A 113,572-nucleotide genomic window follows, 5' to 3' on the forward strand; every position below is an offset into this window, starting at 1 on the left:
CGACAAACAAGATCTCGATGTCGGCCACATGCCCTGGATGGGACCACTGAGCATCGGCCGCACCCGCATGATCGCCTGCGACTGCATGCTCGGCGCCGTCCTCCTCGACGAAAACGGCGCCCCACTCGACGTCACCCCACTCAAAAGGCTTGTCACCGCGGCACAACGAACCGCCCTGATCGCCCGCGACAAAGGATGCGCCTTCCCCGGCTGCGACTGCGTCCCCGCCTGGACCGACGCCCGCCACATCAAACACTGGGCCAAAGGAGGACCAACCGTCATGGACAACCTGGTCCTGCTCTGCCGAACCCACCACACCCTGATGCACCGAAAACCCGGATTCACCGGACAATGGGAAATCCGGATAGGCACCGATCACCTGCCCTGGTTCATCCCACCACCGGGCATCGACCCCGACCAAAAACCCCGCCGCTCCACCACCCGGATCTGAACCCGGAGGTCACCGAGCACACGCCTCGGTGACCCATTCCGGCGGGCTTCGATAGCCGGAAAGGGCTGCGCTGCGTTCGCTATTGATAGCGTTGAGGATGTGTATGCACAGGGACCAGGTGCGTTGACGGTAAGCGGCCAACCGACACTTCAGCACATAGATTTCACTGTTTTGGATTCTTTTCGATTTCCCGACGGGCGGGGCTTCCCCGATTCATATCGCGCATTCATCAGACACGCTGGCTGGGCACGGACCTTCGGACTCTGGCTCATCTATCCGCCCGTCCTTCCCGGATTTGCCGACGGCTGGCAAGGGCGTGCCCGCAACCTCACCGCTCATCTTCATTCCGTCTACAAAGACGGACGGGACGACGAGTTCGATTGGATGGTCGAACCCGACGGCGATTGGTCGCTCCCCGACTCGCTGCAGGTTTTCGGATGGAGCGAGAACGGCGACGCTCTGCTGTGGGACACTGCATCCCGCGGCGCCGACGGGGAGTTTCCGGTTTGGGAATCGCGCTCGTTCAACTCCCTCCACCGCCTCGGCGGGAGCTTCCACGAAGCACTACCGTCCATTCGCACCCGGGCTCTGGGCCTGTTCGGACCTCCCACTAACGACATCGAACCTCTCCAGCCAAACGCGCTCTGATCTACGCGTCCGGTCACTGATCGACAGTGAAGTCCCGGGCGATCCTCAGAGGTGCACCGCGCTCAGTTTCTACGTCGACAGTGACGGTGTAGGTGCCAGGGTCGTAAACAGGGGTGTTGGTACCGAAGGTTCCACCCCCTTGGCAGATGTTGAAACCGGTGTCGTCGTAGCGCGCGATTTCTGTTCCTGCGCTGTTGGTAATTCGCGCGTGACCTCGGCAGTATCCGAGGTCGCTGCCTTGTGGTCGGTTCAACTTCCAGTGGTAATTGACGTCTACGTAGAATCGACCGTTGTTCTTGTGAACGTCCGAAATCTCGTAATGATCTGGCCCACGAGTGAATCCGAATCCGTTCGGGGTGATCTTCGTGATCAGTTCGAGAGTGGCGCCAGTATTGTTCGGCGACGGCGCAGTCGAGGTCGCGCGGGCAGGTCCGGTACTGTTCAGGGTGTATTCGAGGTGATTGTCACCATTGAATTCGCCGGCGATTCCCGTGATATTGGCCATCAACTGGCTCGGGAGGGTGGTGAACAGAGACGTCACGACACTCATCTTGTGCAGAATCCGACCTTGGCTGTTGCCCACTGCGCCTGTCGCCCCGGCAAGTCCACATTGAGCGAGATCGCCGAGTGCCGTGGTGAATTCGCCGACGTTGGCTTTACTCGGGTCAGTCAAACTTTCGTACACCGTCACCAAACAGTCGTAGGCAGATTTGGTCGTCTGAAATGCATCGACCAACTCGTCTCCTTCGATCCCGTACATGTCGAGACCGGTAAGAATCGTCTCCAATTGTAATGCGGCGGCGTCGACATCAAGGCGGACGACTCCCGTGGTCGTGCCGGCAGGTAACACCAGCGTGCCGTTGCCTTTCGGGGTCAACAGTCCCGATTTCCCGCCACCCAAACTGGATCGAAGCAATACCGCAAGTTGATCAGTCCCTTTCAACGGCGCTTGATTCACGAATTGGCCGGGCGGTTGAGAATTGACTTCGTAATATTGTGCGGATTTCGTCGCAAAGTCGACGGCAATCCCTTCCTCAGCAGCGCGGAGGCAAGCAGAAACTACCCCCGACTTAGAGGGAGTGAGCGTATATTGCGTGCCTGCTAGTTCGAGTTCGCGTTTCTCAGAGCATAATTCATCGGGTCCTCCTGAACTCGCCGCCCATACCTGAGTGAATGAGTCGGTGAGCACTTGCCCAACGTCGGTAAGGAGGACTTGGAAACTGCTGAGGTGAGTGGTGGTGGTCGTCACGGATTTCGACACCGCGTTCCATTCGGCAGGAAGCAAGTCACTACTGGCAGGATCATCGGAGTTGGCCGCGACGATCGGTCGAACAGAATCGCTGATCTGTCGGACGATCTCGGGTTGTCCGGACAAGTCGAAGGTCAACGTGATCGGCGTCTTGGGCTGTAGTCCATTTCCGAGAGTGAGCTGCGCCGGGGTTGTCGAGACCAGCTCCGCAGGAAAGACTTTACGGTTCGTCCCGACGCCACTCGAGAGTGTGAGCGTGGTCCCGATGTCCGCGATTCCCGCGGGCGCTGTTGCAGTGACACCGATCTGACCGATCTTCCCGCTAACCGATACACCGTTCTCGCCGACTTCAGCCTCGACAGGTCCATCACCTGCCGAGGTGTCGACAGTTGTAGCCACGGGCACAGCTGTGGTCACGGGAGTGTCGGACGAACTACATGAAAGCAGCGGGAGACACAGCGCCGCCACCACGAATACCGCGACTGACTGGGCCGAAGGGTTTTTCACCGGTAGAACCTCCTGAATTTTCGCTCCCGAGCAGGGGCAGGCCACCGACAGGGCGAACTCAGAGAGTTCTAACACGACTTCGGACTGAGTATCTGTAGTCCATCCAACGGACACCGTGGCAGTCAGTAGCATTTCCAGCACAGTAGCGATGGTTACATATTTCCGTTAACGTTGTTTACATGAGTTCGAGAGCAAAGATTCTGGCCGCAGCAACCGAGTTGCTCAACGCCTCCACCAACGGCGACATCTCCACCCGCGCCGTATGCGAGATGGCCGGCGTCGGCGCCCCCGCGCTCTACCGCCAGTTCGGCGACAAGGACGGACTGCTCGCAGCCGTCGTCGACGCAGGATTCGCCGAATACCTCGAGGGCAAACGCGCTGCGACGCCGTCCGACGACCCTGTCGCCGACCTACGGGCCGGCTGGGATGCGCATACAGCCTTCGCACTCGCACATCCCGCTCACTACCGGCTGATGCACTCACCCTCCGCCCAGAGCGCCGACACCGCCCTGCAGGCCCAGGCGCTACTTCGATCAGTTCTCGAACGATGCGCTGCGGCAGGCGTTCTGACCGTGTCCGTCGATGTTGCCACCCAGATGGTGATGTCGGCGAATGTCGGAGTTGCTCTGATGCTCGTCGTCAGGCCGGAACAGTGCCCCGATCCGACGCTGTCACAGCGAGTTCGCGACGGAATCATCGCGTCCATCATCGACGAGTCCGACGCCCACCCGGACGCCTCACTCAACAGAGTTGCATCGACTCTCGACGCCCAACTGGCCGGCGTGGATTCAACTTCCCTCTCCACCAACGAAGTTGGCCTGCTGCGCGAGTGGCTCCGCAGGCTGTCCGATGCACCCACAACCAGATCAGGAGTTACATCATGACTGACACCACCACCCGCGTAGCCATCGTCACCGGAGCTTCCGGCGGCATCGGGCGAGCGACTGCAGAAAAGCTCGCCGCCGACGGAATGGCTGTCGCCGTTCACTATTCGGGAAATCTTCAGCGCGCCCAGCAAACAGTTGACTCCATTGTCACAGCGGGCGGACGCGCCATCGCGGTACACGCCGACGTCGCCGACGTCGCCGACGAAGGTGAAGTCGCGGCCCTGTTCGATACGGTCGAGGAGGAGTTCGGGGGCATCGACGTCGTCGTCCACGCAGCCGGAATCATGATCCTCTCCACCGTCGCAGAACTGAACTTCGATGATTTCGATCGGATGCATCGGACCAACGTCCGGGGGACCTTCGTGGTCGACCAGCAGGCAGCCAGACGTGTCCGGCGCGGCGGTGCGATCATCAATTTCTCCACCTCCGTGAAGAAGTTGGCGTTTCCGACTTACGCCGCGTACGCCGCCACCAAAGGTGCCGTCGACGCGATCACCCTGGTTCTCGCGAAAGAGCTACGCGGACGCGACATCACGGTCAACGCCGTAGCCCCGGGACCCACAGCGACCGATTTGTTCCTGGACGGGAAAGACGAAGCAACAGTGGAGAACCTGTCCAAACTGGCTCCCTTGGAGCGGCTCGGCACACCGGTGGACATCGCGGAGGCTGTCGCGTTCCTCGCCGGCCCAGCTCGTTGGGTCAACGGCCAGGTCATTTACGTCAACGGCGGCGTGATCTAGCGCAACCGTCTACGAAGGACCACACCTTGGCAATTCCGACAAAACAGTCAAACCAGTCGACTTTGGTTGTAATGTGCAAACAATGGAAAACCAGGATCGAGGGTCCGCCCGGGCGTCACGACGACAGTTCATCAGCGCTGCGGGACTTGCTGCAACCGCCGTCATAACCCTCGCAACCTCGTCGACCGCCAAAGCTGCCGGCCCAACGGCCCCCAATCCAGGTTCGAGGATCGGCGACGGTGCCGAAGCCCAGGCCGTACAGCGAGTCGCGGAGAGGCTGCTGAACAACGGCGTTCCCGGCCTTGCCTTCGTCATCGTCAAGCCGGATGAAAAGAACCGCAAGACAAGTGTCACCACCACATATCACTACGGTCTGGCCGACGTCGAGAACGGCGTGAGGGTTACTCCGCGAACGCAATTCGAGATCGCCTCGGAGACCAAGACTTTCACCGCTGCACTGCTGGCGAGACTGATCGCTCGGGGAGAAGTCGGATTGGACGACCTGGCGAGCGAGTATTCGGATGGGAACCCTATGCCGAAAGGCAGTGATGGTTCCGAAATCACGCTTCGCCAACTGGTCACCCACCGTTCCGGTCTCAGCGACGACCCACCCAATCTCTCGGCTGGGTGCGCCGATCCCACACAATCGTGCCCGGACGAGAAAGCGAAGTACACGAGAGACATGCTCTGGGAAGGACTCCAGGCTCCCGGTGCCTTGGAGTTCTCCCCCGGAAGCCACTGGCTGTACTCGGACTTCGGGTTCGGACTACTCGGCACACTCATGGCAGATAAAATCATTCCGGGACAGGAGAAACCGCCCTTCGCGGCGGCAGTCGCCCGCGAGATCACCGACCCGCTCGGGATGATGGGTACCGTGATCGAGACCAAAGCCACGGACCTGGCCATCCCGTATTACCTCGACGGCACAAGAGCACCGCTGTGGAACAACACCGGTGCGATCGCCGGCGGCGGTGGCCTGGTCAGTACCGCTGACGATATGTCGATCTGGGCCGCAACAACTCTCGGCTATGGCAATAGCCCACTCAAACCGGTGCTGACCTCGATGCTCGAACAGATCGACACGCAAGCTCCGGAAAATCCGGCCTTCGGAATGGGAATGGCGTGGCAGCTCCAACCGGCGACGCCGAACTTTCCGCAACGGTTCGCCAAGAAGAACGGAGACAGCTCGGGATCCAACTGCATCACCCTGCTGGTTCCCGACAGCGGCTGGTCGATCACGATTCTGGCGAACGGCGGAAATGCGGCGATGATCGACCCCGCAGCAGTGAACCTGATGCATGATCTGGTTCCGAGACGACCGATATTCGGTAGTTCGACGGGAAGTTCGTCGGGCAGCGACGTCGGCTTCCAGACCGGGTCGTTCGGATAGACCCACTTGCCTTCGGGCGCTACATCTTCGTCGAGCGTGCCATCACGAAGCAGTAGAGCCCGTAGGTGATGATGCCCAATCCGGCAAGGATCAGCAGGGCCACTCCGTACGGCTGCGCGCCCAGGGTCTTGAACGCTCCGTCGAGCCCGGAGGACTTGCCAGGTTCGGAACTGTTGACCGCGAGAAGAACCAGAACGCCGACTGCAGCGATGGCCAAGCCTTTGGCGACGTACCCGACGGTTCCGAGTCGGCGCACGAAGTCACTCGGTGTGCCTTTCAGATCATCCAGGAAGTTCTGGCTCGCGCCCTTGTACACGTGGTAGATGCCAACAGCGATGATTGCGATCCCGCCGAGCACCAATGCGATGGTCCCCAGGGTGTTCTCCATCAAACGCGCCGTGATTCCCGCACTCTGACCGCTGCTGGACTTCCCGCTACCGCGAGCGAATCCGAATGCAGTGAAGGCAAAACCGAAATAGACGAGCGAAATGCCCAGAGCTTTCGCGCGGTTGAAGAACTCCTTCTTCTTGTCGTCCGAAGACGGCGACGACGAGCTTCCCAACGCAGCTTCGGCCAATCTCCACAACGCCATGGCAAGGAAGGCGACGACGCCGACCCACAGGGCGAAGACGCCCCCTGGCTTTCCTGCCAACTCGGCCATCGCACCCGATTGGTCCGCAGACCCGGATCCACCGAGAGCAAGGCGGATCGCGATATATCCGATCAGCAGATGAACGACACCGCTGACGACAAATCCTGCGCGGGCAAAGCGCTCGAAGACAGTGTTCTGTGCGACGTCAGCCGCCGTGGACGCGACGCTTTTCTGGTCCTGCGGTGACGATTCTTTGTTCATCATGATCGTCGAACCATATACGGACAGACGCTTCCCTCGAACGCCTGCGTCAAGTGTTTCGAGATCAAGGGTTTCGAGGGTTCTGATCCGGCGTCGACCGCGGTTCTTCGGGGTTGGGAACCTTGGGGTCGATCGTGTCTGCATGATCTCGTTGCTGGTTCAGTTCCTCGCGAGAACTCGTCGCCTCTTTCCGATGCTGCGCTGCATGATGTTGCAGCGCAGACGCTTCCGCCGCTTTGGCATCGGCCTCTGCCTGCACCATGCGCGCTTTGGCTGCCGTCTCTTCTGCCCGCGCCTCGCGCTCGCCTACTTGCAGCGACTTGTCTGCGACGTCTTCGCGGATCTGTTCTGCCTCGATGTGACGACGCTCGTCGCGCCTGTTTCGCGCCACCCACAGGAGTGCGGCCACGATCGCTATCACCACGACCACGGCAACAATTATCCAGATAATGCTGCTGGTACTCATACTGCGAGAGGTACCCACCTGCGGCTTTCTCACACGCAGGCAAACAAAGACGCCAAAATTACAGGTCGGTCGGATGCGTGTTGGCACCGCACAAAACGACGCACAGCTCACCGTCGGACGGCGGCGTCACCGTTCCGTTCAGAACCGGAACCAACGCTGCCGCGGTGCCCAACTCCACCAGAATCCGGAACTCCCGCCACAAGAATGCCCGAGCCTGTCGGATCGAATCATCGTCGACCACAACACTGTCTACCGAACTCTCCTGCAGCGTCTCCCAGGCGATGGCGCCAATTCGTGTGGCCCCCAATGAGTCGCCGGCAATACTGTTCACTTCGATGTCAACCGGACGCCCCGCATCGAGCGAGGTGTGCAGGGTGGCAGCTCCGGTCGGCTCGACGGCTACCACGTGATCTTCGGGGCGAGCCGCCGCCACGATTCCAGAGACCAATCCACCACCACCGACCGCGATGCAATACGTGATCGGCCCGGACACCTCGTCTTCGATCTCGAGAGCGATAGTGCCGGCCCCACTGACGATGTCGGGCAGGTCGTAGGCGTGTAGTTCGAGCGCACCACTGGTACGAGCGATGTCCGCAGCAGCGGCAGCAGCGAGTGCATACCGGTCGCCGACCTTGTGAACGGTTGCACCCAACTCCCCGAGTGCCTTCACCTTTGCTTCGGGCGCCGTCTCCGGCACCACCACTGTGCAGGTGAGTCCCCGCCGTCGTGCTGCCCACGCAGCGCCGATCGCAGCATTGCCGCCGGACGCGATCACCACGCCGGCATCGGGCATGGTGCCGTTGGCTACAGCTCGTTCCACTGCATTGAGACTGCCGCGCACCTTGAAGGAACCGCTGTGTTGGAGGTACTCGAGCTTGAACAGAACCGATACCTCACCGTGTGGCGTCGGCACCGCAGTTCGGAAGATCGGGGTTCGCCGCGCCAGCCCTGCGATACGAGTTCGCGCGGCTTCGACATCCGAGCGCTCAATTGCCAGTGGACCTGCATTGTTGTCGGCGGTGAGAGTCATACACCAACCCTACGGTTCGCAACTTCGACCCGAAGCAGTCGGCCTGCCGTCATCGGAATGTCTGTTTTTCACCAAAGAGTGCCCGCATCTGACCGAGACAACGACCATCGGGGTGAATAAATTTACTACTACAAGAACAACAGCGTCATCAAGGAAAGGCACACCCCATGTCGAAGATCGCAGTATTCGGTGGAAACGGTTTTGCAGGAAGCGCAATCGCGAAGGAAGCCGCTTCACGCGGCCACGAGGTAACCGTCGTCGCTCGCAGCGCGCAGTCCGGAACCGAGACGAATGTCGTGCAGGGTTCTGTTCACGACAACACGATCGTGGAGCAGATCACGGCAGACAACGACGTCGTCGTCGTTGCCATCCCCGCTCGCGAGATCGACGGCAAGCGCCTGCTCGACGCCGTCACTCCCCTCGCCGATGCCGCCGCACGCAACGGCGCTCGCATTGCAGTGGTCGGTGGAGCCGGCAGCCTGTTGGTCGCCGAGGGCGGTCCGCGCGTCGTCGATACTCCCGATTTCCCGGACGCGTACAAGGTTGAGGCGCTCGCTCACGCCGACGTCCTCGACGCGCTCCGCGCAACTGACAGCAATGTCGACTGGTTCTACGTGAGCCCGGCCGCAGCATTCGGCGCCCATGCCGGCGTCGCCCCGAAGGGATCCTTCCAGGTGGGTGGCGACATTCTGCTGACGGACGCCGACGGGAACTCCGCCATCGCGGGCGAAGATTACGCACACGCTTTCGTCGACGAGATCGAGACTCCGGCACACCGTCGCCAGCGTTTCACCGTCGCACACTGAACATGAGCAACCTTCGTAGGCGCGCAGCCTGGATGACCGTTCCCGCTGCCGCCGCCCTCCTGCTCACCGCGTGCTCCAACGACGCGGAATCCGCAACGCCCAGCAGTTCTACGACGTCCACGAGCGTTGTCGCCGAACAGGGCGATCAACTCGAATCAAACAAGACCATCGTCACGGATTTCTACGAACTGGCGTTCAACGGCCGTCAGGTTCAGCAAGCCGCCGACCGGTACCTTGGCGACGTCTACATCCAACACAATCCGACCGCCGCCGATGGGGCAGCCGGATTCGTGAGCGGCATAGGTGGTTACGTCGCGGCCACACCCGGATTGCATGCCGAGATCACTCGCGTTTTCGCCGAGGGCGATCTGGTTGCCCTCCAGTCTCACACCACGTCTGCCCCCGGCGACCGCGGCCAGGCCGTATTCGACATCTTCCGCGTCGACAACGGCAAGATCGTCGAACACTGGGATGCCATTCAAGACGTGCCGGAAACGTCCGCGAATCCGAACACGATGTTCGACGGACCCACCTCGTCGCCGTCCAGGACGTCAGAAGTTCTGGAGCGCAACACGGCCAACGCGTTGACGTTCCTGCAGCTCGCCTTCAACGAAGGCAAAGCCGCCGAGGCTGCCGACCAGTTGATCGGCCCGACCTACACGCAGCACAACCCCTCGTTCGCGGACGGTAGGGATGCGTTTGTCACGGCTCTGGCCGGGATCGAACCTGCTACCGGAGACAAGGCCACCACGTTTCCGCGAACGGTAGCCGAGGGCGACTTCGTCTTCGTTCAGACCTTCGCTTCGTCCGGTGAGGGAACGGCCGGCAGCGGCTCGATGGACATCTTCCGATTCGACGAGAACGGCACGATCGTCGAACACTGGGACGCCGTCCAGGACTACCCGTCGACGACTGCAAGCGGCAACACGGTGTGGGACGACGGTCGCTGAGACGACAACTCCGCACAGTTCAGAGAGGGCTGCGTGATCAGCCGACGTTGATTCGTTCCAGATCGCCGTCGTAGTAGTCCAACAAGCGCTGATCCATCACCCGGCGCCACAGCGGTGGTATCCACGCGATCACGATCATCACTGCGTAGCCGGCCGGGAGTTGCGGGGCTTCGGCTGCGCTGCGCAGGCTTTGGTACCGCAACTTCGGGTTGGCGTGATGGTCGCTGTGCCGCTGCAGTTGGTAGAGAAACAGATTGCTCACGACGTGATCGCTGTTCCAACTGTCAGCGGGGCTGCAGCGAACGTACGAGCCGTCGGCACGCTTGCCGCGCAGCAGACCGTAATGCTCGAGGTAGTTCGCCGCTTCGAGGAAGGTGAATCCGGCAACTGCCTGCAGCAGGAGCCAGGGTGCAACCTCCCAACCGAAGATGCCGATCAGCGTCGCGAAGAGGACAACGCTCATCGCCCACGCGTTGAGGACGTTGTTCTCGAGGCTCCAGGTTCGCTTGCCCTTACGCTGGAGTCGAGCGCTCTCGATGCGCCAGGCAGAACGCAGTCCGCCGAACACACTTCGTGGCAAGAACCACCAGAAGCTCTCGCCGAACCGTGAGCTGGCGGGGTCCTGCGGGGTAGCTACACGCACATGGTGGCCGAAGTTGTGTTCGACGTAGAAGTGCCCGTACAGAGACTGTGCAAGCGCCACCTTCGCGAGCCACTGCTCGACCTTCTCGCTCTTGTGCCCGAGTTCGTGGGCCGCGTTGATACCGACGCCGGCGACTACGCCCACCGTGAACGACATCGCGATCTTCTCCGCGATTCCCATCGGAGCGTTGATCCAGCACCAGCAGGCGAAGACCAGACCGGCGTATTGCAAGGGGAGGAACGCGTAAGTGCACCAACGGTAGTAGCGGTCCTTCTGCAGCCCTGGGATCGCATCGTCCGGCGGACTTTCGCCGTCTTCACCGGCCAGCATGTCGATGATCGGGATGACGATGACCAGCAACCACGCGCCGGTCGCCCAGAACAATCCGAGACGGAGGTTGTCGACGAGAAACCAGGAGATGAACGGGCTGAGTGGAATCAGCAATCCGAGCGGCCACAGGTACCTCTTGCGGTCGCGCCAGCGCGGATTTTCGCCGGACGGCGAGTCGGTGTTCTGGACAGCCTTCGATCCGGTATGCCGTGCGTCGGAAGTAGCTGTCATTCGCCGATCTCGCCTTTCATCCCCTCGAACGATTCGCCCCACGCACCGTTCACGCTCAGCAAACCACGACTCACGCGCTGACGGATGTGGCCGCGAACGCACGGCGCTCTACTGGAAACCGACCGGGACACATGTCCGGCACGCGCTCTCCCCCGAGAAGCGACTGTTCACCCCGACAGCTGATCCGGACAAAATACCCCATCGATCTGCGGCAATCGGCACCGACACAGCCTTTCGCTGCGCGTCGAAACGTCAAGGGTTTGGCAAGATCAGCCCAGATCCGCCTCAACGAGTAACGGTAACCACCAGTGACAGAAATCATAAGCAGGGGACAGGATCCTCGTCCCAGATAGCAACCAAAAAGACTGCGCGCCCTCAACTGGTCGGTTGCGGGCGCGCAGTCCAAAGGTGAGCAAGCGTCAGAGCGTTGCAAACACCTTCGTTTTCACTTCGTTCAGCCAACCGTTCGCGGTCACGAAATCTGTGACGCTCGACTGCAATCCGAAGACGTGCCCAGCCTGCGCCGCCGGCAGCCTTGTGAAGAGGTTGTCGTCGAGGACCGCCTGAACCGCCGCACTGGTCGACCCGTCCGCATTCAGCGGGTACAGCACGACCGTCACACCGTTCATGATGTCGGCCAACTGCTCCATCGGGTAGGACTCGTATCCGGCATCGGTGTAATTGGTCGGAACACCGGGCCCATACGCCAATCCGAGTTCGTTGACGACCAAATTGCCGATCGCACCGGTGGGCTGCTGAACCGAGAACGCGCCGGGTGCGTCTCCGAGTGAAATGTGAATCCACTTGTTATTGGCGATCACATCCGCGTACTCGCCGCGAACACGTTCGAGATTCGTTTCGTAAGCAGTGCGCGTCGACTCGAGCACGTCGGTCTTGCCGATCGCCTCCGCGATCTCGGTGGTGATCGTCTTCCAGTCGCCCCGGCTCTCGCCCTTGACGATGACAGTGGGCGCAATGCCCGACAGACGGTCGAACGCCGCTTGGTCCACCTCGTCGGCGTCACCGACGATGATGTCGGGATCCGCCGCAGCGATCGCTTCGAAGTTCATTTCCCCGAAAGGCCCGATGGTCGGGAGCCCGTCGACGAAGGCCTGTTGCTCCGGCGTGAATTCACTGATCCACTTGCCGTAGTCCTGCACAGCAGCCGGTTTCACTCCGAGGGACATCAGCTGCCAAGGAGTGTCGTACGACGCGGCGACGACGCGCTGCGGTGAAACCGGAACCTCGATGTCCCCGTACGCCGACGCGACGGTCCGGACGTCAGTCTGCTCGGAATCGGCCGACGACGAGGAACATCCGGTCATCAGCATCGCACCGACAACGGCTGCTGCCGCCGCTGCGATGACTCTGGAACCGAAAGAAGATGATCGAATTGCGCGCACGCAGAACTCCTACAGGGTGATTGTTTAGCCAACCCTAAGTTGATGCTCGGGCGCTACACAAGTCCGATCGAGGCCCTTTGAGTCGCTGTTCGGACTAGTCCTGTAGTCAATCGGCCATCGGCGTGCGCGGATGATCGATCAGGCTTGCGAACTCGCCCGGAGTCACACCCATCGTTCGACGGAATGCCGCGCCGAACGCGCTTTCGGAACGAAAACCCGTCTTCCGCGCCACAAACGAGATGCTTCGACCGAGTGCCAGAAGTTGCATCGCGTGATGAGCCCGCAGTCGCATACGCCATTCCGAGAAGGTCAGTCCCGTCTCAACCGGAAACCTTCGCGTGAGGGTCCTCGTGCTGACTTTCGCGTCGGCGGCCCACTCCTCCACCGATCGGGTGTCGGCCGGGCTGGCAACCAACTGATCTGCGATCTGCCGAAGCCACGGCGTCGTCGGCAGCGGTACATCGAAAATCAGTCGCGGAACGGGTTCGACGAGGTCGATGGCAAACGCCTCGGCTCGCCGACGCTCCGCGTCCGTCAGGTCGTCTCGGGTGAGGTGATCGAGTACTTGTTCGAGCAGCGGCGGGGTGGACAAGGCCACCACACGATCCAACCCGGTCACATCGGATGCCACCAACCACGTGCACGACAATTCGGTGCCGCTGCGCGCCGTCACCTCGTGGGGAACAAAGGAGGGGATCCACAGACTGACCCCGCTCGGCACGGTGTACACGGTCTCCGGAGTACGGACCTCGAGCACACCATCGATCGCCCACAGCAATTCGTGATCGCTGTGGCGGTGCATGTCCCAGGTGTAGTCGGAATCGACCGCCAACCGATTGGTCGCCAACCGCAGGTAACCGTCGGCGCTGACACGCAGCGGTCGCACCACGCGTTGCCACTCGGACAGTTCGTCGAGTGGACTGCTGAGCGGGTAGTCGATCTGCTCGCTCACCGCAGAGTCGACAGTTCGGGGTGGCCGAACAGGCCGGGTAACCCACCGGTGTGCAGGAAGACCGTTTTTGATCCCGCCGTGATGGCCTTGTCCTTCACGAGTTGGATCAATCCCGCAAAGGCTCGGCCGGTGTACGTCGGATCGAGGAAGATGCCCTCCGTACGAGCCAAACATCTGATCGCGCCGGCTGATGCTTCCGTAAGCGTCGAATAGCCTTGGCCAACTTGGTTTCGGACGATCTGAAGATCCTCGGCTCGCACAGTAGACCCGGGCATCTCGTCCACTAACCCAGCGACAGTCGACACTGGATCGGCAACAGCCCCGACATCGACGCCGACAACCCTGTCGACGCCCAGATGGGCGACAAGGCCAGCCATCGTTCCGCCCGATCCGAGCGCAACCACGACGCGATCCACTCCGGGGAGTTGCTGCTCGATCTCGCGTGCGCAGTCGACGTAGCCCTGCGCGGCCACCGCACTGGTGCCACCGAAGGGAATGACAAAAGGAACACCGCCCGAGTCAGCGACGGCCTGCACCGCGGCGTCGACCGCGGATGCCGTGTCCCCGCCAGCCCAGACGATCTCAGCGCCGGCGAGTGCATCCAGAACGAGATTGCCCTGCGCGGATTCCGGCTCGGCACCACCGAGCACCAGCACACAACGCAATCCCAACCGAGCGGCTGCCGCTGCAGTCAACCGAGCGTGATTGCTTTGCGGTGCGCCGGTAGTGATCAGAGTCGTCGCGCCGACCGCCAAAGCCTGAGCGCAGGTGTACTGCAGCTTTCGGATCTTGTTGCCGCCGCCGCCCAGGCCGATGACGTCGTCACGTTTGATCCACAGGTCTTCCGGACCCAATCCGAGTGCCTGCGCGCAACGCGCCACAGGTTCGACGGGCGTCGGCCAACTGCCCAGGCTGATCGGCTGTACGGCGGAACTGAACATTCGACGAGTCTAGTTCGACCGTGTACCTACAGGCTGTGCTCGAATACAGTCCGTACTCGCATACAGTCGGGACATGGGAACTTTCACGACGACCACACGTGACGTACCGCTGACCGTCAGTCGACTGGATTCGCCGAGTGAACCGTTGCATGCAGTAGTCGTTCTCCAAGAAGCGTGGGGCGTGAACAAACACATCGAGAGCATCCTCGAGCGCCTCGCCGCCGCCGGCTACCTTGCCGTCGCCCCGCACCTCTACCACCGCGGCGCACAAACGTCCTTCACCGACTTTCCATCCGCGAAGGACGCGCTCATGGCGCTCGACAGCACAGGCATCGGCCACGACGTACGTGCCGCCGTCGACTACTGCCGATCCGAGGGAGCAGACAGAGTCGGCTCCCTCGGATTCTGCATGGGCGGCACCGCGTCACTGTGGTGTGCCGCGGTACCCCTCGTCGATTCCGCTGTCACGTACTACGGCGGAGGTGTCGCCGAGGCCCGGTGGGATGGAATCGCGGCAGGCACCGAACTTGCAGCGCAACTGCAGGTCCCGTGGCTCGGTCACTACGGCGACCTCGATCCGAGTATCCCGCCGGAGAGCGTCGAGCAATTGCGCGCAACCGCGTCCGATCTCGCCCGGGTGTACCGCTATGCCGACGCCGGCCACGCGTTCAACAACGACACTTCGACCAGCCACTACGCCCCGGATTCTGCTGCCCTCGCCTGGACCCGCACTATGGAGTTCTTCACCGAAACCTTATGATTGCCAACGTAAGTCAGGGAACCCGCTTGACCACCGTGCCGGTGATCTCGTCCTGAACCTGTTCAGCCGTTACCGCTCGACTCTGCGCCCGACGTGATCGGGTGAAGTAGTAGATGCCGATCACGGCAAGAACAAACGGCACCCCGAACACCAAGGTCATCTTGAAATCCTCGACCCACAATGTCGTGACGAGGATCGCGACCATGAGGACACCACCCAGTATCGTCCCCACCGGGAAGAACGGAATCGTGAACGAGAGGGTTCGTCCTTCGCTTGCCATCCGCTTGCGAAAGAACCAGTGCGTCACGAAGATCAGCAGCCACGTCGCCATCGCTCCGAACATCGACAACGAGATCATCAACGTGAATGCCTGCTCGGGAAAGAGAACGTAGACGATGGTCGCGACGGCGATGCCCGACGTCGACAGCAGCAAGGCGTTGACCGGCGAGCCGTTGGCCCTGACCTTTCCGAGAACAGCCGGCGCGTCACCAGCACGCGAGAGCGAGAACATCATTCGCGAAGACACGTACAGCTGACTGTTCATCGCAGACAGTGCAGCGATGATCACCACGAAGTTCAGCACGCTGTCTGCGCCCGGAATCTTCACGACCTGCATCACCGTGACGAAAGGGCTTCCACCGCTCAAGATCTTGTCCATCGGAGCAATTGCCAGAATCAAAGCAAGGGTTGCGATGTAGAAGACGAACAGTCGGACGATCGTCACACGGAACGCCTTCTTCACCGCTACCGCCGGGTTCTCCGCCTCACCGGCCGCAATGGCGATCATCTCGATGCTCAAGTAGCTGAAGATCGATACGATCACGGCAAACCACATGCCGGACAGACCATTCGGAAAGAATCCGCCACCGGCTGTGTAATTGTGAAATCCGTAGTCCGGGTTTCCGCTACCGAACACGACGTACGCTGCCATCACGATGAACGCCACGATCGCGAAGACCTTGATCGTCGAGAACCAGTACTCCATCGTTCCGAAGGCCTTGACGTTGAACATGTTCACGCCGATCAACACTCCGGAGAACAACACGATCCACAGCCACGACGGTACGTCGGCGAACCAGAACTGCATGTATTCACCGATCGCGGTGACCTCGGTACCGACCGCGAGGACGATGCATGACCAGTAGAGATAGCGAACGAGGAAGCCGATCAACGGTCCGACGTAGAACTCGGCGTACGCACCGAACGAACCCGATGTCGCATGTGCGACGGTCATTTCGGCGAGGGCACCCATCAGCAGCAGGGCGATCAGCCCGCCGATCGCGTAACTGATGATGACGCTCGGGCCGGCAAATCCGATGGCGAACTTACTGCCGAGGAAGAGTCCGGTGCCGATTGCACCACCGAGCGCGATCATGCTCATCTGCTTGGGGCCGAGTTCGCGTTTGAGACCTGATTCTCGCTGCTGAATGTTTTTGAAATCACTCATGAAAGCTCCTTACGAAAGGCGGTACCTCCCGGTCCGCGGAAACTTGGAAGAATCAGGTGACTGCGTCGCGCTCGCGGAATTCGGGGCGATCCCAGGACTTGTTCTCGAGGATGTCTCGCAACACGTCGACGGCGTTCCACACGTCGGCATATCCGAGATAGAGCGGAGTGATACCGAACCTCAGCACTCCTGGTTCGCGGTAGTCGCCGATCACGCCCCGCGCGATGAGAGCCTTCATGATCGAATAGCCCTCGGGATGAACAAAACTCACGTGCGAGCCACGACGCTCGTGCTCGCGAGGCGTGATCAACTCCAAACCGTAGGCCGCGCAACGCTCCTCGACGAGATCGATGAAGAGATCGGCCAGCGCGAGCGACTTGCTCCGGATGTCGGCCATGTCAGCTTTGAGCGCGACGTCGAGACCACACTCGACGAGCGACAACGACGTGATGGGCTGAGTACCACTCAGAAACCGTCGTATTCCCGCGCCCGGTTCGTAGGCCGACTCCATCGCAAACGGTCGCGCGTGCCCCCACCACCCGGACAGCGGCTGGATTCCGGTGTTCTGATGGCGACGGTTAACCCAGATGAATGCAGGTGAACCCGGACCACCATTGAGGTACTTGTACGTACACCCGACCGCGAAGTCGGCGTCGGCGCCGCCCAGGTCGACTGTCACGGCGCCAGCAGAGTGTGCGAGGTCCCAGATCATGAGCGCGCCACATTCCTGCACTGCTGCAGTGACTTCCGCCATCGCATACAGGTTTCCGGTGCGGTAGTTGACGTGCGACAACATCACCACGGCGGTGTCCGGCCCTACCGCCTCGGCGAGGTCGCCCGGTTGGTCGATCAGGCGTAGTTCGTATCCCTGATCGAGCAGCGAGATGATGCCCTCCGCAATGTAGAGGTCAGTGGGGAAATTGTCGCGCTCGGAGACGATCACCTTCCGGCCGGGATCCTGTGCGGCCGCGATGGACAGCGCGGAGGCCAATGCCTTGAACAGGTTGATCGACGTCGAATCCGTTACTACCACTTCGCCTTCACCTGCTCCCAGCAACGGCGCAAGTTTGTCACCGAGGCGGACCGGGAGGTCGAACCATCCAGCCTCGTTCCAACTGCGAACCAAGCCGTTGCCCCACTCGTCGCCGATCACTCTCGCGGCGCATTCCTGTGCAGCAATTGGACGCGCGCCGAGCGAGTTTCCGTCGAAGTAGAGAACGCCCTCCGGAATCGCGAACTCGCGGCGGAACTCTCTCAGGGGATCCACTGCGTCGGCCTTGGCGCAGTCTTCCAACGAAAGGGTGGTTGTCGATGTCATGACGATTCTTCTCCTGCATGTGTCGGCGTTGAGGGTGATGAAGGCAGAGTCCGGAGCACGGCCCGTACCGGGCTGGCATCGAGGTCGAGGAACTTCAGCGGCAGTGCGATCAACTCGTAGTAGCCTTCGTCGACGTCGTCGAGGCAAAGTCCTTCGAGGATCGCGACGCCACGATCGCTCGCCGCGTGGTGCCCGTCCATGGTCTTGCTGTCCATCGGATCGAACGACGCGCCGTCGATTCCGATCAGAACGCCCCCGCGGTCGGCGAACCAGTGAGTCAGGTCCGGAGAAACGCCGGCGAAGTCGTTGTCCCACTCGCTCGGGTACTTCGGGTAGGTCCTCAGAATCAGCCGTTGCGGCAGATGGCCGCCGAGTCGCTCCACCGTCTCTTCGACGGGCCTGATGCATGCGGCACCGTCGACCCCCGTCATGTCGACCACCAGTGCTTCGCCGAGATAGGGCGCGAGGGGAACAGAACCGATGGGCGCACCGTCGATGCGGGTGTGCGCCGGTGCGTCGGCGTGAGCACCGATATGTGGGGTGGTGGTGATTCTGTTGATGGTGACGGCGTCACTGCCGCCCAGATCTGACGTAACAGCCCGGTTGAATGCGGTATCACCTGGCCATACGGGCGTCGATTCGGAGATCGGCGGGCTGATGTCGATCAACCGCGCCCCCGAATCGCCCGTGTGTCGGCCGATCCTCGGAACCATCCGGACCCCTTCGTCGCAACAGTCGACTGTGTCGATCTCGACCGTTTGATAATTCGATGTGTTTGGCAAAAGCTAGAATCATCGACGGGCGCGGTCAATAGTTGCTGAATATTTTCGCGACGGCAGGGAGAAATCGGATGATTAATGCGATCGAACGGGCGGCAGCCGCGGCTCGGCCGAATCATGTTCGGCTCGACGACGTCGATACGGCGATTCTCCGCGAACTCGTCCGGGATGCACGCATCCCCAACAACGCACTCGCCGAGAAGGTCGGGATAGCGCCGTCGACCGCTCTGGCGCGGATGCGCGCTCTACGCGAATCGGGCGTCATCAAGGGGTTTCATGCAGACATAGACCTCGAGCTACTCGGCCTCGAGATCTCGGCGATGGTGTCGATTCTGGTTCACTCCCACGCCAGGAGTCGGATGACGGAAATTGCCGAGCACCTGAGCGGATTGGATTCCGTTCAGCGAGTGTTCCTGATGGGTGGGGACCGTGATCTCCTGGTGCACGTCTCGTGTGAATCCCCCACTCGGCTTCGCGATTTCGTCAGCGCACACCTCAACGATCCGGCCATCGCCAATACCCAGACCAACCTGATTTTCAGCGAACTGCGTCATGGCGACTGAAATGCCACTCGGGTTGTCCATGCTCTGGGAGTCGGTGGAGCCGGAAGCCGCTCTGGAGGAGCGATTCGGATTCAACAGCTTTGGCGCAGCCACCCATTGGGTCTCGGCGGTACTCGAGCAGATTTGGGGATTGACGGCCCTCGAGTGCTCGCGAATGGCAATCAGTGACCAGAACGCGATTGTGTGGGTTGCGAGCGACCGAGGTGGGCTGGTGGTGAAGTGGTCGCGCGCCACCGAACGCTTCGCGAAACTGGAGGCGTCGACGCGACTGCTGAGCGCACTCGCCGGGCAGGGTGCGCCCGTTCCGTTGCCAGTCACGTCTCTGAACGGATTGGATCGGGAAACACTGGAAGGGCCTTCGTGCGCAGTGTCGTTCACCGTACTGCCGGAGTTGACGGGAGATTGGTTGGACGTGCAGGACCACGCGGCGGTCCGGTCGGCAGGAGCATGTCTGGCAGAGATACACCGAACGCTCGGCGCCACCCACGTCGACGGATCGGTATTCTCGTCGCGCAGCACCGGGTTGAAGGAGCGCATCGGTGGTTGGCTCGAGAATTTCGACCGCGGGTTCGCACCTGAGGCGACGCGCAGGCTCGCGGACTTCTTGTCGCGGGCACACGACCTCGATGACCAACCACAACTGGTACACAACGACTTCCGTGCAGCCAACATCTTGACTCGAAACTCTCGGATCACCGGGGTACTCGACTTCGACGACGTGGTGATCGACCACCGGGTGAGCGACCTGGCCAAGGCATGCGTCTATCTGGGCACCCTGTTCACCGATTGGCGACCGACACCGATCGCGGTACGGCAGAGCCTGCGCGCCGGCTACGAATCCGTACGTCCCCTCAGCCGATCCGAGACAGAATGGTTCGAGATCCTCGAACTGTGGCACGGTCTGATGGCGATCCCGGGCGAGAACGACACCGCCGGTTGGGCATCAGGGTTGTGACGACAACATGCCCGACAGTCGAACGACCGTCGGGCATGCGAGTTTGAATTGTCCGACCATCACGCCGGCAGAGTGACAAGGCCTTCCTGCGCGACGGTCGCCAGCAGGAGACCGTCTCGCGTGTAGATCCTTCCGTGAGAAAGTCCCAAACCGTTCCCGGCGAATGACGATTCCTGAACCAGCGCAATCCATTCGTCGACGCGTCCGTCGTTATGCCACCACATCGCGTGGTCGAGGCTGGCAGTGATCACGCCGGGGTCTGCCCACGCCGCACCGTTGTTCCGAAGGATCGGCTCGAGCAACGTGTAGTCACACAGGTAGGCGAGTGCCGCCCGATGGACATTCACGTCGTCGGGCAGTCGCTCGTAGGCCTTGAGCCACACCGTCTGCCGACGCGTACGCTCACCGTCTGCCGAGATGTAGATCGCTTCCGGTGAATGCCTGATGTCGAAGCTGCGATCGTTGGCCCAATACTGCGCGTCTCGCACTGTCGAATCGCCGAGCGCTTCTGCTGCGGTCGGCAACGTCTCGGGATCTGCGAGGTCCACTGGCATTGGATCCTGGTGTCGTACACCGTCAGAAGCGACGTGAAAGGATGCCATCCCTTGAAATATGGTCTTCCCTGATTGGATACCGCGTACGGCGCGCTGGGAGAACCCTCGACCGTCACGTAGGCGATCGACCGCGTAGACCGTCTGCTCATGAACGTCGCCGGCGCGAAGGAAGTATCCGTGGAACGAGTGAATACCCCGGTCATCCGCAACCGTCTTCATCGTCGCGGCAACAGCCTGGGCGACAACCTCGCCGCCGTACGCGCGCGCAGACGGAATGACTTGGTGCCGAGCAATAAACGTGTTGTCACCGTCTCGCTCGAAGTCCCAAGATGCGAGCATCGGCTTACTGGAGAGTGTCATGCGCGTCGATACCCTTCGAGTGAGGCGTCATCCACATCGGGGAGGTTGACTACGATATTGTCCGGTGTGCGGGTGGTCAGCCAGACCAACTCATCGGTGAGAGACATGTTCACCTCGACGTGCGGCATATACGGCGGCACAAAAACGAAGTCACCCTCGGTCATGTCCACAAATTCGGTGTAGTTCTCTCCGAAGTAGATACGGCCATGGCCGGTAAGGACATACCCACCGGTTTCTGCCTCACCGTGGTGATGTGGAAGCGAGCGGTAGCCGGGTTCGTTGGTGACCTTGCCATACCAGATCTTGGTTGCTGGGGTGTGTTGGATGCTCACGCCCGAGACGCGCTTGGCGCCGCCTGACTGCGCAGTTGCCTGATACTCGAATCCCTTCCTGGTGACGACAGGGACAACTTCGGTGACGGAATCATTCGACATATGCTGTGCTCCTTCGTGATACAAGTGCTTCTGATTTGTGGACAAGCTGTATGCGCGGAAATCCCGTGGGTACGGAAAAACCTGTGGCCCGAATCAGTTATCCGAGTCGCACGGTGTTGGACACCTTGCCGATTCCTTGAATTTCGACTTCGACAACCGCACCGTTCCCCAAGAATGTCGGCGGCGTCATGCCCGCGCCGACTCCGCCCGGCGTGCCGGTCAACACCAGATCTCCCGGTGTAAGTCCCGTGAATTGCGATATGTAGGAAAGCAGTTCGGCAGGGTCGAACACCAAATCATCGGTGGTACCGGTCTGAACCAACTTCCCGTCCACGGTGCACGTGATTGTTGCCCCCGACGCCGGGTCGAACTCATCGGGGGTGACCAGGACCGGGCCGAGAGGAGTGGTCGCGTCGAAAGCCTTGCCCTGCAACCACTGCAGGGTTCGACGTTGCCAGCTGCGAACCGAGATGTCGTTGGCCACCGTGTACCCCGCAATGCCGCGGCGAGCCTCGTCGACATCTGCATTCCGCAGGTTCGCACCGACAACAACTGCAAGTTCAGCTTCCCAGTCGACATCAGTAGCGTATTCGGGAAGAAAGATGTCGTCGTTCGGGCCGGTCAAGGTATCGGCAAACTTGGCAAAAAGTGTGGGGAACGCGGGTTCTTCACGATTCATCTCACGCACATGCGCGCGATAGTTCAACCCGCAACAAAGAATCTTCCTCGGATTCGGAACGACCGACATGACCTGCATCTGATCAAGATTGACCATTTTGCCCGAATCCACAGCACGGCTCACCAATTCGGATTTCTGACCGTCACCCAGAAGCGTGCCGACATCCGGGGAAGCAATCAACCGCGCTCCACCAGGCGTCATGACCGCCGCACTGGTCTGACCGTCCGAGAGACGAACTGTGAGTAGCTGCATGGCCGTCAATGCCTCCGTGCATCGAATCGAGCAAATGTCCGTCGACCCGCAATCTGTCGAGTGACATTTTGTTGCGTCCTGTTTACGATGGTTAATGTAACACGATAAAGGGGGCGGCGACAGAGTTTCCCCCACCTACTCAGGGGACACAGACATGGCCATTTCTCGAATCAATCCGTCGACAATGCTCAAGCCGTCAGGATTCGCCCATGCGGTACGCGCCGGCAACGCCGTGTATCTCGCTGGTCAGACCGCGCTCAACGCCGAAGGCAAGATAGTCGAGGGTGGGATCATCGAGCAGTTTCGGCAAGCGATGTCCAACACGTTGACCTCGTTGGTCGAGGCAGGCGGTAAGCCGTCTGACCTGGTGAGTGTCACCATCTACCTCACCGACATTCCGGATTACCAGGCCAACGGGCGGGAAATCGGTCGACTGTGGCGCGAAATGGCGGGGACAGAATATCCGGCAATGGCCGGCATCGGCGTCACGTCACTGTGGCAGAAGGAAGCGCTCATCGAAATTCAGGGTATCGCCGTCGTCGCCGACTGACAGGGCCTCACGAACGAGACTCCGGAGTGGTTGCGCGCGAATTGTTTTGCGCGCAACCACTCCGGAGTAGTCCTGCTACAGCATGTCCATCAGGGGTGAATTGTCTCCAGGGCATGTTCGCGCGCCGGCCCACTGAGCGCGGCGTTGAGTTCGCGAAAAAGCTCCTCCGCCACAACGCTGTTCCATCCATCCGGCAGCAGATCCAGCGGCAGCCCAGGATCTCGATACGGGAGTCGTCGCCACATAGTCAACATCTCCACGTAGTGAGCAAATGCCTCCCCAGGCGTAAATCCATCCTTGTCGGATTGTTTCAGGATCGGACGGTATGCATCTATGAATTCGGCGTACAGTGCAGTCAATTCGTCCAAGTCCCACCAATCTCGGACTTTGGACCGCAGATCGCCGAACGCGATGTGACTACCGTTGAAGATGTCGACGTAGCGATGCAAATCCCTACGCTCCAAGGTTTCTCGAACCTCGCGCTCGATGTTCCCCGGGGCGATCCATACTCCGGAAGCGGCTGTGCCGAAACCGAGGCGAGTCAACTCGGTGCGAAGTGCATGCCGGTTCTCGCGCTCGGATTCGGGCACTGAGAAGACCACCACGAGCCAGCCGTCGTCGATACTTGCGCGAGTCCGACCGAAGATGCGAGCGTCACCTTCGGCGAGCACATCGAGCAACCAGGGCGACATGGAGTACCCGGCTGACGTTCCGCGTCGTGAACTCGCGAGAACCTCACGACGCTTGAGACGCGAGATCGACGAACGCACTGCAGGTCCGTCGACGCCGAGTTCGCCCATCAAACGCACTAACGCGGCCACCGATAGCCAGTTCTTCTCCGCTCGCCCGTAGAGGCCGAACAATGTCACGATCAACTGACGAGGGGCCGGATCGCCAGTGATCCGAGCGTCAGCGTCAGAGCGTTCTTTCGTCACGACCGTCATACCACCACGATAGTCCGTCGTGGTGGCATGACTGTCGTTGATGCCGCAGCTACTCCATCAGGGTGCGCGGACACCTTGCCGCCCGGAAACCGATCCCGCGCCGGTCTGAGCAGCGTCTGTGCTCCGTGGCACCAAGGCAGCAACAACAGCTCCGGCTACGGCGACAGCACCGAAGACATAGAAGTTCACCTGATATCCGAAGGCCAGATCCGCGATGACGCCACCGATGACAGGCCCACAAATCGCACCGACCCGACCGACTCCCAACGACCAGGCAAGCGCATTCGCGCTCAGCCGCTGTGGGTAGTGCGTGGCACAGAACCCACCTACCAGGATCTGTGTTCCCACACTTCCCAACCCCGCAAAAGCGACGAAGACAAACAAAAGCGCCATCGGCAGATTCACACTCAACAACATCACTGCGCCAAAGGCGACCAGAAAGGAGGTGATGACAACCTTCTGAATACCTATCCGGTCAGCGATATACGACGCGCTGATCGATCCGACAATCGCGCCGAGATTCAGAACCAGGAGGAATGCGAGAGCACTGCCCAATGCATATCCTGCCGACCTCATGATCTGAGGCAGCCAGGTATTCAATCCGTAGACCAGAAGCAACCCACAGAAGTTGGCGAGCGCAAACACGATCGTCGATCGTAACCAACGAGGGGTGAACAACTCGCGCATACCCGATTGCACAGTATCTGTATCCGGCTTTGCCACAATCGGTTCCGCAGATACGACGTCCTCGTAGAGCACTCCGAACTGCGCCGCGGTGACACGCGCTTCATCGTCTCGCCCTGTCCGAGCAAGGTAGGAAATCGATTCCGGCAGAAACTTGTAGGCAACGGGCAGCAGAGTCACCAGGGGAAGCGCACCAAGCAGGTACAGAACTTTGAAGTTGATATCGGGCAGCAATGCGATCGCCGATACCGCAGCGATCACGCCGCCGACCGAGTACCCACTGAACATAACGGCGTTGGCAAGATTTCGGCGCTCCTTGGGCGCAAATTCCACGGTCAGCGCAATGCAGGTGGGCACCACACCACCGAGTCCGATACCAGTGAGGAATCGCAAGACTCCGAATACATACTCGTTGGGCGCAAATACGGTCGCCAGCATGCAAATCGAGAACCACACAATGGAACCGAGCATGATCCTGCGTCGCCCGAGTCGGTCGGTCAGAAAGCCGACGGTCATCGTCCCGAGGAGCATGCCCACCAAAGCCATACTGCCGATCAGGCCGGCCCCACCGGAATCGAGATTCCAGTCATCGTAGGCAATCAATGTGGGCACTGTTGATCCGTAGACAACCAGGTCGTACCCGTCGAACACGATGGTGACGAAGCAGAGAATCAACACCAGAATTCCCGTGCGCTGTTTGGCCCCTGGCCGTTGCGGTACATCCGGTCGCGACATATGCCTGCTCCTTGGTGGTCGACTGACTCCGATCAGAGGCGCGACGCGAGATCCGCACAGCCTACGAGGGCTACTACCGCGAACGCACCAGGCAACAAAGTGTGATCCACGCCATCCAGAGCGGAACCTATATCGCATTATTGACGTTCGTCAAGAATACGCATTACTCCAGGCAGACGTCATACGAATCGAGCCAATCCACAGAAAAGTATTTCGTTTCTCTTGCGATCGTCTAGATTACGTCATACATTGAGCTTCTTAACCAATACTCGAAAGGTCGAGAATGGCACTCACCGCAACGGCACACGTCGATACCTACTGCCGTGACAATCTGCCTCCGGAATCTCAATGGCCCGAGTTCCTTTTCGAACTCCCCGACCTGCAGTATCCAGAACGCCTCAACTGCGCCACCGCACTGCTGGACGACACCGTCGCAGCACTCGGCCCCAACCGCCCATGTCTGCGCTCGCAGACCTCAACCTGGACGTACGGAGACCTGCTCCGCCATTCGAATCAGATTGCGCGAGTACTCACCGAAGACTTCGGCGTTGTTCCCGGCAACCGAGTTTTGCTGCGTGGCAGCAACAACATGTGGATGGTGGCCTGCTGGTTCGCGGTGGTCAAAGCCGGTGCCGTAGTGGTCACAACCATGCCGTTGCTGCGTGCGCCCGAACTTCGAAAACTGATCGCAATCACCACACCGACTGTCGCTATCGCCGATAGCACCCTCACCGAAGAACTTCTCGAAGCAGCAGGAACGATCCCTGTTATCGCTTGCGGAACAGACGAATCCACCGATCTTCATACCCGCGCATCGTCGAAACCCGACACCTTCGAGAACGTAGACACGGCAGCCGACGACGTGGTTCTACTCGCCCCCACATCCGGCACCACCGGCGTCCCCAAGGCGACAATGCACTTTCACCGCGACGTATTGGCAAACGCCGACACGTTCTCGAAGTACATAGTCAAACCGACCGCAGACGACATCTTCACCGGCACACCACCACTGGCCTTCACTTTCGGTCTGGGCGGACTTGTCATCTTCCCCATGCGGGTCGGCGCATCGACACTTCTGATCGAACGCGCAACTCCGAGCGAACTGGCAGACGCTCTGCTCGAGCATCACATCAGTGTTCTCTTCACTGCTCCTACCGCCTACCGAGCGATGCTTCGAGCCGGTAAAGACCAAGCGCTACAGAGTGTCCGGCGTCTGGTGTCCGCCGGCGAGCATCTTCCGGAAAGCGTCTGGCGTGACGTCAAGGAGCGCACCGGGAAGTCGATCATCGACGGCATCGGCGGCACTGAGATGCTTCATGTCTTCATCTCCGCCGCCGATGACGACATCAGACCCGGTTCAACGGGTCGAGCCGTTCCCGGATTTCGCGCCGAAATTCACGACATCGACGGAGCCCCTGTTCCCGACGGAACAGCCGGACTCCTCGCCGTCAAGGGACCTACCGGTTGCCGCTACCTGTCGGATCCCCGGCAAACCAGTTATGTGCGCGACGGATGGAACATGACCGGTGACAGTTACATTCGCGATTCCGACGGATACTTCTGGTACCAGGCCCGCAGCGACGACATGATCGTCTCCTCCGGGTACAACATCGCGGCGCCAGAGGTCGAATGGGTGATCGACCAGCATCCGGACGTTCTGGAATCGGGTGTTATCGGATTACCCGACGACGAGCGCGGAATGGTGGTCCACGCAATCGTCGTCCTGGCACCTGGTGTTCCCCGAGACGAGGCCAAGGTCAAGGAACTGCAGAACTTCGTCAAACAAACTGCCGCACCGTACAAGTACCCACGCAGCATCACCTTTGCGGATGAACTACCCAAGACACCGACTGGCAAGCTTCAAAGGTTTCGGCTGCACGATTGCTCCACGGGGGCCGGATCATGACACTCGCATCTGTCCGGATCGAGCGCGTCGTCGATTGGCAGGACACCGATGCTGCGGGGCACTACCACCATTCGACAATCATCCGGTGGGTCGAAGCAGCCGAGTCCGCACTGTACGAGCGATTGGGATGCCTTCACTTGTTCGGCGTAATCCCACGCATCAAGTACGACGTGGAATACAGCGAACGTCTGTGGCATCAGGACCACGTCCAGATCGAGCTGACTGTGTCTCGAATCGGCACGAGCTCAATGTCTTTCGAATTTCGAGTCGACCGCGACGGGACGGTCGCCGCTACCGGCACCCTGACTGTCGTTCACACTGATGGAGCCAGGGGTGGATCCAGTCCATGGCCTGAACACATTCGAGCCGGCTTCGAGACCGGCGGGCAACAACAACCCTCGCTCACCCCCACCAACACAACGAATTGAGGAATACCATGCGTATTGCAGTAGTGGGCGGCGGCCCCGGCGGTCTGTACTTTTCGGCGCTGATGAAACAACTCGACCCAAACCACGAAGTGACGGTGTGGGAGCGCAATGCGCCCGACGACACTTTCGGCTTCGGAGTTGTCTTCAGCGACGAAACACTGGGCGGAATCGAACATGCCGACGTGGCAGTCTACGAGCAGATGGCTGAACAGTTCGCGCGCTGGGACGATATCGACGTCCACTACCGTGGAACCACCCTCACTTCCGGTGGGCAGGGCTTTGCGGCGATGTCACGCAAGGAACTCCTTCACATCCTTCAAGAGCGCTGCCGGGATCTCGACGTCGATCTCCGATTCCGAACCGTCGCACCACCGGTCGAGGACCTGAGTCGCGAATACGATCTTGTCCTCGCGTCCGACGGCATCAATTCCTCGATCCGCAATACGTATGCAGAAACCTTCAAGCCAACTCTCGACCCACGGAAAAGCAAGTTCATGTGGCTCGGAACTGACAAGGTATTCGAAGCCTTCAAGTTCTTCGTCAAGGAAACTCCACACGGCATCATGCAGATTCATGGATACCCGTTCAGCGATCAAGGCAGTACCTTCATCGTCGAAATGCACGAAGACGTTTGGAGGAAGGCAGGATTCGAGGCATTCGCCGCGGCGGAGTTCCGCCCTGGTGAGAACGACGAGAAGTCGATCGCGATGATCACCGAAATATTTGCCGATGTCCTGGACGGTCACAATGTCCTCGCCAACAACTCGAAGTGGATCAACTTCACAACGGTCCGGAACGAACACTGGCGCCACGAGAATGTCATCCTTCTCGGCGACGCGGCCCATACCGCGCACTTCTCCATCGGGTCCGGAACCAAACTGGCGATGGAAGATTCGCTGGCCCTCGCCGCATGTCTGCATGAGCACACCAGTCTGGAGTCCGGCCTCGAAGCCTACGAGATCGAGAGGCGACCCGTAGTCCTGTCGGTTCAGCGCGCCGCCCAGGCCAGCCTCGAATGGTTCGAGAACATCGACCAATACACGGGACAGAACGAACAGCAGTTCGCGTTCAACCTCATGACCCGTAGCCGCCGTATCACGTACGACAACCTCCGCCTGAGGGATCCAGCGTTTGTGGAGGCTATCGACGACTGGTACGCGGCCAACGAGATCGAGGCCGGACACACCGCCGAAACCACCTCGCGCCCACCGATGTTCCACCCGTACCAAATGCGCGGTCTCGAGCTGGAAAACCGCATCCTGGTCTCGGCCATGGACATGTATTCGGCCGTCGACGGCGTCCCCGGGGATTTCCATCTCGTCCACCTCGGCAGCAAAGCACTCGGGGGAGCCGGGTTGGTCATGACCGAGATGGTATGCGTCAGCCCCGAAGGGCGCATCACTCCCGGTTGCACCGGCCTGTACAACGCCGAGCAAGAAGAGTCGTGGCGGCGGATAGTCGACTTCGTTCACGAACAGTCCAACGCAAAGCTCGGTGTGCAACTCGGCCATTCGGGACGCAAAGGCTCAACAAAACTCATGTGGGAGGGTATCGACCAACCGCTCGAAGAAGGCAACTGGGACGTCGCAAGTGCCTCGGCATTGCCTTACTCCTCGGCCAACCAGGTTCCACGCGAAATCACCGTCGCCGAGATGGACACAGTGAAAGCGCAGTTCGTCGAGGCCGCACGCAGCGCAGATCGAGCCGGATTCGACCTCCTCGAACTGCACTGTGCACACGGTTACCTGCTGTCGTCGTTCCTGTCTCCCCTTTCCAACACACGTACCGACGCATACGGCGGAAGCTTCGAGAATCGGCTTCGCTTCCCGCTCAGTGTCTTTGACGCCATCCGCGCAGTCTGGCCAACAGAGAAGCCGATATCAGTACGTATATCCGCGGTCGATTGGGCAGAAGGCGGCAACACCATCGACGATTCTCTTCGTATCGCCGAGGCCTTTGCAGAGCACGGCGCCGATGTTCTCAACGTCTCCTCCGGGCAGATCGTCAAGGACGAAGCCCCTGCCTTCGGCCGCAGTTATCAGACGCCTTTTGCCGATAGCATCCGAAACACCGTCGGACGTAAACACGGTGTCGGAGTTATTGCAGTGGGTGCGATTTCGTCGCACGACGACGTCAACTCGGTACTACTCGCCGGCCGGGCAGACCTAGTGGCCCTCGGTCGCCCGCACTTGTACAACCCGGCCTGGACTCTGCATGCCGCAGCCGAGCAGGAGTACAGCGGTCCCGGAGTGTCCTGGCCCGACCCGTTCAAGGCGGGCAGCCGTAAACCGCCGAGCGGACGCACCGACGGCCCACCACCTCGATTGACTCTGATCCGAGACGGGGTATCCGAGACGCGGCACTCGCGTTGGACACCGCACGTACAGCGCACATGACGATGGTGGGTGCGAACACAAGTCGTGTTCGCACCCACCATTGTCTCCTGCGATCAGGATCCGGCGCGGATCCATTCTTCGAGATGCGGTGCCTCGGTACCGATCGTCGTGCCGTCGCCGTGACCAGTGTGGACCTTGGTCTCGGCGGGGAGCGCGAACAGCTTGTCGCGAATGGACCCGATGATGGTCGGGAAGTCGGAGTACGACCGCCCGGTAGCACCGGGACCACCGGAGAACAAGGTGTCGCCGCTGAACAGTTCGCCGGCTTCCGGCAGGTAGAGGCACGTCGACCCCGGGGAATGACCGGGTGTGTGGATGGCGAGAATGTCCGTGCCCGCCACAGTAATACGCTGATCGTCTTCCAAGGTCAGATGCTTCACTCCAGGGTGAGTCATCTCCCAGAGGACATCGTCGGCCGGGTTCAGGTAGATCGGAGCGTCGAGCTTCTCGGCCAGCTCGGGCGCAACGGTGACGTGATCGTTGTGGCCGTGGGTGCAGACGATTCCGACCACCTTGCGTCCACCGACGGCGTCGATGATCGGCTGCGCGGTGTGAGCTGCGTCGACGATCACGACTTCGTTGTCGTCACCGATCAGCCAGATGTTGTTGTCGACGTCCCACGTTCCCCCATCGAGGCTGAACGTGCCCGAAGTGACGACTCGATCCACACGCAACGTCACAGGACCACCACCGAACGGAGGACCTCGCCGCGGTGCATCGTCTCGAATGCCTTCTCCACCTCGTCGAGCTTGATGCGCTCGCTGACGAACTTCTCGAGCGGCAGACGCCCCTGCTGGTACAGGTCGACCAGAACGGGGAAGTCACGCTCGGGCAGACAATCGCCGTACCACGACGACTTGAGGGCTCCGCCGCGCGAGAAGAAGTCCACCAGAGGCATTTCCAGCTTCATGTCCGGCGTCGGAACTCCCACCAGCACTACGGTTCCTGCGAGGTCACGGGCGTAGAACGCCTGCTTCCACGTCTCCGGGCGGCCGACTGCGTCGACAACCACGTCGGCACCGAAACCTCCGGTCAGCTCCTGGACTGCTTCGACGACGTCGTCGACCTCGGTGGCATTGATCGTGTGCGTGGCGCCAAGTTCTGTGGCCCACTCCAGCTTTCGTGGATCGCGGTCGATCGCGATGATGGTGTTGGCACCGGCCAGGCGTGAACCCATAATCGCTGCGTCGCCGACGCCGCCGCAACCAATCACGGCAACCGAATCACCGCGTCCGACGTTGCCGGTGTTCATCGCGGCGCCCATGCCGGCCATGACGCCGCAACCGAGCAGTCCGACAACAGCCGGATCGGCCGAGGCGTCGACCTTGGTGCACTGGCCTTCGTGAACCAGCGTCTTGTCTGCGAATGCGCCGATGCCGAGTGCCGGTGTCAGTTCGGTGCCGTCTTCGAGCGTCATCTTCTGCTCGGCGTTGAAGGTGTCGAAGCAGTACTGCGGGCGACCGCGCTTACACGCGCGACACTGCCCGCACACGGCACGCCAGTTGAGGACGACGAAGTCGCCCACCTCGACATGAGTGACGCCGGGGCCGACGCTCTCGACGATGCCCGACGCCTCGTGCCCGAGCAGGAACGGGTACTCGTCGTTGATTCCGCCGTCGCGGTAGGTCAGGTCGGTGTGGCACACACCGCACGCTGCAACGGCGACCACTACCTCGTTGGCACCGGGATCGGGAATCGTGATGGGGACGATTTCGACGGGGGCACCCTTGGATCGGGCGATGACGCCGCGTACCTGCTGTGGCATGGCTTTGCTCCTGGCTTCGTGCGATTGAGGACGTGTCGTCACATTGCGCCGTGTTTTCACATTGCGATATGTGCACTCGTTGAAAGGTTAGCCCGAAGCAGGTGCCCGCAACCCTGGTCGAACTGACTGACCGACCTGGCCGAAAGGACTAGGGTGCAGGCTTCACGCCGGCCTCCGCGCCCGCGGCGGCCGCCGCACCTCGACTCTCGACGCCCAATTTCCGCAGGACCCCGGCAACATGAAACTTGATCGTGCTCTCACTGACGCCGAGTCGCTCCGAGATCGCCTTGTTGCGCCGTCCGGCCACCAGATGCTCGAGTACCTCGAACTCCCGCGGAGCCAGTTCCGTCAGGACGTCGCGGTTCGGTAGGGCGACGGGGGCGTCGAGAGGGATGGTTGCACTGATCCGGTTCCCCCACCCGGGCGTCGACTCGGATTCGACGTTTCCACCCAAAGTCTCTACCCTCGAACGCAATTGGCGTTCCACGTCAAGCACGTCGGCTTCACCGCCGCCGTCGTCGCGGATGTCGATCGAGAGCGAAGCCGCGTCGAGCGTCCAGGCCACCCGGATTCGCGAGAGCGTCTGCTGATCCGACAACGCCAAGACTGCGCCGCGGACGACCGCGCGGGCGCCGTGCGCCACTTCGCCGGGTAGCCCACGCCCGTCGACGGGTGGCTCCACCAATTCCAATGCGATTTCGCGATGCTTGAGCAGCGAACGCAATTCCCCACGCATCCGTGCAAAAGCCGTGGTGGTCGACTCCTCGGCCAACTCGCGATGCACGTCGACGGCTGAACGAAGGCCGATCAGGGCCGAGGCCGCAGTCTCCCTGGCCGAGGTTCGCGCACGTGTGTCGTCGAGATCGGCCGAGCGCAGCGTCGCCAGCATCGTTTCGAGGGTGGCCGCGTGCACCTCCGTCATCTCTGCCACGGTGCGCGCACGCTCGGACGACGCCGCCCGCGACTCGGCGAGATATGCGGGGCTCGCGTTCCGGACCTGGAGCTGGATTCCGGTTGCAGTCACTGCGAACAGCGCCTGGATCAATTCGAGAGATGCCGTTTTCACCGGTCCGGGGTGCGGCGTCAGAACGAGGAGCGTATCGGTTCGATCGAGCATCGCAAGCACTTCACGGTCCCGGCCGGCGATAGCGCACTTTCCCCGAAAGATTTGTCCGACAGTGAGATCTGTACGGATGCGGTCGAGTTCGGCGATGGTCACACGATCGACGACGGCTGGATCCCCGGCGACCTTGCGCGGCCTACCGGTGCACTCACGGGTGAAGATCACCAGGGAAGTGTGCGGCGCCATGTCCGCGATCAGCGTCGAGAATCGTCGGCCGATTTCGGGAAGTGGCCCCACCAACACGTCGCGAAGGGCGGTGATCAGTAGCGCGTTGTCGGTGGTGCTCACCGTTCAACGATAACCATCCGGTTCACTGATGCAGCGTGGTCTTCATGAGCATGACGTTGTAGTCGGACCAGGTGGTGGCGAGAAAGTAGAGGTCCTGCCCCTGCGACCAGGGGTGCATGTAGGCGCCGTAGAGCCCCGGAACCGCGTCGGTACCGATCACGACGTCCGGTGCACTCCACGGACCGGTCAGATCCGACGCCGTCCGCAGCACCAGGGCGCCCCACTCGTTGGAGTACATCGCGACGAACTTGCCGAGATAGTCGTTGTACTGCACCGACAGTTCGCTGACATCCCCGTCGAGAACTACTGCAGCGGCAGCGGGATTGTTGGGGACCCACGCTTTTCCGTCCCAGTATTCGTACGCCGCGACGTCCGCGATGGAGGCTTCCTTGACCCGCGAGAGGCGCCCCTCGCCGAAACGTCCGGCAGGGGTACCGAAGTTGTAGACGTAACCACCGTCTTTGACGAAGGAACCCATCTGGAAGTTGTCGTTACCCGTCAACGGCAGATTGGGCCGGGACGAGGCCGGTTCGATCTGCCAGGTCTCACCGTTGTCGTGCGAGGACGCGATCTGCGAGAAGTTGGTGACCCACTCGCCCGACCCTCCCCACGAACGAATCGACATGTAGTTGACGTATTGAACGCCGCCCACCGAGATACCCGTCGTCGGAATGCTGCTGGTTTCGACGCCGGTGACTTTCAGACTTCCGATGATCTCGCGAGAATGATTCGGCCGGTCGGTCGGCGAGGAGTCGATGTTCATGCCGTCGGACAGGTTTCCGTCCGAGCTACGGAACAGGACGTTGCTGCGCCAGTCACCGACCACCCCGGAGCACAGGGGGTCAGATCCGATTCCGACGGTGTCACCGAAAGCAGTCAGGACCTGACCTGCGCCGTTGTCCCACATGATGCCGAGATCCGTGCCGAGAACATTGAACCGCTCGACGGTTTGGTTGGGGCTGAGTGCGCCCGTGATGTATTCGACGGCGGACGTGCGCCCCTGCAGTTCCGGTAGTTTGCCGTCCGTGCCGTTGAGCCAGGGAATCGGATTGGTCGGCCCACCTGATTGATCCAAGCTGCCGGTGACGTTGCAATCCCACGGGGACGCATGCGCCTGGGTCGCTCCCAAGACCGCGGTCGACGCGAGTACACACGTCACTGCTGCTGTCGATATCTTCCGTATCCGGCGCATCGCTCCCCTTTCGCGGGGGAGATCCGGACTCTACGAGGTGTCTTGCTCGACCGGATCGGTTCATCCACCCACGAGAACACAAGGTAACAGGTAAATCGGTCAATCTAGACAAAACGGGCCTATTTGGTGGAGATGGATTCCAACCATTTCTCCATCACGGCTACGGCAATCTCGAGCCCCTGCGACTCGGCAGCACCCAACTGCTCCATGAAGATGCGCGGACCGTCCGCCCCCAACGAAGCATGCAGCGAATCGCGGTACTCGGCCAGTTCCATCCATTCGCGCGCCACCTCGGACGACGCTTCGAGGTGAAACTGAACGGCGTAACTCTGCTTGTACCGGAAAAGTTGATTCGGATACTTGGCAGAGCCGGCGAGCCTCACCGCGCCGTTCGGGATTTCGAAGGTGTCCGAATGCCATTGCATCGCAGGAAAAGTGGAGGGCAGACCTCCCCACACCGGATCTTGCCGCCCCTCGGCAGTCAAGGTGATCTCCTCGACTCCGACTTCGGGCACCGCGCCCGTGTAGACGCGAGCACCCAGCGCTGCGGCGAGCAACTGCGAACCCAGACACACTCCCCACACCGGGACGTCGCTCTCGACCAGATCGCGAATGTACTCGATCTCTGACGTCAGCCACTCGACCTCGCCTTGATCGCCGACGCCCATCGGCCCGCCCATCACGATCACGGCGTCGAACCGTCGATGGTCAGGAAGCGGGTCGGTTCCCAGAAGAACGGTCTGCACATCTCCGTAGCTCTCCAGGACGGGCGCATACGCCGCTGGGGGTTCGCACTGCGCGTGTCGTAGTTCCAGAAAATGCATGCCCGCGGTCCTTTCGCTCCCGATGCCGGCAAGCCTATGACCCTTTCCGCTGCCGGTCGCGGCGGCGTCACGCTTGACAACTACTTGCCATTTCCCGCACCCTAATCAACAAAATGTAGCATCCAATATATTGGATGCCAGAAGGGTGTACTTGTCACATGAGGATGGCCACGAGCGAACCCGTCATCGGAATACTCGGCGGGATGGGCCCCGCCGCTACTGCGGACTTCTACTCCAAACTCGTTGCCCTGACGCCAGGTTCGACGGATCAAGAGCACCCCAAAGTTGTCATCTGGGCCGATCCCACCGTTCCCGACCGGACTTTGGCACTCACCGAGAACGGCCCGGACCCCACCCCCTGGCTGATCCGAGGTGCGCGCGTCCTCCGAGAGTCGGGCGCTACGACGCTCGCCATTCCGTGCAATACCGCCCACGCCTTCCTGCCCGGCATCTCGTCCCAACTTGGGCTTCCCGTCGTCCACATGATCGACGAAGTTGCGCGGCACATTCGGACGCTTGCGCCCGCCGTCACGTCCGTCGGGCTATTGGCCACCACGGGGACGGTCCACACCGGGTTGTATCAACAATGGCTGTCGCAATACTCGATCGACGTCCTGGTGCCCGAACCGGCGATTCAGGACGATTTGGTGATGCCGGCGATCCGAGCGATCAAGAGCGGCAACCTCGGGGACGAGACCGCCGACAAACTCGTCAGGGCCGCTGATCTTCTCGCCGAATCGGGCGCGCAGGTCGTCGTGGCCGGATGCACCGAGATTCCGCTCGGACTGCCCGCCGACGCCACAACCTGTCAGATCATCGATCCGGCAACAATTCTCGCCCGCGCCCTACTCCGGCGGGTTGCGGATGCCCGGAAACACGCGTCACTGGCCGACCTGGGCTGACCTGCGACAAGCAACGTGCAGAGTACGATATCCAGTATGTTGCGTGGCGGTAAACCGGTTGAGCGAGCACGAATGAGCGACATCGCTCTCGAACGCATTCGCGAAGCGATCGTCACTGGCGAACTGGCACCGGGATCGAAGATCAAGGACAGCGAACTCGCCGAGTATCTGGGATTGAGCAGAACTCCGGTCCGCGAAGCGCTCGCGAGGCTGGTCGACACCGGACTCGTCGAAGCGAAACCCGGTGCGTACACACGCATCACCACCCTCGATCGCGGCGACGTCGAGGCAACACTCGCGGTCATCGAAGCTCTCGACCAACTGGCCGTCGTCACCGCCGTACCGAACCTCACCGACGAGATGATCGGGGCGATGCGCTCCGCCAACAAGGACTTCGCCGCCGCCGTCAAGCGAAACGACATAGGCCGAGCCCTGACCGCGGACGATCGCCTACACAGCGTCATCATCGACGCTGCTGCAAATCCACTGTTGAAGAAGCTGATCCACCAGGTTCACCCGCAAATTCACCGCATCTACTACCGCAAGTTCTCGAGCCTCCTCGGCAGCCAGGACTCCGTCGACCATCACAACAAGCTGATCGCCCTGTGCGCCGACCACGATGCCGAGGCAGCAGCGACGCTGTCGGCCGAACATCGACGCCATCTCGGTGGGCTGATCGGTGAACTCTTCGACGCTGACGAGTTCGCACTCTCGGATTGACCGTCCCCCGACTGCAAGTTTCGGCGCTTGCCTATATTGGCCATTGCCGATATAAATGACTGGTGCATGCGTTCGACGTTCTCGGAGACCCCGTTCGGCGACGAATCATGGAACTCCTGTCCGGCGGCGAGCGCTCGGCGGGTCAGATCGCCGAAGTCGTGGCAGCGGAGTTCGGGATCTCGCAACCGACCGCGTCCGGGCACTTGCGAGTGCTCCGAGAAAACGGATTCGCCACGGTCCGCAGCGAAGGCACCAGGCGTCTCTATGCCGTCGAGCCCGCGCCATTGCAGGAAGTGGACCAATGGCTCGACGGATTCCGGCAGTTCTGGAGCGGCCCTCTCGACGCACTGGCCACAGAACTCGCACGCGGGAAACGACGCGGCTCGAAGCGGAGCAGATCTTCACCATCGAATTCTTCCGACGAAGGAGACTCACAATGACCGAGATCGCTAACCAGGACACCAGCCTCACCGCGGTAGAGCGGAGCATGGGCAACCGCGACATCGCGGAAGGTGCGGCTCGAACAGCCGTACTCAAGCGCCGCTACGACGCCTCGGTCGCCGACGTCTGGAACGCCATCACCACCCCTGACCGGATCAACCGCTTCTTCCTGCCGGTGAGCGGAGACTTCCAGGTGGGCGGCTCGTACGCTTTCGAAGGCCAGGCAAGTGGCGAGATCCTGGCTTGCGACGCTCCACACCTGCTGCGACTGCAGTGGACCCCACCCGGCGATCGCGGATACAGCGATCAGGTCGAGATCCGGCTGACCGCAGACGGCCCCGACGCCACCTGGCTCGAGTTGGAGCACGCCTCCGTAGCCGACGTCTTCCGCAACGACCCGGACACTGGCTGCTACGGCGTCGGAACCGGATGGGAAGGCCCTCTTCACTACCTGGGCGAATACTTGCGCGGCACTCTCCCCGATGCGCCGAGCACCGAGTGGTACACCTTCGATGAAGCAGAGGAGCTTCGCCTCGCCAACTTCCGAGGGCGGGAGTGGGCAAAGATCGAGGCAGAGCACGACGGCCGGTAGCGCCCAATTCTTCGAAAACGGTCACAGGATGGCCGTTTGCTTTGTATCGTGACCGAGCTGGACGTATGTCCAGCAGTTTTGGTGGCTTTCTTTCGTGCCACAACTGCTTCGGTCCACGAGAAGAGAGCTCCACATGGCGCCACAACCCGTAGTCGACAACGCGGCAACGACGCGACGCACGCACATCATCCGGACAGTTCTCGCTGTCCTCGTCATCGCACCGCTGTCGATTGCGGCGTTCTACATGTGGGCACTGTGGGATCCGGGCGACACGGTCAACCGCTTGCCCGTCGCCATCGTCAACGCGGATGCGGGCACGGAACTCGACGGAACACGCCTGCAAGCCGGCGACGAAGTTGTTGCCGCGCTCGTCGAGAGCGGAGACGTCGCGTGGAAGGTAGTTTCCGAGCAGGAAGCCGCCGACGGCGTCAACGACGGCACCTATTACTTCTCGGTCGTCATTCCGAAGACTTTCAGCGCAGACGTGGCCAGTGCCGCATCGGGTTCAGGCCGCAAGGCCGAACTCGACGTTTTGTACAACGATTACAACAGTCTGGTCGCCGGCCCGGTCGGTGAAAGCATCATCGCTCAGGTGCGCTCGGCAGTCTCCGAGTCGATCGGCGAGCAGTCCATCGACCAAGTGCTGGTCGGGTTGGGCGAACTCGGAACAGGATTCGGTGAAGCAGCCGCGGGCGCGCAACAACTGTCCGACGGGTCCTCCGAGGCACTGGCCGGAACCAACGAGCTCTACGCCGGAAGCAAGGAACTCGCCACCGGCATGGGTGAAGCCAATCAGGGCGGCAAGGAGCTGGCCACCGGAGCCGGCGAGCTGGCCACTGGAGCTGGCGAGGCTGCTGCAGGTTCGAGCGAGTTGAGCAGCGGACTCAACCAGTTGGTCGGGGGCACCGACGAACTCGGCGCTGGAGCTCGTCAGATCAGCGAAGTGGTCGACATGGTCACCACCCCGGTACTCGACCTCGCGGGGTCCTCCGACGCCGTCGTCGGTCAGATCGATGCCCTCACCTCGATGCTTCGGAACTCGACCGATCCAGTCTCCGCCGGGCTCGTCGAAGCGCTCGGCGGACTGCGGGCCTCCCTGACCGCACAACCCTCGGACGACGACGTGATCGGTCAGCTCGGCCAGCTTCGCGACGGTGCGCGGGAGATCTCGCGGCAGCTCACCGACCCGAGCAGCGACTACCGTGGCGGGCTTCTTGCCGCGGCGGCCGGTGCGGGTGAACTCAACACGGGACTAGGCCAACTGTCCGACGGCGCAGGCCAACTCGCTACCGGCGCACAGGAACTCTCCACCGGCCTCGGGCAGTTGGACACCGGAAGTATTGCGCTCCGTGACGGTCTCGGGCAGCTATCGGCCGGCGTCGGCGAGCTCGACGCGGGCAGCGCAGAACTCGCCACCGGTTTGTCCGACGGCGCCGCCCAGGTGCCGCAGTTCACGGACGACGAACGCGCCACCACAGCCAATCTGCTCTCGTCCCCGGTTGCCGTCGACGCGCGGAACAACTATCCCGCAGCCGGTTTCGGGCCGGGAGCCGTCCCTGCCGTGATCTCGGTGGCACTGTTCCTGTGCGGAATTCTCACCTGGTTCGTTGTCCGCCCACGACGCGGACGTTCGCTGAACTCGCACACGAGTGTGGTGCGCGAGGGGCTGCGCCGCTACCGCATTCCCGCGCTGGTCACCTTGGTCGCGGCGCTCGTGTTGTCGGTGGTGTCACTGACCGTGGCACACGTCGAACCGCCGAGCGTCCTGGCGATGATCGCCGTGATGATCCTGGTGGGTGCCGCCGCGGTCAGCTCGGGCAGGCTCTTCACCGTTGTGTTCGGAGCCGTCAACGGAACCTTCATCGCCCTGGGCGCCTTGATGATTCAGATCTTCGCCTTCGGCGCGGTGTATCCCATCGAACAGATGCCGACCGTTCTGCAGTGGCTGCACGCCCTGATGCCACTGACCTGGGCGCGCAACGCCATGCGCATGGTCCTCGTCGGCTACTACGGCCCGAAATTCTGGGTGGCAGTATTCGCTCTGGCTGCCTTGGTGATCGGTGCCGTCCTGTTCACGATCTGGTGGCGCCGCCGACAAGAACCGCCGACAGACGCCGAGGACGACGCGCCGATCACCGAGGAGATCGTGTACCTCCAGCAAACGCAAGCGTGAGTCGGATCAGCGAACGAGCGTCGTACGCATCAACATGACGTTGTAGTCGGCCCACGTGGTGGCAAGGAAATACAGTTCCGAACCGCTGGACCACGGGTGGATGTAGGCAGCGTAGATACCGGGAACCTCGACCAGATTGACCAGTGTTTCCGGCGCTGTCCACGGACCGACAGGACTGGGCGCGGTACGCATCACGATCGAACTGAACGCGTCGGCGTACATCGCGACGAACTTGCCGAGGAACTCGTTGTACTGAACGGAGACCTCACCGATGCGGCCGTCTATGACGGGTACGGCCGCAGCTGGATCGGCGCGGATCCAGCCGTTTCCGTTCCAGTACTCGTAGGCGGACAGTTGAAGGATCGAATCCTCGGGGACGCGAGAAAGCCGAACCTCGCCGGATCGTCCCGCGGGGGTTCCGTAGTTGTAGACGAACCCGCCATCCTTCACCATCGAGCTCATCTGAAAGTTCTCACTACCGGCAACAGGACCTACACCGGCGGGAAGAACACCACCGATGTTGGGGCGCAGCGTTTCCGGATGCGTGGCCCACGTTTCGCCGTTGTCCGAGGAAGTGGCAATCTGTGAGTAGTTCGTGCTCCACTGCCCGGCCTCACCCCAGTTACGCACCGACATGTAGCTCAGATACTGCACACCGTTCACCGCAATGCCGCTGGTGGGGATACTGGACGCCTCGACGCCCGGAACCTTCAGACCGGCAATGATCTCGCGTGCCTGACCGGCGCCGTCCATCGGCGCGCTGTCGATGCGCATACCGTCGGCCAGCACCCGATCCGAGCTGCGGAAGAGTACATTGCTTCGCCACTCGCCCACCAAACCGTCGCAGGCGGGGTTGCGACTGAGCCCGGTGGTGTCACCGAAAGCGGTTAGAATCTGACCGGCACCGTTGTCCCACATGATGCCCAGATCCGTGCCCAGAACATTGAAGCGATCGACCGTCTTGTTGGGACTGTATGTCCCGGTGACTTTTTCGATCGCGGTAGTACGCCCGGACAGGCCCGGCAACCCTCCGGTGTTGCCGTTGAGCCACGGCGCCGCATTGGCCGGCCCTCCGGTACTGCCGACACCACTCACTCCGACGCATCCCGGCGCCGCCGTCGCCGGCGAAGCCACCGCCGTGACGGCAGCGGCCGCAATCGCAGCAACTGTTCCGAACACTCCCAACGATCTCCCCGCGCGAAACATGACTCCCCCAAGGCCGGGATTGTTGGTGTTGTCGTCGTCGTTCCCCCCCGAACCTCGGACAATCTAGCAACCTCAGTCACAGATAACCCAATCGGACAAAGACACGAAAAGGCCTGAAAGTCATAGTAGTTCAGACTTTCAGGCCTTTTCGGACAGAGAAGATCAGTCAGACGGTCAGCGCGCTCCGCTCGCACCGCCGTCGAGTGGGATCACCGCGCCGGTCAGATAAGCCCCGGCACGCGAAGCCAGGAAAATTGCAAGACCTGCAGCGTCCTGAGGAGTTCCGACCCGGCCCAACGGGACCGAATCCGCCACAGCCTTTGCGCTCTGCTCGTCCTCCAGGAGGAATGCCATCATCTTCGACGGAAACGGACCCGGCGCAATGGCGTTGACCGCGATCTGTTCCCCCGCAAGCGTCGCTGCCAACTTGCGCGTCAACATGTGCACCGCAGCCTTACTGGCACCGTACGAGAAGTTCTCCGAGCCCGACACCACAAGTCCGTCGATCGATCCGATATTGATCACGCGCGCGGGATCTTCGGCCTTGGCCGCAGAACGCAACTGCGGCAACAGCTTCTGGGTCAAGAGGAAGATGGCTTTGACGTTGATGTCGAAAATCTTGTCGAAGCCGGCGGCCGGAAAATCGTCGACCGGAGCTCCCCACGTCGCACCGGCGTTGTTGACCAGTACGTCGAGCGTCGGCGAAATCTCGGCGACCTTCGCAGCGAGGCTCTCGATCCCCTCGTCCGTGGACAGATCGGCCGGATGCGAGATGCAGGTGCCGAACTCCGAAAGCTCCCGCGCGGCTTCGTCACAGGCTTCGGCTTTTCAAGCCGAAATGACGACCGTCGCACCGCCTTCGACAAATCCGCGAGCGATCATGTATCCGATGCCACGTGATCCACCGGTGACCACAACGGTCTTGCCACTGACGTCGAACAGTCCCTCGATCAAGCTCATGCGACCTCGAAAAGCCCGGCAGCACCCATGCCGCCGCCGATGCACATGGTCACGACCACGAGCTTGGCTCCGCGCCGTTTTCCTTCAAGAAGTGCATGGCCGACCAGACGAGCACCCGTCATTCCGTACGGATGGCCGACGGAGATACCGCCACCGTCGACGTTGTACTTCTCGGGATCGATCCCGAGCTTGTCACGGCAGTACAGGGCCTGAGAGGCAAAGGCCTCGTTGAGTTCCCAGAGATCGATGTCGTCGACCTTCAGCCCGTGCAGATCGAGCAGGCGGGGAATCGCGAACACCGGCCCGATGCCCATCTCGTCGGGAGCGCAACCCGCGACGGCCATGCCACGGTAGATACCGAGAGGAGCCAACCCGCGGCGTTCCGCCTCGCCTGCCTCCATCAGCACGGAAGCGGAGGCACCGTCCGAGAGCTGAGACGAGTTGCCCGCAGTGATGGAGGAATTCGCACTGACAGTACCGTCGGCCAGAACCGGTCGCAGACTCGCCAGACCTTCCAACGTGGTGGAAGCGCGGTTGCCTTCGTCCCGGGTCAGCGTCACGGACTCGCTGCGGATCTCACCCGTCTCCTTGTCCTGCACCTGCTTGATCGAGGGCAGCGGGACGATTTCGAGATCGAACCGACCTGCGTTCTGAGCTGCTGCGGTCCGCTGCTGCGAGACGAGCGCGAATTCGTCCTGCTGCTCGCGGGTCACTCCGTAGCGCTCGGCGACGATTTCGGCCGTGTGCAGCATCGGCATGTAGATCGACGGCTTGTTTTCCTTCAGCCACGGATCAGCCGCGCGGAAGTTGTTCATGTGATCGTTCTGTACCAACGAGATCGATTCGACGCCGCCGCCGACCGCGATCTGCATTCCGTCGTCCACGATCTGCTTGGCTGCGGTTGCGATGGCCATGAGCCCGGACGAGCACTGACGGTCGATCGTCATTCCGGAAACCGAGTCCGGAAGCCCCGCCCGCAGTACCGCTTGCCGCGCGACGTTGCCGCCGGAAGATCCCTGCTGCAACGCAGCGCCGAGAATGACGTCCTCGACCTCGCCGCCTTCGAGTCCCGCGCGCTGAACTGCATTCGAAATGGCATGTGCAGCGAGCTCTTGAGCCTGAGTGTTGTTGAACGCGCCGCGGTACGCCTTACCGATCGGGGTACGGGCAGTGGAAACGATGACAGCTTGCCTCATCGGGGAAACCTTTCGTCGAACACGAAGTGCTGTGCGCCTTTATTAACCGCCGGGGGTTAATAAAGGCGCACAGCAGAGGATCAGGGCTGGAACACGACGCGACCGACTGTGGTGCCGTCGCCGAGGCGGCCGATACCGTCGGCCACGTCCGTCAACGACAACCGCTCACTGATCAGTGGTTTGACCAGACCGGCATCGGCGAGCCTGGTGAGCTCGACGTGGCAATCGTCGATGGCCTGCTGGTTGTAGGCTTTGTACAGCCCCCAGTGCAGTCCGATGATCGAATAGTTCTTGATGAGAGCATGATTGAGTGCCGGCTGCGGAATCGTGCCACCCGCGAAACCGATGATGACGATCCGTCCCTCGAAGGCGATGCACTTCGTGGACTTCGCGTATGCGTCACCGCCGACCGGATCGAAGACGACATCGGCGCCCTTGCCACCGGTGAACTCCTTGACCGCTGCCACGAAGTCCTCACTGTGACGGTCGACCACGAGGTCTGCGCCCAGCTTGCGCGCGTACTCCGCCTTGTCCGGCCCACCGACGACACCGATCACCTTGGCGCCTGCCGCCTTGCCGAGTTGCACTGCAGCACTGCCCACACCACCCGCAGCGGCGTGTACCAACAAGGTTTCACCTTCGAGCAGTTGAGTGCGCCGGTGCAGAGCGAACCACGCCGTCTGGTAGCCGATGCTCAGTGCGGAGGCTTCCGCGTCGTCGAGAGCCGACGGCGCCGGGAACGTGTTGTTCTGATCCAGTACCGAGTACTCGGCGAATCCACCGGACGGCAGACTCGGATTACCGATCACCCGGTCCCCCACCGCGAACTTGGTCACCGATTCACCGACCGAGACCACTTCACCACACAGTTCGACGCCGGGGGTGAAGGGCAGCGGCGGCTTGATCTGGTATTCACCCCGGCACATGAGGACGTCCGGGAAGTTGGCCGGAGCGGCCAGCACCTTCACCAACATCTCCGTCGCACTGGGGGTGGGATCCGCGGTTTCCTCCAACGCGAGTACATCGCGGGGTTCGCCGAGTTCGTTGACGCGCCAAGCCTTCACAGCAATTCTCCAGACAGATAGTGGGTGGGATTCAGGACGAGATCGGGAGGTCGACCAACTCGGCGAGGCGTGCCCGATGCTGATATGCGGTTCCCAGCGACAACTGATCGCTCTTCGCCCGTTTGAGGTAGAGGTGCGCCGGATACTCCCACGTCATTCCGATACCACCGTGGAGTTGGACGCATTCCTCGGCGGCATGAACCGCGACGCCGCTGCAGAATGCCTGGGCTACCGTCGCCGCGATCGCCGCATCGTCGTCGCCGCGTGCATAGGTGTCCGCCGCATAGCGTGCTGCCGCGCCCGAGGAACTGACTTCGAGCCAGAGATCGGCCAGGCGGTGCTTGATCGCCTGGTACGAACCGATCGCCCGGCCGAACTGCTTGCGCTCCTTCACATACGCGAGAGTCGTTTCAAGGCACCACTGAGCCACAGCGAACTGTTCGGACGCCAGAAGTGCACTTCCGCAGAGCAACGCTTCCTCAACCGCTTGCGCCGCATTGCCGCCGTCGACCCGGACTGACGGCGACCCCGCGAACTCGACGTCCGCCAAACGGCGCGTCATGTCCAGGGACAGAACCGGCGTGACGGTAGCGTCGGCGATCCGAACGGTGTGCAGCTCCAGGCCGCTCTCACCGGCAACCGGGACAACAAGAACATCGGACTCGGCGACGCCGGCAACCGTGGTGACGCTGCCGACGAGTCCACTCGCCGTCATCTTGACAGTAGGTGTGAAAGTTCCTGGTGCAGTGGACAACGGGACGACCAGAGCAGCCGTCGACTCCCCAGCGGCCAATTGACCAAGCACCTCGGTCTCGCCGGCCTTCAGCAACGCCGTCGTCGCCAGCACCGCGCTGGTGAAGAACGGAACGGGCGCGACCACGCGTCCGATCTCCTCCATCACGACCGCCGCCTCACGCGTCGACGCACCTGCCCCGCCCAGTTCCTCGGGTACCAGCAGTCCCGCCACACCGAGTTCCGACGCCAGCGACTTCCACAGCCCGGTGAAGTCGGCGGACACGTCGTCGTATGCCGTGACCACGGTGTCGGCGCCGGCACGCTCGGTCAGCAGTCGTCTGACGCTGGCTCGCAGATCTTGTTCGGTCTCGGAGTACAGCAGATCGGCGCTCATCGGGGTAGGTCCTTCCAGGCGATGTCCTTGTCGACGCGATGCTCGGGTGGCAACCCGAGTACGCGTTCTGCGATGACGTTGCGCAGGATCTCCGACGTTCCGCCCTCGATCGAATTGCCCTTGGCTCGCAGGTACCGGTATCCGGGTTCACGCCCGGTGAAGTCGACGGAATCCGGTCGACGCAGTGTCCAGTCGTCGTAACGCAGACCGGCTTCGCCGTGCAACTCGAGGTCGAAACCCGAAATCTGTTGGGCCAAACCGGCAAAGGCGAGCTTCATTCCCGAGCCTTCGGGGCCGGGCTGGCCGGCGGCGAGCTGCTGACGCAGTCGCTCCCCGGTCAGACGCGCAACTTCGGATTCGGTCCAGAGCCGCATCAACTCGTCGTGCATTGCCGGATTACGCAACTCGGGCTCGTCGCGCCAGGCCTGAGCGACCTTTCCGATCATGCCGCCCTCACGCGGTGCGCCCGAACCGATGGCAACACGCTCGTTGTTCAGGGTGGTTGTCGCAACCTTCCATCCCTGACCTTCGGCTCCGAGGCGATTGGCGTCCGGAATCCTGACGTCCGTGAGGAATACCTCGTTGAATTCGGCCTCGCCGGTGATCTGACGGAGCGGCCGGACGTCGACGCCCGGGTCGGTCATGTCGCAGATGAAGTAGCTCAGACCCGCGTGCTTCGAGCGTGACGGATCGGTCCTGGCCACCAGAATCGCCAGCTGCGCGTTCTGCGCACCCGACGTCCACACCTTCTGCCCGTTGACTATCCAGTCGTCGCCGTCGCGGACGGCACGGGTAGCGACGGCCGCGAGGTCCGAACCTGCACCCGGTTCACTGAACAGCTGGCAGTAGACCGTCTCCGCAGTCCACAACGGGCGCAGGAACTTCTGCTTCTGCTCCTCGGTACCGAAGGCAGCGATGGTCGGTGCCGCCATGCCCAGTCCGATCCCGTTCTTGCCGGTGGCCGGGCCGGGTGCACCGGCAGCCTCCAGCTGAGCGTTCACCTGCCGCTGAAAGCTCTGCGGTACACCGAGTCCCCCATGACCTTCGGGGAAATGAACCCACGCCAGTCCGGCGTCGAATCGTGCGCCCAGGAAATCCGATACCGACACACTGTTCGGATCGTTCTCCGCGAGAAGCGTGTTCACCTTCTCGGTGAGATCACGCGATACTGCCTCTTCGTCGAAAGCCATGCCCATTCCTTCGGTTCGAGCGGTGAGCGGACGGTCAGTCCTTGGGTCCACCGGCGACGTAGACGACCTGACCGGAAACGAAGCCCGCGCCTTCACTGACGAAGAACGACGCGGTGTGCGCGATATCCTCGGGCTGACCGACGCGGTTGACCGGAATCTGCGAAGCGGCAGCGGTCTTGAAGTCCTCGAAGCCGACTCCCATGCGCTCGGCCGTTGCGGCGGTCATCTCGGTTTCGATGAATCCGGGTGCAATAGCGTTGGCGGTGACGCCGAACTTTCCCAGCTCGAAGGCCAATGTCTTGGTGAATCCCTGCATTCCGGCCTTCGCTGCGGAGTAGTTGACCTGTCCACGATTACCGAGAGCCGACGTGCTCGAGAGGTTCACGATGCGGCCGAACTTGGCTTCCACCATGTACTTCTGCACCGCACGCGACATGAGGAATGCTCCGCGCAGGTGGACGTTCATCACCGAATCCCACTCGGCAACGCTCATCTTGAACAGAAGGTTGTCGCGAGTGATTCCGGCATTGTTGATCAGCACGGTAGGTGCACCGAGTTCGGCGGCAACACGATCCACCGCTGCAGCGACCGAAGCCTCGTCGGAGACGTCAGCGCCGACGGCCAAGCCCTGGCCACCTGCAGCCTTGATCGCGTCGACGGTTCCAGCACACGCTGCTTCGTCGAGGTCGAGCACGGCGACGGCAAAACCGTCTTCCGACAGTCGCTTCGCCACGGCCGCACCGATTCCGCGTGCTGCACCCGTGACAATTGCGGTTCTACGTTCCTGGCTCACTGGCCCTCCATACTTTCGTGATTCGACGGACACCGGACGATCTCGTCAGATCCCGGCCTGATCTGCAATTTCCCTGGCTTTGGCGACCAAGGCGTCAATACGTTCCACGGTGGGAGTTCCGCTCTCGGCGGCATTCTGCGGTTCGTCGCGAGCGCGACGCATCACGCCCTCGGCGATCACGGCAATCTTCCACAGCCCCAAGGTGTGCCAGAACTTCAGCGCAGCCGGATCCCGTCCGGTGGCCTCGAGATAGATCCGGGAGATCTCCTCTCGCGAGGGGAATCCGGGGAGCGCCGACGCCGGAAAATCGCCGCCGGTGTCCTCCCCAGCCGCCGGCCAGTACGCCAACAAGCTTCCGACGTCCGCCAACGGATCACCGAGTGTGCACAGTTCCCAGTCGAGGGCCGCGACAACTTCGCCGTTGCTCGCCGAGGTGATCACATTGCGTAGGTGAAAGTCGCCGTGCACCAACGTGGTTTCAGTGTGATCCGGCTGGGCCGCAATGAGTCGTCGGGTGAGATCGTCCAGATCAGGGCATTCCCGCGTCTTCGACTGTTCCCACTGACCACCCCACCGCTTCAGCTGCCGCGCGGCGTAGGGCTTGTGACTTGCCAAGTCGTCGAGACCTGCCTGCTTCAGATCCACGGCGTGAATCTTCGCGAGCGTCTGAGCCAGCGAGATTCCGATTGCCCTGCGACGCTCTTCCGACAACGCCTCGGCAAGAGGCATCCGGTCGACGACTTCGCCGTCCACGAATTCCATGAGAAGCAGCGGAACTTCGGTGACGGACGGATCCTCGGTCAACCCGAATACTCGCGGCGAAGGCACGTCGGTGGATTCGAGAGCGCTCAGGATGCGAGCCTCACGCGCCACGTCGTGAGCCGAGGCGAGAAGGTGACCGAGCGGTGGGCGTCGTAGAACCCAACGGTTACCGTCCTGATCACGAACCAGGTACGTGAGGTTGGACTGCCCCAAACCGATTCGATCGAAGGACAGCGGCCCGGTGAAGTCGATCCCCAGGCCTGTAATCCACCCGGTAACCGCCTCGGTATCGAGTCCCACTACTCCGACGCTAGCCACCGACGGACGCTCCCTGCCGGAACGGGAGTGCGTCACCCAACAACTGGCCACCGTCGATGGTCATGATCTCGCCGGTGATCCACTGGGCTGCATCCGAAACCAGGAAGGCGATGGCCGCGGCCACGTCCTCGGGTTCACCGATGCGTCCGAGAGCGGTCGACGCGGACACCTCTTCTTCATGTTCTTTCCACAGAGCTTCGGCGAGTTTGGTTCTCACTACTCCCGGAGCAACGGCGTTGACACGAATCTTCGGTGACAACTCGAGCGCCAACTGCTTGGTGATGTGGATCAGAGCAGCCTTCGACGCGTTGTACGTACCGATCCCGGCCTCGAACGCCATGCCGCCGATCGAGGCGGTGTTGACCACGGAACCACCGTGCTCGCCCATCCAGGCCCGCGCTGCCAGGCCGGTCCACAGGACTGGAGCCCACACGTTGACGTCGAAGGTCTTGGCGAAGCGCGAGTGATCCTGGTTGATGATCGGCCCGAACGACGGGTTGGTGCCCGCGTTGTTCACCAAGATGTCGAGACTGCCGAAACGCTCGATCGTCTGCTCGACGCACGTGCGTGCAGCATCCTCGTCCGTCGCGTGAGCGCCGACGCCGATCGCGTTGCCGTTCACCTGTGCGGCAGCCGCATCTGCGGATTCCTGTGAGCGCGAAGTCAGTACGACGTTTCCGCCCGCCGCCGCAATCGCCTGCGCGGTCGCGAGGCCGATGCCCCGCGATGCGCCGGTGACGATTGCCGTCTTACCTGTGAGATCCAGTCCTGCCATGTCAGTTCGCCTTGACTTCGCGGTACTTGCGCAGTTCCTGCTTGGCGATGGCGCGCTTGTGCACCTCGTCCGGGCCGTCGGCCAGGCGAAGGGTGCGCATGTGGGCGTAAGCCATCGCGAGCGGGAAGTCGTCCGTGACGCCGCCGCCGCCGTGAACCTGGATGGCGCGGTCGATGATCTTGAGCGCGATGTTCGGCGCCGCAACCTTGATGGCTGCGATCTCGGTGCGCGCTTCCTTGTTGCCCACCGTGTCCATCATGTGAGCGGCCTTGAGCGTGAGGAGTCGAACCATCTCGATGTCGATACGAGCCTCGGCGATCCAGTCCTGGATATTCGCGTTGTCACTGACGGGCTTTCCGAAGGTGATGCGGGTGGATGCGCGCTTGCACATCAGTTCCAGTGCGCGCTCGGCCATTCCGATTGCACGCATGCAGTGGTGGATGCGGCCGGGTCCGAGGCGAGCCTGGCTGATCGCGAATCCTTCGCCCTCGCCGGCAAGAATGTCCTTGGCCGGGACACGCACGTCCTCGAAGGTGATCTCGCCGTGTCCTTCACGGTCCTGGTAGCCGAAGACCGGCAAGTTGCGCAGGATCGTGACGCCGGGAGCATCGATCGGAACGACCATCATCGACTGCTGACGGTGGGTGGCGGCATTGAAGTCGGTCTTGCCCATGACGATCAGAACCTTGCAGTTCTGATGCAAAGCGTTGGAAGCGAACCACTTACGGCCGTTCAGTACGTACTCGTCGCCGTCACGGTCCATACGAAGCTGGATGTTGGTGGCGTCGGAACTGGCAACCTCGGGCTCGGTCATCGCGAAGGCAGAACGGATTTCGCCTTCGAGAAGCGGCTTGAGGTACTTCTCCTTGTGCTCGTCGGTGCCGAAGAGCGTGAGCACCTCCATGTTTCCCGTGTCCGGAGCGGCGCAGTTGGTGGCTTCGGAAGCCAGGTGGCTGCGGCCCATGATCTCCGCGAGCGGTGCGTATTCCAGGTTGGTCAGGCCGGGGCCCCACTCGGGATGCGGGTGAAAGAGGTTCCACAGCCCGCGCGCCTTGGCTTCCTTCTTCAAGTCGTCGATGATCGGCGGCTGGAAGTGCGGGTTACCGGACTCACGCATCTGCTCTTCGTAGACCGCTTCGGCCGGATAAACGTGCTTGTCCATGAAATCGAGCAGTTCGGCCTGGTACTTCTTGGTGCGATCCGAGAACTCAAACACTGACATGTGAACTCCTGACAGAGAGGGAAGGAAAATTGGGGGCTCGATGTTCGAGATGGCTGTTGACGCCTTCGACGACATCCGGGCCGTGAAATGCATTCAGCATCAGCGATTCCGCACGCCTGGCGGAATCGGTGAAGGTCGAGTGCGCGTCGGCACTCATCTGAGACTTGATGACGGAGAGGGACGTCGGCGAGCAGTTGGCCGCGATGTCCTCGGCGTAAGCAATCGCCGCATCCAGAGCGTCACCGCCGGTGACCAGGTGGTCGATCAAACCGATGCGGTACGCCTCGTCGGCATCCACCATCCGGCTTGAAAGCAGCAGATCGACTGCTCGACTGTGACCGACCAATCGGGGCAACATCCAGGAGATGCCGTACTCCGCAATGAGGCCTCGACGCGCGAACGCGGTAGTGAATCGTGCTGCACTCGAACCGAAACGAACGTCGCAGTACAGAGCCTCGACCATTCCGAGGCCTGCGGCGACGCCGTTGACGGCAGCGATCAGCGGCTTGCGGATGGTGGTCGGGAAATCACGGTCTCGCGGTCGGACCAGATCACTTTCGGAAACGCCGCCGACGTTCTTCAGATTGCCGAGGTCAGCCCCCGAGCAGAATCCGCGGCCCGAGCCGGTGACTACAATTGCTCGGACACCGGGATCTTCGTCTGCTGCGGCCAAAAGGTCGTAGTACTGATCTTCGAGCTCGTTGGTCCACGCGTTGAGAACGCGGGGCCGATTGAATGTCAGAACCAGCACCGCGCCTCTCTGCTCGGAGAGGACGAGTTCCTCGGTCATCGCGTTCCCGCGAGCAGCGACGCCTGGTACCGACGCATCCCGCGCAGCCAACGGTCGTAGTCGGCGCCCTTCTGCCGGTACATGTCCAGCACGTTCTTGTGCGGAAGGATGAGGAATTCCTCGGCATCTACTGCGGCCAGAACGATTTCGGCGCATTCAGCCGGCTCGAGAACGTTGCCGGCGGCAAGCACGGCTCCGGTTGCGGCCTTGCCGACCGGATCGCCGGAATTCTCGCCTTCGTAGAGAAGCTTGGTGTTGACGCCCATCGGACACAGGCAACTGACGCGAACGCCCTGATCTCCGTAGGTGATCGAGAGCCACTCCGCAAATGCGACCGCGGCATGTTTGGTCACCGAGTACGCGGCCGAGCCGACCTGGCTGAGCAAGCCGGCCGCAGAGGCGGTGCTGATGAAGTAGCCCTCCCCGCGCTCGGTCCAACCGGGGACGAGGAGCCTGGCAGCGCGAATGTGAGCGCGAACGTTGACGTCGATCGTCGTGTCCCAGACGTCCTCGCTGATGTCGAGGCCCATGCCTCCGGTGACGCCGGCATTGGCGAAGTAGAGGTCGACCGGGCCGAATTCCTTCTCCGCCTGCGCGATCAAGCCTGCAATGACCGTCTCGTCGGAGACGTCGCCACCCGCGGACACGGCCGCTCCGGGATGCTCCTCGTTGATCGCCTCGGCTACCGCTGACGCCGCCGCTCCGTCGAGGTCGGCCACTACGACGCGAGCGCCCTCGGCAGCCAGTCGCTCGGCCAGCGCACCGCCGATCCCCCCGCCGCCACCGGTGACAATTGCTACCTTCTGGGCAACCTTCATGAGCGATTCCTCTCGCTTGCGTCATACCTACGCGCTGACAGTGATCCACGTCTCCCCTCATGTATAGTTGAATCCGGCGTCAGTTTCAACCGTCGAATCGTGACGGTCACCCGAACGGCCCGTTCCGTCCTCCTGAACTGCGAGTAAAGGGATCAACGATGACTGAAAACCAATTGCCCGTCCGCCCGTCCACCTTCGCCGAGCTCGAGAAGCTCATCGGCCAGGAACTTGGCCCGACGGAGTGGTACGACATCACCCAGGAGCGCATCAACGCGTTCGCCGAAGCCACAAACGATCATCAGTGGATTCACGTCGACCCGGAACGAGCCGCATCGAGCCCGCTCGGCAGCACCATCGCGCACGGACTCTTCAGCCTCTCGCTGGGCCCCCAGTTCTCCTACCAACTCATCCACTTCGACGGCTTCGCCCACAGCCTCAATTACGGCTACGACAAGGTTCGCTTCCCCGCTCCCGTTCCTGTGGGATCCCGGGTCCGCATGCGCGCAACCGTCGTGTCCGCAGAGCAGTTGCCCGGCGGAATCCAAGTGAAGATGAGCCAGGTGGTCGAGCGCGAAGGTTCCGACAAGCCCGTGGTCGTCGCCGAATCCGTCGCTCGCGTCGTCGAGAAGAGCTGAATCGAGAAGGGCTGAACCTGCATACCCCGGCCGCTCCGAGCCTCCCGGCCCGGGGCGGCCCCTCGTCAGAGACGGTCAGGAAATTTGAGAGCGTTCGCCCACAGATCGGTCACCGTGGCGACAATCTGATCGAACTCCGGCGAACGCCCGTCCACCTCACCCTCACGGAGGGTGAACAGACTGTAGGCGAGTCGACTCACCATGCCGGACAGAGCAATCGACGCCGTCATCGGATCCAGCGTCGTGTCCGCGATGCCGCGGGACTGCAGATCTGCAATCCCGCGGGCATTACGGCGTATGAACGCATTGGCACGTTCGCTGCGGAACTTCCGGAACTCCGGGTCGATGTGAGCGACCTGCTCCATGAGCCCCATCAACTTCGCATTGCGTTGGTACGCGGCCAGATACGCTCGATTGCTCGCCTCCAGCACGGCGTACGGATCGTCCGCGCCCGCAACGCGTCCCATGCCCGGATGCATCATGTCGTCTCGCGCGACCTCGAGGACGGCGGCGAACACCTCTTCCTTGTTCGCGAAGTACGTATAGAACGATCCCGTAGCGCAGCCGGCTTCTTTGGCGATGTCGATCAGACGGGCATCGAGATAGCCACTACGCTCGAAAACCTTACGGGCAGCGGCAACTAATGCCGCACGCGTGCGGGTACCCCGCTCGGTGGTCGGTCGATCACGGAGCAGCGCTGGCGGAGCCACCGGTAAGGCGGCAATTCGCGATTCGTCGTCGAGCACGGTGCGCTCCTCATCCTTCCGAGTCAACATCATTTTCGGGACAATCCCAGCAGACTCGATGTTGACGCCGGATTCAAGTGTACGCTCTGGTGAGACCCAGGACACACAATCGGTCGATTCCTCCCGAAAGGCAGAACCATGGTTAGCGTTCTCGACCCGGTGACCCGTCACGCGGAAGCCACTCCGGACAATATTGCAATTCGCGGCACGGATAATCATTGGACATACCGGCAGCTTCACGACGCATCTCTGGCGTTCGCCGGCCGCATTCGCGACGAAGGGTTGAGCGTCGGCGACCGCGTTCTGCTCGCAGCGCCGTCGGTGCCGGAATTCATCGTGGCGTACATGGGAATTCAGGCCGCAGGTTGTGTCGTGGTACCGATCAACACGATGTCGGCGCAACCCGAAGTCGAGTACGTTCTCGACGACGCGGAGATTTCCCTCGCCATCGCGTGGCATCAACTCGGGTCCGCAGTCCAGGATGCAGGGAGTGCGCGCGGCGTCCGGGTGTGGACGCTCACCGAAGAATCGGCGAAGGCCGATCATGCACCCGCAACTGTGGTCGACCGTGTGGCAGCAGACACCACGGCGATTCTCTACACCTCCGGCACCACCGGACGCCCGAAGGGTGCTCAGCTGACCGTCGGGAATTTGTTGTCCGCCGGTGAGATCGGCGCCGAGAGTAGCCGCGGAAACCCTTCGGACCGCACCGGAACCGGACTGCCGCTCTTCCACATCTTCGGCCAGGGCTCGGTCATGATGGCAACCTTCACCGGCGGCGGATCACTGTCCCTGCTCGCCCGGTTCGACCCCACCGCCATGCTCGATCTGGTGCGCCGGGACAAACTCACCGTCATGGCCGGCGTCCCCACCATGTGGAATGCCATGCTGCACGCCGCCGCCGACGTGGACAGCTCCGACTTCGAGCAACTGCGGATCGCAATCTCCGGTGGCGCATCACTTCCCGGTGAAGTTGCTCGCGCCTTCGAAGCACGGTTCAACTGCACGATCCTCGAGGGCTACGGCCTGACCGAGACGAGCGCATTCGGAACTTTCAACAGCATCGACCGCGTTGCAAAGATCGGATACACCGGCCGCGCCGTACCGCGGACCGAGGTCGAGGTTCGTGATCACGACGGAAATGTCTGCGAGGCAGGCACAGTGGGCGAAGTATTCATCAAAGGACCGACGGTCATGAAGGGCTACTGGAAGCGCCCTGACGACACGGCCGCCGTCCTGTCCGACGACGGATGGTTCCGCACCGGAGACCTTGGCGAGACCGACGCCGACGGTGACCTTCGCATCGTCGACCGAGTCAAGGACCTCATCATCCGTGGTGGATACAACGTCTATCCAGGCGAGGTCGAAGAGGTGCTCTACCAGCATCCCGACATCATCGAGGCCGCGGTGATCGGCATACCCGACGACTACTACGGCGAGGAGGTCGCGGCAGTGGTGGCCGTGCGCCCAGGCTCCGAACTCGAGGCAGACGCCGTCACCTCGTGGGCTCGGGAACGTCTGTCCGCCTACAAGATTCCGCGGGTGGTCCAGTTCATCGATGCCCTCCCGAAGGGTTCGACGGGGAAGATCCTCAAGCGATCGATCGACCGCACCGAACTCCTCGCCCAGAAGCAGAACTAAAAACAGGTGAGCCCCGGCGATATTTCGCCGGGGCTCACCTGTTCATACGCTCACAGAGCCGTGTACATGCGCTCAGAGAGCCCTGACCATTCGCTCAGAGAGCGTCGAAGTACTCGATCTGCGGGGCGCCGGCGAGGAACGGCGCCATCGCCTTTCCTGCAGCCTGGAAATGCTCGGACGTTCCGTGTGCCTTGATGGCAGCGCCGTCCTGGTACAGCTCCATGAACTTGTAGGAATTCGTATCCGTCTTCGAGCGGATCAGTTGATACAGAATTGTTCCGGGCTCTTCTGTGCGCACCTTCTCGGCGAGTTCGGCGATTACGGCTTCGAACTGCTCGCCGCTTCCGTCCTTGACGGTGATATCCGCGATGACAGCAATCATTCATTCCTCCAAAAGTGTTCCGGCAATATCCGAGTGTTCCAGCAGTGTCCACGTGTTACCGAGGAACCTACAGTTTCACCGCGTGGGCAGTAGTCCGAACGTCGATTCCAATTGTCTGCGAGTGCTTTCCGCATCAGCGTGAAGAATGCCGGCGATCCCCAACCGCGCCGCACCGTCGAGGTTCTGTTGCAGATCGTCGATCATCACGGCGTCGTCTGGCGCGACGCCCAGACGCTCACACGCAATGGTGTAGATCTGACGAGAAGGCTTACGAATCCCAACTTCCGAGGAGATCACCACCTCATCGGCCAACTCCTCGAGGACAAATCCCGCATAACAATCACGCCCGAAAGCATTCGACACGAGCGCAACAGGGTGTCCCGCCGCCCGAACATCTGCGAGCAGACGCACCATCTCCTCGTCTCGAATCAGCCCGGCCTGCATCCGGTCCACCAATCCGGCGCTGTCGACGACGGCGCCGTGTGCTCGTAGCCGTTCCCCGAATCCGACCTCGAAGGCCTCCTGGTCGATCTTTCCGGATTCGTGATCGGAGAGCAGCTTCTTCGAGACGTCGTCGCGGGAAATCAGGGTCAACGGAAGTCGTGGGTCGCCGCCGAGCGAGGCCCCGAAGTCTTCGAAGGCCTGCAGAACACTGGAGGTGAGGACTCCACCGAAATCGACGAGCACTGCCGTACGCGTGGGTGTCATTCCTCCATCAGACACCAGACATGAACCCGGCGTCAACATCAATTTTGTTGCAGCGAGAATTGCAAAGTGTTGATCCACAACCGGTTGACCGTATCGAGCAGACCGTCGAAGGTAACTCCAGCCGCGCCGTCCTCGCCGCCGCGGGATACGAAGTACCCGAACGCAAGTCGACTGATCATCCCGGAGAGCGCCCGAGACGTCAGGAGCGGATCGAGATTCGCGTCCGCCAGACCCGCTTTCTGCAGCTTCTCGATACTGCGCGCGTTGCGTCGAACAAACGCGTCAGCGCGCTCGAGGCGCAGAACCCGGAACTCCGGATCGATGCTTGCGACCTGCTCGAGCAGTCCCATCAGCTTCGCGTTCCGTCGGTACGCCTCGAGGTATGCGCGGTTACTCGCCGCGATGACGTCAGCGGGATCGGCGCCTTTCGGAGTGTGCGGCATTCCCGGATGCATCATGTCTTCTCGCGCCAGCTCCATCACTGCTGCGAAGATCTCTTCCTTGCTCGCGAAGTAGGTGTAGAAGGTGCCGGCCGAGCACTGGGCCTCCACCGTGATGTCGATCAGACGCGAGTCCAGATAACCGGTCCGCTCGAAGACGGTGCGAGCTGCATCGATCAACGATCGACGCGTACGCAAACCACGCTGAGTGGAGGGAAGTTCCCGTGACACTGTCGACGAAGCATCTTCGGAGCCTGTGCGTGCTGCAGCCATGCTCCAGTTATACGTCAGACGCCCGCCACCGGTGACCGGTAGCGGGCGTCTGTTCGAAACCGAAGGTACTACTTGGCGTAGAGATGCGCGCCGGGAATGGCGTTCGGATCGTCCCGAACTTCCTTCGGGTTGGTCTCTTTCAGTACCCAGGCGCTGAAGAAGGTCACCAAACCCATGAGTGCTACGAACACGGCAACCCACGTCGTGGTTCCGGTCTTCGCGATAAGCGCGGTCATGATGAACGGGGTTCCACCACTGACCGTGATCGCGGCCAACTGGTAGGCCAACGATGCTGCCGAGTAACGCACGTTGGGTGCGAACAGCTCACCCATGTATGCCGCGATCGGCCCGTAGGTCATCGACTGGAACACGCTGCCGACCGTGACTGCGATGAAGAACAGCGGCAGGGACTTGGTGTTGATCAACCAGAAATACGGGAATGCCCACACCACGATCGCCGCGGCGCCGATCAGGATCATCGGACGACGACCGATCTTGTCCGACATCTTCCCGGACCACAGCACCACGCCGACTGTCAGCAACGCACTCAGGAGCGAGATGATGAGCAGTGAGTTCCGCTTCAACCCCAGTTCGGTTGTGCCGTAGCTGAGCACACCGGCGATACTGATGTAGAACAGCGCATTGGTGGCGGCCAGAAGTCCGCAACCGAGCAGAATCTTGCGCCAGTGATCCTTGAGCGCCTGAGCCAGTGGAGCCTGAACGACGACATCCTTCTGATTCTTCTTTGCATCTTCCTGCAGCTCGAGGAACTCCGGCGTGTCCTCGACCTTCGTCTGGATGTACAGAACCACCGGGAAGAGCAGCGCGCTGGCGAAGAACGGAACCCGCCAACCCCAGCTCAGGAATGCTTCGTTGGAAATGGTCGCGGTCGCGACGAGGAAGACCAAGTTGCCCAGCACTACACCGAACGACACACCCATCTGACCGAAAGTGCCTGAGAATCCACGCTTCTTGGGACTCGCGGATTCAGTGAGGAGAAGGACGATTCCGCCCCACTGGCCACCGCAGGCGAGGCCTTGGATGAATCGCAGTGTCACCAGAAGAATCGGAGCGACGACGCCGATTGCCGAAGCACTCGGAATCGCGCCGATCAGGAACGTCGCGACAGCCATCAGCAACAGGCAGGTGACGACGGCGGGCTTGCGTCCGTACTTGTCGCCGAAGTGTCCGGCGACCAAACCACCGATGGGACGGGCCACGAAGCCGGCCCAGAACGTACTGAACGAGAGCAGTGTGCCCATCAGTGCGGATGAATCGGGGAAGAACACATGCGGAAAGACCAGTGCCGCAGCCGTTCCGTACAAGAAGAAGTCGTACCACTCGATGGAACTGCCGAGCAGTCCCGCGCCGAGAAGTTTGCGGTGCGCCTTCTTCTTCTTCCGTTCCTGATCGGACAGGCCCCCTGCCTGCGTGCTCGAATCCACTGCCGATCTCGTCATGGGTTACTCCTCGATGGGTCGGACGCTCGTCGCGCCGGGAGTTGAGAAGTGAAACCGGAGCCAGAAGTAGAAACTGACACCAACTTCAACTCTGTGGCGTTGCGATCAGTCTGCGATACAAAAAGAGTGATGTCAATCACTGAAATGCATTGCCGCATAAGGGACTAAATCCCCTATCGATGCTCGCCGATCACCACGACGAATGGCCGGCTCACCCTGTCGGCGGCCGGCAATTCGTTTGTCAGGTGGATCTAGCTCGGTACCCGCAGTTCGCGACGGAGAATCTTTCCGCTCACGGTCTTGGGCAGGTCGTTCATGATCTCGACGATGCGCGGATACTTGTATGCTGCAAGTCTTTCCTTGCAGAACTCGACCAGATCCTCGGTGGTCGCTTCGGATCCTTCCTTGAACGACACGAAGGCCTTCACGGTTTCACCGCGGTACGGATCCATGACACCGACGACGGCGGCTTCCCGCACGGCAGGGTGTTCGTAGAGAACATCTTCCACTTCGCGCGGCCACACCTTGAAGCCCGAGGCATTGATCTGATCCTTCATCCGGTCGACGACGTAAAACCAACCGTCACTGTCCATGAATCCGATGTCGCCGGTGTGAAAACGACCGCCTGGCATGGCATGTGCAGTTTCCTCCGGCTTGTTCCAGTAACCGAGCGCGACCTGCGGACCGGAGACCACGATCTCGCCGTACTCGCCGATCGATACCGGCTTGTCGTTCTCGTCCACTATCTCGGCGTACGTGTTCGATACCGGAACACCGACGGCAACGGCGCCCGACGACGGATCCACCGGCGCTTCACGCGAATTCGGTACCACGATTGCCGGGCTGTTCGTCTCGGTCAGCCCGTAGCCGTTGTGAATGTAGTGACCGAACTTCGCCCGGAACGCTTCCAACGCCGCGTGCGGGATCGGCGCGCCACCTGAATACACCGACTCGAGACTGCTCAGCGATTCCTTCGAGACTGCCGCGCTGTCCGTCCACGCGATGAATACGGTGATCGCACCGATGATCGCGGTGGCCCGATGTTCCGAAATCGATTCCGCTGCAACAATGGGGTGGAATCGGCAGGTCAGAATCGTGGGCGCGCCGGCCAGGAGTGGAGCCGCGACGTGCCCGATCAACCCGGTGATATGGAACAGTGGCGCCACCGCGAACATCGCGCCGCCGGGGCGCAACCCCAACCAGTCCCGATAGATCTGTGCTGCGAACACGACATTTGCGTGTGTGTTCATCGACCCCTTCGGCGGGCCGGTTGTCCCTGACGTATAGGGAAGGTAGGCAAGGTCTTCCGGGGACAGATCGACCTTCTCGGGCTTCTGCCCTCGATGAGCCTCGATCAATTCCAGTAGATCCGGAAATCCATCATGACGAATCCTGGACGCCGAACCGAAGATTCGTTCATCGTCGCGCGACTGGAAATCCAGTTCCGACGTGGTGACGACCCGTCTCACTGCGGTGCCCTCGGACGCAGTCGCCACGGTCTCGGCCGAGGACTCGAGACAGATGACTGCTACCGCGCCGCTGTCGGCGAATACGGTGGCCAGCTCACGGTCCCGGTACATCGGATTGACCGGAACCACGACGGCGCCGCGCTTCCAGACCGCGACCGTCGCGATCACGAACTGCGGAACATTCTGCAGGACAAAGGAAACTCTGTCACCGAAACCGATTCTGTCCTCGGCGAGGGCTACGGCAAGCGCGTCCGACATCTCGTCGAGCTCGGCAAAGCTGACGGTCCTGTCGAAGTACCTGATGATCGGGGCGTCGCGATCGCGATCCAGCGACGCACGGAACATCGTCAGGGCATCGGCATGCTCGATGTCCACGTTCGGCGGAGTGTCAGCGTCGTAGTTGGCGAGCCAAGGCTTGCTCTCGTACACGTTGGTCATAGCTCAGCTCTCGAAGTACCGACGTGGGTTGTCCACCAGCATGGTGTTGATCTGATCCTCGGTGACGCCACGTTCGAGCAGCGTGGGGATGACGTCATCGCTGATGTGGGTGTAGTGCCAGTTCGGGAGTGCCACCTCGCGTGCCGCACTGGGGAAGTAGTCGATGAAACACGACGCATCGTGAGCCAAGACCATCTTCTCCGCGTAACCACGACGAGCCATCTCCACGACGGTGTTGACGCGATCCTCGAACGACAGGAACGGTTCGAGACCGAAACGGTCCATCCCCAGTAGCGAACCGGCATCGGCCAGCGCACACAGGTAGTCGAGATCGGTGGTGTCGCCGGAGTGACCGATGACCACCTTGGTCAGATCCGCACCCTCTTCGGCCAGAACCTTCTGCGCGACCAGCCCGGATTCAGTGTGCGGATTGGTGTGCACGGTGATCGGCACTCCCGTTTCCACCTGCGACTGTCCGACCGCGCGCATGACCCGCTCGACGCCGGGGGTAAGCCCCGGCTCCTCGATGGCGCACTTCAGGAAGGATGCTCGGACACCGGTTCCGGCGATTCCTTCCCTGATGTCCTTGACGAACAGTTCGACCATCGGCTCGGGGCCGTCGAACAGCAATCCCGGTCCGGTGTAATGGAATTGGAAGGGAATGTCGTTGTAGGTGTAGATGCCGGTCGCAACGATGATGTTGAGATCGACCTGCTCGTTGATCCGGACGATTCTCGGAATGTACCGGCCGAGGCCGATCACCGTGGGATCGACGATCGTGCTGATTCCGCGGGACTTCACCTCGGTCAGCTTTGCTACTGCGTCCGCTACCCGTACTTCCTCGTCCCAGGGTTCGGGGTAGTCGGGGTAGTTCTGACGAATCTCCTCACCCAGAACGAAGACATGCTCGTGCATCAACACCTTTCCCAGATCGGCTGTGTCCACCGGCCCACGAACGGTTTGTACTGAACTCATCGATCGAACCCCTGACTGTGATCGCCATCACTAACATGAGACAATGAGCTAGTGTGTCTCACGTCGCTTGGTTCGTCAATAGGCTCGGATCCACCCGAGGCCCACCTCTGTTCGACCGCCGAAATTGTGCAGTACCGGACAACCGGAGAGAATGTCCCGATGCCTACCGACCTCGAACGCCGACGCGCGATCGACACCGCCGCGAGCATGTACCTCGCGGAGGAACCACTCGACATGTCACTGCTCGCCGAACGTCTCGGAGTAGGCCGCGCGACGCTCTACCGCTGGGTCGGCAACCGCGACGAACTGCTCGGAACAGTGCTGGCCGAGGCCACCGAACGGACATACCGGAAGGCGATGTCGCAGGCGTCGGGGCAAGGTCCGGAGTACATCCTCGACGTCTTCGGTCGCGTCATGAGATCGGTGGAATCGTCGACCGAACTGCGAGCGCTGACCAAACGTGAACCGATGGTGTTCATCAAACTTGCGATGATGCCCGGTTCCATCGAATCGATATCCGCCTCCATCACCGCCGAAATCCTGCAATCCCAGGTCGACGCCGGCCAGCTGACGATCACGCTTTCGCCGCAAGTGCTGGGCGAAGCTCTCGTTCGCATCTGCGACGTACACCTCTATGCGCCTCTACTCGGGCGGGAAAAAGCGGAGATCGAGACGGCCCTCGACCTGATCGCTCTGCTCCTCGGCGTCACCCGCAACTGACGGCATCGACCGCGTGAGCTCTGCTGCGACACACCGTCAACCCGAGTCCTCAGACGTCTGACGAGTTGCTACCCTGTCGGTACCCCCAATGAGAGGCAAACCGTGTCCGACGACCACACAGGATTCACCCTTCGCAGTGGTCCGCTGGTACCGCAACTCGAACAGTTGCTGCGCGGGCGAATCATGCAAGGAACGTGGGCGCCGTCCGAGCGCATACCGAGCGAGGCGGCCCTCGCCGTCGAACTCGGCGTCGGGCGTTCCTCGATTCGCGAGGCCATCCGCCTCCTCGCTCGCGACGGACTACTCGAAGTCCGACACGGCGTCGGAACCTTCGTGGCTGCCGCGTCCGAACTCGAGCACGTCGACGAATTCACCAAACTTCTTCGACGCTCGCGGATCCTCGAGGTCTTCGAAGTGCGGCGCGCACTCGAGATCGAGGCCGCCAGGCTGGCCGCGGAGCGGGTACAACCCGAGGATCTCGACGGCCTACGGCGGCGACTGACCATGCGACACAGTCATTTCGAGGGTGATGTCGAGAAGTTCGTGGACGTCGATCTCGATTTTCACACCGAGGTCGTTCGGCTGTCGGGAAACGCAGTGCTGCTCTCGCTCTTCACGTCGGTGCGTCCACTCCTTCGTGAATCCCTCGTCGAGATGATGGCCCACGAGGCCGGCGTCCCCGACACCTCACATGCCCATGATCAGTTGGTCGAAGCACTTCAAGATGCCGACCCCGAAGCCGCGGTAGCGGCAACACGAGCGAACATCGACACCGTCCTACGGCGGTTGCGTGTGCTCGACGCCTAAGAGAGGTTAGTTCTCGTGCAACACCCCACCGGCACAGTTCTGTCGACCGAACACGTGGATCTCGTCCGCGACGGCCGATACTTGTTGAAAGACATCAACATTTCGATCGAACCCGGACAACACTGGGTCCTCCTCGGCGCGAACGGCGCAGGCAAGAGCACCCTCCTGAGCCTGCTCGGAGCAACCGCCCATCCGACTCGCGGTTCCGTCTACGTCCTCGGACACAAGCTGGGCCGAGTCGACATGAGGGAACTGCGGATGGACATCGGGCACGTGAACCCGCGTCACACGATCGGAATTCCGATCACCGTCCGCAACGTCGTGATCACCGGCCTCACCAACACCACCGAGGTGATGCCCCGGTGGTCACCGACTCCGGAACAAGAGGCTCACGCCGACGCACTGATCGATCTACTCGGGATGAGCCCGCGCTCGGACGCACTGTGGCCCAACCTGTCCCAGGGCGAACGAGGACGAGCCCTGATCGCCCGCGCGCTCATGGTCGAGCCCCGCCTGCTCCTGCTCGACGAGCCGGCGACCGGGCTGGATCTGGCTGCGCGCGAACAACTCTTGACGGCTTTGGACGATCTCCGCAATCAGAACCCGTCACTTGCCAGCATTCTGGTGACGCACCACATCGAAGAGATTCCGAGCACCACCACGCACGCTCTGCTGATCAAGGATGGCGTCGTGACCGCCAGCGGGCTCGCCGAGAATGTGATCACCACCCAGAACATCAGCGAGTGCTTCTCGCATCCCATCGAGATCGAGCGTCGCGGTGGTCGGTGGAATGCACAATCCAGACCGCGCGAAAGGGTCTGACCGACAGGATTTTCAGAGGCGTCTGGCGCCGGGCCCCTCCCGGCCCAGTTCGTCTCCCGGGTTGAGCAGGTTGCAAGTCTTGAGTGACAGACACCCGCAGCCGATGCACCCCGTCAGTTCGTCCTGCATCCGGGCGATGGCCTGCTTACGATCCTCGAGTCGCCGATTCCACTCCGTCGAAATCTTGCGCCAGTCCTTCTTCGTCGGGGTCCGCCCCTGCGGCAACGACCCGAACACTTCGGCAACTTCGGCCAGAGGTATCCCGAACCGGACTGCCAACTGGATGAGCGACACCCGCCGGATCGAGTGCCGCGGGAACTTCCTCATGTTTCCCGCCGTCCGCTCCGCAGGAACCAAACCGAGCGTTTCGTAGTAGCGCACCGCCGACACGGCGACGCCGGTTCGCGCCGATACCTCACCGATCGAGAGAAGTTCGTCACTCTTACGGATCATTCTGCCTCCCAATGGCTGCGCGACATTGACCTGAAGCGCACTTGAGATTCTACCTTCGACAACATGCACTCCCCCACCGATGCTCCCGCCGGAACCTGGCGGCAGCTCTTGAGCGGTCGATACCTCGGCACCGCAACCGTCCTCGCAGGCGGAGTCGCGCTGTACGCGACCAACGTCTACCTGACGACCAGCCTGCTTCCGACTGCCATCGACGACATCGGCGGTCAGCAGTATTACGCCTGGACCGCGACGGTCTTCCTGATCGCTTCCGTCATCTCTTCGATGCTGGTCACCAACGTCCTCGCCGCCAGAGGCCCGCGCGGGGCCTACCTGATCGGCCTCGCGATCTTCGCACTCGGCACCGTCGTCTGTGCGGTCAGCCCGACCATGGAATTGCTGTTGGTCGGCCGCACGATCCAGGGTTCGGGAGGTGGCCTGCTGGCTGGTCTCGGCTACGCCGTCATCAATGCCGCGCTCCCCAGACATCTGTGGACCCGCGGGGCCGCGCTGGTCTCGGCGATGTGGGGAGTCGGCACCTTCGCCGGGCCCGCCATCGGCGGAGTGTTTGCTCAATTCGGCGCCTGGCGGTGGGCTTTCGGCGTTCTGGTCATCGCGACGATCGCAGTCGCAGCTCTCGTTCCCGGTGCTCTGCCCGCGCACGAACCGGGCAGCACCACCAGCAGTCCGGTGCCGGTCCTCTCACTGGCACTGCTGACTGCGGCGGCTTTGTTGGTCAGCGTGGCGGGGATCCTGTCCAATATCGCGGTGACTGCAGCGATGGTTCTCGCCGCCGTGCTGCTACTGGTCGCTTTTGTCGCAGCAGACCGCCGCTCGCGCCACGGCGTACTACCACCGTCGACGTTCAACGCGTCATCCCTCAAGTGGGTGTACCTGACAATCGTGGTCCTCGCGGTAGCGTCGACCGTCGAGACGTTCATCCCCCTCTTCGGCCAACGACTTGCCGGGATGGCGCCGCTCGCAGCCGGATTCCTCGGCGCCGCACTGGCTCTGGGCTGGACTCTCGGCGAGATCCCGAGCGCCTCGGCGACGGCCCCTCGAATGGTGCGGCGAATCGTTGTCAGCGGTCCAATCCTCGTCGCGATCGGTTTGGGCATCATGGCGGCATTCCTCACCGAACATGCCGGCGCCGGTGCGATCGTCGCGTGGGTGATCGGACTGTTGGTCGCCGGCGTCGGAATCGGCATCGCCTGGCCTCATCTTGCAGTCGGTGCGATGACGTCGGTAACCGATCCCGGCGAAGGGGCGCGTGCCTCGGCTGCCATCAACACCGTGCAGCTGATCGCCAATGCCTTCGGCGCAGCCCTGGCCGGAGTTCTGGTGAACATCGGAGAACCGTCGACGCTACGTTCTGCGCAGCTGCTTCTCGTCACATTCGCCGCGATAGCGATCGTCGGCATTGCCGTAGCAGTCCGCGCACTTCCGCGACGGCTCGACAAGATCGACCGATCCGAAAGCGCACTCGACCGACCCGACATCGTTCACGACACTCGCTAGACTGTGGAAAACCCCACACGAGGAGTTGACCAGTGACAGAACCAGATCCGGACACCGACTTCCCGAAAACAGGGGCTCCCGCGCAGCGCGCGCTGATCGGGGCGGGTTACACCCGACTCGCACAGCTGACGTCCGTATCCGAGAAAGAACTGGGCGCTTTGCACGGGATGGGGCCGAAGGCACTGAGGATTCTGCGTGAAGCACTCGCCGAACGCGGTCTGAGCTTCGCCGACTGAGATCTCACATCAGACCAGGCTCGCGCGAACCTGGTTGCCGCCTTCCCGCTTTGCTTCGTACATCGCCGAATCCGCAACACGGAAGAGTTCGGCGAAAGCATCGTCCACCGACTCGTCCGGATGCCGTGGCGCGGTCCGGACCGCCATTCCGACGCTGGCACTCGTCCGCGGATCGTCGGTTGCTCCGTCCATGGCCGACCGGATCTGTCCTTCCAGCCTGGCGATCGCATTGACGGGCACGCGCTCCACCACGACGAACTCGTCGCCTCCCATCCTGGCCGTCAGCGCGGATGTGGTTGTCCACAGACGAATACGCAGTGCAGTTCGCATGATCGTGCTGTCTCCCACGTCGTGGCCGTGAACGTCGTTGATCGTCTTGAATCGGTCGAGGTCGATCACCACCACGAGCAGCGCGTCGGACTCGGTGATCGGAGCATCCATGAGGTCGTTCACCCGACGCGCCAGTCCGCGACGATTGAGCAGTCCGGTCAACGGGTCGATGTCGGAGGTGGTGGCATCCGAACCGAGGACCGCCAGAACGATTTGTGACACAACGGGAATCACGATGATGGTGGCCATCACGACCGCGATTTTCGCCAACCCCAAGCCGACGTCCGCTGCTGGCCCGAACAACAAAGTCCACCCCGAAAGCACCGTGACCATCGAGGCGAAGACCAGGTGACCGACTTGGAGTTTCGGATTGTGAAAGAACGCAATATAGCCGCCGATCGACGCAAACACGACACACGCGATCAGTCGGCCCAGCGGTTCCGAATCGGTTGCCGCTGCTGCCGCAATCGCGATGTCGGAACCCACGACGAAGGTGTACGACCACAGCGGCGTCGGCGGGAACACCCACCAGACAAGAGCCGCGCCGAGGCACAACACGATGACCGTCAGATTGACCGCCCGCCAGAACGTCCCTTGCGGACCGACGTCACTGAATCGGGCCGACAGCAACACCAATCCCATCCAGAACGCCGTTCCGCCGACCAACACCCGGCAGGCAGTGAAGAAACCGCGATCTTCGAGATAGCGACTGAACGTGTGAAACTGGTCGGGCGTCTGCCACCAGCGTCCGACGACTTCGATCAAACCACTCATCGACGAACCGCCGAGACGCTTGTGCAACCTTTCGGCACACTTCGACGTTGCGGACACGCTGATTTCCCCCCGGAGCGCACTGGCATATCCGGCAGCATAGTCAGCTCCGGTCGGGCAAACCAACCGTTCTGCCGGATTACCGAGGACGCTTAACCGAACACCGGTGAGCTATTACTCGGCAAGGATTCGAGTAACGCCGACGCCTCTGTTCCGTCGATCAACACTGCACGTCCGATCAGCTCAGAGCGCTGTAGGCAGCCGATACGTACTGCGCCGATCGTTCCGAACCGAGCAGGCCCGGCCCCATCTTGTTCATCACGTAGGAGAAGGTCATGCGCTTGTCGGTGTCGATGATGATCTGCGACCCACCCCAACCGCCCCAGAAACAGATTCGTCCCTCCGGAATGAACGGCACGGACTCGGGCGTCGGCAGGCCGAATCCGACGCCGAAACGGACCGGCACACCCAGGACGAGGTCGACCCCGTACGACTGTTCCTCGAAGATCTTGTCGATCGTTTCCTCCGACAACAGACGGACGTCACCGACCTTGCCGCCGCACGCGATCACCGATTGAATACGTGCGAGCGCCCTCGCATTCGAATGTCCGTTGGCCGCACCGATCTCGGCAGCGCGCCACCCGTCGGTCCACGAACCTGTTGCATCGGCCGGCGGCGCAGTGAACGTCTTCACCATGATGTTGTCCATCCCGAGTGCCGCGACGTCGATCGGCAACGGCGGGGGCGCAATGACATTCGAGACTCGGCCGTACTCCGACTTCGGCAGCCCCAGGCGGAAATCTGCATCGAGCGGACCCGCGATCTCCTCGCCGATGAAGCGGCCGAGGGTTCGCCCGTCGATGCGCCTGACGACCTCGCCGATCAGGTGGCCGTAGTTGAGAGCGTGATATCCGGACGCGGTTCCCGGTTCCCACCAGGGAGCCTGAGTGGCCAACCGTGCGGTGGCATATTCGTCGTCGCAGATGTTCTCCAAGGTGAACGGTTGATCCCACCCCGACACACCCGACGTATGCGACAACAGTTGCCGGACCTGGATGCGGTCCTTCCCGGCTGCTGCGAACTCGGGCCAGTACTGCGCGACGGGGGCATCCAGATCGAGCAACCCACGGTCGACGAGCATGAGCGCGGCCAGTGCGGTCACGGTCTTGCTGCAGGACCAGACGTTGGTGACGGTGTCGCGGGCCCACGGTGCAGTGTGTTCGGCGTCGATCCACCCGCCCCACATGTCGACGACGGGTTCGCCGTCGATCGTCAGTGCGATCGCCGCCCCGACATCCTCGCCGGAATCGAGATTGCGTGCCAGCGCCTCCTTCAAGCCAGAGAACCGCTGGTCACATACGCCTTCGATGTTCGCCACTGACAGCCTCCACAGGAATGATGAAACTTGACGTCAACTTCAACTAAGTTGAGTATGTGTCCGATTTACCTGTGGTGTCAATCACTTCAAGTTCGAGAGTCGGCTCAGACCAACGGGATTCCCTTGGCAATGCGCCGACGTAGATCCCAGAGGTAGAAGTTGTAGGGGAACATCCGCAGAATCTTCGGGCTGAACCGATTGACCAGCGCGGCGACACGCATGGATCGGTCGAAATTACGCTGCCGACGCGCTGACCACGGAAGCCGCATTTCGTCACGGAAGGTCTGGGGCAGGAACCCGGTGGTGACAAACCGATTGAGTGGGCCGACCACCGGATGCAACAACTTCGGCGTGAAGGTCGCCGACGCGATCCCGTACAGATGCTCACGAATCGTCTCGTCGATCGCCACCTTGTCGAGGTTCTCGTTCCAGTAGACCTCGAACGCATCCCGGTCCGCCGGCCACATGTCGCGTCGCATCTGGAGGGTCGTGCCGAACGTGGCGCTTCGCTGATAGAACGCATCCTGAGTAACTGGATCGAGATCCCCGTACAAGATTGTGTAGACATCCTCGAAGCCTCGATACAGACAGGCGGCTACCCACAACTGAAGTTCCGGATCGAAAGCGTTGTACTCGACCGCACTGTTCTCATCGGAGCGAACGTGTTTGTGCGAGCCGTTGACGGCACGTCGGTACAGCTTCTTCTCTTCGTCAGTCGCCAGGCTCGCGACAGCGAGATAGGTCAACGTCGTCCGGGTTCGCTTCACCGGATGCCGATCCAACCGTCCGGTCTCGACCTTGCTCTCGTACACGCCGTACCCCACCGCCGGACGCGCCAACTGCATGATGACATTCGCGCCGGCAGCCAACAGTCCGAGCCCGGACATCGCCCTCTCGACCTCGGCGTCGATGTCGACCGCTCGATTGCCGACCGCTCGACTGCCATCCGCCACCGCCTCCCCGCGCCCGTCCATCGAATCCCTACTCACCGTCATGGCAGAACCCCTTCGAAGTCATATCTGCGAACGCACGTTCTCAGATGAGTGAAACGCTGAAATGCCGAGATGTCAAGCAATCTCGGGATGCAAAGATGGTCTTCATGAATGACCAACCGCGTTCGTACGGTGGCGTCGACGGCGCGCTCCGCGTAGCCCAACGACGAGAGACGCTGATCGAGGCCGGTCTGGAACTCATGGGTTCGACCGAGCCCGAACTGACGGTCCGCGGAGTGTGCAAGAAGGCCGGTGTCGCGGCGAGGTACTTCTACGAGAGCTTCACCGATCGTGATGCTCTGATGTCCGCCGTCTACGACACCGTCATCACGGACATCGCCGTTTCGACCCAGGCCGCGGTGGACGCCGCCGAGACCGAACGCGGCAAGGCGCTCGCCGGAATCGCGAACATCGTCCGCACTATCGCGAACGATCCCCGTCGCGGACGTCTACTGTTCTCCAGCGCCCTGACGAGCCCTGTCCTGGCCGAGAAACGACGAGCGTCGACGACGATTTTCATCGGTCTCCTGGCCGCCAACGCCAAGACCTTCTACCGTTTGGATGACAGCGGCCACCTGACGCTGACGGCAACCTTCCTGGTCGGCGGTCTGGCGCAGACCCTCAGTGCATGGCTCGACGGCTACATCGACGTGACGGAAGAAGAACTGGTCGCCGAATGCGCAGCGATCCTGCTCGCTCCCGCCCTACCTCCGTCTTGAGTTCCTGATTCAGTCCCAGATCCCGATGTTGTCGAGGTGAGCGAGAAGTCGAGCAGCGCCGTCGGAGAACTGCAGACTCATCTGCGCGTCCACCTGTTCTCGATCGTGCTTCTCGAACGCCTCGATCAACGCGTCGTGGCTCGACACCGCAAGCTCACCCCAGCCTGGATCCGTCGCGTAGAGACGAGCAGGGGTGTACCGAATCGCGCCGAACAGGAACCACGCCAGTTTCGCACCACCCGCAGCGCGATTGATCAGGCGATGGAACTCGAATTCGCACTGCTCGATCGCAGCAGCATCCGAGGCGTCGACCGCCGCTCGCAAATCGGCATTGAGTTCCGTGAGTTCCACCAGTTGATCAGCAGTGATGCTGTCCATCGCCCGCAAAGCCAGCTTGACCGCGATCTGCCCCTGCAACCAGAAGATGTCTTCGATGTCCTGGCGACTCAGCGGCGAAACGAGATAGCCACGATGTGGAACCAACTCGACCATCCCCTCGCCGCGTAATGCGACGAGGGCTTCTCGCACCGGCGTGACGCTGACCCCGAGGTCGGCCGCGGTTTCGTCCAGCCTGACGAACTCGCCCGGACGGACCGAGCCGGACATGATCAGGTTGCGAACGTGGTTGGCCACGTCCTCCGACAACTGTGGCCGCCTCCTCAGCTCAGATGTCGCCCTCCGAGTGCGTGCAGACGTTGCCACAACCGATCCTCACAGTCCGTACGTTTTGCCGATGATGTCTCGCTGAATCTCGTTGGTACCACCATAAATGGAGGACACAAGAGTCTTTCGCACATGATGCTCCATGTCGAACTCAGTGGCGTAACCGTACCCACCCATCATCTGCATGCCTTCGAGCGCGACCTTCTTGGCGGTCTCGGTCAGCTTGAGCTTGGCCATCGATGCTTCCCTCGGGAACATCTTGGTCGGGTCGGCGTCGACCATGCGGGCAACGCTGTAGACCAGTAGACGGCCACATTCGATCTCGGTGGCGAGATCCGCGATCCGGTGGCGGAGTGCCTGAAACGATCCGACCGGACGGCCGAACTGCTTACGCGTAGTGACGAATTCGAGGGTGTCGTCGAAGGCCCGCTGCGCGGTCCCGAGCATCATCGCGGCAAGGATGAGGCGTTCGATGTTGAGCCCGGCCATGAGCTGACGCCAGCCGTTGCCGACGTCCCCGACCACCGCGTCCTCGGGCAGGAACGTGTCGGTGAAGTAGAGATCGTTGACCTCCTTGCCGCCCATGGTGTCGATTCCGCTGATCTTCAATCCGGAGATGTCGGCCGGGACGTGGAACATCGTCAGGCCCTCGTGCTTGCCCTCGCCCCTTGATGTTCGAGCCACGAGGAGGATGTTCTCGGCGAAGTGAGCGTTGGAGCACCACGTCTTCTGTCCGTTGATCAGCCACCCACCGTCGACCTTCTCGGCGCGGCAACTCAGGTTGCCCACGTCGGAGCCCGCTTCGGGTTCGGACATCGAGATCGACTGCGAAGCGCCACGGACGATCCCGCCGAGCACTGCTTCCTTTTGCGCCGGACTACCGAACTTCTCGTACGCGGCTCCCGTGATGACGGTCGGGCCGAGTCCACCGATCGGCGCCATCCCCTTGGCTGCTTCCTCCAGGAAGATGCACAGGTCAACCGTGCTTCCGGCCGATCCGCCGTACTCCTCCGGGACAGTCAGTCCGAGCCATCCCAATTCCGCCATCTTCTCGTAGAACGCCTGGTTGTGATTGTGGGCGCCATGATCGGTCAGCAGATCTCGCTGCTCACGAGTGCCACTTTCCTTCTTACAGAACGCCGCTACCGATTTGGCGAAATCAGACTGCTCCTGCGTGAAATCCATGTACATCGAAAACTCCCGAGTGAGATGAGGCTGGAGGCTTGTCGGAGCTCCGTCCGACGCATACTGTGACTACCAGCACAGTAAATCACATCACATATATGTGATGCACCGACATGTGGAGGATCTGAAGAACATGACAGAACAGCTCGGCCGCCAGAGCACGTCTACAGATCTGAAATCGGACGATCACACCTTCGCGAGCCTCGACCCTCGCAACGACTCCGTGGTCGCGCAGCACCCCATCGCCGACCAGCAGGCGATCGAGAAGGCGGTCGCCGCGGCGCGAACCGCGTCGAAGTGGTGGGATCAACTCGGATTCCAAGGGCGCCGGAAGGTGCTCGGCAATTTCCGCGCCGCGATCGCCACTCACGCCGAATCGATGGCAGCGATCATCTCCGCCGAGACGGGAAAGCCCAGCGACGACGCACTACTCGAAGTCATGCTGGCCGTCGAACATCTCGACTGGGCGGCACGCAACGCCCAGAAAGTGTTGCGCCGCAGACGCGTCGGCGCAGGACTGATCAGCGCCAACCAGTCTGCATCGGTCGGCTACCGGCCGATGGGTGTCGTCGGCGTGATCGGCCCCTGGAACTATCCGCTGTACACACCGATGGGGTCGATCGGCTACGCATTGGCCGCCGGTAATGCCGTCATCTTCAAACCGAGCGAACTCTCACCGGGTGTCGGCGTCGAATTGGCGCGGTTGTGGAACATCGCCGCACCGGGACATGCTGTCCTGCAGACCATTACCGGTGACGGCAAAACCGGCGCACTTCTGTGTTCGTCCGGTGTCGACAAGATCGCATTCACCGGTTCGACCGCTACCGCGAAGCGCGTGATGGCAGCCTGCGCGGACACCCTCACTCCCCTGGTCGCCGAATGTGGCGGCAAGGACGCCATGCTGGTGGACTCCGACGCCAACCTCGATGCGGCCGTGAGCTTCGCCGCGTTCGGAGCAGTGGGCAACGGCGGACAGACCTGCGCCGGCGTCGAGCGAATCTACGTCGCAGCGCCCGTGTACGACGCCTTCCTGTCCAAACTCACAACCGCGTTACGGGACGCCCACGCCGGTGCCACCGACAGCTCGACCTACGGGCCGATGACGCTGGGAAAGCAGACCGCGATAGTTCGGGGCCAGATCGAAGACGCTCTCGGTCGCGGCGCGAAAGCTGTACTCGGCGGACTTGATTCGTTCAACGGCCCGTTCATCGATCCGATCATCCTGACGGATGTTCCGGAGGATTCCACCGCGATCACCGAGGAAACGTTCGGCCCGAGCGTCGTGGTGAACAAGGTGGCCGACATGAACGAGGGGATCGAGCGCGCCAACGCGTCGAAGTACGGCTTGGGCGCCTCGGTGTTCACCAAGAGTTCGTCGAAGGGGCGAGCGATTGCCGAGAAGCTCGAATGTGGTGTAGTCACGGTCAATTCGGTTCTCGGATTCGCCGGAATCGCCGCCCTGCCATTCGGCGGGGTCGGCGATTCCGGATTCGGTCGAATCCACGGAGCCGACGGACTGCGTGAGTTCAGCAGCGTGAAATCACTGGCCGTTCAGAAGTTCAGCGCTCCGCTGGACCTGCTGACCATCGAGCGAAAAGCTCGGGACATGAAGATCTCTCGTTGGATGCTGGCGAAGCGCCACGCAAAGTCCTGAATCACCAGCGCCCGCGGTGATCAGCCGGCGGTGACGAGCACCTGCTCGTCACTGTCGGCTGCTTCGAGTTCGCGAACCAGCGGGAGCACCTTGGCCCCGAAGTACTCGATCTCTTCCTGGAAGTGCAGGAATCCGCCGAGAATCAGATCGACACCGCGGCGGCGATATTCGACGATCCGATGGGCGATCTGTTCCGGCGTGCCGATCAGTTGTGAGCGGAAGCCGTCGTTGTACTGGACCAAGTCCTCGAATGTCGAATCCGCCCACATCCCGTCCTTGGACGCGGTCGACGCGCCGGCCTGTTGGACTGCATTCTTGAATCCCTCGACTGCAGGACGGTTCGCCTTGGCGATGATCTCGCGCAGCGTGTCTTTCGCCTCGGCCTCGGTATCGCGGGCGATGATGAACCCGTTGAGCCCGAACTTGACCTCCCGATCGTTCTCACGAGCAACACGGCGGACGTCGACCAATTGTTCGGTGACTCCGTCGTAGTCCTTGCCGTTACTGAAGTACCAATCCGAATAGCGACCGGCGTTCTCACGGGCAGCCGCCGAGTTACCACCTTGGAACAGTTCGGGATTGGGGCGATCCGGAGTGTTCAGCGGCTTCGGCTTCAACGTGAAGTCGTGAATGCGGTAGAAGTCACCGCGGAAATCGACGTCGTCCTCGGTCCAGATCTTACGAAGAACCTGAAGGAACTCGGCGCTGCGACGATAGCGCTCGTCGTGCTCGAGCCACGGCTCGCCGAGATGGGTGAACTCGTCCTTGAACCAACCGCTGACGACGTTGACGGCAAATCGTCCATTCGACAGGTGGTCAGCGGTAGCGCCCAGTTTCGCCAACACGGCCGGCTGCCAGAGTCCGGGGTGCACCGCGGCGATGACCTTGAGCTTCTCGGTGGCCAAGAGCAGCGCAAGACTGAAGCTCGTGGATTCGTGCTGGAACTCGGCCCCGTAGCTCGCCTCGTAGCGAACCTGACTCAGGGCGTACTCGAAGCCGTTGTTCTCCGCGGTCTGCGCCAGCTTCTTGTTGTACTCGTAGTCCCAGCTGGTCCGCTGCTCGATGTCGGAGGTGACCAGACCACCACTGACATTGGGCACCCAGTAGGCGAACTTGATCTCGTCGGCGATACGTTCAGTAGACATGAAACCCAGCAAACATGCAGTTCCCAGGGGTTTCCAGGGTAGCGATCACACAGGTTGTAAGTGTTGGGTGGGTGCTGCGACTGTGAAACGGTGGCAGCATGACTGCTGTGGACATTCAGGAGATCGCGCACCGCATCACCAGCGAAGACGAGGCACTCTCGGTAGCGTCGCAGCTGTCCGCCGAGTTCGCGGCAGGCGCCGGTGTCCGCGATGCGCAGCGCCTCCTTCCCGAAGACGAGGTCCGCACCCTGGCGCAGTCCGGCCTGCTCGGACTATCCGTGCCGACGGAGTTCGGCGGCATCGACGCGAGCACCGAGACGTTGGCCGAGGTCTTCCGTTTGCTCGCCGAAGGCGATCCCAGCATCGCGCAGATTCCGCACAGCCACTTCACTTTCCTGGAAGCGCTCCGGTACCAGGGGTCGAACGAGCAGAAACAGTTCTTCTACGCCGAGGCGTTGTCGGGTAAGCAGTTCGCCAACGCGCAGAGCGAACGCGGCAACAAGACCATCGACATCGACGGCACCACCCTGACCCCCGACGGGGACGACTTCGTGCTCGAAGGTCGCAAGTTCTATTGCACAGGAGCACTTTTCGCGGACTGGATCGTCGTGCGCGCGGCTAATGCCGATCAGTTCACGGAGACCGGCGCTCAAGTGAAGTCTGCGGTCTACCTGCCCCGGAATACTCCCGGACTGTCGATCGTCGACGACTGGGACGGCATGGGGCAGAAGACAACTGCGAGCGGAACCGTGATCCTCGAATCCGTGTCGGTGCCGCGGTTCAATGTCGTCCCCTTCACGTCGCTGTTCACTCACCCGACCACCTACGGGGCACAGGCCCAGATTCTGCACGCCGCGATCGACACCGGCATTGCATCAGCTGCGCTGCGTGAATCCGTAGAACTCGCCGCAAAAGCGCGTCCGTTCTTCGAGGCGAAAGTCGATACAGCAGTGGAGGATCCACTGCTCGTTCAACTCGCCGGCGAAGCAGCCATCGAGGTTCGCGCTGCCCGATCCCTCTTGGCGGAAGCGGCGCGATCGATCGACGTGGCGAGGCGAGATCCCACCGAGGACTCCACGGCCCGAGCATCCATCGACGCTGCAACTGCCAAGGTGGTCGGAGCGCGAGCGTCGTTGGCGGCTACGAGCACCCTGTTCGAGATCGGTGGCACCAGAAGCGCGGGTGAATCAGCGAACCTCTCGCGATTCTGGCGTGACGCACGCACGCACACCCTGCACGATCCGACGAGGTGGAAGGTCCAACATATCGGCCGCTGGACGCTGTCGGGCACGGTCCCACCGAGGCACGGACTGCTGTAAGCCCACTCAGTCGGAATTCACGTATCCGCTGATCAAGACTTCGAGACCTTCCAGGTAACTCTCGGTCGTCGTCCCTCCCGGCCAGTCCTCGAGCACCTCACTGAGTACCGGCAGCTTCTCGGGCCCGATTTCTCGGATCTTGACCGCGAGATGTGACACACTGCCTTCCGGTCGCGCGGCGGTGTCGTAGATGTTGAGCAGTGCGCCGAGTGTGTAGTTCCACAGCGCTCGATAGACCAGCAGAGCGCGACGCGGCGACATGCCGAGTTCGACACACGCGGCCATGGCCCGGTCAACCAAAACCACGGCACCGCTCCCACCACGCCCACCGCGCTGAAGCAGCTCGATGATCCAACGCTCCGATGCGAGTGTTTCGAAGATCGCGGTGAAGATCGTGCGAAGTCGCTCGACCTGATCCTGTGGCAGGACCAGAGAGCCGAGGTCTTGTGAGTACACGTCGAGAACCGCGCTGATCAGCTGTTCCTTGTCGCCCACGTGCCGGTACAGCGCCATCGGCGTGGTGCCGAGCGACTTCGCCAGTGCTCGCATGCTCAGCGCGTCGGCGCCGCCGGACTGAAGTTGCCGTTTCGCTTCTTCGACTATCTGCTCCGACGTGATAGTCGGGGGACGTCCGAGCCGCGGGGATCTCGGTTCCATCTTTTCGGCCATTCGTCGATTGTGCGCGTTCCCGCTACGACGCTCTCCCCCGGGGAACCCCTTGCATCTCGATCGTCAGCAAGGTAAACCTAACTACTTATGAGAACGCGTATACAAATTAGGTACCTGCAATGACAACAACAACGAGGGCGGTAGCCGCGCCTGCTCTGGTCCTCACCGCCGCCGCGGCAGCGCAGTTCCTGGTGGCCTTCGACATGTCGGTCATCAACGTCGCATTGCCGGACATCCAGGAATCGCTGAACTTCTCCGACGCCGGGTTGTCCTGGGTCGTCAACGCGTACGCCCTGGCCTTCGGCGGGCTGCTGCTTCTCGGCGGCCGTCTGTGCGACGTGATGGGCACTCGTCGCGTTCTGGTTTCCGGGCTGCTGCTGTTTGCGCTCGTCAGCATCATCGGGACTTTCTCGGGGTCCGCCGAAATGCTTGTCGGAGCTCGGGCGCTTCAAGGCGTCGGTGCCGCGATGATCGCACCGGCCGGGCTCGCCGCCCTCAGTCAGGCCTTTCCCACCGGACGTGCCAGGGCCAAGGCATTCGGCATCGGCGCAATGTCGTCAGCACTCGGCGGCGCACTGGGCGTCGTTCTGAGTGGCATTTTGACCGAAGGACTCAGTTGGCGATGGGTGATGTTCGCCGGCGCACCGGTCGCACTGATCGCCGCAGTTGCCGGTGCCCGTGGCCTGCCGGCCGGCCAGGCCGCCAGAGGCGGCTCCCTCGATCTCCCCGGCGCCATCTTGGCGACGGCCGGAATCACCGCCCTTGTCGGCACCGTCATCGCCACTGAATCACATTCCTGGACTTCGAGTTACGTGCTGGGCGGATTCGCGCTGACGATCGCTCTGCTGACGGCCTTCGTTGTGGTCGAAAGCCGCTGCGCCACACCACTGGTACGACTGTCCACCCTGCTTCGCCCCCGAATCGGTCTGGCCAACGCCATCATGTGCCTGGTGTGTGCGGCACAATTCAGCGCGTTTTTCTTCGTCTCGCTCTTCCTGCAACGTGGACTGGGCTATTCACCGACCACCACCGGCCTGGCTTTCCTGCCCTTCTGTTTCGGCCTGGTGATCGGCATCCTCGCCTCCACCAAACTCCTTCCGCGCTACGGAGTCCGGCCACTGCTCGTCGTCGGAACAGCAGTCGCAGCAGTCGGGACGTTCATCTTCTCGACCATGAACCTCGACAGTCCCTTCTGGGCCGTCATCCTGGTGCCTTCGCTTCTGGCAAGTATCGGCATCGGCCTGTCGTTCATGCCGCTCAGTAACGTCGCCACCGCCGACGCTCCTCCCGAAGAGGTCGGCATGGCATCAGGGCTACTGAGCACGTCGCGTCAGATCGGCGGTTCACTCGGACTGGCCGTTCTCGTGAGCGTCGCTGCTTCCTCGACGGCACGCTCGGGCAGTGCGCCGACCGAAGCACTGGTTTCCGGATACTCCCAAGCCCTTTTCGTCTGCTCCGGCCTCCTGCTGGCCGGCACCCTCCTGTCCTTCTTCTTCCCACGAATGGATCGTTGACCTCAGATGTTCACCACCCGAACCGCATTCGGCATCGTCTCGGCGCTTCTCCTCACCGTTGCCGGCGCCAGCGCGTGCAGCAGCTCCGCCGAGTCCGACGCCCCTTCCGCAACTCGCTCCGTCACACACGAACTCGGCACCGTCGAGGTCCCCGCATCACCGCAGCGCATTCTCGCTCTCGACGAGTATGCAGGTCTGAGTGCACTCGCACTCGGCGTCAAGCCCACCGTCGTCTACAGCACCCTGCGATCGGACGTCGCCAAATCGATTCTGCGCGAGCAGGGCGTCGAAGTTCTCGACAAGCCGACCTTCTTCGCCAACCCGGCCGTCGAGGAGATCGCGTCGGTCGAGCCCGACGAGATCTTGATGAGCAATGCCGGTCCACTGCCGAGTCTGTTCGCTCAGATCAACGCCGTGGCACCAACCCTCGTCCTCCCCTACTCGGCACCGTGGCGCGACGTTCTCGAACAAGCTGGGGCACAGCTCGATCGAGGCAGCGAAGCAACCGCCATGATCGGAAAGCTGGAATCCGGTCTCGACGACGTCAAGACCGCGGCGGGAGGCCAGAGCCTTGCGATACTGCTCGGCTACAGCGGGAACCTGTTCACGGTGCCACCGACCACTCCCATCTCCACCCTCGTCACCGAGGCAGGATTCACCAGGCCCGTATCGGAAGTCAACGCCACCAACAATCAAGACACCGGCACGATTTCACCCGTCTCACCGGAACTCCTGCCCGAACATGCGGCGCAGACCGTCGCCGTACTTTCCGGGCAGCAGTACGACGCGTCCGTCGTGCGAAACACTCCGCTGTTCGACAACCTGACACCCGATCCTGCGCACGCTCTGGACGTCAGCGGTGATCTCTGGTTCGGCAGCCATCCCTTCGCCATCTACTGGATCATCCAGGATCTGGACGGCATCGCACATGGCAAGGGGCAGAGCGGAATCGGAACGCTCGACAGCGCCGACGCGCGATGGGCGGCGTTCAGCGCGCTCTGACGTCCTGACGGAAGGTCAGCGGAGAAACACCCACCCGGGTGGCGAAGAATTTGGTGAAGTTCGCAGAATCGTCGAACCCCAGCTTCGACGCCACCTGGGTGACCGTGTCCGTACCGAAAGACAGTAATCGTTTCGCTTCGAGCACCACTCGCTGATCGATGTACTGCTTCGCGGTCATCCCGGCAGCGGATCGGGTAGCTCGTAATACGGTCTTCTCGGAGTACCCGATCGTGTTGGCGTACTCCGAAACCGAACGTACCGTGGCGAAGTCACGTTCGACAGCGGCATGAAACCTTTCGAACACGTCATTGTGTGCCAGCACCGAACTCTGCTCCTGCCCGCCGAGATGGGTCAGTTTCAACAGAATTGCCGTCAGCGTGTGCCGCAGAATCGCCGCGCGAACGGCCGGCGCGGAAGTATCCGGACACGCGTAGTTCAGGTTCAGGTGTTTCATACCCGTGCTGATGGTCTCGAGGTTCTCGCCGGACAACTGCCACGCTGCCTGCCTACTACGAAAGTTTCCGTCCAACAGTTGCTGACTGGCGGCGTCGAGCGAGGAGGGCGTGAACAGAACGACCGTCGCCTCGAAATCCTGGATTCGACCCCACTGTTGCACCTGCCCCGGCCTGACCCAGAACACAGTCCCCGGGCTCACCGCGTAGTTCACGAAGTCGATGGTGTGTAGCGCCGAACCGTCGGTCACCAGCGCGAGCAAGTGAAACTGCGGACGTTGGGGGCCGACGAACTCTGCGCTTCCCCCGTTGACGCGAATGGTGTCCAGGCTGAGAACTTCGATCTCGGTCGCATCCGCCACCGAAGATACGTACCCGACGTCCCGGACGGGCACTTGTCTGTTTTTCACTAGTTCGGGACTCATCTTCACCGTGACCGAATACCCGAATGCGACATACCGTCAGAGTATCAATCAGTTCACGCTCGGATAGGAATCCTCCAGTGCAGACATCACGCTCGAGAACAGCAGGCAAGACGCAACTCACCTACGTCTTCGACGCCTATTGCGGGTGGTGTTTCGGCTTCGGCCCTGCGTTGACGGAGTTCGTCCGTCAAAATGCCGACTCCGTCGACGTGTCCGTGGTCAGCGGCGGACTGTTCACCGGTGAGCGCGTCGTACCCATGTCTTCGGCTCCGTACCTGAAAGCAGCCAACGCCGCAATCGCAGCCCAGACCGGCGCCGTCTTCGGTGACGGATATTCACAACTGGTGTCTGACGGACGGTTCGTCATGGATTCGACGGATGCTGCGATCGGACTCGCCGCGCTGCGTGCACAGGACCCGACACGCGCACTCGACGTCGCGGAGGCCATGCAGATCGCTTTCTACCGAGACGGACACAGCCTCTCCGATCCCGAGACCTACCGAGCCATCGCGAAGTCACTCGGACTCGACCCGTCTGCCGCAATGTCCTCCCTGTTCACCACCGCGTCGAAGGACGCCGCCCGCGCCGATTTCGTCCGTGCACGCACGCTCGGCGCCACGTCGTTTCCGACGCTGCTGTTCCACGGGAGCGACGGGTCAGTCGTGAAGTTCGGTTCTCCGACCAGTACGGCGGCCGATCTCACCCGCGACCTGAACACGTGCGTGCGGGCGTATGCCGTGGCCTGATCCACTCACTTCCCGAGCGAAAGGTACGTTCAGCGCCGTCAGTGCGCCGAACGTACCGTTCGCTCAGCGCAAGTCCACCGAATTCACACACCCTCCAGTTCTGGTTTGATGAACATCGGAACAAATTGCACCAAGGGGAGGAAAACCTGTGGTTTCAGATCCGATCACCGGCCTGGAGATGGAACTTACCGACATGTGGCAGAAGGGACGTGCGCGCTCGCGAGACGATGCGCGGGCGATTCATCCCAAACTCGACCCCGCTCTGTACCACGTTCTGGTGCTCCTGAGCCGGTCCGACGCCGTTCGGATGGCAGACCTGATCTCGATACTCAACATCGAGAAGTCGACGCTGACCAGGCAGATCGATGCGGCGGCCAGACTTGGCCTGGTCGAACGCATCCCCGATCCCGACGATGCCCGCGCAAAGTTGGTCGCGCTGACGCCCGAAGCACGAACGAAGCTCACGACTTACCGCAACCAGCAAATCGACCGTTGGCGTGCTCGCTTGGCCAAATGGGACACCGACGACGTCATCACGCTGACCGCTCTCCTGCGTCGCCTCGCTCAGGCCAAAGACTGATACCGGAGCAGTCGCGCAGAACAGCCGACTCGAATGGCCGGACGCATTACCCCGTCACGACACTTGTGCCGCAGCACGCAGAATCAACTGGGTTACCTCGTGCGGGTGTGACGCCAACGATGCATGACCCGCGTCGAGTTCCTCGATCTCGCGCGCACCGATGCGCTCTGCCATCCAACGCTCGGTCTCGGGAGGAATCATTCGGTCCTGCCCGGAAACCTGATACCAACTCGGCTTCCCACGCCACGCCGGCGGCCCTGATGGATCCGAGAAGCACTGACCCGCAATGGGTTTCTGCGTCAGCGCCATGACCAATGCCTCGGTATCGTCGAGGTCCTGACTGAAACTCTCCTGAAACTTGTCCGGGGTGATCCACAGGAAGCCCTCGGCGTCCGGCGCAATGTTCGCCGCTCCCGCAGGCTGATCAGTGCGAGCGAAGATGCTCCCCAGACTGTCCCCCTCGTCCGGTGCGAAGGCAGCGATATACACCAGTCCCACAACATTTTCCGCATGACCCGCGCCTGTGATCACCGCACCGCCGTACGAATGCCCGACCAGTAGCGTCGGGCCGTCCATCGATTCGGCCAACTTCCTGGTGCGGTCCACGTCGGCGGCCAGCGAAGTAAGTGGATTCTGAACCGCGATCACCCGATGCCCGGCGTTATGGAGAGTCGGTATGACGTGACGCCAATGAGAACCGTCTCCCCACGCTCCATGCACCAGAACGATGTTTACCTTCTCTGCCATGACCAACTCCTTCAGATACGCAGTGGGAACGAGCACTCCGACAATCGGCAAGCCTCCGAAAACTCGCCTTGCCTGTTACCCACGTTAAGGGGATCCTGGATCAATAACCATGACCAGATTGCCAAGTTTTTATGCAGAAACACCGAAATGTTCGAGACCTCCGGAGTGGCCGACCCATGACGACGACATCCTCACAGCGGTACGTACCCACCACCGACGAGACCCGAACCCGGGACACCCTCTCGCATGTTCTCGAAGTCGTTCACCTTCGCGGCGATCAGATTCATCGCTGCGTCCACAGTGAGAACTTCACCGTGGAGGTGCCGGCGGGAGTACGAGCACTTCACATCGCCGAGCGCGGTGACATAGTGATCAGAACCCACGGAAAGGAACCGATCGAACTCGGTCCAGGGGAACTCGTACTGTTACCCCATGGGCACGCACATACGATCGAGAATGCGGTTCCGGTCCTCCCGAGAACCGAAACACGGTGGCTTTTCGGAACTTTCACACTCGACGACGTTGCGGCTCAGCGACTGCTCTCGGTTCTACCGGACTTCGTCGAACTGCGTCCGACACAGTCGACCCCGGTCGAGTGGCTGGAGGTGAGCAGTCGCCTGTTGAGTGAGGAGGTGAACGATCCGAGACCTGGTTCCTCCGTGATGGTTTCCCCAATTCTCGACCTTCTCTTCGTCCAGATACTCAGAGCGTGGGCACGGGCGGACGGCTCGAACGGCGGATGGCTGACCGCCGCAATGGACCCACGAATCGGGCAGGCGCTCGAGGCCGTCCACAACGACCCCTCTCGCAACTGGAGCATCGACGAATTGGCGACACTGTCCACGCTGTCGAGATCGTCTTTCGCGGAGCGATTCTCGCGACTGGTCGGTCAGACGCCCGGCGCTTACATCACCGAACGCCGACTCGACCGCGCGGCCGAACTACTCGTGCAAACTACCGAGCCGGTCGGAACCATTGCGGTAACTGTCGGCTACGAATCCGATGCCGCGTTCAGCCGCGCCTTCCGTCGACGATTCGACGCCTCGCCGTTGAACTGGCGAAAATCCAACTTCCACAATCACTGACGTCAGGTCGCAGCGATTACACCGGCGACCGGAATCCGGCCGAGAACCGCAACGCGGAAATCCACCATCGCACGTTCCACGTGATTGGCGCTCGAGACCACAACCACGCCGGTCGCGCCTCGATCGGCGAGAATCCGCGCAGAGTTGAGCGCGTTCTCCACCGTCGACCACGACGTTCCTTCTTCGGTGATCCGGCCCGGGTCGACGCCGTTGGCAACCAGCCACTCACGCATCGCCCTGGCTTCGGTCACTCCGGCCTTCGGAGCCCCACCGCTCGTGATGATCGGAGATTGCGGGTACTGACGAGCCAGCTGCAATGCCGCCTGAAGTCGGTCGACCAGCATGGGACGCATCGTGCCGTCATCGAAGAGGCCGGCACCCAAGACGACGATGTTGGTGCCCACCGGGTTGAGGTCGAGCAGGACAGGCGACTGGCGCGTCAGCGTCTCAGCGCTCGTGCAGGCAAGAATGAGGGACCGCACCGGTGTTTGGCACCCACCCACCGTCGACAAGATTCCGTTGACGACCGTTGTCGGTGTGATGTCGGCGCTCGCCGTCGCCGGCGAAAGACCCACCCCAGCTGCGGCGATTACCGAAGCAGCGATCAAACCCTTCGTCACAGACCTGCGAACATTTGCCATGTAGCCGAACCCCCAGATTGTCGATTGTCCAGCCCACGGTAACGAATATTTGGCCGCGATTGCATCATTTGACTCAAATTTACTGTTCACTGACCGTCACACAGACTAAACATAAATATTGGGCAACAATTCGGATTCGAAACCGTCATCTACCAGCATCTCGAATCGACGCGCCCGCCTCATTACCTATCTGAGCAGCAGCGTCACCGAGAAGGTCGACAACGCTGAACGGCAACAATTGGTTGTCCCAGATCACGATGTTGCATCCAGGTGTTCCTGGTCGCCCGATCCCCCTGGCCATGTCTCCCGGCCGGATCTCCAGCCCTCCGGCTCGTTCACCGAGAACCACAGACGCGTCATGTTCGGGAAGCGTCCGCCTCGATGCCGATTGCGCGGCGCGCTCCCAGCGCCATGGTGACGCGCACGAGATCCTTCGGCGACGACAGGTCAAGTCCCGTCAGGGAACTCGCCTTCCGCAGGCGGTACACCACTGTGTTCGGATGTACGTGTAGCTGCCGGGCGGTGGCGGCTCGATCGAATCCGGAGTCGATGAAAGATTCGAGCGTCTCGAGTACCGCACTATCGGACTCCAACGGCAACAACACATCTGCCAGTATCGGTAGGGCAGCGCTGGGCCGCGTCAGTTGGTACTCGACTGCAAGATCTTCGAGACGGACTACGCCACTGGTGCGTCCGTACTTTCGGGCGACGTTCAGCACCTCGCGCGCCTGAGTCACGGCTGCAGGAACTGCGACCGGTGCGGCGATATGTACGGCGGCCACTGTGGACGCACCGATCACCTTTTCGAGATCCCCCAACCGTCGACACAGCGCCAGATACTGCGGGCTCGACGCCCAGTTTCCCTCTGCAGGTTCCGATTCCACGATAGGGATCAGCACGGCTCCGCCACTGCTCCCGAGCACTCCGAGGGCTTTGTCCCGCCCCACCTGATCCAGTTCGCGTTGCAGGTGGCGCACCTTTCTCCGCTCCGCGACGGCAGTATCCACCTCGGTCGAGGACTCGTCGTCGTTCCGCTCGACGTGCAGCGCCACCACCCAGTACAGGCGCGCCAACCTGATCCCCACCTCGTCGGAGACTCGATCCACATCGACACCCGTCGAAAGTGCTACGAACAGCGACCTTCGCGCCGAATCCTCGTCCGTCTGGGTGGCGTGGTCGGAACCGTAGCCGGCCAGAACCGCGGACGTGGAGGCCGCGGTGTATGCATTCAAGAGTCGTCCGGTGCGCGCAAGTGCAACACCGTCTTCCGGAACCGCCCATTCGCTGATCGTCTCCCACCACAACCCTGCGGCCAGGTGATATGCGCGCAGCACCTCACCGAGCGGAACCAATTCCTGCGCCCGTTGACGAGCCGATTCACTGATGTCGGCGAGCAACTCGGGCGCCAGATCTGCGCCCGTCCGGAGCATCGAGATGAACAGTTCCAGGTTTCGCCTCACGATAGTGGTGACGTCGTTACGCAACGCCTCGTCCGGGAGCAACCGGTAGAAGGTGACGTCGCGGTGAACCAGGTCGACCGTCGCCATGACCAGCGGATGGGTGCGTTGCGCCAAGCGATCGGCCAGAGATCTGCCGCCAACCAATATCGGCTCGAACGGCAGTTCTTTGTTCACAGACACAAAACCCTCCACAGAATTGAATTGCCATCACAAGGCCGACCTGCCTTTTTCCTATCACTATGTAACCCACGCCACTCTCGAATTCACAATCGGTGGCGTAACTGGAAGTCTCACTTTCGACCAATAGGAGCCTCGAGTGACGTTGAAGACGCGCAGCGCAGCCATTCTGGCAGGCGTCGTCGCTGCCGGTTCGATCGCCGCCATCGGGACCGGTGTGTCGAGCGCCGAGACGTCGGACAGTGTTGTCCAGTACGTCGCACTCGGCGATTCCGCGGCGGCCGGCCCACTGGTAAACGCACAGGACTCGTCGTCGCCGGGCTGCCTACGATCACTCGACAACTACCCTTCCGTAGTGGCGCAAAGACTCGGCGCTCAACTCACGGACGTGACCTGCTCGTCGGCGCGATCCGCCAACGTCACGGACACCGCACAACCGACGTTCTCCGGTCAAGTACCGCCGCAGGCAACAGCATTGGGTCCTGACACCGACCTCGTCACCATCACCATCGGCGCCAACGACATCTCGTTGTTCCCGACAGTTCTCAGCTGTGTCAATCCACTTCCCGAACCCACCGGAACTTCCTGCCGTGACAAGTTCACCGCGGGTGGCGTAGATCAGCAGCGACACATGATCGAAAATGCCTCCGCGGGTTGGGGTTCCATGATCGAATCGGTTCGCGACGGTGCGCCATCGGCACGCATCGTCGTGATCGGATACGGGACATACATCGCCACCGGCGGATGCCCCGGCACCCAACCGTTCTGGCCTCGCGACGCCGACTATCTCCAGAGTGTGATCGACTACGGCAACACTGTCATGGCAGCGACCGCTGCCCGTCACGACGTCGAGTACATCGACATCACCGAAGCCACTGCCGGACATGACATCTGCACGGATCCGGCAACCGCGTTCTACACCGGAATCGTCCCGAACCAGCCGGCGGTTCCACTGCATCCCACCGCAGCCGGAATGCAAGCCATCGGCAACGCCGTCGCCGACGCTCTGTCCTGAGCCCCTCCCCAGCACAATTCATTCAGCACTCGCGAAAAGGGTGGAACAACCATGTCAATTCAACGAGACGCTCCACCGCTGCCGTCCGTCGACGGCGCCCCCGTCGGAACCCGTGACAAACTGCTCGGCGGCACACTCGTCGCACTGTTTCTCGCAAACATGCTCAACTTCTTCGACCGGGCGATCCCCTCGGTCGTCGCCGAGCCGATCAAGAACGAGTTTTCGCTCAGCGACCTGCAATTGGGATTGATCACCTCTGCCTTCACCCTCGTCTACGCGATCGCCGGGCTGCCGCTGGGCCGGTTGGCCGACACGAAGAACCGACCCAAGATCATCGGCATCGGCCTCCTGGTGTGGAGCGGCCTGACGGCAGCAACCGGTGCCGCCGGCAGCTACGTGCTGTTCATCCTTGCGCGTCTGGGTGTCGGCGTCGGCGAAGCGACGTTCACACCTGCGGCAAACTCCATGATCGGCGATATGTACCCGGCGGAACGACGCTCGCGTGCTCTCGGCGTCTTCATGCTCGGCTTGCCGATCGGTCTGATGCTCGCGTACTTCACCGTCGGCAAGATCGCAGAGGCCTTCGACAGCTGGCGGGCACCGTTCTTCCTCGCCGCGATTCCCGGTGTCCTTCTGGCAGTTGTCCTCTACCGCATGGCAGATCCGGTTCGTGGTGGTTCCGAAAGTCCGGAGGCCCGCGCAGCCGCTGTGTCACAGGCACCGATCACGCGACCGATCCGTCGCCTGCTTGCAATTCCCACGCTCCGCTGGCTCATCCTTGCCGGACTGACCTTCAACTTCGCTGCCTACGCGGTCAATTCGTTCGTCGTCCCGCTTCTGATGCGCCAGTACCACCTGAAACTGACTGCTGCAGCGTCGGTCACCGGCATCATCGTCGGTATCACCGGCCTGATCGGATTGGTTCTCGGCGCCAAGTACGCAGACAAGGCCAGCGCACGCTCACCGCGGGCACGCTTGATGATCGGCGTGGGAACCTCGGCATTGGCAGCGCCTTTGACGGCGTTGGCACTTCTGCAACACGGCGGGAGCGTCGTGATGTTCACGCTCTTGTTCTCGGCCGGTTGGCTTCTGGCCTACGGCTTCTACATCAGCGTCTACCCTGCAATTCACGATGTCGTGGTTCCCAGGCTTCGCGGCACTGCGACAGCACTGTTCTTCGCTGCCATGTATCTTCTCGGCGGGTTCTCGGGACCTGTTGCTGTAGGCGCGATTTCGGACTGGTTCGCCAAGCGTGCGCTTGCCGACGCCGGTACCGGAAAATTGGCTCAGTACGCCGGCGACGGGCTGAACTCGGCAATGTATCTCGTGCCGATCATGTTGGCACTCACCGCGGTATTCATCTACCTGGCTACGCGCACCGTCGGCAAGGACTCCGCGCGCATGCAAGCAGAACTGAGCCAGGCCTGATCAACTAGCTCACGGCGGTGGCGGGGCTCCCGAAGCCCCGCCACCGAAGTCAGTTCACCGTGATCGCAAGAGTCGACAGCACGGACCGCAGCATGTCCGGCAAGCGAGCGATCATTCGCTGCTCGGTAATCCGAACGGACACCGGCGCCGCCAGCGTCGATCGCCACAGTTCCGGCTGATTCTTCATCAAGTTGTTGTAGACCGGGAGCAACTGATCGTTGATGTAGGTCCAACGACCGCCCCGGTCAGCCCAGTTGAAGTCCGGAAGCGGTGTTTTCACAACGGCATTGCCCGCCGCGAACGAGAGTGGGTTCGACTCACGCGGCGGCACGACGCCCGGCATGGACGGTGATGCGGCGAAGGTGGTCAGGTAAGTCAACGAGCGACCGACGCTGCCACGGTAGGCCTTTGCCTCGTCCCACTGATCACCCACCGACTGGTACTGCTCCCGCCGCAGCAGACGCACGTTGCCGTCGAACACCGCCTCCGGTGTCCCCGATGCGATGTTGGTCCACGCGGTACGGGCGTTCTCGTCGAGCAGCCCCGCACGATCGAGTTCGGCAATGCCGTCGACGCCGTCGTGAACCCACGCCATGTGCATCGGAATCAGATCCGAGAAGATGTGTTTGCTCATCGCGATCACCTTGCCCTGGAACCACATCACGTCCTCGGGACGAATCTCGTGGCCGACCTGGAGGAGCGCCGCGATGTCCTCGGGCGCTCCCATCGACGTCGTGATCGGCGATCCGACGCGGTCGACCTCTCGCCACACCAGTGCCATCGCTTCGCTGATCGCCTGGACTTCCAACACCACTCGCCCGTAGTCCAAGTCGAGCAGGCCACCGGCGAAAGCGGGCCCGACCATTCCGCCCATACCTGCCCACTGCAGTTCTCGATGCTCGAGTTGGAGTCGCTCGTAGAACTGGAAAGTGTTGGTCAGGTTTCCGAGATTCGCGTGTACCCCGTCGAACGGCGTCCACGACGCGAGATCGATACCTGCGGATTCAGTTCCCACTGCGAGCCAGTACTGCTTGAGGAGGGTCTGATAGCGGTACGGGTCTACACCCGACGCTCGGGCAGCATCGACCAGACTCCGCAGCGTCGCGGAATCCGACGGGAGTAGCGGATGCAGACCGCCCGCTGCTTCGGCGTTTGCGTTCACTGCTTCGAGGTCGAGGTACCTGTCCAGGTCACCAGTGCCCGCGGACGCCCGGCTTCCCAGTACGACCGCACCTCCGATACCTGCCGAAGCGACGAGAACTGCGCGCGCAAAATCCCTGCGCGTCAGAGACTTCCGCATGCTCATCACCCTTCGGCTTCGTCGAAGGTCTTTGCCAACCAGGCAATGTCCTGCATACCCAACTGATCGGTCACCGTCTTGTAGAGATTGGTCACGTAATCGAGCGGCCCGCACTGCGAGGGGATCAGGTCCACGTCTGCACCGCCTGTGCGATACGTCTGCGCCAATTGTTCTGCCTCGCTGAAGGGGACGAGAAAATCGTCCTCACAGGAGGAGATCAGAAGCTTGGAAGCCGGCGCCTGCTTTCCCAACGTGTTGTCCGCGTACGCCGCCGCCAGGGCCGGGATCGTTCGGGGAGCCGGGTTGGTGAGCAGGACGTCGAAGGGAACGAACGGGAGCCCGAGGTACAGCGCCTGGCACGAAGCGCGGAAGGCGCCGGCCACGTTGTGCCCGATCGGAGTGAGGTGATCATCGAGACGGATGTCGGGGTAACCCGCGTCGAATCCGAGAATGCTCGAGAAGACGAATCCCGAACCGATCCCTCCGGCCGCCGTCTCCTCGAACGTTGCCGGATCGATCATCATCGCCTGGATGGCACTGGCCTGGACGTTCAGTTCCGGCGCGTAGTCGTGCGCCTGTTCCGCGGCAAAACCTGCTGCGACACCGCCTCCGGCGACGCCGTAGATACCCACAGGTGTATCCGATTCGAGGCCGGCTTCAGGAAGCGCGAGCGCTGCCCGCACACCGTCGAGCGTCGCCTTGCCCGAGAACTGTCCGATCGAGAACGGGTGAGGAGCCGTGTCGCCGTCGTTGCCGACGTCGCTCATCATCACTGCCCAGCCGTGACCGAACATCTGCGCCACCGGGCCGAGCGCCGAGAACATCGCGGGGTCGCTCTGGTTTCCACCGGTCCACTGATGACTGGGCGCGCAGTTCGCGCCCAGGCTGTCGTTCGCCTCGGCGTATCCGATGATCTTGCGTTCACCTGGTGCAGTGCCGTCCTCGGGGATCATCAGAATCCCGGTGCTGATCACCTGTCGACCGAAATGATCAGTGGTTGTGTACATGAGCTGGTGAGCCGAAACGACGTCCGGGCGTACCTGGTAAACCTGAACGCTCACCGGACGCGCCTTGAGAAGAGTCCCTGGGGCGGTGCCGGGCTCGATTTCAGGCTCGTCGAACCACGGATCGTCGGACGAGAGCCCGAGTGGAGTCAGTTCGGTCGAGATGTCGGCGCCCTGAAGTGCCTTCACGACCAACGGGTTGAACACGTCGGCCAGGTCGACGGTCTCCTGCGCACCAGCCGGCGACCCCACCGCAAACAAGGCCACTGCCAGGGCCGATGCCGTTCCGGCGCGCCATGACCACCGTCGCCACGTCGAGTCAAACATCGTTCACGGGTTCCTTACTTTCGGGTAATGAGCACCCCTACACTCCCATTCACCTGCATTAACAGACAAGTCGGGCACCGATCCCTTGGCTGAATACCTCGATCGGGCACAGGCTGACGGCACCTGTTCGGCAAGTCTGCTGTGAGTGTTTCGGCTCGAACCATTGATCGCCCCCGACTGGTTCGACGGCCACCCGCTATGTCGTCGCGACGGCCGTGCTGACAATGCGCCCTGGTCACCACGCGCCCTTGTCGACAGACGGCGAAAAACAGGCGGCGGACTTGACGCTGTCTTCGGCGTCCACTACGGCAAGACGTCCACTACGGCAAGAGAATGCCCTCCTGCAGTATCCAACTCTCCGGATACCGCAGGAGGGCTCATCCCCGGGCGCAGAACGCGACCCTTGGGGCGCGACACATCTCCCTCAAAAGGGTGCGCCATTCGTTCAATGTGGCGCCGGCGTGCCGCAAGCTCGGGGATCGACAGCGATCCTGTTTCGGTGTTGCTTCAGCATGGCAATCTGCGCTCGGCTGCACACGGGCCGAATGGCCTGTTCGGCTACCTGTATCCGCCCGGTATCGAATCGCCGACGACCGGGACACGGCAGCCAGTTGCCTTCAAGCGGCACCAATCGGCGCCGACTGCGTCGGTGGTCGTACTGCGTCGGTATCCGTACTGCGTCGGTCCGTAAAACAGGTATGCCACCGGGCCATTGAGCCGTTGTCGGCGATCGCGAAGAGCGGCCAATCTTGCCATGCCTCGAAATCATGACGTCGAAGCCAGGACCTTCACACACCGTCCGCCTCAATCACATGTCAGCACTGACGATTTCGCGAAACGCGTTGCGCAACACACCAGCCGCACGTCGAACCGCAATCGCTGTCCGTCAGACCGATCAAGGAAAACAATCATGGGAAATCACCGGAGAAACAATCGTTCTCACACCGCACGGTTCGTCACGATAGCCGCGGGAGCAGGCGCTCTCACAGTTGCCGGCGCAATCGTCGACACGGGCGTAGCCAGCGCACACGATTGGTCACAAGTGGCCATGTGCGAGAGTTCCGGAGACTGGAACATCAACACCGGCAACGGCTTCTACGGAGGGCTCCAGTTCACACAGTCGACGTGGGACGCATACAAACCGGAGGGTGCACCGGCTCGCGCCGACATGGCGTCGGTTGCCGATCAAGTCGCGGCTGCGGAGACAACCCTCTCAGCTCAGGGCATCGGTGCATGGCCGGTGTGTGGCGCCTACCTCGGCTGGGGTGGCACCACCCCAGATTCGTCCACTCGGACTCCATCGACCGAAGAGTCCGCCGAGGCTCTCCAGATGGCACCGGCGGCACCGCAGGCCGACAACATATGCAGGTGGGAATGGCCGGTCGACGGGATCATCTCCCAGGGATTCCATCCTGGGCACGACGGTACGGATTTCGCGGTCGATGTGGGGACCGTGCTCCATGCCCCGACCTCGGGCTCGATCTCAGTTGCCGGACCGTACGATCCCGGCGGATACGGAACTTACATCCAGCTGGAAGCGAACACCGGCGAACAGATCCAGATGGGACACCTCTCCGAAACCTGGGTGAGCGAAGGCGATCATGTCGAGGTCGGTGACAAGATCGGCGCTACGGGCAACACCGGGAGTTCGACCGGTCCGCATCTTCATATCCGCATTCACAACGGCGACGCTGTCGATCCTGTCGGCTTCCTGAAATCGGCGGGAGCATGCGACACAGCAGCGGGCGACGCGGTGACCGTGTCCGCGGGCGATACGTTGTCCAACCTGGCCTCTGCGAAAGGGTTTCGTTGGCAGGATGTTTGGGCTGCTAATGCCTGGATCGCCGATCCCGACCGGATATTCGTGGGGGATGTGATCAAATTCTGAAGCATGGCCGACTACAGGTAGTCGCACGAACCGAGAAGGTGCGTATCGGGTCGGCGACTGGTGGCGGCATCTATTGTCGGAAGTGTGACGGAATCCGACGCCCACGAAGGCTCGACTGAATCGACGACGGCTGGTCATCCGAGAAAACGTCCACTGTGGCGTGAGATTCTCATTCTCGTTGTCGTCGCCCTGGTTCTGAGTGTCGTCATTCAGAACTTCGTCGGACGCATATTTCTGATCCCGTCCGAGTCCATGGAACCGACGCTGCACGGATGCACCGGATGCACGGGCGACAAGATCCTCGTCGACAGGATCAGCTATCGATTCGGGGATCCGCAGCCGGGGGATGTAATCGTGTTCAAAGGGCCCGAATCCTGGAACGACGAGTATCGATCCATTCGATCCGACAATTCGGTGGTTCGAGCGTTTCAGGGACTCGGGTCCGTCGTCGGCTTGGTCCCCCCGGACGAAAACGACCTCGTGAAGCGGGTTGTCGCGGTCGGAGGCCAAACCGTACAGTGCCTGTCCGAGGAAGAGGGGCTCAGAGTGAACGGCGAGCCGCTGACGGAGCCGTACATCGACAATCGCATCTCGGGCAACGGCATCCCTTGTCAGGGAATACATTTCGGCCCGATCACCGTTCCCGACGGGAACCTGTGGGTAATGGGCGACAACCGTGCCCATTCGAAGGATTCACGTTTCCATCTCGATGACGAACACAGAGGAATGGTGCCGATCGACAATGTCATCGGCAAGGTTCAACTGGTCGTCCTTCCCTTCTCACGGTGGGGAACTGTGAGCTCGTTCGATCCGCAGTGACAGATCGAATCAAGCAGGTAGCCCGCATCTTCGGACTACACAGTCGACACGACTCCGCATTCGGACGATCATCGAGCACATCTGTTGCCGAAGGTAGGAGAACCACATGCGTACACGACGCATCACCGCCAATCTCAAAGTCGCCGATGTCGGAACCGCCAGTAGCTTCTACTCCGACTATCTCGGCCTGAGCACCGAAGAGTTCAACTTGGGATGGGTCGCTCGCTATACCTCCCCCCACACCGGCGCGCACGTACAGCTCGTCACGCACGACGCCACCGCGGCCGAAGACTCGGTCATCTCCGTCCACACGGATGACGTCGACGGCGCCTACGAAGAGGCGCGAAAGCTCGGCTACGAAATCGTGCACCCCATCACGACCGAAGAGTGGGGTGTTCGCCGATTCCTCGTCCGGGCACCCGACGGCAACGTCGTCAACATCGTGCGACACCGGGACTGAGCACTCGAAAACGCCATTCGACGTTTTAGGTCATTTGACCTAGAGTTGAGTGCATGACCGATTCATTGCAGTACTCAGCCGACGGCCCGATCCTCGTGGCCGGCGGATACGGAACCGTGGGCAGCGCTCTGACCGCCCTGCTCGCCGCAGACTTCCCGCTGCTCCTCACCGGGCGCACCCCCGAGCGCGGCAACGAACTGGCTCGCCGTCACGGCGCCTCCGTTCGTCGTTGGGACCTCCTCGACCCGACGCCCTTCGACGCGTCGGTACGCGCGGTCGTGTCGACGGTCAACGATCCCCACGATCGTGTGTTGTCCGCCGCCGTCGAGGCCGGAATTCCCTACGTGGACATCACCCGCTGGACATCCCGCGTCGCTCGCGCCGCCACTCTGGCCGGCCAGATGTCGCCGAAGGCACCGGTGTACCTCTCGTCCGGATGGATGGGCGGCGTCACCAACATCGTCACCGCAGCATTGGCCGAGGAACTCGGTGGCGCAACCACCGTCGACGTCTCGATTCGCTACGACGTCAACGATATTGCCGGGCTCGACTCCGTCGACTTCATCGATCGCCTCGGCCAGGATTTCGAGGTGATGCAGAACGGCAACCCGATCACCGTCAGCCCGTTGACCGATACACGCTGGATCGACTTTCCCGGTTCTCGTACCAAGGTCGGAAGAATCGACACTCCGGAACAATTCACATTTCCCATGACATTGGGCACCGAAACTGCCAGTACTCGAATCGGTTTCAGTTCGAATGCATCCACCACCGCCCTACTTGCCGCCAAGAAGGTGGGCCTGTTTCGTTGGGGTCGCGGCGACCGCTTCACACCCCTACGACGTGGACTCCTGTACTCGCCCGGCAAGGGCGGGAGTGCGCAAGTACGCATCGACGTCACCGGTCCGAGGGGCACGACGAGCGCAACGATCGTAGATCCGCAGGGACAGGCTCACCTCACCGCGGTGGGCGGCGCGCTCGCCGTCAGGCGCGCCTCGAGCGGCGATGCTCGGCCGGGAGTTGCTTTCCCCGAGTCGCTTCCGAACCCGCGCAGCACCGTCTCCGAGTTGGAGAACTTCGGGGTGGCAGTATTGCGGGCATGACCCCCTCCAAGGGTGCCGCCCGCGCGGCAGCACTTCTCGACGCAGCAGAACAGGTCCTCACCACGCAGGGCAATGCCAACTCGGCAATGCGCGATTTCGCAGCCGCGGCCGGCGTGCGGGTGGGGCATCTGCAGCACTACTACCCCACCCGCGCAGATCTGATACGCGCAGTGATGTCACGTGCATTGACCCGTTCACTGGATCGCCTTGCCGTCGTCACCGATACGGATCAGAGCTTGTCCCGCGAGGAATCCGAACACTTCATCGCAGTCCTGCTCGGAGAACAGGACGACGAGGCAACAGTGCGCTTGTACGTCGAAGTATGGGCGATTGCTGCGGCAGACGAGGAAGTGGCCGTGGTGGTTCGAGACTTCTACGCGCAGTACATCGCACACGTGGAGCGCGCTGTTGCGTGTGCACAACCGGATCTGGATGCGGTGGACCTCAGCGCAACGGCCCAGACCATCGTGAGCCTGCTCGAGGGTTCCGCCGTTCTCCGCTCGGGAATCACCGGCCGAAAGTCCGAGGCTTCGGACCGAAAGCTGGTGAACACGCTCCAGTACCTGATTCACGGGTCCTGACTCGGACGTATCGTAAAGCCCATGAGCGTTGCAAACGAATGGAGCCGAATCGAAGCGTGGTGCCGTACTCACGCACCGGTGACGGCTGCAGCGTTTCAACCAGGGCTCGGTGACGCCGTCGTCGAGGAATTCGAAGCCTCGACCGGCGTCACGTGGCCCCAGGAACTTCGCGACCTGTACCGGGTGCACAACGGCAGCCTGACCCACGACGACCGGACGGGACTCTTCCTCGGCAGCGTGCTCCCCGACAAGTTCTTCTACCCCATCGACGTCGCAACCGAAGTGCGTCTCACTCTCCTCGAAACGTGGGACGAGACGATCTACGAGAATCCCGACCTCTATGCCGAGGACGAGATGGATCGACACGATCGACGCGACGCAGGCACTGCCGCAACCATGTTCATCCCCTCGTTCATTCCCTTTGCCGGACTGGACGAGTACCACTACTTCGTGGACACGCGCAACGGCGCACTCCATCATTGTGTGACGGAGTACGCGTCGGACGCCACCGACAACGGCGGGCCGATCTGGGCGTCCATCTCGGTCATGCTGGCCGCCCATGCCGCTGCGTTGGAGACAGGGTCCACGATCGGAGTCTGGAAACCCGTTGTCAGCAAGGGTGTTCTGGAATGGGAAGTCGACGCATGACGTCGGAGCGGAACCCGACCCGCCGCACCCTTGCCGACGGGCGTCAGATCTTCTACTTCGACGACGCCGGCCGTGCCCGCGACCACACTGCGCGAGATACCCGCGAACTGCCGACACTCGACCACTCGTCTCGAATGAGGTACGACGTGCTCACCGGCGAGTGGATCACCGTGGCCTCCCATCGCATGACACGGACCCATCTCCCCTCCACTGCCGAATGCCCGTTGTGCCCGACCAACGAAACACGCACGCCTACAGAAATACCCGACGCGGACTACGACGTCGCGGTGTTCGAGAATCGGTTTCCGAGCTTTGCGTCGTCACCGCAGGATGGCGCCCCCGGCACCGGAGACGGCCCGGGGGATCGCCCAGCCCTCGGCCACTGCGAAGTGATGTGTTTCTCGAGCGATCACACGGCGTCCGTCGCCGAACTTCCGCTCGAACGCATGCGCACGATTGTGGGTGCCTGGATTTCTCGGACCGAAGAGTTGTCAGCGGATCCGGTTGTGGAACAAGTCTTCTGCTTCGAGAACCGCGGCGAAGAAATCGGAGTGACGCTCACCCACCCGCACGGACAGATCTACGCGTACCCGTATGTCACGCCACGCACCCGATCGATGCTGACGCAAGCGGACAAACACTTCGAGCGCACCGGGCGCTCACTACTGGCCGATGTTCTGGCGTCCGAGCGCGAGGACGGGACCCGGTTGATCTACGACGGCGATCACTGGAGCGCCTACGTCCCGATCGCCGCACGATGGCCCATCGAGATCCACCTGGCACCGCATCGCGACATCCCGGACCTTCCCTCGCTGAACGACGAAGAGCGCGAAGAACTCGCGGTCGTTTACCAAGATCTCCTGCGCCGTGTCGATCGCTTCTATCCGGGCGTCGACCGGGTACCGTACATCGCTGCCTGGCACCAAGCTCCCGTCCGCATCGACCGACCTCTGAGTCGACTGCATCTTCAGCTGTTCTCGATCTTGCGCGCGCCGGGCAAACTCAAATACCTCGCCGGGTCCGAGTCCGCCATGGGCGCCTGGGTGAACGACGCCATTCCCGAGGCAGTGGCGGCCCGACTACGGGAGTTGAAATAGTGGAGGCCGTCTCGAAAGAATCTGTGCTCCACCAGTTCATCGACGCCTGCGGGTATCCGACAACCGGAGTTTGGGCGGCACCTGGTCGAGTCAACCTTATCGGTGAACACACGGACTACAACGGTGGATTGTGCCTTCCGGTCGCTCTCGAGCAGCGAACACTGGTTGCTGTCGCACTGCGCAGCGACGGCGTCGTCCGCGTGCACAGCCGGCAATCCGACGAGACATACACCGGGTCCGTCGGCGACATCGCAGCAGGATGGGCCGCCTACCCAACAGCCGTTCTGTGGTCTCTTGCGCTCGAAGGCCTCCCACTCGGAGGAATCGATCTGGCAGTCGACTCGTCGGTACCCGTCGGAGCCGGGCTGTCGAGTTCCGCTGCCCTCACCTGCTCGGTTGCGTTGGCCGTCAACGAACTTCACGATTCACCGTTCAACCGTGACCAGCTCGTGCAAGCTTGTATCCGAGCCGAGAACGAGGGCGTCGGGGCACCGACCGGCGGCATGGATCAAACAATTGCCCTCTTTGCTCAGCCGTCGACCGCGCTCCTGCTGGACTGCCAGGACGGGTCCACCGAACCCATCCCGTTCGACCTCCACGGTGCGGGTTTCGAACTGATCGTCGTCGATACTCGGGTCAAGCACTCGCTCGCGGACGGACAGTACGGGTTGCGACGCTCTCAATGTCTCGATGCAGCTACAGCTCTCGGCGTCGACAGTTTGCGAGAGGCTACTGCAAACCAGGCCGAGACAGTGCGAGACCCGATCCTCCGAGCGCGGGCGCGGCACGTCGTGACCGAGATCGAACGAACCCGAAGGGTCGCAGAACTCCTACGCAGCAACAGATTCAGCGACATCGGAGAGCTGCTCGACAACTCTCACGCTTCATTGCGTGACGACTTCGAGGTCTCGTGCGAAGAACTCGATGTCGCCGTTGCCGCAGCACGACGCGGGGGTGCGATCGGCGCACGGATGACCGGCGGCGGCTTCGGAGGCTCGGCCATAGCGTTGGTTCCGGAAGGAAGCGGTGCGGAGGTCATCGGGTCGGTGAGCCGCGAGTTTGCGGCGCGAGGTTGGCGAGCACCCCACTTTCTCAGCGCAACTGCCGGAGGTTCGGCCACCCGATTGTGAGCGAACGGTACGTTCGGCGCACTGAGGGCGCCAAACGTACCGTTCGCTCCGGTTGGGGCCCTCGAGATCCCTCTCACATAAATAGTCATCTCAGATGCGAATTATGTAGGTTCAGATCATGCAACTGACGCAGTTCACCGATCTGGGATTGCGCGTCGTCATGCGGTTGGCCGTACTCGACGCGGATGCCTCCCCCAGCACTCGGGATGTTGCGCAGCAGCTCAACGTGTCGTACTCCCATGCCACCAAAGTGGTTACACGGCTCGGCGAGTTGGGCATCGTCACAACCAGGCGCGGCCGCGGCGGCGGACTTTCCATCACCGAACTCGGCCGCACCGCCACCATCGGCTGGCTGGCCAGACGCCTCGAAGGCCCGGGTGAAGTCGTCGACTGCGAAGGCGACAAACCATGCCCACTGCGCGGTGGTTGCCTCCTTCGGAGTGCATTGCGTGACGCTCAGGAAGCGTTTTTCGTCTCGCTCGACGCCGTCACGATCGAGGACGTCATCCGACAGCCGTCCAAAACTGTTCTGCTTCGCCTCACCACTCGTAGCGACGAAGCAGGCTGATCAACCGAATCTCGACCGAACGGAGCAGCTCATGCTTTCCCCACAGTCAACCGAGGTCATTCGCGCCACACTCCCCGTGGTCGGCGCCGCCATCGGCGATATCACAACCCTGTTCTACCGCAAGATGTTCGACGCACATCCCGAACTCGAACGCGACCTGTTCAATCGCGGCAATCAGAAGCAGGGCGAACAGCAGAAAGCACTCGCGGGCGCTATCGCGGCATTCGCTACGCTGCAGCTCGAACCCGACAGCGCCAAGGTCGATCTCATCCTTTCGCGTATCGCTCACAAGCATGCGTCGTTGGGAATCACCCCCGATCAGTACGCGATCGTTCACGAACACCTCTTCGCCGCGATCGTCGAAATACTCGGAGATGCAGTCACTCCCGAAGTCGCCGCAGCCTGGGACGAGGTCTACTGGTTGATGGCGGAAACCCTCATCACGATGGAACGGGGTCTCTACCAGCTCGCCGGTGTCGAGACCGGCGACGTGTGGCGAACGGTCAGAGTCAGCGAGCGCGTCCTTCAATCCGCCGACACTGTCTCCCTGACACTCTCCTCGGTCGACGGCAGCGCTCTACCCACCTTCGCTCCCGGACAGTATCTTTCGGTCGGTGTCATCCTTCCGGACGGCGCCCGCCAGATCCGTCAGTACAGCCTGTGTTCGATACCGAGTAGCGCGGACTGGCGGATCAGTGTGAAGCGAATCTCGGGCACTCCCGACGGTGAAGTGTCGAACTTCCTCTACAACAACGTATTCGAAGGACAAGAACTCTCCGTCACCACCCCGTTCGGTGATCTCACCATGCCCGACGACGACTCGCCACTGCTACTCGCATCGGCCGGAATCGGTTGCACACCGATGATCGGCATGCTCAACCATCTTGCCGATACCGGCGCACAGCGTCCCGTCTCCGTCATTCATGCTGATCGATCCATCGCAGATCATGCTCACCGAGCAGAACTCAGCACGCTCGTCGACAAGATTCCCGCAGCAACCCTGCACCGCTGGTACGAGGACCTCGGCACGCATGTGCCCTTCGGATCGGTTCACGAAGGCCGAGCCGATCTGCGTGATATCACCGTAGAGCCGGATACCCAGGCGTTCCTCTGCGGGCCGATGCCGTTCATGTTGGCGATGCGCGCATCGTTGCTCGAACGCGACGTCCCGGCGCAGAATATCCACTACGAGGTCTTCGGTCCCGACAGCTGGGCCAATACCTGAGCGGACCACTGTCTGCGAACTGGACCTTGGCCTGCCACGGTAACCCCTTGTGTACTCGACGGAATATCCAGATCGAGTAGTGGGAGACCGACATGATCACGTCAGCGTCGATGACGGGAGTCGCGCTGATCGCCCTGGCGATGGTTCTGACACCGGGCCCCAACATGATTTACCTGGTGTCCCGCAGCATCAGCCAGGGCCGCCGGGCAGGTTTGATCTCGCTCGCCGGAGTCGCAACCGGTTTCCTGGTCTACCTCGCCGCCACGTGTGCCGGGCTGACGGCGGTTCTCTTCGCCGTACCCACGGTGTTCACCGCGGTGAAAATCGGCGGCGCCCTGTATCTGGCCTATCTCGCCTGGTCGACGCTCCGACCAGGCGGGAAGTCCGCCTTCGAGGTGGGCGCCGTCGACCGCCACGGCAGCGGTCGACTGTTCGGGATGGGTCTGACCACGAATCTGCTCAATCCCAAGATCGCTCTGATGTACGCGGCACTGATCCCCCAGTTCGTCGATCCCACTGCGGGTCCGGTCTGGCAACAGGCGCTCGTACTCGGCGGCGTGCAGATCCTTGTCGCAGTCACCGTCAACGCGTTGATCGTGTGCTGTGCGGCAGCCGTGTCAGCTTTCCTGATGGCACGTCCGGTGTGGATGCGGGCTCAGAAGTGGCTAGCTGGTGGCATTCTCGGAATCTTCGCCACCCGCATGGCCCTGGAGTAGTTTCAGCCCTTCGGACGTTGGTCGATCAGACGACGCGCTTTACCGATCGAGCGTTCGAGTCCGCCCGGTTCGAGAACGTTCACCTCGACCGTGACACCGATCTTGTTCTTCACCAGCTTCTGCAATGCAGACGATGCCGCCGCATGGTCCGATAATGCCGCATCGGGGCGAGCCTCGACGCGCACCGTCAGGGTGTCCATTCGGCCAGGACGCTCCAGCACACACTGGAATTGAGGCGCGAGGGCGGGGACGGTCAGGATCAGTTCTTCGATCTGTGTGGGGAACAGATTGACCCCACGCAGGATGATCATGTCGTCGGTCCGGCCGGTCACCTTCTGCATCCGTCGCATCGTGCGCGCCGTACCGGGCAACAGACGGGTCAGGTCCCTGGTGCGATAGCGAATGATGGGCAGCGCCTCCTTGGTGAGCGAGGTGAAAACCAGCTCCCCTTCCTCACCGTCCGGGAGCACCTCGCCCGTGACCGGATCGATGATCTCCGGGTAGAAGTGGTCTTCCCAGATATGGAGTCCGTCTTTGGTTTCCACACATTCCATTGCCACGCCCGGGCCCATGATCTCGGAGAGTCCGTAAATGTCCACCGCATGCATGTCGAGTTGCTGTTCCAACTCGGTCCGCATCTGTTCGGTCCACGGCTCCGCTCCGAAAACTCCCACCCTCAGCGAGGTCTTCGAGGGATCGATCCCCTTCTTGATCATCGCATCCACGATGGTCAACATGTACGACGGAGTCACCATGATGGCATCGGGCTCGAAGTCCTCGATCAGCTGAATCTGCCGCTCGGTCATGCCACCGGACATCGGAATGACCGTGCAGCCCAATCGTTCAGCACCGTAATGTGCTCCCAACCCACCGGTGAACAGGCCGTACCCGTAAGCCACGTGAACCTTGTCCGAAGACCGCACGCCGCCGGCCGAGAGACTGCGCGCGATGAGATCGGCCCAGTTGTTCAGGTCGTTGCTCGTGTACCCCACCACCGTCGGGCGCCCGGTCGTCCCCGAGGACGCGTGAATTCGCGAAACCTTGTCCTGGGGTACCGCGAACATCTTGAACGGATAGTTCTCGCGCAGATCCGCTTTGGTGGTGAAGGGGAACTTCGCGAGATCGCTCAGATCCTTTAAGTCGCTCGGGTGGACGCCGGCGTCGTCGAAAGCTTTGCGGTAGTGCGGAACATTGGTGTACGCGTGCATCAGGGACCATTGCATCCGCTCCAGTTGGAGCGTCGAAATGCGGTCCCGGCCGGCAAATTCGATTTCTTGCGAAGTAGCAGTGGCGAGTTCGGTCATGATTGTCTCCGGTGGGCTCAGTGAGGGCGCTGTGCGGGCGGTCAGGCGTCGAAATCGACTGTTATCTGGTCACCGACAGGAAAGGTCTGGCAGGTCAGCACGAAACCCGCGTCGACTTCGTAGTCTTCGAGTGCGTAGTTCCTGCGCATCTCCACATCACCGCAGGTGACCTTGGCGCGGCACGTTCCGCACACTCCGCCCTTGCAGGCGAAGGGCAGATCCGAGCGGTACTGTTCGGCCGCATCGAGAATCGACTGGTCGCGTGGCAACGTCGCGGTGGTCGATCGACCGTCGAGAGTAATCGTCACCTCGCTGCTCGGTCCGACAATTCCGCGCTCACGATGCACTGCGACGGGTGGAGCGACGTCGTCGACGTAGAACAGCTCGTGATGGATGCGATCCTTGGCAATTCCCAAGCCGGCCAGCACTTCCTGGGCGTCGTTGACCATCCCGAAGGGACCACAGAGCCAGAAGCCGTCGACCTGGTCGCACGGTACGAGAGAGGTGAAGATCTCACGCAACCGGCCGGCGTCGAGACGGCCCGAGAACAACTCGACCTCCCGCGGTTCGCGAGAGAGAACGTGAATGACGTCCAGGCGCGCACCGTACCGGTCCTTCAGGTCGGCGATTTCTTCGGCGAACATCACCGAACGAGTACGCCGGTTCCCGTACAGCAGGGTGACATCGGCCTCGGGGTTCGCCAAAAGTGTTGCAGCGATGGAAAGCATGGGCGTGATGCCAGAGCCCGCCGCGATCAGAACGTGCCGTCCACCCAGTGCCGGATCGGCGACGAAATTGCCCGAAGGGCCCTGGACGTCGATTTGATCCCCGGCCTTGACGTCGCGCACCAACCAGGTGGAGAAGAGTCCGTCTGCTACTTCGCGAACCCCCACCCGTGGAGACGCGCCTACCGGTGCACAGATCGAGTAGGAACGACGGTGTTCGACGCCGTCGATCATCCGCCGCAGTGTCAGTGACTGCCCGGCGCCGAAGTCGAATTGATCGGCGATATCGGCAGGCACGTCGAAGGTGACGGCAACTGCGTCGTCGCACAGTGATTCGACACCGGCGACCGTCAACGGGTGAAAGGGTTTGTTCCGGTTCGTCGTTGCGGTACTCATCTGTTCAGATCTCCTTCACGTGATCGAACGGCTCGAGGCAGTCGAGGCAGCGATACAGCGCTTTGCACAGGGTCGCACCGAATTCCGAACTCAGTCTGGTGTTTGCCGAACCGCACTGGGGGCAGAGGATGTTGCGGGGCTTGGCCGTCAAGGTCAATGCGATCGGCCCCGAGGCGCGGCGCGGCGCTGCCCCCGGCACCGAGTACCCAGCCGTCCGAAGTTTCGCGAGCCCTTCTTCGCTGATCCAATCCGAACTCCAAGGCGGCGACAGTTGAGTCTTGATCTGGACGCTGCCGTACCCCGCATCGTTCAGCTTGTGCTCGATGTCGTCTCGCATCGTCGCCATCGCTGGACACCCGGAATAGGTGGGAGTGATTGTCACACAGACGAAGTTCGCTTCGACGTCGACCGATCGGATGACCCCGAGATCGGCCAGAGTAAGCAGTGGCATCTCCGGATCCATCACCGAGGCGACGATCTCCTGCGCGGACGAGACGGTGGTGGCAGCCACGGTCACCACACCCCTTCAGGGTGCTCCCGAGCGACGCTCTGCATTTCGGCGAGAAGCAGTCCCAGTGCCCCGGTATGCAATCCGGCGCGTCCACCGCGGCCGCCGACGAAACCGGAGAAACGTGCAGGGGGCTCTTCCATTTCGGCCGCATGGAGCACCTGGGCAAGAACAGCGTCGAACTCCGGCCGAACAGTACGCGGATCCACTCCGACGCCAACTTCTGCCAAAACGAGTTCGTCTTGAGTGGGAACAAAGAGTTCGTCCACGAACGGGAAGATCTCGAGCAGGGCGTCGGCCGTCCGGCGCTTTGATTCTGCCGTGCCGGCCCCCAAGGTGACGACCCATCTTGCCGCGTAGTCGCGGTGATAGGTCAGTTCCTTGACACCTTTGTTCGCCACAGCAGCGAGAACCGGATCCCGCGATGTGCGGAGCCGATCGAACAGCGCCAGCCGCCAGGTCGCGAACACGAGTAGCCGAACGACCGTGTGTGCGAAGTCGCCGTTGGCGAGTTCCACCAGTCTCACGTTACGGAAACCGAACTGATCACGAAAGAAGGCGAGCGCATCTTCGGCCGGCACCGGTGACGTATCCGAGATGAACGGAACCACGGTGGAATCGGCTGCTGCCGCGCGAGCAAGCAGCAGCCTGGCCTGCCCGATCAGATCCAGGCCGACATTTGCGAGAGCTACCTCTTCTTCGAGTTCCGGTGCTCGCGTAAACCATTCGGCGAGTCGCTGCGAACTGACGAGCGCGTCGTCACCGAGCATGAGGCAGTAGCGCGCCAGGGCTCCGAGATCGACGTCGCCTGGCACCGTGGTGTCGACTCCGGCGAGGGGGTCGTCGAAACTGGTTCCGAACGCCCACTGACCGTGGCCGTCACCGTCGACCAGGCCGTCGTAGGCACTGTCGTGATCGTTCATCTGTTGGTCCTCGAAGTCGAAGTGATTCTCACATGTGGGGAACGGAGTCCGGGATGTCGTAGAAGGTCGGGTGCCGGTAGACCTTGTCGCCGCTCGGCGCGAAGAACGGATCCTTTTCTGCCGGACTCGAAGCCACGATGTTCGCGGACGGTACGACCCAGATGCTCACGCCTTCGTTACGTCTGGTGTAGACGTCACGCGCGTGGCGTAGGGCCATCTGGTCGTCTGCCGCGCGCAGTGATCCGACATGGACATGGTTCAGTCCGCGCTTTCCCCTCAGAAATACCTCGTACAAAGGCCATTCGCCCCGTACCTGATCGCCATGTACCTGATCGTTCTCGCTCATGCTGTTTCCCCAGTCGTGCGATCGTGCGCGAGTCTCTCGCGCTGTGCAAAGGCGTAGGCGGCGTCACGGACCCAGGCCCCGTTGTCGTGTGCGGCTTTCCGATTGGTGATCCGCTCGACGCTCGCCGCCCCGTTACCGCGGACCACATCCATGAATTCGCTCCAGTCCGGCTCGCCGAAATCGTGAGCGCCACGCTCAGGGTTCCAGCGCAGGTCGGGATCGGGGAAGGTCACACCCAGTACCTCGGCCTGCGGTATCGACATGTCCACAAATCGCTGCCGCAGTTCGTCGTTCGTGTGCCGCTTGATGCGCCACTTCATCGACTGTTCGGTGTTCGGCGACTCGTCGTCCGGCGGTCCGAACATCATCAGAGCAGGCCACCACCATCGGTTGACGGCTTCCTGCACCATCGCACGTTGGGCTTCCGTGCCGCGCATCATCGTCGCCAGCAACTCGAAACCCTGCCGCTGATGGAAGGACTCCTCCTTGCATACACGGATCATCGCTCGTGCATACGGCCCGAAGGAGCTGCGGCACAGCGGAACCTGATTGCAGATAGCGGCTCCGTCGACCAGCCAACCGATCACTCCCACGTCGGCGTAGGTCAGCGTCGGGTAGTTGAAGATCGAGGAGTACTTCTGCTTTCCCTCGATCAGTTTGGTGGTCAGATCGCCGCGGTCGGCACCGAGGGTCTCGGCCGCGGAGTAGAGATACAAACCGTGCCCCGCCTCGTCCTGGACCTTCGCCATGAGAATCGCCTTGCGTCGCAACGAAGGTGCACGGGTGAGCCAGTTTCCCTCTGGCTGCATTCCGATGATCTCGGAGTGCGCATGCTGGGCAACCTGACGAATCAGCGTCTTGCGGTAGCCGTCCGGCATCCAGTCGCGAGGCTCGATGCGCTGGTCCGCCGCGATCGTCTCGTCGAACAGGTTCTGCAGGTCTTGTGGAGCTTCCACGTTGGTCATCGTACCTACCTTTTATTACCGAATGATCGGTTGGTAACTAGTATGCACCGCGGTGTCCCGGCGCACAAGAGAATCTTTCGACGGAACAGAAATCAGCGGCCCTCGAAGACCGGCTTCTGCTTCGACAGGAAAGCCATGACTGCGCCTCGATGATCTGCCGTGGAACCCAGCTCCACCTGCGCGTTCGCCTCGGCATCCAGTGCCTGGGAAAGCCCAGGAGCAACTGCACGGATCAGCGATTTCACGTGGGCGAAGGCCGCGGTGGGTCCGTCGGCAAGTCGGCGGGCGAGTACCCGAGCCTCAGCTGCGACATCCTCGTCGGCCACCACTCGATGAACCAATCCCCACTCCAGTGCGCTCTGCGCGTCGAACCTGTCGCCGAGCAACATCAGGCCACTGGCACGGCTAGGTCCGAGCGCGTGCACGAGCGCATGACTGAGCCCCGAGTCACTGGCCAGACCGATGCCGGTGAATGCCGTCGCAAAGCTCGCGCGAGCACCCACGACACGGATGTCTCCGGCCAACGCGATTCCCAACCCCGCCCCGACACAGGCGCCGCCGATACCCACCACCACCGGGACCGACAGCGTCGACAGCGCCGTCACAATGGGGTTGTAGTGCGCGGCGACGGTGTCCATCGCGTGCGCCGGATCGGCATCCAACGCTGCCGCGTGCTCGCCCAGATCCTGACCGACGCAGAAGTTCTTGCCTTCGGCGAGAATCAACACCGCTCGAACGTCTGCGTCCGCGTGGACCTGCAGCAACGCCTCGAGCAGCTGAGACTTCATTTCGCCGTTGACGGCATTGGCGGCCTTGGGCCGGTCGAGAGTGATTGTCGCCAAACCTCGCTCGATCTCCAAGCGGATCACGTCAGTCATCGATGTTCCTTTCGCAGGCAGTTCGGTTCAGCTCCATGTGTGAAAACCCTGTCCTGTCTTGCGCCCCAACTCGCCGCGGGCGACCTTCTCTCGCAGCAGTGCAGGAGGAGTAAATCGATCACCGAGAGTGCTCGCGAGGTGTTCGGCGATCGCCAGGCGCACATCCAACCCGACCAGATCCGTCGAACGCAGCGGCCCCATCGGATGCCGGTACCCCAATTCCATGGCCCGGTCGATCGATTCCGCGTCCGCCATACCTTCTTCGAGCATTCGGATGGCTTCGAGCCCGAGACCGACGCCAAGCCTGCTGGTCGCAAAACCGGGTGAGTCGTTGACGAGAACCTCGGCTTTGCCGAGCATCGACACCCATGCTCGTACCGAGTCGACAACCTCGGAGCGGGTCTGAGGCGCCCGGACGATCTCGACCAACAGCGACGCCGGGACTGGATTGAAGAAGTGCATACCGATGAACCGGCTCGGATCCGTCAGCGCTGCACCGAGTTCGGCGATCGACATGGAACTGGTATTGCTGGCGATCACGGTGCGTTCTCCGGCAACGGTTTCGGCAGCCGCGAGAACCTCGACCTTGAGGGCCGCGATTTCCGGGACCGCCTCGACGATCAGGTCGAGCGACGGGGGTAGGGAGCTTACTGCGCCTACGACGCTCACGCGCGCGAGGACCGTCGCGGGGTCCTGGTCGCCGAGTTTTCCTCGTTCGTGGGCGCGGTCGAGGCCGGTGGAAACACGCTGTAACGCGGCCTCGGCGTCGCCGCTCTCCGCGATGGTGACCGCCCCGCCCAGAGCGGCGAACACCTGGGCGATACCTGCACCCATGCGTCCACCGCCGATAACTCCGACGGCCTTGGGTGCAACTGATTCAGTCATGATTTCTTCTCCAGGAAAGCCGTCATACGATCGTGCTTGTCCGAACTCTCGAACAGGACGGCTTGGGCGATGTCGTCGGCAAACGGATGCGATCCCGGCGCGTCGACGATGATCTTGGTCAATCGCAGTGCCAGCGGGGACAGTCGGGAAATACGGTCGAGCAGCCGATGCGCTGCGTCGACGTGGCAGTTCGGTTCGGTCACCTCGACAACCAGACCTGCTCGTAGCGCCTGCTCGGCGTCGAGGTTCCTGGCACCGAGGAGCACTTGCTTCGCGATCGAGACGCCGACGAGCTTCGGCAGCCGATAGCTCGCACCCGCGGCTGCCATTATCCCGAGATTGGGCTCGGGATTACCGAAGACCGCCGTCGTGGTCGCGATGCGAATGTCGCAGGCGTACGTCAACTCCGCCCCGCCACCGAGCGCGTAGCCGCTCACTGCGGCGACGGTGGGCAGCGGGAGCTTTCCGATGCGGTCGAACAGCGTGCGGTTGATACCCGCGAACGCTTCGTCTCGTCCGCGCTCTCGGAGCTCCGCGATGTCAGCGCCGCCCGCGAAGTGGTCTCCTCGCCCGGCAAGCAGGAGCAGCTTCGGATCCCGTTCGAGGCGCCCACAAACCTGATGCAGTTCGTCGATCATTTCCGCGTTGATCGCGTTGCGTTGCGCGGGCCTGTCGAGGGTGACCACGACGCGATCCTCGCGCTCGTCCACGTGCAGGGTGTTCACATTCACTCCTTCTCGCTCTTCTCCATTAGTAACCGAACATTCGGTCGTTTGGCAAGGGTGGAGATGAGGATGGTGCACAGCTTTGCCCGAACTGAGAAGATGGGGACATGACTACGGCACGCCCCACTCGACGCACCGGCCTCCCCGGACGTCCCGGCTACGACCTCGATTCACTCCTCGCCGTGGCCGTCAAGGTGTTCAACGACAAGGGCTACGACGGCGCCAGCATGGAGGTGCTCGCCAAGAAACTCGGCATCACGAAGTCCTCGATCTACCACCACGTGTCCGGAAAGTCAGAACTTCTCGAACTCGCACTTTCGCGTGCACTCAACGCCCTGTTCGCGGTCACGACCGAAGAAGGCGCCACCACCGGTCCGTACATCGACCGTCTCGAATACCTGGTCCGGCGCAGTGTAGAGGTGCTGGTCGCAGAGCTTCCGTACGTCACCCTGCTCCTGCGCGTCCGTGGCAACACGACGGTCGAGCGGGCCGCGCTCGCTCGTCGACGCGAATTCGACAACTTCGTCGGAGGCCTCGTCTCGTCCGCCGCAGCGGAGGGAGACTTGCGCCCGGACATCGAACCAGCCCTCGCCAGCAAGCTGATGTTCGGCACCGTCAACTCACTGATCGAGTGGTACAAACCCCGAGCGGGTGAGTCCGTCTCCGACATTGCCGACGCGGTCGTCGCCGTCACTTTCGACGGACTTCGCAAGGCCTGATTCCAGGCAGTTCTGCCGAATCCTTGACAACGCGGCGTCGTCGGGCGATCGTAATTACCGACCGAACGTACGGTGAGATGGAGTTGTCGTGAGCAGACTGTTGGAAAGCTATGTAGCCGGTCAGTGGTACGCCGCACCGGACGCAGGTACCCCGTTGCCCAGCGCAGTGGACGGATCGGAGGTGGCCCGGATCTCCGCAACCGGCGTCGACCTCGCCGAGATGGTTACGTACGCACGCGAGGTCGGCGGGCCTGCACTGTCTGCGATGACCTTCCACGAACGTGCCGGCGCGCTCAAGGCCCTCGCCCTCACGTTGATGGCAGGAAAAGCCGAGTTCTACACACTCTCCACTGCCACCGGGGCGACGACGCGAGATTCCGGGGTGGACATAGACGGCGGATTCGGGACCCTGCTGAGTTACGCGAGCAAGGCTCGGCGCGAATTACCCGACAGCACAGTCTTTCTGGACGGAAACGTCGAGCCTCTCGGCAAGGGCGGAACTTTCCTCGGGCAACACATCTATACATCACGTCGTGGCGTCGCCGTGCAGATCAACGCGTTCAACTTCCCGGTGTGGGGATTTTTGGAGAAACTGGCACCGGCCTTCATCGCGGGTGTCCCGTCCATCGTCAAACCTGCCAGTTCCACGGCGTATCTCACCGAACTCGTCTTCCGGCGCATCATCGAATCAGGCTTGCTCCCGGAGGGTTCCGTCCAGCTGCTTTCCGGTAGTGCACGTGGACTCCTCGATCACCTCGAGGGACAGGATTCGGTGGCCTTCACCGGATCCGCCGACACCGCCGCAACGCTGCGTGCCCACCCGAACGTCGTCGGCAAGGGCGTCCATTTCAATGCCGAGGCCGATTCACTCAACGCGTCGATCCTCGGCGAGGACGCCGTACCAGGAACGCCCGAATTCGACTTGTACGTCAAACAACTCGTCACCGAAATGACGGTCAAGGCGGGACAGAAATGCACCGCTATCCGGCGCGCCCTGGTCCCGGTCCCGCTGGTCGACGCCGTTGTCGACGCCGCAACCGAGCGACTGAACAAAGTGGTCGTGGGACACCCCGATGCCGACGGCGTCACGATGGGAGCGCTCGCCAGCCTCGAACAGCGTGACGAAGTCTTGAAATCCATTCGCGGCCTGACGAAGTCGGCAACTATCGTATTCGGAGATCCGGACAACGTCGACGTGGTCGGCGCCGACGCCCGGTCCGGTGCCTTTCTTTCACCGATTCTCCTCCGGGCCGAGGACAACGCGCTCGAGGTACACGAGGTGGAAGCATTCGGGCCCGTCAGTACCGTCATCGGTTACGACGGCATCGATCATGCGATCGAACTTGCGGCCCGTGGCGAGGGAAGCCTCGTCGCCTCGGTGGTCACTGCCGACACCGATACAGCACGTCGATTGGTACTGGGCCTCGCAGCTTTTCACGGTCGAGTGCTCGTCCTCAACCGCGACGACGCCAAGGAATCGACCGGCCACGGCTCTCCCCTTCCAGTTCTCGTCCACGGCGGTCCCGGTCGCGCCGGCGGCGGTGAGGAGTTGGGTGGCATCCGCGGAGTTCTGCATCACATGCAGCGCACCGCCGTACAGGGCACACCCGACGTCCTCACCGCGGTCGGTGAGCGCTGGTTCACCGGGTCACAGCGCACTACCGGATCCGAGCATCCATTCCGAAAGAGTCTCGCAGAGTTGAAGATCGGCGACACTGTTGTCGGCGGTCCGCGCCAGGTCGCACTCGCAGACATCGATCATTTTGCAGAGTTCACCGGTGACACCTTCTACGCACATACCGATCCGGTGGCGGCAGCGGCGAATCCGCTTTTCGGCGGCATCGTCGCACACGGCTATCTGGTTGTCTCACTCGCTGCTGGCCTGTTCGTCGACCCGGCCCCCGGCCCGGTTCTCGCGAACTTCGGCGTGGACAGCCTCAGGTTCCTGACTCCGGTGAAAGCCGAAGACAGCCTGACGGTCACCCTCACAGCCAAGACCATCACACCTCGCAGCAGCGCCGACTACGGTGAGGTTCGTTGGGATGCCGTGGTGACGAACCAGGACAACGATCCGGTCGCGACATACGACGTCCTGACTCTGGTAGCCAAGACTCGCCCCGAAGGGAATTGAAAGCACATGACCTATCGAGTAGCAGTGTGTTACGGACGCCCCACCGACCCGGAGGCTTTCGACAAGTACTACAACGAGATCCACGTCCCGCTCGCCAGCGCGGTGCCAGGGTTGTCGGACTTCACGTTCAGCAAGTGCTCGACGCTGGACGGCTCCGATCCAGTCTTCTACGCCGTCGCCAACCTGGTGTTTCCCGATCTCGAGACGATGCATCGCGGCCTGAAGTCCCCGGAGATGGGCGCCGCTGGAAAAGATGTCGCGAACTTTGCCACCGGCACGGTCGACATGTATGTCCAGGAAGTTGTCTCGGTCCTCTAGACCCTGCAATCTCCGATAACACAGGAGTTGTCTCGTGAGTACAGGAAGCATCACCGCCAGAGAGATGTTCGACGCGGACCAGGCGTCGCAGGCACTCGGTATCGAGATTTCCGAGCTGGCGCCCGGTAGCGCAACCGTGACCGTCACTGTCGGCGAGACCATGGTGAACGGTCACGGAATCACACACGGCGGTTATGTTTTCCTGCTCGCGGACACCGCGTTTGCGCTCGCCTGCAACGGCTACGAGGATTCAGCCGTTGCAGCGCGCGCGGACATCCGCTTTCTACGTCCGACCCGTCTGGGCGACACCTTGACCGCGATCGCCACCGAGAAGGCGCGAGGGGGCCGAAGCGGGATCTACGACGTGACCGTTCGCAGTGGCGGTGTCGTCGTCGCCGAGTTCCGCGGCGACAGCCGATCCATCACCCGCTGAAGTTCAGCCCACGACGGGAAGTTCGAGGGGGCCGGAACCGTCGGCAAAGATCGTCACCGGCATACCTTGCAGTCCCCCACGGAAACTGATGTCACCACCGGTGATCGCGAGACGCACGGAATGTCCTGGCTCGAATCGATGCACTATCGCCGCCATCGTCACCGGGACCGGTTGGGACGGATCACTGATACGTATGGGCGCAATCAGTCCGTTGATCAGCGAGGAAGTTCCGTCCGGGGCCACGTCGTAGAGTTTCGCGAACACCACCGGCTGTCCGGGCGCCGCAACACGCAGCGTCACAGTGGGAGCTCCCACCACGTCCATCGCCTCGGTCATCGGCGCAGTGGTCCACAGAGCCTCGGTTCCCGGAATCTGTGCATTCGGAATGTTCCCGGCCGGATTGATGTTGAGCGGCTCGACTCCCGTCGGCAGCCCACCCGGTGCGGTGACAATCGTCTTCGAGCCGGGCACAACCGGCGCGCCGTCCGGCAGCAGTCCCCCGTCAGCGGACAGCTGGAAGCCGCGGGCGGTTCCGACATCGACAGTATCGGACGTAGCGTAGGCCGGTGCCGCGTTTCCCTCGTAGTCGATCCAGTTACGGAAGTACGCGAATTCCGGTCCGGTCTCCGTGTTCTCGTCCTTGAGGTAGTGGTCGAACCAATCCATGAAACGACCGGTTTCGTACTGGGCATCCTCGTCGGGTGCGGAGAAGCTGAATTCGCCCGGCGCAGCGGCCAAGTGGCTGTGCCCCCACGAATGCCAGATCATCTTGGCGTCGACGCCACGCGCTTTCAGCGCGTCGTAGGTCGCGGTTGCCTCGTTCAGATCGAACAGAGTGTCCTGTTGCCCCTGAGCAAGCAGTACCGGAATGTTGATCCGGTCGACGAACGACGACACCGACGACGCTCGGAGTTCACTCACCACTTGCGGTCCGATGTCCCCGGTCACCACCGCCTCGGCGATCGCGTTGCACATGTACGGCACGTAATTCGGGCAGCCGGGAAGTCGAGAGGGGTCGGTGAGGTAGCCGTCCACTCCGGGGTTTGCGACGCCGGCACCGAAGAGGAGCGACGCAAAGAGCACCTTCGCCGCTCCGGGCTCGGCGGTGGACACTCCGGAGATGATTCCCGTGCTGTTCGGTGCCAAGGAATACGAAAGATCGTTCCAGG

The 113,572-nt window shown here is 61.8% G+C and carries 116 protein-coding genes and 1 pseudogene (1 of these 117 only partly in view); 53 read left to right on the top strand and 64 right to left on the bottom strand.

Annotation, left to right across the window (positions count from 1 at the left end):
• Together I7X09_RS17070 and I7X09_RS17075 are read left to right on the top strand one after the other, a co-directional pair.
• The coding region (locus I7X09_RS17070) for an HNH endonuclease signature motif containing protein (RefSeq protein ID WP_200313092.1) at positions 1-451 on the top strand (451 nt) is incomplete at its 5' end.
• A 171-nt stretch (positions 452-622) separates the two neighbouring features.
• Complete coding sequence (locus I7X09_RS17075; RefSeq protein WP_200313093.1) at positions 623-1,099, top strand: SMI1/KNR4 family protein; 477 nt, start codon at positions 623-625, stop codon at positions 1,097-1,099.
• Between the two features lie 13 nt (positions 1,100-1,112).
• Here I7X09_RS17075 and I7X09_RS17080 read toward each other — a convergent pair whose 3' ends face one another.
• Positions 1,113-2,348 (bottom strand): hypothetical protein, encoded by a 1,236-nt coding sequence (locus I7X09_RS17080; RefSeq protein WP_200313094.1) that lies wholly within the window; start codon positions 2,346-2,348, stop codon positions 1,113-1,115.
• On the opposite strand from I7X09_RS17080, the gene I7X09_RS17085 reads away from it, so the two are divergent.
• The 4 genes from I7X09_RS17085 (at position 2,338) to I7X09_RS17100 (ending at position 5,872) form a co-directional block, all read left to right on the top strand.
• Positions 2,338-2,658: a hypothetical protein gene (locus I7X09_RS17085; protein WP_200313095.1), complete on the top strand. Its 321-nt coding sequence runs from the start codon at positions 2,338-2,340 to the stop codon at positions 2,656-2,658. The genes I7X09_RS17080 and I7X09_RS17085 overlap by 11 nt on opposite strands.
• A 376-nt stretch (positions 2,659-3,034) precedes the next feature.
• A complete protein-coding gene (locus I7X09_RS17090; protein WP_200313096.1) occupies positions 3,035-3,739 on the top strand; it encodes a TetR/AcrR family transcriptional regulator in 705 nt (234 codons plus the stop codon).
• Positions 3,736-4,482 (top strand): SDR family oxidoreductase, encoded by a 747-nt coding sequence (locus I7X09_RS17095; protein ID WP_200313097.1) that lies wholly within the window; start codon positions 3,736-3,738, stop codon positions 4,480-4,482. Before I7X09_RS17090 ends, I7X09_RS17095 begins: the two co-directional genes overlap by 4 nt.
• Before the next feature lie 82 nt (positions 4,483-4,564).
• Entirely contained in the window at positions 4,565-5,872 is a 1,308-nt protein-coding gene (locus I7X09_RS17100; protein WP_200313098.1) for a serine hydrolase domain-containing protein, read from the top strand.
• Positions 5,873-5,891: 19 nt separating this feature from the next.
• On the opposite strand, the gene I7X09_RS17105 is transcribed toward I7X09_RS17100, so the two are convergent.
• The 3 genes from I7X09_RS17105 to I7X09_RS17115 all read right to left on the bottom strand — a co-directional run bounded on the left by I7X09_RS17105 (position 5,892) and on the right by I7X09_RS17115 (position 8,221).
• The gene (locus tag I7X09_RS17105) at positions 5,892-6,728 is read right to left on the bottom strand and encodes a DUF1206 domain-containing protein (protein WP_200313099.1); all 837 of its coding nucleotides are present in this window, start codon (positions 6,726-6,728) and stop codon (positions 5,892-5,894) included.
• 61 nt (positions 6,729-6,789) lie between these two features.
• A complete protein-coding gene (locus I7X09_RS17110) occupies positions 6,790-7,191 on the bottom strand; it encodes a hypothetical protein (RefSeq protein WP_020971062.1) in 402 nt (133 codons plus the stop codon).
• Positions 7,192-7,249: 58 nt separating this feature from the next.
• Entirely contained in the window at positions 7,250-8,221 is a 972-nt protein-coding gene (locus I7X09_RS17115) for a serine/threonine dehydratase (RefSeq protein ID WP_200313100.1), read from the bottom strand.
• Positions 8,222-8,388: 167 nt separating this feature from the next.
• Here I7X09_RS17115 and I7X09_RS17120 point away from each other — a divergent pair, with 167 nt between their 5' ends.
• Complete coding sequence (locus tag I7X09_RS17120; RefSeq protein WP_200313101.1) at positions 8,389-9,027, top strand: NAD(P)-dependent oxidoreductase; 639 nt, start codon at positions 8,389-8,391, stop codon at positions 9,025-9,027.
• A 2-nt stretch (positions 9,028-9,029) separates the two neighbouring features.
• A complete protein-coding gene (locus I7X09_RS17125) occupies positions 9,030-9,977 on the top strand; it encodes a nuclear transport factor 2 family protein (RefSeq protein WP_095972738.1) in 948 nt (315 codons plus the stop codon).
• Between the two features lie 37 nt (positions 9,978-10,014).
• Here the strand turns inward: I7X09_RS17125 and I7X09_RS17130 are convergent, their stop codons facing one another.
• The 4 genes from I7X09_RS17130 to I7X09_RS17145 all read right to left on the bottom strand — a co-directional run bounded on the left by I7X09_RS17130 (position 10,015) and on the right by I7X09_RS17145 (position 14,477).
• Positions 10,015-11,181: an alkane 1-monooxygenase gene (locus I7X09_RS17130; protein WP_124568134.1), complete on the bottom strand. Its 1,167-nt coding sequence runs from the start codon at positions 11,179-11,181 to the stop codon at positions 10,015-10,017.
• Positions 11,182-11,600: 419 nt separating this feature from the next.
• On the bottom strand, positions 11,601-12,584 hold the full coding sequence (locus I7X09_RS17135; RefSeq protein WP_166812772.1) for an ABC transporter substrate-binding protein: 984 nt from the start codon (positions 12,582-12,584) through the stop codon (positions 11,601-11,603).
• Positions 12,585-12,690: 106 nt separating this feature from the next.
• Complete coding sequence (locus I7X09_RS17140; protein ID WP_200313102.1) at positions 12,691-13,536, bottom strand: helix-turn-helix transcriptional regulator; 846 nt, start codon at positions 13,534-13,536, stop codon at positions 12,691-12,693.
• Positions 13,533-14,477: a D-cysteine desulfhydrase family protein gene (locus I7X09_RS17145; protein ID WP_200313103.1), complete on the bottom strand. Its 945-nt coding sequence runs from the start codon at positions 14,475-14,477 to the stop codon at positions 13,533-13,535. The genes I7X09_RS17140 and I7X09_RS17145 overlap by 4 nt, the downstream gene beginning before the upstream one ends.
• Positions 14,478-14,550: 73 nt before the next feature.
• Here I7X09_RS17145 and I7X09_RS17150 point away from each other — a divergent pair, with 73 nt between their 5' ends.
• Positions 14,551-15,237 (top strand): dienelactone hydrolase family protein, encoded by a 687-nt coding sequence (locus I7X09_RS17150; RefSeq protein ID WP_200313104.1) that lies wholly within the window; start codon positions 14,551-14,553, stop codon positions 15,235-15,237.
• A 13-nt stretch (positions 15,238-15,250) separates the two neighbouring features.
• On the opposite strand, the gene I7X09_RS17155 is transcribed toward I7X09_RS17150, so the two are convergent.
• The 3 genes from I7X09_RS17155 to kynB are packed head-to-tail and all read right to left on the bottom strand — an operon-like array spanning position 15,251 to position 18,715.
• Positions 15,251-16,684: an amino acid permease gene (locus I7X09_RS17155; RefSeq protein WP_019745676.1), complete on the bottom strand. Its 1,434-nt coding sequence runs from the start codon at positions 16,682-16,684 to the stop codon at positions 15,251-15,253.
• 52 nt (positions 16,685-16,736) lie between these two features.
• Positions 16,737-18,002 (bottom strand): kynureninase, encoded by a 1,266-nt coding sequence (gene kynU / locus I7X09_RS17160; protein ID WP_200313105.1) that lies wholly within the window; start codon positions 18,000-18,002, stop codon positions 16,737-16,739.
• Positions 17,999-18,715 carry an arylformamidase gene (gene kynB / locus I7X09_RS17165; RefSeq protein ID WP_200313106.1) on the bottom strand — a complete coding sequence of 239 codons (717 nt, stop codon included), beginning with the start codon at positions 18,713-18,715 and terminating at the stop codon, positions 17,999-18,001. The genes kynU and kynB overlap by 4 nt, the downstream gene beginning before the upstream one ends.
• A 137-nt stretch (positions 18,716-18,852) precedes the next feature.
• On the opposite strand from kynB, the gene I7X09_RS17170 reads away from it, so the two are divergent.
• Together I7X09_RS17170 and I7X09_RS17175 are read left to right on the top strand one after the other, a co-directional pair.
• A complete protein-coding gene (locus I7X09_RS17170; RefSeq protein ID WP_200313107.1) occupies positions 18,853-19,344 on the top strand; it encodes an Lrp/AsnC family transcriptional regulator in 492 nt (163 codons plus the stop codon).
• Positions 19,334-20,299: a phosphotransferase enzyme family protein gene (locus I7X09_RS17175; RefSeq protein ID WP_234036607.1), complete on the top strand. Its 966-nt coding sequence runs from the start codon at positions 19,334-19,336 to the stop codon at positions 20,297-20,299. The genes I7X09_RS17170 and I7X09_RS17175 overlap by 11 nt, the downstream gene beginning before the upstream one ends.
• Positions 20,300-20,358: 59 nt before the next feature.
• Here the strand turns inward: I7X09_RS17175 and I7X09_RS17180 are convergent, their stop codons facing one another.
• From I7X09_RS17180 to I7X09_RS17190, 3 genes are all read right to left on the bottom strand, one after another.
• On the bottom strand, positions 20,359-21,213 hold the full coding sequence (locus tag I7X09_RS17180) for an acyl-CoA thioesterase (protein ID WP_200313108.1): 855 nt from the start codon (positions 21,211-21,213) through the stop codon (positions 20,359-20,361).
• On the bottom strand, positions 21,210-21,647 hold the full coding sequence (locus tag I7X09_RS17185) for a cupin domain-containing protein (RefSeq protein WP_042953132.1): 438 nt from the start codon (positions 21,645-21,647) through the stop codon (positions 21,210-21,212). Before I7X09_RS17185 ends, I7X09_RS17180 begins: the two co-directional genes overlap by 4 nt.
• Positions 21,648-21,744: 97 nt before the next feature.
• The gene (locus tag I7X09_RS17190; RefSeq protein WP_200313109.1) at positions 21,745-22,578 is read right to left on the bottom strand and encodes a fumarylacetoacetate hydrolase family protein; all 834 of its coding nucleotides are present in this window, start codon (positions 22,576-22,578) and stop codon (positions 21,745-21,747) included.
• Between the two features lie 154 nt (positions 22,579-22,732).
• Here I7X09_RS17190 and I7X09_RS17195 point away from each other — a divergent pair, with 154 nt between their 5' ends.
• A complete protein-coding gene (locus I7X09_RS17195; protein WP_200313110.1) occupies positions 22,733-23,128 on the top strand; it encodes a RidA family protein in 396 nt (131 codons plus the stop codon).
• Positions 23,129-23,217: 89 nt separating this feature from the next.
• Here I7X09_RS17195 and I7X09_RS17200 read toward each other — a convergent pair whose 3' ends face one another.
• Positions 23,218-24,072 (bottom strand): PaaX family transcriptional regulator, encoded by an 855-nt coding sequence (locus I7X09_RS17200; RefSeq protein WP_166812754.1) that lies wholly within the window; start codon positions 24,070-24,072, stop codon positions 23,218-23,220.
• Between the two features lie 57 nt (positions 24,073-24,129).
• A complete protein-coding gene (locus I7X09_RS17205) occupies positions 24,130-25,491 on the bottom strand; it encodes an MFS transporter (protein WP_200313111.1) in 1,362 nt (453 codons plus the stop codon).
• A gap of 283 nt (positions 25,492-25,774) precedes the next feature.
• Here I7X09_RS17205 and I7X09_RS17210 point away from each other — a divergent pair, with 283 nt between their 5' ends.
• Genes I7X09_RS17210 through I7X09_RS17220 form a run of 3 tightly spaced genes read left to right on the top strand, consistent with a single transcriptional unit; the run spans position 25,775 to position 30,221 of the window.
• Positions 25,775-27,397 carry an AMP-binding protein gene (locus I7X09_RS17210; RefSeq protein WP_200313112.1) on the top strand — a complete coding sequence of 541 codons (1,623 nt, stop codon included), beginning with the start codon at positions 25,775-25,777 and terminating at the stop codon, positions 27,395-27,397.
• A complete protein-coding gene (locus tag I7X09_RS17215; protein ID WP_166812750.1) occupies positions 27,394-27,825 on the top strand; it encodes an acyl-CoA thioesterase in 432 nt (143 codons plus the stop codon). Before I7X09_RS17210 ends, I7X09_RS17215 begins: the two co-directional genes overlap by 4 nt.
• An 8-nt stretch (positions 27,826-27,833) precedes the next feature.
• Positions 27,834-30,221 carry a bifunctional salicylyl-CoA 5-hydroxylase/oxidoreductase gene (locus I7X09_RS17220; RefSeq protein WP_200313113.1) on the top strand — a complete coding sequence of 796 codons (2,388 nt, stop codon included), beginning with the start codon at positions 27,834-27,836 and terminating at the stop codon, positions 30,219-30,221.
• A 53-nt stretch (positions 30,222-30,274) separates the two neighbouring features.
• Here the strand turns inward: I7X09_RS17220 and I7X09_RS17225 are convergent, their stop codons facing one another.
• The 5 genes from I7X09_RS17225 to I7X09_RS17245 form a co-directional block, all read right to left on the bottom strand.
• Positions 30,275-30,901 carry an MBL fold metallo-hydrolase gene (locus I7X09_RS17225; RefSeq protein ID WP_200313114.1) on the bottom strand — a complete coding sequence of 209 codons (627 nt, stop codon included), beginning with the start codon at positions 30,899-30,901 and terminating at the stop codon, positions 30,275-30,277.
• The gene (locus tag I7X09_RS17230; protein ID WP_200313115.1) at positions 30,898-31,986 is read right to left on the bottom strand and encodes an S-(hydroxymethyl)mycothiol dehydrogenase; all 1,089 of its coding nucleotides are present in this window, start codon (positions 31,984-31,986) and stop codon (positions 30,898-30,900) included. Before I7X09_RS17230 ends, I7X09_RS17225 begins: the two co-directional genes overlap by 4 nt.
• Positions 31,987-32,134: 148 nt before the next feature.
• Positions 32,135-33,397: a helix-turn-helix transcriptional regulator gene (locus I7X09_RS17235; protein ID WP_200313116.1), complete on the bottom strand. Its 1,263-nt coding sequence runs from the start codon at positions 33,395-33,397 to the stop codon at positions 32,135-32,137.
• 22 nt (positions 33,398-33,419) lie between these two features.
• A complete protein-coding gene (locus I7X09_RS17240) occupies positions 33,420-34,589 on the bottom strand; it encodes a DUF4185 domain-containing protein (RefSeq protein ID WP_200313117.1) in 1,170 nt (389 codons plus the stop codon).
• Positions 34,590-34,708: 119 nt separating this feature from the next.
• Positions 34,709-35,413, bottom strand: coding sequence for a type 1 glutamine amidotransferase (locus I7X09_RS17245; protein WP_234036608.1), 705 nt, complete (start codon positions 35,411-35,413; stop codon positions 34,709-34,711).
• A 158-nt stretch (positions 35,414-35,571) separates the two neighbouring features.
• On the opposite strand from I7X09_RS17245, the gene I7X09_RS17250 reads away from it, so the two are divergent.
• The 5 genes from I7X09_RS17250 (at position 35,572) to I7X09_RS17270 (ending at position 40,241) form a co-directional block, all read left to right on the top strand.
• Positions 35,572-36,315: an aspartate/glutamate racemase family protein gene (locus I7X09_RS17250; protein WP_234036609.1), complete on the top strand. Its 744-nt coding sequence runs from the start codon at positions 35,572-35,574 to the stop codon at positions 36,313-36,315.
• A 36-nt stretch (positions 36,316-36,351) separates the two neighbouring features.
• Positions 36,352-37,035: a GntR family transcriptional regulator gene (locus I7X09_RS17255; RefSeq protein WP_095972758.1), complete on the top strand. Its 684-nt coding sequence runs from the start codon at positions 36,352-36,354 to the stop codon at positions 37,033-37,035.
• 62 nt (positions 37,036-37,097) lie between these two features.
• Positions 37,098-37,475: an ArsR/SmtB family transcription factor gene (locus I7X09_RS17260; RefSeq protein ID WP_124568124.1), complete on the top strand. Its 378-nt coding sequence runs from the start codon at positions 37,098-37,100 to the stop codon at positions 37,473-37,475.
• Complete coding sequence (locus I7X09_RS17265) at positions 37,472-38,068, top strand: SRPBCC family protein (protein ID WP_200313118.1); 597 nt, start codon at positions 37,472-37,474, stop codon at positions 38,066-38,068. Before I7X09_RS17260 ends, I7X09_RS17265 begins: the two co-directional genes overlap by 4 nt.
• A gap of 133 nt (positions 38,069-38,201) precedes the next feature.
• Positions 38,202-40,241 carry a YhgE/Pip domain-containing protein gene (locus I7X09_RS17270; protein WP_200313119.1) on the top strand — a complete coding sequence of 680 codons (2,040 nt, stop codon included), beginning with the start codon at positions 38,202-38,204 and terminating at the stop codon, positions 40,239-40,241.
• A gap of 6 nt (positions 40,242-40,247) precedes the next feature.
• Here the strand turns inward: I7X09_RS17270 and I7X09_RS17275 are convergent, their stop codons facing one another.
• The 12 genes and pseudogenes from I7X09_RS17275 to I7X09_RS17330 form a co-directional block, all read right to left on the bottom strand.
• Positions 40,248-41,447, bottom strand: coding sequence for a DUF4185 domain-containing protein (locus I7X09_RS17275; RefSeq protein WP_200313120.1), 1,200 nt, complete (start codon positions 41,445-41,447; stop codon positions 40,248-40,250).
• Positions 41,448-41,621: 174 nt separating this feature from the next.
• Positions 41,622-42,407 (bottom strand): annotated as a pseudogene (locus I7X09_RS17280) (RhlG family 3-oxoacyl-ACP reductase).
• Positions 42,404-43,603, bottom strand: coding sequence for an acetyl-CoA C-acyltransferase (locus tag I7X09_RS17285; protein WP_124568121.1), 1,200 nt, complete (start codon positions 43,601-43,603; stop codon positions 42,404-42,406). The pseudogene I7X09_RS17280 and the gene I7X09_RS17285 overlap by 4 nt, the downstream one beginning before the upstream one ends.
• A gap of 80 nt (positions 43,604-43,683) precedes the next feature.
• A complete protein-coding gene (locus I7X09_RS17290) occupies positions 43,684-44,667 on the bottom strand; it encodes an NADPH:quinone oxidoreductase family protein (protein WP_095972765.1) in 984 nt (327 codons plus the stop codon).
• 31 nt (positions 44,668-44,698) lie between these two features.
• Positions 44,699-45,796 carry an acyl-CoA dehydrogenase family protein gene (locus tag I7X09_RS17295; RefSeq protein ID WP_200313121.1) on the bottom strand — a complete coding sequence of 366 codons (1,098 nt, stop codon included), beginning with the start codon at positions 45,794-45,796 and terminating at the stop codon, positions 44,699-44,701.
• Positions 45,793-46,986, bottom strand: coding sequence for an acyl-CoA dehydrogenase family protein (locus tag I7X09_RS17300; RefSeq protein ID WP_003943047.1), 1,194 nt, complete (start codon positions 46,984-46,986; stop codon positions 45,793-45,795). Before I7X09_RS17300 ends, I7X09_RS17295 begins: the two co-directional genes overlap by 4 nt.
• A gap of 34 nt (positions 46,987-47,020) precedes the next feature.
• The gene (gene fabG, locus I7X09_RS17305) at positions 47,021-47,779 is read right to left on the bottom strand and encodes a 3-oxoacyl-ACP reductase FabG (RefSeq protein ID WP_019745698.1); all 759 of its coding nucleotides are present in this window, start codon (positions 47,777-47,779) and stop codon (positions 47,021-47,023) included.
• 45 nt (positions 47,780-47,824) lie between these two features.
• Complete coding sequence (locus I7X09_RS17310; RefSeq protein ID WP_200313122.1) at positions 47,825-48,859, bottom strand: phosphotransferase family protein; 1,035 nt, start codon at positions 48,857-48,859, stop codon at positions 47,825-47,827.
• Complete coding sequence (locus I7X09_RS17315) at positions 48,852-49,634, bottom strand: SDR family oxidoreductase (RefSeq protein ID WP_200313123.1); 783 nt, start codon at positions 49,632-49,634, stop codon at positions 48,852-48,854. The genes I7X09_RS17310 and I7X09_RS17315 overlap by 8 nt, the downstream gene beginning before the upstream one ends.
• Position 49,635: 1 nt before the next feature.
• Entirely contained in the window at positions 49,636-50,856 is a 1,221-nt protein-coding gene (locus I7X09_RS17320) for an acyl-CoA dehydrogenase family protein (protein WP_019745701.1), read from the bottom strand.
• A complete protein-coding gene (locus tag I7X09_RS17325) occupies positions 50,843-51,646 on the bottom strand; it encodes an enoyl-CoA hydratase-related protein (RefSeq protein WP_124568118.1) in 804 nt (267 codons plus the stop codon). Before I7X09_RS17325 ends, I7X09_RS17320 begins: the two co-directional genes overlap by 14 nt.
• Positions 51,643-52,464 (bottom strand): SDR family oxidoreductase, encoded by an 822-nt coding sequence (locus tag I7X09_RS17330; protein WP_166812716.1) that lies wholly within the window; start codon positions 52,462-52,464, stop codon positions 51,643-51,645. Before I7X09_RS17330 ends, I7X09_RS17325 begins: the two co-directional genes overlap by 4 nt.
• A gap of 158 nt (positions 52,465-52,622) precedes the next feature.
• On the opposite strand from I7X09_RS17330, the gene I7X09_RS17335 reads away from it, so the two are divergent.
• Positions 52,623-53,099 (top strand): MaoC family dehydratase, encoded by a 477-nt coding sequence (locus tag I7X09_RS17335; protein WP_003942878.1) that lies wholly within the window; start codon positions 52,623-52,625, stop codon positions 53,097-53,099.
• 65 nt (positions 53,100-53,164) lie between these two features.
• Here I7X09_RS17335 and I7X09_RS17340 read toward each other — a convergent pair whose 3' ends face one another.
• Positions 53,165-53,878 (bottom strand): TetR/AcrR family transcriptional regulator, encoded by a 714-nt coding sequence (locus I7X09_RS17340; protein ID WP_206029810.1) that lies wholly within the window; start codon positions 53,876-53,878, stop codon positions 53,165-53,167.
• Positions 53,879-53,983: 105 nt separating this feature from the next.
• Between I7X09_RS17340 and I7X09_RS17345 the strand changes: the two genes are divergently transcribed.
• A complete protein-coding gene (locus I7X09_RS17345) occupies positions 53,984-55,486 on the top strand; it encodes a class I adenylate-forming enzyme family protein (protein ID WP_200313124.1) in 1,503 nt (500 codons plus the stop codon).
• Between the two features lie 94 nt (positions 55,487-55,580).
• Here the strand turns inward: I7X09_RS17345 and I7X09_RS17350 are convergent, their stop codons facing one another.
• The 6 genes from I7X09_RS17350 to I7X09_RS17375 form a co-directional block, all read right to left on the bottom strand.
• Positions 55,581-55,868: a putative quinol monooxygenase gene (locus I7X09_RS17350; protein ID WP_095972772.1), complete on the bottom strand. Its 288-nt coding sequence runs from the start codon at positions 55,866-55,868 to the stop codon at positions 55,581-55,583.
• 75 nt (positions 55,869-55,943) lie between these two features.
• The gene (locus I7X09_RS17355) at positions 55,944-56,576 is read right to left on the bottom strand and encodes an HAD family hydrolase (protein WP_200313125.1); all 633 of its coding nucleotides are present in this window, start codon (positions 56,574-56,576) and stop codon (positions 55,944-55,946) included.
• A 38-nt stretch (positions 56,577-56,614) separates the two neighbouring features.
• A complete protein-coding gene (locus tag I7X09_RS17360; protein WP_095972774.1) occupies positions 56,615-57,289 on the bottom strand; it encodes a TetR/AcrR family transcriptional regulator in 675 nt (224 codons plus the stop codon).
• Positions 57,290-57,357: 68 nt separating this feature from the next.
• Positions 57,358-58,749, bottom strand: coding sequence for an MFS transporter (locus I7X09_RS17365; RefSeq protein WP_003943131.1), 1,392 nt, complete (start codon positions 58,747-58,749; stop codon positions 57,358-57,360).
• A gap of 251 nt (positions 58,750-59,000) precedes the next feature.
• Positions 59,001-60,656: an AMP-binding protein gene (locus I7X09_RS17370; protein WP_200313126.1), complete on the bottom strand. Its 1,656-nt coding sequence runs from the start codon at positions 60,654-60,656 to the stop codon at positions 59,001-59,003.
• Between the two features lie 3 nt (positions 60,657-60,659).
• The gene (locus tag I7X09_RS17375; RefSeq protein WP_200313127.1) at positions 60,660-61,631 is read right to left on the bottom strand and encodes a phosphotriesterase family protein; all 972 of its coding nucleotides are present in this window, start codon (positions 61,629-61,631) and stop codon (positions 60,660-60,662) included.
• A gap of 159 nt (positions 61,632-61,790) precedes the next feature.
• Between I7X09_RS17375 and I7X09_RS17380 the strand changes: the two genes are divergently transcribed.
• The 3 genes from I7X09_RS17380 (at position 61,791) to I7X09_RS17390 (ending at position 63,980) form a co-directional block, all read left to right on the top strand.
• On the top strand, positions 61,791-62,351 hold the full coding sequence (locus I7X09_RS17380; protein ID WP_003943195.1) for a QsdR family transcriptional regulator: 561 nt from the start codon (positions 61,791-61,793) through the stop codon (positions 62,349-62,351).
• A gap of 102 nt (positions 62,352-62,453) precedes the next feature.
• Complete coding sequence (locus tag I7X09_RS17385; protein ID WP_124568106.1) at positions 62,454-63,158, top strand: FadR/GntR family transcriptional regulator; 705 nt, start codon at positions 62,454-62,456, stop codon at positions 63,156-63,158.
• 15 nt (positions 63,159-63,173) lie between these two features.
• Complete coding sequence (locus tag I7X09_RS17390) at positions 63,174-63,980, top strand: ABC transporter ATP-binding protein (protein ID WP_095972787.1); 807 nt, start codon at positions 63,174-63,176, stop codon at positions 63,978-63,980.
• A 12-nt stretch (positions 63,981-63,992) separates the two neighbouring features.
• Here the strand turns inward: I7X09_RS17390 and soxR are convergent, their stop codons facing one another.
• Positions 63,993-64,433 carry a redox-sensitive transcriptional activator SoxR gene (gene soxR / locus I7X09_RS17395; RefSeq protein WP_060937845.1) on the bottom strand — a complete coding sequence of 147 codons (441 nt, stop codon included), beginning with the start codon at positions 64,431-64,433 and terminating at the stop codon, positions 63,993-63,995.
• Positions 64,434-64,496: 63 nt separating this feature from the next.
• On the opposite strand from soxR, the gene I7X09_RS17400 reads away from it, so the two are divergent.
• Together I7X09_RS17400 and I7X09_RS17405 are read left to right on the top strand one after the other, a co-directional pair.
• Positions 64,497-65,948, top strand: a complete 1,452-nt coding sequence (locus I7X09_RS17400; RefSeq protein WP_124568104.1) for an MFS transporter — start codon at positions 64,497-64,499, stop codon at positions 65,946-65,948.
• Positions 65,949-65,980: 32 nt separating this feature from the next.
• Positions 65,981-66,184 (top strand): DNA-binding protein, encoded by a 204-nt coding sequence (locus tag I7X09_RS17405; protein ID WP_095972789.1) that lies wholly within the window; start codon positions 65,981-65,983, stop codon positions 66,182-66,184.
• A 9-nt stretch (positions 66,185-66,193) separates the two neighbouring features.
• Here the strand turns inward: I7X09_RS17405 and I7X09_RS17410 are convergent, their stop codons facing one another.
• From I7X09_RS17410 to I7X09_RS17420, 3 genes are all read right to left on the bottom strand, one after another.
• The gene (locus tag I7X09_RS17410) at positions 66,194-67,345 is read right to left on the bottom strand and encodes a GGDEF domain-containing protein (RefSeq protein WP_234036611.1); all 1,152 of its coding nucleotides are present in this window, start codon (positions 67,343-67,345) and stop codon (positions 66,194-66,196) included.
• 178 nt (positions 67,346-67,523) lie between these two features.
• Complete coding sequence (locus tag I7X09_RS17415; protein WP_200313128.1) at positions 67,524-68,663, bottom strand: serine hydrolase domain-containing protein; 1,140 nt, start codon at positions 68,661-68,663, stop codon at positions 67,524-67,526.
• A gap of 104 nt (positions 68,664-68,767) precedes the next feature.
• Positions 68,768-69,637, bottom strand: a complete 870-nt coding sequence (locus tag I7X09_RS17420) for an oxygenase MpaB family protein (RefSeq protein WP_200317891.1) — start codon at positions 69,635-69,637, stop codon at positions 68,768-68,770.
• Between the two features lie 116 nt (positions 69,638-69,753).
• Between I7X09_RS17420 and I7X09_RS17425 the strand changes: the two genes are divergently transcribed.
• Positions 69,754-70,374, top strand: coding sequence for a TetR/AcrR family transcriptional regulator (locus tag I7X09_RS17425; RefSeq protein WP_234036612.1), 621 nt, complete (start codon positions 69,754-69,756; stop codon positions 70,372-70,374).
• 9 nt (positions 70,375-70,383) lie between these two features.
• Here I7X09_RS17425 and I7X09_RS17430 read toward each other — a convergent pair whose 3' ends face one another.
• Positions 70,384-71,076: a GntR family transcriptional regulator gene (locus I7X09_RS17430; protein ID WP_124568099.1), complete on the bottom strand. Its 693-nt coding sequence runs from the start codon at positions 71,074-71,076 to the stop codon at positions 70,384-70,386.
• Between the two features lie 9 nt (positions 71,077-71,085).
• Positions 71,086-72,228, bottom strand: a complete 1,143-nt coding sequence (locus I7X09_RS17435) for an acyl-CoA dehydrogenase family protein (RefSeq protein ID WP_095972794.1) — start codon at positions 72,226-72,228, stop codon at positions 71,086-71,088.
• Positions 72,229-72,355: 127 nt separating this feature from the next.
• Here I7X09_RS17435 and I7X09_RS17440 point away from each other — a divergent pair, with 127 nt between their 5' ends.
• Entirely contained in the window at positions 72,356-73,876 is a 1,521-nt protein-coding gene (locus I7X09_RS17440) for an aldehyde dehydrogenase family protein (RefSeq protein WP_200313129.1), read from the top strand.
• 20 nt (positions 73,877-73,896) lie between these two features.
• On the opposite strand, the gene sfnG is transcribed toward I7X09_RS17440, so the two are convergent.
• Positions 73,897-75,021: a dimethylsulfone monooxygenase SfnG gene (sfnG, locus tag I7X09_RS17445; RefSeq protein ID WP_124568097.1), complete on the bottom strand. Its 1,125-nt coding sequence runs from the start codon at positions 75,019-75,021 to the stop codon at positions 73,897-73,899.
• A 98-nt stretch (positions 75,022-75,119) separates the two neighbouring features.
• On the opposite strand from sfnG, the gene I7X09_RS17450 reads away from it, so the two are divergent.
• The gene (locus tag I7X09_RS17450) at positions 75,120-76,340 is read left to right on the top strand and encodes an SfnB family sulfur acquisition oxidoreductase (RefSeq protein ID WP_124568096.1); all 1,221 of its coding nucleotides are present in this window, start codon (positions 75,120-75,122) and stop codon (positions 76,338-76,340) included.
• A 6-nt stretch (positions 76,341-76,346) separates the two neighbouring features.
• Here I7X09_RS17450 and I7X09_RS17455 read toward each other — a convergent pair whose 3' ends face one another.
• Positions 76,347-77,009, bottom strand: a complete 663-nt coding sequence (locus I7X09_RS17455) for a TetR/AcrR family transcriptional regulator (protein ID WP_200313130.1) — start codon at positions 77,007-77,009, stop codon at positions 76,347-76,349.
• A gap of 119 nt (positions 77,010-77,128) precedes the next feature.
• On the opposite strand from I7X09_RS17455, the gene I7X09_RS17460 reads away from it, so the two are divergent.
• Complete coding sequence (locus I7X09_RS17460; RefSeq protein ID WP_095972797.1) at positions 77,129-78,523, top strand: MFS transporter; 1,395 nt, start codon at positions 77,129-77,131, stop codon at positions 78,521-78,523.
• A 6-nt stretch (positions 78,524-78,529) separates the two neighbouring features.
• Positions 78,530-79,525, top strand: coding sequence for an ABC transporter substrate-binding protein (locus tag I7X09_RS17465; protein WP_124568094.1), 996 nt, complete (start codon positions 78,530-78,532; stop codon positions 79,523-79,525).
• Here I7X09_RS17465 and I7X09_RS17470 read toward each other — a convergent pair.
• Positions 79,512-80,339, bottom strand: coding sequence for a helix-turn-helix domain-containing protein (locus I7X09_RS17470; RefSeq protein WP_200313131.1), 828 nt, complete (start codon positions 80,337-80,339; stop codon positions 79,512-79,514). The genes I7X09_RS17465 and I7X09_RS17470 overlap by 14 nt on opposite strands.
• Before the next feature lie 140 nt (positions 80,340-80,479).
• On the opposite strand from I7X09_RS17470, the gene I7X09_RS17475 reads away from it, so the two are divergent.
• Entirely contained in the window at positions 80,480-81,148 is a 669-nt protein-coding gene (locus tag I7X09_RS17475) for a DsbA family protein (protein ID WP_200313132.1), read from the top strand.
• 148 nt (positions 81,149-81,296) lie between these two features.
• The gene (locus tag I7X09_RS17480; RefSeq protein ID WP_095972800.1) at positions 81,297-81,728 is read left to right on the top strand and encodes a MarR family winged helix-turn-helix transcriptional regulator; all 432 of its coding nucleotides are present in this window, start codon (positions 81,297-81,299) and stop codon (positions 81,726-81,728) included.
• Positions 81,729-81,782: 54 nt separating this feature from the next.
• On the opposite strand, the gene I7X09_RS17485 is transcribed toward I7X09_RS17480, so the two are convergent.
• Entirely contained in the window at positions 81,783-82,475 is a 693-nt protein-coding gene (locus tag I7X09_RS17485) for an alpha/beta fold hydrolase (RefSeq protein WP_124568092.1), read from the bottom strand.
• A 176-nt stretch (positions 82,476-82,651) separates the two neighbouring features.
• Between I7X09_RS17485 and I7X09_RS17490 the strand changes: the two genes are divergently transcribed.
• Positions 82,652-83,560, top strand: coding sequence for an AraC family transcriptional regulator (locus tag I7X09_RS17490; RefSeq protein WP_200313133.1), 909 nt, complete (start codon positions 82,652-82,654; stop codon positions 83,558-83,560).
• Positions 83,561-83,562: 2 nt separating this feature from the next.
• Here I7X09_RS17490 and I7X09_RS17495 read toward each other — a convergent pair whose 3' ends face one another.
• Both I7X09_RS17495 and I7X09_RS17500 read right to left on the bottom strand, forming a co-directional pair.
• Entirely contained in the window at positions 83,563-84,291 is a 729-nt protein-coding gene (locus tag I7X09_RS17495; protein WP_166812686.1) for a YdcF family protein, read from the bottom strand.
• A 266-nt stretch (positions 84,292-84,557) separates the two neighbouring features.
• Complete coding sequence (locus I7X09_RS17500) at positions 84,558-85,841, bottom strand: PucR family transcriptional regulator (RefSeq protein WP_200313134.1); 1,284 nt, start codon at positions 85,839-85,841, stop codon at positions 84,558-84,560.
• A gap of 136 nt (positions 85,842-85,977) precedes the next feature.
• On the opposite strand from I7X09_RS17500, the gene I7X09_RS17505 reads away from it, so the two are divergent.
• Both I7X09_RS17505 and I7X09_RS17510 read left to right on the top strand, forming a co-directional pair.
• The gene (locus I7X09_RS17505) at positions 85,978-86,853 is read left to right on the top strand and encodes an SGNH/GDSL hydrolase family protein (RefSeq protein ID WP_200313135.1); all 876 of its coding nucleotides are present in this window, start codon (positions 85,978-85,980) and stop codon (positions 86,851-86,853) included.
• 51 nt (positions 86,854-86,904) lie between these two features.
• Complete coding sequence (locus tag I7X09_RS17510) at positions 86,905-88,281, top strand: spinster family MFS transporter (protein ID WP_200313136.1); 1,377 nt, start codon at positions 86,905-86,907, stop codon at positions 88,279-88,281.
• 49 nt (positions 88,282-88,330) lie between these two features.
• On the opposite strand, the gene I7X09_RS17515 is transcribed toward I7X09_RS17510, so the two are convergent.
• Both I7X09_RS17515 and I7X09_RS17520 read right to left on the bottom strand, forming a co-directional pair.
• On the bottom strand, positions 88,331-89,581 hold the full coding sequence (locus I7X09_RS17515) for a Tat pathway signal protein (RefSeq protein ID WP_234036613.1): 1,251 nt from the start codon (positions 89,579-89,581) through the stop codon (positions 88,331-88,333).
• 5 nt (positions 89,582-89,586) lie between these two features.
• The gene (locus I7X09_RS17520) at positions 89,587-90,912 is read right to left on the bottom strand and encodes a lipase family protein (protein WP_200313138.1); all 1,326 of its coding nucleotides are present in this window, start codon (positions 90,910-90,912) and stop codon (positions 89,587-89,589) included.
• A 499-nt stretch (positions 90,913-91,411) separates the two neighbouring features.
• On the opposite strand from I7X09_RS17520, the gene I7X09_RS17525 reads away from it, so the two are divergent.
• From I7X09_RS17525 to I7X09_RS17585, 12 genes are all read left to right on the top strand, one after another.
• The gene (locus I7X09_RS17525) at positions 91,412-91,603 is read left to right on the top strand and encodes a hypothetical protein (RefSeq protein WP_143538729.1); all 192 of its coding nucleotides are present in this window, start codon (positions 91,412-91,414) and stop codon (positions 91,601-91,603) included.
• Between the two features lie 219 nt (positions 91,604-91,822).
• Positions 91,823-92,800 (top strand): transglycosylase family protein, encoded by a 978-nt coding sequence (locus I7X09_RS29765; protein WP_442800575.1) that lies wholly within the window; start codon positions 91,823-91,825, stop codon positions 92,798-92,800.
• An 84-nt stretch (positions 92,801-92,884) separates the two neighbouring features.
• A complete protein-coding gene (gene lepB, locus I7X09_RS17540) occupies positions 92,885-93,619 on the top strand; it encodes a signal peptidase I (protein WP_200313139.1) in 735 nt (244 codons plus the stop codon).
• Between the two features lie 106 nt (positions 93,620-93,725).
• The gene (locus I7X09_RS17545) at positions 93,726-94,079 is read left to right on the top strand and encodes a VOC family protein (RefSeq protein ID WP_095972811.1); all 354 of its coding nucleotides are present in this window, start codon (positions 93,726-93,728) and stop codon (positions 94,077-94,079) included.
• Positions 94,080-94,132: 53 nt separating this feature from the next.
• A complete protein-coding gene (locus I7X09_RS17550; protein ID WP_095972812.1) occupies positions 94,133-95,182 on the top strand; it encodes a saccharopine dehydrogenase family protein in 1,050 nt (349 codons plus the stop codon).
• A complete protein-coding gene (locus tag I7X09_RS17555) occupies positions 95,179-95,763 on the top strand; it encodes a TetR/AcrR family transcriptional regulator (RefSeq protein ID WP_095972813.1) in 585 nt (194 codons plus the stop codon). Before I7X09_RS17550 ends, I7X09_RS17555 begins: the two co-directional genes overlap by 4 nt.
• 21 nt (positions 95,764-95,784) lie before the next feature.
• On the top strand, positions 95,785-96,411 hold the full coding sequence (locus I7X09_RS17560; protein WP_200313140.1) for an SMI1/KNR4 family protein: 627 nt from the start codon (positions 95,785-95,787) through the stop codon (positions 96,409-96,411).
• Positions 96,408-97,508 carry a galactose-1-phosphate uridylyltransferase gene (gene galT, locus I7X09_RS17565; RefSeq protein WP_200317893.1) on the top strand — a complete coding sequence of 367 codons (1,101 nt, stop codon included), beginning with the start codon at positions 96,408-96,410 and terminating at the stop codon, positions 97,506-97,508. The genes I7X09_RS17560 and galT overlap by 4 nt, the downstream gene beginning before the upstream one ends.
• Entirely contained in the window at positions 97,508-98,638 is a 1,131-nt protein-coding gene (gene galK / locus I7X09_RS17570) for a galactokinase (protein ID WP_200313141.1), read from the top strand. Before galT ends, galK begins: the two co-directional genes overlap by 1 nt.
• A 118-nt stretch (positions 98,639-98,756) precedes the next feature.
• Positions 98,757-99,206 carry an RrF2 family transcriptional regulator gene (locus I7X09_RS17575; RefSeq protein WP_042446409.1) on the top strand — a complete coding sequence of 150 codons (450 nt, stop codon included), beginning with the start codon at positions 98,757-98,759 and terminating at the stop codon, positions 99,204-99,206.
• A gap of 31 nt (positions 99,207-99,237) precedes the next feature.
• Positions 99,238-100,431 carry a globin domain-containing protein gene (locus I7X09_RS17580; RefSeq protein ID WP_200313142.1) on the top strand — a complete coding sequence of 398 codons (1,194 nt, stop codon included), beginning with the start codon at positions 99,238-99,240 and terminating at the stop codon, positions 100,429-100,431.
• A 92-nt stretch (positions 100,432-100,523) separates the two neighbouring features.
• Positions 100,524-101,147 (top strand): LysE family translocator, encoded by a 624-nt coding sequence (locus I7X09_RS17585; RefSeq protein ID WP_095972818.1) that lies wholly within the window; start codon positions 100,524-100,526, stop codon positions 101,145-101,147.
• A gap of 2 nt (positions 101,148-101,149) precedes the next feature.
• On the opposite strand, the gene paaK is transcribed toward I7X09_RS17585, so the two are convergent.
• The 9 genes from paaK to I7X09_RS17630 form a co-directional block, all read right to left on the bottom strand.
• On the bottom strand, positions 101,150-102,451 hold the full coding sequence (paaK, locus tag I7X09_RS17590; protein WP_124568079.1) for a phenylacetate--CoA ligase PaaK: 1,302 nt from the start codon (positions 102,449-102,451) through the stop codon (positions 101,150-101,152).
• A gap of 41 nt (positions 102,452-102,492) precedes the next feature.
• A complete protein-coding gene (gene paaE, locus I7X09_RS17595; RefSeq protein ID WP_200313143.1) occupies positions 102,493-103,572 on the bottom strand; it encodes a 1,2-phenylacetyl-CoA epoxidase subunit PaaE in 1,080 nt (359 codons plus the stop codon).
• A gap of 4 nt (positions 103,573-103,576) precedes the next feature.
• A complete protein-coding gene (paaD, locus tag I7X09_RS17600; RefSeq protein ID WP_200317895.1) occupies positions 103,577-104,035 on the bottom strand; it encodes a 1,2-phenylacetyl-CoA epoxidase subunit PaaD in 459 nt (152 codons plus the stop codon).
• A gap of 50 nt (positions 104,036-104,085) precedes the next feature.
• The gene (gene paaC, locus I7X09_RS17605) at positions 104,086-105,003 is read right to left on the bottom strand and encodes a 1,2-phenylacetyl-CoA epoxidase subunit PaaC (protein ID WP_200313144.1); all 918 of its coding nucleotides are present in this window, start codon (positions 105,001-105,003) and stop codon (positions 104,086-104,088) included.
• A gap of 28 nt (positions 105,004-105,031) precedes the next feature.
• Positions 105,032-105,349 (bottom strand): 1,2-phenylacetyl-CoA epoxidase subunit PaaB, encoded by a 318-nt coding sequence (gene paaB, locus I7X09_RS17610; protein ID WP_166809824.1) that lies wholly within the window; start codon positions 105,347-105,349, stop codon positions 105,032-105,034.
• A complete protein-coding gene (paaA, locus tag I7X09_RS17615; protein WP_095972822.1) occupies positions 105,346-106,314 on the bottom strand; it encodes a 1,2-phenylacetyl-CoA epoxidase subunit PaaA in 969 nt (322 codons plus the stop codon). The genes paaB and paaA overlap by 4 nt, the downstream gene beginning before the upstream one ends.
• Before the next feature lie 92 nt (positions 106,315-106,406).
• On the bottom strand, positions 106,407-107,192 hold the full coding sequence (locus tag I7X09_RS17620; RefSeq protein ID WP_124568076.1) for an enoyl-CoA hydratase/isomerase family protein: 786 nt from the start codon (positions 107,190-107,192) through the stop codon (positions 106,407-106,409).
• A gap of 27 nt (positions 107,193-107,219) precedes the next feature.
• Positions 107,220-108,077, bottom strand: a complete 858-nt coding sequence (locus tag I7X09_RS17625) for a 3-hydroxyacyl-CoA dehydrogenase family protein (RefSeq protein ID WP_200313145.1) — start codon at positions 108,075-108,077, stop codon at positions 107,220-107,222.
• Positions 108,074-108,802 (bottom strand): enoyl-CoA hydratase/isomerase family protein, encoded by a 729-nt coding sequence (locus I7X09_RS17630; protein WP_095972844.1) that lies wholly within the window; start codon positions 108,800-108,802, stop codon positions 108,074-108,076. The genes I7X09_RS17625 and I7X09_RS17630 overlap by 4 nt, the downstream gene beginning before the upstream one ends.
• 107 nt (positions 108,803-108,909) lie before the next feature.
• Here I7X09_RS17630 and I7X09_RS17635 point away from each other — a divergent pair, with 107 nt between their 5' ends.
• From I7X09_RS17635 to paaI, 4 genes are all read left to right on the top strand, one after another.
• Positions 108,910-109,521: a TetR/AcrR family transcriptional regulator gene (locus I7X09_RS17635; protein ID WP_019745762.1), complete on the top strand. Its 612-nt coding sequence runs from the start codon at positions 108,910-108,912 to the stop codon at positions 109,519-109,521.
• Between the two features lie 88 nt (positions 109,522-109,609).
• Entirely contained in the window at positions 109,610-111,652 is a 2,043-nt protein-coding gene (paaZ, locus tag I7X09_RS17640; RefSeq protein ID WP_200313146.1) for a phenylacetic acid degradation bifunctional protein PaaZ, read from the top strand.
• Between the two features lie 6 nt (positions 111,653-111,658).
• Positions 111,659-111,970 (top strand): EthD family reductase, encoded by a 312-nt coding sequence (locus tag I7X09_RS17645; RefSeq protein WP_200313147.1) that lies wholly within the window; start codon positions 111,659-111,661, stop codon positions 111,968-111,970.
• A 64-nt stretch (positions 111,971-112,034) separates the two neighbouring features.
• Positions 112,035-112,403, top strand: a complete 369-nt coding sequence (gene paaI / locus I7X09_RS17650) for a hydroxyphenylacetyl-CoA thioesterase PaaI (protein ID WP_200317897.1) — start codon at positions 112,035-112,037, stop codon at positions 112,401-112,403.
• A gap of 3 nt (positions 112,404-112,406) precedes the next feature.
• Here the strand turns inward: paaI and I7X09_RS17655 are convergent, their stop codons facing one another.
• On the bottom strand, positions 112,407-113,572 hold the 3' portion of the coding sequence (locus I7X09_RS17655) for a CocE/NonD family hydrolase (protein ID WP_200313148.1). Its footprint extends 625 nt past the window's final position; 1,166 of the gene's 1,791 nt are visible here — the last part of the coding sequence; its start codon lies off the right edge, out of view; the stop codon is at positions 112,407-112,409.

Origin of the sequence: Rhodococcus sp. P-2, from assembly GCF_016598535.1 — a bacterium.
In the GTDB taxonomy this organism is placed as follows: Bacteria; Actinomycetota; Actinomycetes; order Mycobacteriales; family Mycobacteriaceae; genus Rhodococcus_F; species Rhodococcus_F baikonurensis.

What these genes read in the sequence shown, in the direction of transcription:
- I7X09_RS17090 (WP_200313096.1), top strand. Translation starts at nt 3,035, where the DNA reads ATGAGTTCGAGAGCAAAGATTCTGGCCGCAGCAACCGAGTTGCTCAAC.
- I7X09_RS17095 (WP_200313097.1), top strand. Translation starts at nt 3,736, where the DNA reads ATGACTGACACCACCACCCGCGTAGCCATCGTCACCGGAGCTTCCGGC.
- I7X09_RS17100 (WP_200313098.1), top strand. Translation starts at nt 4,565, where the DNA reads ATGGAAAACCAGGATCGAGGGTCCGCCCGGGCGTCACGACGACAGTTC.
- I7X09_RS17105 (WP_200313099.1), bottom strand. Translation starts at nt 6,728, where the DNA reads ATGATGAACAAAGAATCGTCACCGCAGGACCAGAAAAGCGTCGCGTCC.
- I7X09_RS17110 (WP_020971062.1), bottom strand. Translation starts at nt 7,191, where the DNA reads ATGAGTACCAGCAGCATTATCTGGATAATTGTTGCCGTGGTCGTGGTG.
- I7X09_RS17115 (WP_200313100.1), bottom strand. Translation starts at nt 8,221, where the DNA reads ATGACTCTCACCGCCGACAACAATGCAGGTCCACTGGCAATTGAGCGC.
- I7X09_RS17120 (WP_200313101.1), top strand. Translation starts at nt 8,389, where the DNA reads ATGTCGAAGATCGCAGTATTCGGTGGAAACGGTTTTGCAGGAAGCGCA.
- I7X09_RS17125 (WP_095972738.1), top strand. Translation starts at nt 9,030, where the DNA reads ATGAGCAACCTTCGTAGGCGCGCAGCCTGGATGACCGTTCCCGCTGCC.
- I7X09_RS17130 (WP_124568134.1), bottom strand. Translation starts at nt 11,181, where the DNA reads ATGACAGCTACTTCCGACGCACGGCATACCGGATCGAAGGCTGTCCAG.
- I7X09_RS17145 (WP_200313103.1), bottom strand. Translation starts at nt 14,477, where the DNA reads ATGTTCAGTTCCGCCGTACAGCCGATCAGCCTGGGCAGTTGGCCGACG.
- I7X09_RS17150 (WP_200313104.1), top strand. Translation starts at nt 14,551, where the DNA reads ATGGGAACTTTCACGACGACCACACGTGACGTACCGCTGACCGTCAGT.
- I7X09_RS17155 (WP_019745676.1), bottom strand. Translation starts at nt 16,684, where the DNA reads ATGAGTGATTTCAAAAACATTCAGCAGCGAGAATCAGGTCTCAAACGC.
- kynU (WP_200313105.1), bottom strand. Translation starts at nt 18,002, where the DNA reads ATGACATCGACAACCACCCTTTCGTTGGAAGACTGCGCCAAGGCCGAC.
- kynB (WP_200313106.1), bottom strand. Translation starts at nt 18,715, where the DNA reads ATGGTTCCGAGGATCGGCCGACACACGGGCGATTCGGGGGCGCGGTTG.
- I7X09_RS17170 (WP_200313107.1), top strand. Translation starts at nt 18,853, where the DNA reads ATGATTAATGCGATCGAACGGGCGGCAGCCGCGGCTCGGCCGAATCAT.
- I7X09_RS17175 (WP_234036607.1), top strand. Translation starts at nt 19,334, where the DNA reads ATGGCGACTGAAATGCCACTCGGGTTGTCCATGCTCTGGGAGTCGGTG.
- I7X09_RS17180 (WP_200313108.1), bottom strand. Translation starts at nt 21,213, where the DNA reads ATGACACTCTCCAGTAAGCCGATGCTCGCATCTTGGGACTTCGAGCGA.
- I7X09_RS17185 (WP_042953132.1), bottom strand. Translation starts at nt 21,647, where the DNA reads ATGTCGAATGATTCCGTCACCGAAGTTGTCCCTGTCGTCACCAGGAAG.
- I7X09_RS17190 (WP_200313109.1), bottom strand. Translation starts at nt 22,578, where the DNA reads ATGCAGCTACTCACAGTTCGTCTCTCGGACGGTCAGACCAGTGCGGCG.
- I7X09_RS17195 (WP_200313110.1), top strand. Translation starts at nt 22,733, where the DNA reads ATGGCCATTTCTCGAATCAATCCGTCGACAATGCTCAAGCCGTCAGGA.
- I7X09_RS17200 (WP_166812754.1), bottom strand. Translation starts at nt 24,072, where the DNA reads ATGACGGTCGTGACGAAAGAACGCTCTGACGCTGACGCTCGGATCACT.
- I7X09_RS17205 (WP_200313111.1), bottom strand. Translation starts at nt 25,491, where the DNA reads ATGTCGCGACCGGATGTACCGCAACGGCCAGGGGCCAAACAGCGCACG.
- I7X09_RS17210 (WP_200313112.1), top strand. Translation starts at nt 25,775, where the DNA reads ATGGCACTCACCGCAACGGCACACGTCGATACCTACTGCCGTGACAAT.
- I7X09_RS17215 (WP_166812750.1), top strand. Translation starts at nt 27,394, where the DNA reads ATGACACTCGCATCTGTCCGGATCGAGCGCGTCGTCGATTGGCAGGAC.
- I7X09_RS17220 (WP_200313113.1), top strand. Translation starts at nt 27,834, where the DNA reads ATGCGTATTGCAGTAGTGGGCGGCGGCCCCGGCGGTCTGTACTTTTCG.
- I7X09_RS17230 (WP_200313115.1), bottom strand. Translation starts at nt 31,986, where the DNA reads ATGCCACAGCAGGTACGCGGCGTCATCGCCCGATCCAAGGGTGCCCCC.
- I7X09_RS17240 (WP_200313117.1), bottom strand. Translation starts at nt 34,589, where the DNA reads ATGCGCCGGATACGGAAGATATCGACAGCAGCAGTGACGTGTGTACTC.
- I7X09_RS17245 (WP_234036608.1), bottom strand. Translation starts at nt 35,413, where the DNA reads ATGCATTTTCTGGAACTACGACACGCGCAGTGCGAACCCCCAGCGGCG.
- I7X09_RS17250 (WP_234036609.1), top strand. Translation starts at nt 35,572, where the DNA reads ATGAGGATGGCCACGAGCGAACCCGTCATCGGAATACTCGGCGGGATG.
- I7X09_RS17255 (WP_095972758.1), top strand. Translation starts at nt 36,352, where the DNA reads ATGTTGCGTGGCGGTAAACCGGTTGAGCGAGCACGAATGAGCGACATC.
- I7X09_RS17265 (WP_200313118.1), top strand. Translation starts at nt 37,472, where the DNA reads ATGACCGAGATCGCTAACCAGGACACCAGCCTCACCGCGGTAGAGCGG.
- I7X09_RS17270 (WP_200313119.1), top strand. Translation starts at nt 38,202, where the DNA reads ATGGCGCCACAACCCGTAGTCGACAACGCGGCAACGACGCGACGCACG.
- I7X09_RS17275 (WP_200313120.1), bottom strand. Translation starts at nt 41,447, where the DNA reads ATGTTTCGCGCGGGGAGATCGTTGGGAGTGTTCGGAACAGTTGCTGCG.
- I7X09_RS17285 (WP_124568121.1), bottom strand. Translation starts at nt 43,603, where the DNA reads ATGAGGCAAGCTGTCATCGTTTCCACTGCCCGTACCCCGATCGGTAAG.
- I7X09_RS17295 (WP_200313121.1), bottom strand. Translation starts at nt 45,796, where the DNA reads ATGAGCGCCGATCTGCTGTACTCCGAGACCGAACAAGATCTGCGAGCC.
- I7X09_RS17300 (WP_003943047.1), bottom strand. Translation starts at nt 46,986, where the DNA reads ATGGCTTTCGACGAAGAGGCAGTATCGCGTGATCTCACCGAGAAGGTG.
- I7X09_RS17315 (WP_200313123.1), bottom strand. Translation starts at nt 49,634, where the DNA reads ATGGCAGGACTGGATCTCACAGGTAAGACGGCAATCGTCACCGGCGCA.
- I7X09_RS17320 (WP_019745701.1), bottom strand. Translation starts at nt 50,856, where the DNA reads ATGTCAGTGTTTGAGTTCTCGGATCGCACCAAGAAGTACCAGGCCGAA.
- I7X09_RS17325 (WP_124568118.1), bottom strand. Translation starts at nt 51,646, where the DNA reads ATGACCGAGGAACTCGTCCTCTCCGAGCAGAGAGGCGCGGTGCTGGTT.
- I7X09_RS17330 (WP_166812716.1), bottom strand. Translation starts at nt 52,464, where the DNA reads ATGAAGGTTGCCCAGAAGGTAGCAATTGTCACCGGTGGCGGCGGGGGG.
- I7X09_RS17335 (WP_003942878.1), top strand. Translation starts at nt 52,623, where the DNA reads ATGACTGAAAACCAATTGCCCGTCCGCCCGTCCACCTTCGCCGAGCTC.
- I7X09_RS17340 (WP_206029810.1), bottom strand. Translation starts at nt 53,878, where the DNA reads ATGATGTTGACTCGGAAGGATGAGGAGCGCACCGTGCTCGACGACGAA.
- I7X09_RS17345 (WP_200313124.1), top strand. Translation starts at nt 53,984, where the DNA reads ATGGTTAGCGTTCTCGACCCGGTGACCCGTCACGCGGAAGCCACTCCG.
- I7X09_RS17350 (WP_095972772.1), bottom strand. Translation starts at nt 55,868, where the DNA reads ATGATTGCTGTCATCGCGGATATCACCGTCAAGGACGGAAGCGGCGAG.
- I7X09_RS17355 (WP_200313125.1), bottom strand. Translation starts at nt 56,576, where the DNA reads ATGACACCCACGCGTACGGCAGTGCTCGTCGATTTCGGTGGAGTCCTC.
- I7X09_RS17360 (WP_095972774.1), bottom strand. Translation starts at nt 57,289, where the DNA reads ATGGCTGCAGCACGCACAGGCTCCGAAGATGCTTCGTCGACAGTGTCA.
- I7X09_RS17365 (WP_003943131.1), bottom strand. Translation starts at nt 58,749, where the DNA reads ATGACGAGATCGGCAGTGGATTCGAGCACGCAGGCAGGGGGCCTGTCC.
- I7X09_RS17370 (WP_200313126.1), bottom strand. Translation starts at nt 60,656, where the DNA reads ATGACCAACGTGTACGAGAGCAAGCCTTGGCTCGCCAACTACGACGCT.
- I7X09_RS17375 (WP_200313127.1), bottom strand. Translation starts at nt 61,631, where the DNA reads ATGAGTTCAGTACAAACCGTTCGTGGGCCGGTGGACACAGCCGATCTG.
- I7X09_RS17380 (WP_003943195.1), top strand. Translation starts at nt 61,791, where the DNA reads ATGCCTACCGACCTCGAACGCCGACGCGCGATCGACACCGCCGCGAGC.
- soxR (WP_060937845.1), bottom strand. Translation starts at nt 64,433, where the DNA reads ATGATCCGTAAGAGTGACGAACTTCTCTCGATCGGTGAGGTATCGGCG.
- I7X09_RS17400 (WP_124568104.1), top strand. Translation starts at nt 64,497, where the DNA reads ATGCACTCCCCCACCGATGCTCCCGCCGGAACCTGGCGGCAGCTCTTG.
- I7X09_RS17420 (WP_200317891.1), bottom strand. Translation starts at nt 69,637, where the DNA reads ATGGACGGGCGCGGGGAGGCGGTGGCGGATGGCAGTCGAGCGGTCGGC.
- I7X09_RS17425 (WP_234036612.1), top strand. Translation starts at nt 69,754, where the DNA reads ATGGTCTTCATGAATGACCAACCGCGTTCGTACGGTGGCGTCGACGGC.
- I7X09_RS17435 (WP_095972794.1), bottom strand. Translation starts at nt 72,228, where the DNA reads ATGTACATGGATTTCACGCAGGAGCAGTCTGATTTCGCCAAATCGGTA.
- I7X09_RS17440 (WP_200313129.1), top strand. Translation starts at nt 72,356, where the DNA reads ATGACAGAACAGCTCGGCCGCCAGAGCACGTCTACAGATCTGAAATCG.
- sfnG (WP_124568097.1), bottom strand. Translation starts at nt 75,021, where the DNA reads ATGTCTACTGAACGTATCGCCGACGAGATCAAGTTCGCCTACTGGGTG.
- I7X09_RS17450 (WP_124568096.1), top strand. Translation starts at nt 75,120, where the DNA reads ATGACTGCTGTGGACATTCAGGAGATCGCGCACCGCATCACCAGCGAA.
- I7X09_RS17455 (WP_200313130.1), bottom strand. Translation starts at nt 77,009, where the DNA reads ATGGCCGAAAAGATGGAACCGAGATCCCCGCGGCTCGGACGTCCCCCG.
- I7X09_RS17460 (WP_095972797.1), top strand. Translation starts at nt 77,129, where the DNA reads ATGACAACAACAACGAGGGCGGTAGCCGCGCCTGCTCTGGTCCTCACC.
- I7X09_RS17465 (WP_124568094.1), top strand. Translation starts at nt 78,530, where the DNA reads ATGTTCACCACCCGAACCGCATTCGGCATCGTCTCGGCGCTTCTCCTC.
- I7X09_RS17485 (WP_124568092.1), bottom strand. Translation starts at nt 82,475, where the DNA reads ATGGCAGAGAAGGTAAACATCGTTCTGGTGCATGGAGCGTGGGGAGAC.
- I7X09_RS17490 (WP_200313133.1), top strand. Translation starts at nt 82,652, where the DNA reads ATGACGACGACATCCTCACAGCGGTACGTACCCACCACCGACGAGACC.
- I7X09_RS17510 (WP_200313136.1), top strand. Translation starts at nt 86,905, where the DNA reads ATGTCAATTCAACGAGACGCTCCACCGCTGCCGTCCGTCGACGGCGCC.
- I7X09_RS17515 (WP_234036613.1), bottom strand. Translation starts at nt 89,581, where the DNA reads ATGCGGAAGTCTCTGACGCGCAGGGATTTTGCGCGCGCAGTTCTCGTC.
- I7X09_RS17520 (WP_200313138.1), bottom strand. Translation starts at nt 90,912, where the DNA reads ATGTTTGACTCGACGTGGCGACGGTGGTCATGGCGCGCCGGAACGGCA.
- I7X09_RS29765 (WP_442800575.1), top strand. Translation starts at nt 91,823, where the DNA reads ATGGGAAATCACCGGAGAAACAATCGTTCTCACACCGCACGGTTCGTC.
- I7X09_RS17545 (WP_095972811.1), top strand. Translation starts at nt 93,726, where the DNA reads ATGCGTACACGACGCATCACCGCCAATCTCAAAGTCGCCGATGTCGGA.
- I7X09_RS17550 (WP_095972812.1), top strand. Translation starts at nt 94,133, where the DNA reads ATGACCGATTCATTGCAGTACTCAGCCGACGGCCCGATCCTCGTGGCC.
- I7X09_RS17555 (WP_095972813.1), top strand. Translation starts at nt 95,179, where the DNA reads ATGACCCCCTCCAAGGGTGCCGCCCGCGCGGCAGCACTTCTCGACGCA.
- I7X09_RS17560 (WP_200313140.1), top strand. Translation starts at nt 95,785, where the DNA reads ATGAGCGTTGCAAACGAATGGAGCCGAATCGAAGCGTGGTGCCGTACT.
- galT (WP_200317893.1), top strand. Translation starts at nt 96,408, where the DNA reads ATGACGTCGGAGCGGAACCCGACCCGCCGCACCCTTGCCGACGGGCGT.
- I7X09_RS17575 (WP_042446409.1), top strand. Translation starts at nt 98,757, where the DNA reads ATGCAACTGACGCAGTTCACCGATCTGGGATTGCGCGTCGTCATGCGG.
- I7X09_RS17580 (WP_200313142.1), top strand. Translation starts at nt 99,238, where the DNA reads ATGCTTTCCCCACAGTCAACCGAGGTCATTCGCGCCACACTCCCCGTG.
- I7X09_RS17585 (WP_095972818.1), top strand. Translation starts at nt 100,524, where the DNA reads ATGATCACGTCAGCGTCGATGACGGGAGTCGCGCTGATCGCCCTGGCG.
- paaK (WP_124568079.1), bottom strand. Translation starts at nt 102,451, where the DNA reads ATGACCGAACTCGCCACTGCTACTTCGCAAGAAATCGAATTTGCCGGC.
- paaE (WP_200313143.1), bottom strand. Translation starts at nt 103,572, where the DNA reads ATGAGTACCGCAACGACGAACCGGAACAAACCCTTTCACCCGTTGACG.
- paaD (WP_200317895.1), bottom strand. Translation starts at nt 104,035, where the DNA reads ATGGATCCGGAGATGCCACTGCTTACTCTGGCCGATCTCGGGGTCATC.
- paaC (WP_200313144.1), bottom strand. Translation starts at nt 105,003, where the DNA reads ATGAACGATCACGACAGTGCCTACGACGGCCTGGTCGACGGTGACGGC.
- paaB (WP_166809824.1), bottom strand. Translation starts at nt 105,349, where the DNA reads ATGAGCGAGAACGATCAGGTACATGGCGATCAGGTACGGGGCGAATGG.
- paaA (WP_095972822.1), bottom strand. Translation starts at nt 106,314, where the DNA reads ATGACCAACGTGGAAGCTCCACAAGACCTGCAGAACCTGTTCGACGAG.
- I7X09_RS17620 (WP_124568076.1), bottom strand. Translation starts at nt 107,192, where the DNA reads ATGACTGACGTGATCCGCTTGGAGATCGAGCGAGGTTTGGCGACAATC.
- I7X09_RS17625 (WP_200313145.1), bottom strand. Translation starts at nt 108,077, where the DNA reads ATGACTGAATCAGTTGCACCCAAGGCCGTCGGAGTTATCGGCGGTGGA.
- I7X09_RS17635 (WP_019745762.1), top strand. Translation starts at nt 108,910, where the DNA reads ATGACTACGGCACGCCCCACTCGACGCACCGGCCTCCCCGGACGTCCC.
- I7X09_RS17645 (WP_200313147.1), top strand. Translation starts at nt 111,659, where the DNA reads ATGACCTATCGAGTAGCAGTGTGTTACGGACGCCCCACCGACCCGGAG.
- paaI (WP_200317897.1), top strand. Translation starts at nt 112,035, where the DNA reads ATGTTCGACGCGGACCAGGCGTCGCAGGCACTCGGTATCGAGATTTCC.